Genomic DNA, 115,343 nt, shown 5'->3' with positions numbered 1-115,343 from the left:
ACATATGGGGTGAGGGGCACGGTTTCTCTTTCGAACGCTTCCTTTGATGCGCCATACAATATCCCAGGCGGCACAGCTTCGTCATCAAGTGGCGTGAGTGCAGGACTGCAGTTTTATACCGAGTATCGAATGAGTGACCATTGGAGCTTTGTTGGCTATGTATCGCAGCAATTTTCGAGTGATTACCAGCCGAGTGTATTCAATGTCTATCTCAAGTATCACTTCGATCCTAACTGGCGTAAGGCTCGACTACAGCCAGATCCACTAAGACTGTACGCGGACTATTTCTAGTCCGCGCATTTTGCTTTTTGTCGAGTTTACTGTGGGGGCTGTTTGAAGAATTTAGCGCGCTGTTTGACCCATTTGTTTGCCCAGTCAACAGGGGCATTTTGGTAGGCGCGTTCAACGGTTTGGTTTAGAACACGCACTGATGGTACATAGTTGAGTGTCTCTTTAGCACCACCCAGTTTAGCGATGTCGATGTCCGTCAATGAGCGGGCAGCAAACATCAATGAGTTGAGATAAACCGTTCCTGATTCGTATTTGTTGATGGCAGTATCAGTGAACAGCGCTAAGCCTTTTCTATTCATTGCCCATCGCTCACCAAGCCCAGGATAGCGCATAGTGTCAATGTGCTCGCCATCAATGTAGAGTTTGTAGGCGACATCTTCTGTCTCTGACGCAAAAAACACCATGGCAATACGATGCCAAGTATTGGCCTTAATAAGTCCTGCGTAATTCGGTGCGAGACCTATCTCGCCTTCCGGCGATAGGAAGATATCGGGTGCGCTGCTGCTGGTGTCAGCATCGATTATCGCTCGGTATTTACTGCTGTCATTTTCTAGCTCAGGCCATAGAGCATCAAAAACGATAGTGTAATAAGAGAGGCGGTCTTGATCGGCGAAGTCACCGTTAGTATCAAGTTCTGTAGCAAGCTGGAAGCGACCGTTATCTGATGCTCCTAAGGCGCCTAGTTCTATTACCGAAGCGTTGCTACCATCGGGAAGCAGTGGCAGAGAAAAAGATTCACTTGTGCCGCAGTTCAGCAGTTCGTCATTGCAAGATAAAGGTTCATCCGACGTATTCGTGAGCGTAAGGCTCGAAGCGATGTTTTGCTCTGGTGCAAAGATATCGTTCGCATCTTCAAAGTTCCAAACAGAGGTAATGTTCGGGGCGTTTTCATCACAGCTGAACAGCAGTTCGTCAGTGTCGATGTATTGGCAGTTTGCGGTACGCTCACGGGCGTAGGCATCAAAAATCTCCCAAGCTTCGCCAACAAATTCTGCATCTTCTTTGCGGTAATAACTGCCATTAAAGAACAGCTCAGGATTCCAAGCAGCCGATTTAAAGAGGCCTACTTGATAGGTTTTGGCTGAATCGATATCGTCTAGCGCTGGACCATGGTAATCAAGGCCACTTTCATAATTAAGCATAGCGCTAAGCGCTTCGCCTGATACGCTCACTTGATACAGTGATGAGAAACCTGGCGTATTGGCAGGCTGGCGCTCAATCGGGTAGGCGTGATGAAAGTCTTCTTGGGTCAACGAACCTGGAGCCCAGATTTCGCTATCTTCAATTTCTCCGCGATTGAGGAAGCTGGCATCTATCTGGTAATTGATCCCTGATTTGGGGGCAGTAAAGTCGGTCAAACTGTCATGCAGAATATCCAAGATGCCATCGCGGCTTGGCTGTTTGAGCGATACAGCAATTTCGGTGTTCGCATCGGGAGCGTAAGTTCCCATGATGCCATCAATACGACGTTTGGTTGCCTCGTTAACGGGTAACGATTCGGTAATATCAAGTTCGGCAATGGTTTCGGGCGTTATTGCGGTTTTGGAGGCTAGGTCAAACGTTACGGTGACGTCGGTGTAACCTTTGGCATTAAAATCAGGCAGCAGTACTGTTGTGCCATTTACTCTAGTGGTCTTTGGTGAGTCGTGAGTGTGTCCGCCGAGCACAAGATCGATGCCGTCAACAAAGGTCGCTAGAGCAACATCGGTGCCATGGCCAAGGTGGCTGAGCATCACCATATAGTCCACTTGATTGCCATAGGCGGCGATGATCTCGCGAGCGCGCTCGTTCCAGTCCCAACGCATTCTGAAATCGTCGATAAAGTCTACTTGAGGCTTAATCTCTTCATCGAGCTCATTCCATGGCCCCGACGTCATGCCAAAGACACCCACCTTAATGCAGCCCACTTCTGCAATAGCAAAGTCTACCCCTGCAAATCCCGCAGGGTCATTGCCATAGTATTCGGTGTTGGAGGCAAGGACTGTTGATACCTCATCTTTTGCGTACTCCAGTAATTGCTCAGGCCCCCAGGCAAAGTCGTGGTTACCAATCACGCGATAATCAAACTCCAACGCTTGCGTGGCCTCAAGCGTGGCATAGCCCCCTGATAATTGCTCGGCAACCGTCCCTTTTTCATAGTCATCACCACCGTTGGTAAACAGGGTATAGGGCTCTTCGGCAAGCGCATCGACATGAGCTTGTTTGATTTTGCTATAGAACTGCTCGCGATAACCGAAGTGGCCGTGTAGATCTGCGACGTGGATAAAGCGAATGGTCTGCGTGTCGGCACTGGCGTCACAAGCTGGCCCATGAGACTTAGTTGGTGCAACTGGAATAGGATCGCCAAGCGATACGCTGGTGTCATCGTTACAACCAGAGAGCAATAGTGTGGATAGGGCGCAGCCTAATGCGAGCAATGTGAAGCGGGTACGTGTCATCGAAAAACCATAGCTAATCAAAGTGGAGAGCAAAAGCATGCATAGGATACCAGATTCTGGTTGGTAAAATATCATTGGCAATGGAGTTATTGGTGGGTTTTATGTGGTGGTTCGCATTCAGCAGTATTTGGGGGAGAGGGTTAGAGGGGAATAAACGCATATCGAGATGTATTGGAGCCGCCGTAGGCACTATTGGTTGGGGCGGTATAATGGCTGACTGCCAATAAATCCTGTGAATTTTTTGCGTTAAGTAAGGAAACTGTAAGAAAATGGGGGTTTCCTCCAATGTTTCTGCTTCAATGCCTTGCTGTGATGGCGCGGCATTGGTACATTTAGTGCAATTTTTGTCTTCTAATTCTTGCAGGACGAGCGAAGAATATGTTTAAAAAACTGCGTGGCATGTTTTCTAACGACCTATCGATTGATTTAGGTACTGCCAACACACTGATTTATGTAAAAGGACAGGGTATCGTCCTAGACGAGCCTTCTGTTGTAGCTATCCGTCAAGATCGTGCGGGTTCAGCCAAAAGCGTTGCGGCCGTCGGTCATGCAGCGAAACAGATGCTAGGTCGTACACCTGGTAACATTTCTGCCATTCGTCCAATGAAAGACGGCGTAATTGCTGATTTCTACGTGACTGAGAAAATGCTCCAGCACTTCATTAAGCAAGTTCACGACAACAGCGTATTGAAGCCAAGCCCGCGCGTACTTGTGTGTGTGCCTTGTGGTTCTACGCAAGTTGAGCGTCGTGCCATTCGTGAATCTGCGCTTGGCGCAGGTGCTCGTGAAGTCTACCTCATTGATGAGCCGATGGCGGCAGCAATTGGTGCTGGTCTACGCGTTTCAGAACCAACGGGTTCTATGGTGGTCGATATCGGCGGCGGTACAACAGAAGTGGCGGTGATCTCGCTAAACGGCGTGGTTTACTCATCGTCAGTTCGTATCGGTGGTGACCGCTTTGATGAAGCGATCATCAACTATGTGCGTCGTAACTACGGCAGCTTGATCGGTGAAGCAACGGCTGAGAAGATCAAACACGAAATCGGTTCTGCGTACCCTGGTGACACGGTTGAAGAGATCGAAGTTCGCGGTCGTAACCTTGCTGAAGGTGTGCCACGTAGCTTTAGCCTAAACTCAAACGAGATCCTAGAAGCACTTCAAGAGCCGCTAACAGGTATCGTATCGGCTGTGATGGTTGCGCTAGAGCAGTGTCCGCCAGAGCTGGCATCTGACATCTCAGAAAACGGCATGGTACTAACGGGTGGTGGTGCACTACTTCGTGATCTAGACCGTCTATTGACTGAAGAAACGGGTATTCCAGTTGTTATCGCTGAAGATCCACTGACCTGTGTGGCTCGTGGTGGCGGTAAAGCGCTTGAGATGATCGACATGCACGGTGGCGATCTATTTACTGAAGAATAATGGTTTCTCTCTAGTTTTGGTGTGGTACTGAAACTAGAGTCCGCATCAAGGTTATGAGTACATGAAACCAATATTTGGTCGGGGTCCGTCCTTACAACTTCGGTTATTTCTTGCTGTAACTCTATCAGCCGGCTTAATGCTGGCTGATAGTCGTTTAGACACATTCTCCAATTTCCGCTATCTGCTGAACAGTGCTGTTGCGCCTATTCAATATGCCGCCAACTTACCGCGTAGTATGTTTGATGGGGTCTATGAGCGTCTTAATACGCGTCAAGGCTTAGCTGAGCAGAATATCAACCTTAAACGTGAAGTACTGCGTTTGAAAAGCGACCTTATCTTGCTCGATCAATATCGTGAAGAGAATCAGCGCTTTCGTGAACTGCTTGGCTCGTCTTTTGTGAGAGGTGAGAAGAAAGTGGTCACCGAGGTAATGGCAGTGGACACGTCGCCCTATCGTCACCAGGTGGTGATCGATAAAGGCCGTATTGATGGCGTTTACGAAGGCCAGCCGGTTATCAATGAAAACGGTATTGTTGGTCAGGTGACGTTCGTTGGGGCGCACAATAGCCGAATTATGCTATTGACGGATACCAACAGTGCGATCCCAGTACAGGTTATCCGCAATGACATCCGTGTCATCGGCTCTGGCAACGGTTCTATTGATGAGATCCAATTGGAGCACATTCCTACCAGTACCGATATTCAGCCTGACGATCTTCTTGTGACGTCGGGTCTTGGTGGCATTTACCCTGAAGGTTATCCGGTGGCGCACGTTAAATCGGTGCAACGTGATAACCGCCGTGAGTTTGCCAACATCATCGCTGAGCCCGTGGTTGATTTTGACCGTTTGCGCTACCTACTTTTGATCTGGCCGAACAATGATAGGCAGCAGCAGGAAGTGGAAGATATCCTCAATGCAGAATAAAGGATTAACACACAATTATGGCTAACAGCTCTTTTCGCAGTCATATGGTGATTGGCACGTCGTTGCTGGTGGCATTGGTGCTGCAGACCATCCCATGGCCGGGTGTTTTGGATTTTGTCCGCCCTTCATGGCTATTTTTGGTACTCGGTTACTGGGTGCTGGCACTGCCGCACCGCGTGAATGTCGGTACTGCCTTGTTTGTCGGTTTAGTGTGGGATTTGCTTGTCGGCTCGACGCTTGGCATACGTGGTATGATGATGTCGATTGTAGTGTACGTCATCGCACTTAACTTTTTGGTGCTAAGAAACATGGCATTATGGCAACAGGCAACCATTATGGCGCTGTTGTCTATGGTGCTCGAGGTTTGCATCTTTTTCGGTGAGTATTTGATCCAAGACGTGACTTTTAATCCAATGTCGCTGTGGAGCGGTTTGATTAACTGTATACTCTGGCCATGGATGTTTTTACTGCTACGTCGAGTAAGAAGGCATTGGCATGTCAGATAATCAGCCTGTATCACGCGTTGTATTGGCGTCCACATCACCACGCCGCAGAGAATTATTGACCCAACTAGGCTACGAATTTTCTATTGTTAGCCCAGATATTGAAGAGCAACAGGAAGATAGTGAAGCGCCAGAAGAATACGTGGCGCGTTTGTCGCTAGAAAAAGCCCAAGCAGGGTTTGCTTTGAGTCATCAAGATAGCGTGGTTGTGGGTTCTGATACTGTGGTTGTACTCGATGGTCATGTATTGGAAAAACCTAACGATTTTGACCATGCCAATCGAATGCTGGCTAGCATGTCAGGTCAAAAACACCAAGTGCTGACGGCGGTTAGCGTGGTAAGCAAATTAAAGCAAGCATCGGTGGTGGTGACCACGGATGTATGGTTCAAAACACTCAGCCAACAAGAAATAGAACGATATTGGCATAGTGGTGAACCGAAAGATAAAGCTGGCAGTTATGGTATCCAAGGATTAGGTGGGCGTTTTGTCACTCGTATCGAGGGCAGTTATTACGCCGTAGTGGGACTGCCGCTGTATGAAACTGACCAGCTCTTGCAAGAATTTATAAATAATTAAAAATAATTGAGGTGCGCTCATGAGTGCAGAGCTGTTGATAAACGTAACTCCCAGTGAAACAAGAGTTGCGATGATAGAGAGTGGAATTCTCCAAGAAGTCCACATTGAGCGCGAGGCCAAGCGTGGCATCGTGGGTAACATCTACAAAGGCAAAGTCAGTCGCGTGCTTCCGGGGATGCAAGCGGCGTTCGTCGACATCGGTCTAGAAAAGGCCGCGTTTCTTCATGCCTCCGATATTGTCCCTCACACCGAATGTGTTGCCGAGAACGAGAAAAAACAATTTCAAGTACGCGACATCTCTGAGCTAGTGCGCCAAGGGCAAGACATTGTGGTGCAAGTGGTCAAAGACCCACTGGGCACCAAAGGCGCTCGCCTAACCACAGATATCACCCTACCTTCACGATACTTGGTATTCATGCCTGGAGCGAGCCACGTGGGGGTTTCTCAGCGTATTGAAAGTGAAGATGAACGCCTACGCCTTAAGCGAGTTGTCGCTGATTACTGCGATGAGAATGGCGGGTTCATTATTCGTACCGCGGCTGAGGGGGCGAATGAGAAAGAGTTGGCGCAAGATGCCGCGTTTCTTAAGCGCCTGTGGACTAAAATCAACGAGCGCCGTACTAAATACAAGACACGTTCGACCTTGTATGGTGAGCTGGGTTTAGCACATCGTATCTTGCGTGATTTCGTTGGTACCGAAATTACCCGCATTCAGGTCGATTCTCGTTTGATATTTGAGAGTCTAAAAGAGTTTACCAGCGAATTTGTTCCAGAATTAGAGTCGCTGTTAGAACTCTATGAAGGCGATAAGCCGATCTTCGACATGTTCGATACGGAGAACGAAATTCAGCGTTCATTGGAGCGCAAGGTCGATCTTAAATCGGGCGGCTATCTGATCATTGATCAAACCGAAGCCATGACCACGGTAGACATCAACACGGGTGCATTCGTCGGTCGCCGTAACCTAGAAGAGACCATCTTTAATACCAATGTTGAAGCGACTCAGGCGATTGCTCGCCAACTGAGACTGCGTAACCTGGGTGGTATCATCATTATCGATTTCATTGACATGGGGCTGGATGAACACCGTCAGCGTGTTTTGGCTTCTCTTGAAGCAGCACTGTCAAAAGATCGCGTAAAAACCAATATCAATGGCTTTACTCAGCTTGGTTTGGTGGAAATGACCCGCAAGCGTACCCGTGAAAGTATTGAACACGTGCTGTGTAGCGGTTGTCCAACTTGTGAAGGTCGTGGTTCGGTGAAAACGGTGGAAACCGTCTGTTATGAGATCCTACGAGAGATCACCCGAGTCAACCGAGCTTACGATGCTGATAATTTTGTGGTTTATGCGGCACCTGCTGTTGCGGAAGCGCTAGAAGGTGAAGAATCACATGCACTTGCGGAACTTGAAGTCTTTATTGGCAAGCAAGTGCGTATTCAAGCAGAACCACTGTATATTCAAGAACAATTTGATGTTGTTATGATGTGATGAGAAGTTTGTGAGTCCTCGCGTTAATCAAATTATACGCCTATTTCTCTGGCTGTTACTGACCGTGCTGGTGCTACTTGCCTCCACGGTCACAGTGCTGCGTGTCGGCCTGCCTCAACTGAACAAAGTCCAACCTGAAATCGTTACTTGGATAAACCAAGGTACAGGACTGAATGTCTCGCTCAAAGACGTACGTGGTTTCTGGCGTAACACTCACCCGTCAATCTCACTGCAAGGGGTATCCGTCGGTCTTCCAGACAGTCCTGAAACCCAGTTTGAAGTGACCAACCTTGAGCTCGAATTCGACCTGGTACAAACCGTGTTGCAGCGTCAGCCTGTATTGGCGGATATGGTGATCAACGGTATGACACTGGACGTTCGTTCGGTGGATCTGCTCAAGGCGGCGGAGAGTAAACCGTCCGAGTCGGCAACCAACGCGCCTGCTAAAAGTGGTGAGCAGTTAATCCAACGTTTGGACAACTTACTGTTGAGACAGCTTGACCGATTCACGGTAGCGGACTCGACCATTCACTACACCGCTATCTCTGATGAAGCTCGTCAGTTAGATATTGAGAATTTGCAGTGGCGAAACGAAAAACGTCGCCACTTAGCGCAAGGCGTGGTGTCCATCGCCGATGCTAATCTCAATGCGCTTGAAGTGCGAGCGGACTTTGTTGATAACGGCTCTTTGACCAGTGTGACGGGAGATTTTTACGTCACAGTGGATGAAATGTCGTTGTCTCCGTGGCTATCGGATGAGCAGAAGCAGCAAACTGGCATTGAATCAGGGGCGGTCAGCCTAAGAGCTTGGCTTGAGTTAGATAATAGCAAAGCAAAAGAAGTCTATTTGGATGTGCTTCCTTCTGAACTCAGTTGGAAAAGTGGCAATCAGCAACATGACCTGATAGTTGAGTCTGCGGTATTGCATTTACTGCCATCCACATCGGGTTGGCAGTTGAATGTGCACCAAGTCCAGGCTCGTACTGATGAAGTGACTTGGCCTGAGTTGGATATTGCCGTTGATTGGAATCGTGATAATCAATGGCAAGTCAATGTCTCTGAGCTCGATGTTGATAGCTTAAAACCATTGGCGACACTGGCTAACAACGAGACTATTAACCAATGGCTGTCGAGACTTAACCCGGGCGGCCGCATCGAAGACATTCGTATTTCTCAACTTGCAGGTGCTGATTCGATTAAGTATTCGGCGTCATTGAAGCAAATGTCGTTATCGCAATGGGGACTGTTACCTGGATTTTCTCATGTCTCAGGCCATCTGCGCGGGAACACTGAGCGGGCTTATGCGCGAGTGTCGGTTATTGATGATAAGTTCCCGTACGGCGATGTATTCCAAGCGCCTTTAAATATCAAGCAAGGCTTGGTTGACATTCATTGGGAGAATCATGGTGAGCAAGGCTGGTCACTGTGGTCGGATAAAGTCACGGCTGCCACACCAGATTTGCAAGTGCTTGGTGCCTTCCGGCTCGATTTCCCTAAGAACGATAGTCCATTCTTGTCCTTCTATGCTGAGGCTGACCTATACAACGCAGGGGAGGTGTGGCGTTACCTGCCAACTCTAGCAATGGGGCAAAGCTTAACGGATTACCTATCTGCGGCGATTCAAGCGGGTCGCGTGAACACCTCTAAGCTTTTGTGGTACGGCAAGCTCTCTGATTTCCCGTATCGCGACAACAACGGTATGTTCCAGGCGTTTGTTGGCCTGCGTGATGCCAAATTCAGCTTTGACACCAATTGGCCGCCGCTTACGGATCTGCAGCTCGATTTGTTGTTCCAAAACGAGAGCATGTATCTCGATTCGCGCTCTGCGACTTTAATGGATGTGAAAGGGCAGCGTATTACCGGTCGAATTCCCGAGCTTCGTGGTGATGGTCATCTTGAAATTGAAGCGAAAGCGGCTGGCAAAGGCAGTGCAGTACGTGACTACATGACCGCTTCACCATTGGTTGACTCGGTTGGTGCTGCGCTAACAGCGGTTCAAGTCAGTGGCGACGTTACCGCTGATTTTCAGCTCTACATTCCATTTGGGGGGGATGACACGCCATCTAGAGCTTGGGGTCATGCTGACCTAAGTGACAATCATGTTGAGATTGATGCTCCACCGATGACGCTTGAGCAAGTCTCAGGTCGTATCGAGTTCGATAATGACGTGGTTAAAGCAACGGGATTGTCAGCGAACTTGCTTGATCAGCCAATCAATTTGGACTTCCAAGGACAAAATGCAAGCAAAGGCTATGCGGTGAAGATCAACTCCGTTGGCGATTGGAGTACAGCACCACTTGAACCTTACATTGGTGATAAGGTCGTAAGCCGCTTATCAGGGCATGCACCTTGGCACCTGGATGTCGACATCCAGCTCAATGATGTGGGTTTTACTTATCAGCTTGATTTGGATGCAAACCTAGTCACGATTGCCAGCGATTACCCTTATCCACTGAGCAAGTCGTTTGGTGATGCAGGGAAAGCAAGGCTTCAGGCTTCAGGTAATCAGGAAAATATTACCGCTCGCTTGCAATTGCCGTCGGTGAAATATCAAACTGAAATTGATATCACTCAGCCGGTCCCTGTGCTTAAAGCGACTAACTTAGTGCTTGGTGAGGGTGGATTTAAAATTAGCCCAATTGTCGGCCATCACTTCCAAGTGCGCTCAGACACTATCGATTTCGATAAGTGGAGTGAGGTATTTAAAGAGCCACCGAGTGACAAAAAAGCGGTGCTGGATGACTTGCCGAAGCCCGAACTACCACTGCCAAAGCGTGCCAGTGTAGAAGCTAAAGAACTGATATTAGGCGGAATTGAATGGCACGATGTTAATTTCGATGCTAGATATAAAAAGGGTGGTTGGCAGTTTGCACTGGATAGCCAAGAGGCGAAAGGTGAAGCCAGCTACAGTGATAACAATGAACTCCATGTCGCGTTGAACCGTCTTCATATTTATGTGCCGGAACTCGATGAGATTGCTGACCAAGATGAGTCAATTATCACCCAGGAAAACCCAGAAGCACCAATTGTGACGGATTTTGAGCGTTCGCTATTTAACGCATTGCCCGATACCTTGCTGACCATCGATAACTTTTGGTTCCAAGGTTACAAAGTGGGTAAGGTCGATATGGATGTCTCTAGGCAGGGCAATAAGCTGGTTTGGAACAAGCTGCAGCTTTCTAGTGGCGCCAACCAAGTGGATATCGATGGCAGTTGGATGGTGTCTGATGACCAGAATAAGACTCAAGTGAACTTCGCGGTAAAAGGTGAGAACAACAGCGATCTTATGGAACGTTTTGGTATCACAACGGGTATTCAACGCGCGCCGTTTGAAATGAAAGCCAAACTTGATTGGGATGGGGCGCCTTGGTCAATGCGCCTTGATACCGTCAATGGTGACATGAATACTAAGCTTGGCAAAGGGGTGATCTCCGACGTTAGCGGTGCGGCGCGACTACTTGGTCTGTTCAGTCTTGATTCTATTATTCGCAAGATGCAGCTCGATTTCTCGGATGTGTTTGATAAAGGCATGGCCTTTAACTCAATAACAGGCAGCGGCCGAGTGCGTGATGGCGTGTTTGTCACTAACGACATTAAGATGGACGCGGTAGCCGGTGATATGAGAATCAAAGGGTTAGCTGATCTTTCTAAACAAACTGTAGATGCAGAGGTGAGCTTTACCCCAGACATGACCTCTGGCATTCCTATCATCACCGCGTTTGCGGTAACGCCACAAACGGCGCTAGTCGTGTTGGCTGTGACGACAGTGATCTCACCTGTCGTTGAGGTAGTCACGCAAGTCAACTACTCGGTAAAAGGGCCGCTTGACTCACCGACCGTGAGTGAAATATCCCGCAGTAGCGGTGAATACACGCTGCCAGAGGATCTTAAAAAGGAGAAATAAGTCGTCTATGAGCATGGAACGCTTTGGAATCATACAAATGACCTCGGGGCCTGACCCGCAACGTAACTTTGAGCACATTGAGCAAAAAGTGGCGTTTTTGGCAGACAAAGGCATGCGCTGGATATTAACGCCTGAAAATGCGTTGGTATTCGGCCAGCGCCGAGACTACCATCAGCACGCAGAGTACTTGGGGCAGGGTGAGTTTCAAACCAAGCTTGCCAACCTTGCTAAACAATATAGCGTGAATCTGATCATTGGCAGCTTCCCTATTCGCATTTCCGAAAGCGAAGTGTCGACCACCACATTGGTCTTTGACATTAATGGTCAGCGTATGAATCATTACGACAAGCTGCACATGTTTGATGTCGATGTGAATGACGCCCACAAGACGTATCGAGAGTCCGAAACCTTTAAGGCCGGGGGCAACATTGCTATGGTGCCGACAGATTTTGGCGCGATTGGGCTATCTATCTGTTATGATTTGCGCTTTCCGCACTTGTACTGCGCACTTAGGTCGCAAGGCGCTAACGTGATTGTTGTGCCAGCTGCGTTTACCGCGGTGACTGGCAAGGCACATTGGGAAGTGCTGCTGCGAGCAAGAGCTATCGAAAACCAATGTTGGATCGTTGCCGCCAATCAATGTGGTACTCACCCATGCGGTCGAGAGACTTGGGGGCGCTCTATGGTGGTGTCTCCTTGGGGCGAGATCCAAGGTCAACTTGAGCAGCAAGCGGGCACCATTACTGCCGAATTGAATTTTGATGTGGTCGAAGAGGTAAGGCAGAGTATGCCTGTCGCTAAGCATATCCGCTTCGAGCAACATCTCCACTAATTATACTTACTAAGAGCAATCAAATATGGAACGCATAGAAGACGCGCTACTAGGCCCAACTGGTCTCTCTGAGCAAGATATTGAAGCTACGCTGGCGAGCATTGCGACTCGCCAAATTGACTATGCAGATATTTATTTTCAATCCAGCTGGCACGAATCTTTAGTCCTTGAAGACAGCATCATCAAAGATGGCTCTTTTAACATCGACCGCGGTGTTGGTGTGCGCGCTGTAACCGGTGAGAAAACCGGTTTTGCATACTCCGACCAAATCACTCTTGAAGGGCTGAAGCAGAGCGCAGTCGCAGCTCGCGGTATTGCCCAGCAAGGTCAAAGCGCTCAAGTTAAAGCGCTGACCCGCAGCGACAACCAAGCCTATTATGCGGCAGTAAACCCGCTGGAAAGCTGGGAAAAGCAGCAAAAGACCGAGCTTCTGAAGCAGCTCGATGCCTACATCCGCACCAAAGAGCCATTGGTCAAAGAAGTGTCAGTGAGCCTAAGCGGTGTGTATGAGCAGATGCTGGTCGCGGCAACCGATGGCACGTTGGCGGGTGATGTTCGTCCATTAGTTCGTTTGTCGATTAGCGTACTGGCGCAAAAAGGCGATCGTCGCGAACGTGGTAGTGCGGGTGGTGGTGGCCGATATGGTTATGATTTCTTCCTATCAACGGAAGAAGGTCAGCAGGTTGCTTACAACTACGCTGACGAAGCAATTCGCCAAGCGCTGGTCAACCTTGAGGCGATTGATGCCCCAGCTGGCATGATGCCTGTAGTACTCGGTGCCGGTTGGCCTGGCGTACTACTCCATGAGGCGGTAGGTCACGGTCTAGAAGGTGACTTCAACCGTAAAGAGTCCTCCGTCTTCTCTGGCAAGGTTGGCGAGCAAGTCACTTCAAACCTTTGTACCATTGTTGATGACGGCACGCTGCAAGATTTGCGCGGCTCACTTAACGTTGATGATGAAGGTGTACATGGTCAGTACAATACCCTGATCGAAAACGGTGTATTGAAAGGCTACCTACAAGACAAGCTCAATGCGCGTCTTATGGGTGTGAACCCAACGGGTAACGCGCGTCGTGAGTCTTATGCGCACTTACCAATGCCGCGTATGACCAACACCTACATGCTGCCGGGTGAGCACTCTCCTGAAGAGATCATCTCAACGGTGAAGAAAGGCCTATATGCGCCAAACTTTGGCGGCGGTCAGGTGGACATCACCTCGGGTAAGTTTGTGTTCTCAGCCTCAGAAGCGTACTTGATTGAAGACGGCAAGATTACCGCCCCTGTGAAAGGCGCAACACTAATTGGTTCCGGCATTGAAGCGATGCAGCAAGTGTCCATGGTCGGTAACGACTTAGCGATTGACCGCGGTGTGGGCGTGTGTGGTAAAGCGGGACAAAGCGTGCCAGTCGGCGTGGGTCAGCCTAGCTTGAAGCTGGATTCCCTAACTGTTGGTGGCACGGACTAACTTTACACGAACGACTATAATTACTGTCATTCGGTATCCCGTCATTTGATATAACGTCATCCCCTTTTTCAAGGGGATGACGCCTTCTCTTATGACGCACTAGTTTTATGACCCAGTATTGTCATTCCGTAGTATTGCTATCCCGCGAAAGACTCACAAATTCTCCTCAGCAAACTCCGCCAATCGGCTTCTCACCACACCATTGAGGTGAATATTGGCACTGCCACCAAAGTTCTTAAATCGCTCTACCATGTAAGTGAGCCCTGAGGTCACCGGCGTTAAGTAAGGCGAGTCAATCTGCGCTAAGTTGCCAGAGCAAACGATCTTGGTGCCTTCACCACAGCGTGTGATGATGGTTTTAATTTGCGATGCGGTTAGGTTTTGGCACTCATCAAGCAGCACAAACGCATTTTGAATCGAGCGACCGCGCATAAAGTTAATCGACTTAAATTGAATGTTAGCCTTATCGCAAATGTATTTGAGTGACCCTTCAGTACAGTGATCGTTCTTGTGCAGCGCTTCAAGGGTGTCGGTAATCGCTGCCAACCACGGCATCATCTTCTCTTCTTCAGTACCCGGTAGGAAACCAATCGACTCACCAATGTCCGGCGTGTTTCGGGTTACGATGATCTTATCGAACATGCCACGCTCTATGGTCATCTCCAGTGCTGCGGCCATGGCAAGTAAGGTTTTACCACTACCTGCCGCACCCGTGAGAATGACTAAGTCAATGTCCGGGTCGAGTAGGGCATCCATCGCCATGCCTTGGTAGATATTTTTCGGTCTGATATCCCACGCTTGACGGCACAGCATGCGCTCTTGGCTCAAGTCGCGAATCGTCACCTTATCATCGTCGATGTCGGCAACTCGCCCTGCAAAGTCGCTCGACTCGTCGATGAGGTATTGGTTGATGAAGGTTGGGTCAATCGCCTCTCGGTCGAAGGTGTGATAGGTCTTGCTGGCCAAGGTTTTGGTTTCAACCTCATCAATGTGCTCCCAAAACGCGCCTTGCGATTTTTGGAAGCCTTTTGTCAGATACTGCACATCATCAATCAGTTGGTCGGTTCGATAATCTTCAACAAAACGTACGCCAGCCCCTTTAGCGCGTAGTCGCATATTGATGTCTTTCGTCACCAGCACCACCTCGCGTGGTGAACGTTTGTTCTGCAGATAGAGCACTGCGTTCAGTATCCGGTTGTCTCCCTCTTTGTCGGCAAAGGCTTTGACGGTTTCTTGCAGTACGTAATCGGCGAGGATGGAAATGGTGCCCGTTGCCTCGATGTTGCTGGAAAACGGAATGCCTTCTGAAATCTCGTCTGGTGTGGCGTCTTTGAAAATATCTTCGAGGGCTCGAATGGCGACACGAGCATCACGCGCGACATCGCGTTTGCTGTCTTTAATTCGGTCGAGCTCTTCGAGAACCGTCATCGGAATGACGACATCGTGTTCCTTGAAGGAAAAAATGGCGTGAGGTTCGTGGAGAAGGATATTGGTGTCGAGAACAAAAATTTTACGGTCGGTATCGCCCATAGAGTCTCCTTGCCGCAACTGGCGCTTGTCCTTTGCGGTTAACTCAGATGGCAATCGAGTCAGACTGTCTGTCCACATTCGCTGGTTCTAGCCGTTTCACTAGTTCTAGCAATGCTGGGGATCTACGCTGGCTCTGATGTCCTATCTTAGTGAGTCAACCGTGTTACGTTCAATTGGAATGATATCGAATTGAACCTGATTCCCTGTAAGGCTAACGAGAGAGGTGACTATCAGGGCTTGGCGAGTAGTCACATGTCGTTAACGTTTACATTCTGAGTATAAGTGAAAAATGTCACTTTCGTTCTCAGAAATGACACTGTTTTTTTGCAGTTTGATGTCAACCACGACAATTCAAAAAAAACTCAGCTTTTCCTTGTAATTGGCGTGACCTGTATCACGCCTTCAAGTAAGATTAGCGACCTTTCATCTAGGGGATGGGGTGAGCAAAATTTGCTCTATCACCTACTATTATTTGGGCGGAGTATTGAGCTCAGTGCGCCACGATTTGGCAGGCTGTGTTACCGCTGAAATGACAAAAATCGACACGAATTGAGGTAGTCTCTCTATGACATTTGCTTTAGGGCAGCGCTGGATTAGCGATACGGAAAGTGATTTAGGTTTGGGTACGGTCGTCGCACTGGATGCGAGAACAGTATCACTTATGTTTGCAGCATCAGAAGAGAATCGCGTATACGCTCGTAGTGATGCGCCTGTCACCCGAGTTACGTTTAATGTCGGTGATGTCATTGAGTGCCAAGAAGGCTGGTCGCTAGAAGTTGAAGAAGTGATCGAAGACCAAGGTATCTTCACTTACGTGGGTACCCGTCAAGATACTGAAGAAGCGAATGTCGCTTTGCGCGAGATCTTTCTAAGCCACCAAATTCGCTTTAACAAGCCACAGGACAAATTGTTCGCGGGTCAAATCGATCGCATGGACAACTTTGTGCTGCGTTACCGCGCGCTCAGCAACCAGTATGAACAACACAAGAGTCCAATGCGTGGTCTGTGTGGTATGCGTGCAGGCCTAATTCCTCATCAGCTGTTTATTGCCCATGAAGTGGGTCGCCGCTACGCGCCTCGCGTACTGCTTGCCGATGAAGTAGGCTTAGGTAAGACCATTGAAGCGGGCATGATCATTCACCAGCAGGTACTATCTGGTCGAGCGCAGCGTGTGTTGATCGTGGTACCTGAAACCCTGCAGCACCAGTGGCTTGTCGAAATGATGCGCCGCTTTAACCTGCATTTCTCTATCTTTGATGAAGAACGTTGTATTGAAGCGTACGCGGAAGCTGAAAACCCGTTCGATACTCAGCAGTTTGTGTTGTGTTCACTGGATTTCCTTCGCAAGAGCCGCAAGCGTTTTGAACAAGCGCTGGAGGGCGAGTGGGACTTGTTGGTGGTCGATGAAGCACACCACCTAGAGTGGAGCCAAGAACAGCCAAGCCGTCAATACCAAGTGGTTGAAGCGCTAGCAGAAAAAACGCCGGGCGTGCTGCTACTGACTGCTACCCCTGAGCAGCTTGGCCGCGAAAGCCACTTTGCCCGTTTGCGTCTTCTCGATGCAGATCGTTTCTTTGACTACGACGCATTTGTTAAAGAAGAAGAGCAATATGCTCCGGTTGCCGATGCGGTAACGGCGCTGTTTTCAGGTCAAGCTCTGGCTAATGATGCTAAAAACCAAATTACCGAACTGCTGTCCGAGCAAGATGTAGAGCCACTGCTTAATGTGCTAGAAAGTAAGGCCAGTGATGAAGAGAAAGCGATAGCGCGCCAAGAGCTTATCGATAATCTGATGGATCGCCACGGCACAGGTCGCGTATTGTTTAGAAACACTCGCGCCGCCATCAAAGGTTTCCCTACACGTAATGTTAACTTGGTGCCGATGCCAATCCCGCAGCAGTACACCACTTCAATGCGTGTTTCTGGCATGATTGGCGGTAAGATGACGCCTGAAGCGCGCGCCATGAAGATGCTTTACCCAGAAGAGATCTTCCAAGAGTTTGAAGGTGAAGATTCAAGTTGGTGGCAGTTTGACTCGCGAGTTAACTGGCTGATTGAGAAGATCACCGCGAAACGCAGTGAGAAAATCTTGGTCATTGCGTCTCGTGCCAGTACTGCGCTGCAACTTGAGCAAGCATTGCGTGAGCGCGAAGGTATTCGCGCGACTGTCTTCCACGAAGGTATGTCGATTCTAGAGCGTGATAAAGCGGCGGCTTATTTTGCGCAGGAAGAGGGCGGTGCTCAGGTTTTGATCTGTAGTGAGATTGGCTCTGAAGGTCGTAACTTCCAGTTTGCTAACCAGCTTGTGATGTTCGACTTGCCATTCAACCCAGATCTTCTAGAGCAGCGTATTGGTCGCTTAGATCGTATTGGTCAAAAACGTGATATCGATGTACACGTCCCTTACCTAGAAGGCACGTCGCAAGGCATTCTAGCGCGTTGGTTTAACGAAGGTCTGAATGCGTTTGCTGAAACTTGTCCAACGGGCCGCATGGTATATGACCGCTACCAAGAAAGCATCATTAACATGCTAGCCAGCGGTGATATCAGTGAGCTTGATGATGTGATTGAAGGTTCTCGTCAATACAACCAAGAGCTGAAACACGAGCTGGAGCAAGGCCGTGATCGCCTGCTAGAAATGCACTCCAATGGCGGCGAAGCGGCGCAGCAGATTGTTGAGAAGATCTCAGCAACGGACGGTGACACTAACCTAGTGACGTTTGCGCTGAGCCTCTTTGACACCATAGGTCTAAACCAAGACGACAAAGGTGAGAATGCTCTTGTGGTGACGCCATCTGAGCACATGATGGTGCCAAGCTACCCAGGTCTTCCATACGACGGTGCGACCATTACGTTTGATCGTGATACCGCGCTGTCTCGTGAAGATATGAACTTTATCAGTTGGGAGCACCCAATGATCCAAGGCGGTATCGACTTGGTGATGAGTGAGGGTGTAGGCACGAGTGCAGTATCGCTACTGAAGAACAAAGCGCTGCCAGTGGGTACGATTTTGCTTGAGTTGGTTTACGTTGTGGATGCGCAAGCACCGAAGCAAAGTGGCATTAGCCGTTTCCTACCGCCAACACCAATTCGCATGATGATGGATGGCCGTGGCAACGATCTCTCTTCACAAGTTGAGTTTGAAGGCTTCAACCGCCAACTTAGCCCAGTAAACCGTCATCTAGCGAGCAAGCTAGTAGGCTCAGTTCAAGCGGACGTTCATCGTCTAATTGAAGCGGGTAACGGCGCGGTTGAAGAGAAGGTGACCGCGGTTCGTGAAGATGCGCATAAAGCGATGTACGCGAGCCTTAACGGCGAGCTTGAGCGTCTGCAAGCTTTGAAAGCGGTTAACCCAAATATCCGTGATGAAGAGATTGAAGCGATTGAGTCTCAAATTGCTGAGCTAGATGGCTACATCAATAAGGCACAAGGTCAGCTTGATTCGCTGCGCTTGATTGTCGTCAGCCACAACTAAGCTTATATATTCGGCTTTTCAAATAAGCATTTCGCCAACCCGAGATGCGATTGATACAATGGCGCAGCGTAAGTTGCGCCTTTTGTTTTTCCTGTCAGCTATTCTGATTTCCATTGCGAGACCTTGTTATGGCCATGCTAAGCTACACCCCACCCACTGATCCTTGGACTGATATTGTCTATGAGGATGAGCACATCCTTGCGGTCAACAAGCCCTCTGGGCTGTTGTCGGTTCCTGGAAAAGCGGCGGAGCATTACGATAGTATGTGGAGCCGTTTAGTCACCGACTACCCTGATATTCAGGTGGTGCACAGACTTGATATGTCGACATCAGGCCTTATGCTGCTGGCGAAAACCAAAGAGGCAGAGCGTTCGGTAAAGAAGCAGTTTCAATACCGTCTGACGCACAAAATTTACTATGCTCGCGTTTGGGGCACGCCGAAAGAGAGTGAAGGGCTGATTGATTTGCCTTTGATTTGTGATTGGCCAAACCGCCCGCGCCAAAAGGTGTGCTATGAGCATGGTAAGCCGTCACAAACCTACTACCAAGTGGTTGAGCGGGAGGAGAAAACCAGTATCGTTCGTCTGTTTCCGATCACTGGGCGTTCTCATCAATTGCGCGTTCATTTGCTGGCTCTCGGTCATCCTATTGTGGGTGATGAGTTCTATGCTCATGAAGAGGCCATGAACTATTCTGACCGTTTAGAGCTGCATGCCTCAGAGCTCTGTTTCTATCATCCACAAACCGAGCAGCTTCAGGCGATTTTTGTCCCGTGTGATTTTTACCCACAGACCGAGCAACTTGTGATTGAGCACTTTGACCCAGCGCCACAATTACCCGATTATAAGAGCCTACCTCGGCCATAAATAACTGTCGGCCGTGAATATCATAGGAGAGCTCATGGCCGTCAAAAAGATTGTGTTCCTAGACCGAGACACGATTCCAGCCCACATTCATATTCCTACGCCTGCTTTTGACCACCAATGGGTCAATTACTCCAAAACTGAGCCTCATGAGGTGATGCAGCGAATTGCTGACGCCGATATCGTGGTGAGCAATAAAGTGTATTTGGGGGCGGAAGTGTTGAGTCACGCAGACAAGCTTGAGCACATCGCCGTTGCAGCAACGGGCGTCAACAATGTGGATTTGGACTACTGCCAGCAGCGCGGTATTCGAGTCACCAATATTCAAGGGTATGCGACCCAATCTGTCCCAGAGCACATAATTGGCTTGCTGTTTGCCTTAAAGCGTAACCTTTTGGCTTATCATAGTGATATTGCGACAGGCGAGTGGCCGCGACAAAACAAGTTCTGTTTTTTTACTCATCCGATTCAAGATATGGCGGGCTCTACACTCGGTATCATTGGCAGTGGCGTGCTAGGGCAGGCTACGGCGGCATTGGCACGTGCCATCGGTATTAAGGTGCAGTTTGCTGAACGTAAAGGTGCTGCCCAGTGCCGCTCAGGGTATGTCGCGTTTGAGGAGTGCTTAGCCAGTAGTGATGCTATAGCATTGCTGTGTCCACTCACTGAAGAAACTCGAAACCAGATTGATGCTGCTGCGCTGAGTAAAATGAAGTCGACGGCCGTGCTTATTAATACCGGTCGCGGTGGCTTGGTTGATGAGGCGGCTCTTATTGCAGCACTAAAACAGGGAGATATTGCCGGTGCTGGCGTTGATGTCTTTACCGAAGAGCCTGCGCCTATGGATAACCCGTTAGTCGCCAATCAGCAACTGCCCAACTTAATACTGACGCCGCATGTCGCGTGGGGCAGCGATTCATCGATAACCAAGTTGTGCGAGATACTGGTCAGTAACCTTGAAGTCGCGATGGAAGGCGTTGATCAGAACCGAGTGGTATAGAGGATCGCCATTTAGTAACCGCACAAACAAAAAGTCCCACGCGAGGTGGGACTTTTTAGTACTCATTCGGTTAGCTTGTCTGTGGCTTAACTTGTCTGTGGTTTAACGACCAGCACGTTAATAGGCGAGTTTTGTACCACTTTGCTCGCCACAGAACCTAGGACAACCTTATCAATCTTTGAGCGTTTATGGCTTGGCATGACGATGAGATCGGCGCCAAGGCGCTCAGCATAATCAAGGATAGTCGCGTAAGGCTTGCCCTCTGCAACATGTACCTTGTACACCACATCTTCAGAGATATGCTGCTCGGCAAACGCTTTTAATTGTGCTTTCACATCATTTTTCATTTGTGCCGCCGCATCTTTAGGGAAGTAGCTTGCGACCATAGACATGTGAATGCCAGGCAGTACATTTAGCAGGTGCACTTCTGCATTGGAGTGTTTGGCGTGCCAAACGGCGATTTCGACGGCTTTGTCTGAAAAGCCTTTGTCATTCAGATCGACAGGAACAAGGATTTGCTTGTACATGTTATTTCTCTTTTTGGTTCCTACCCTACTAGCATAGGGTAAAGCATAAGCTTGGCTAGTATTATCCGTTCCGTTTAAAGGTAGAAGGCTCCAAGCATTAAACTTGGAGCCTAACTTACCTATGCGCTCAGGTTTTCACGACGAGCGCGACGCTTTTGATTCATCGCCATAGCAATAAGCAAAAGCAGGGCAGGTACAAATACCCACTCTTTCATTGGTCTATCCGCTTCCTGCACGATAGATTTAATTTCCCAGTCAAAGTCTAGACCAGATGCCTCCGCTGGGCTGCCAAATTCAACCATATCGATAATCATCTTACCGTCACTTTCATTAAGCATTAGACCCATAGATGAGATACGATTGTCTGCACCAACTGCGTCATCTTCAAATGGTAGACGAACGGTCTTCTCGACGTATTTACCTTCCAGTGTTTCACCGGCGACTCTTAACTCAAGTGATTGTCCAACATTTAGGTTTTCAGTAATTTGAGCTATCTCAACCCCAGGTGAAAGAACCTTAGCTGGATAGATCATATCCCACCAGAAACCCGGTCGGAAGAAGGTGAAAGTGAGCACTAGAAGCAGCACCGTTTCCCACCACTTGTTCTTAGTAAACCACCACCCTTGCGTCGCTGCAGAGAAGATAAGCATCGCAATGATCGCTGAAATCACCGTCAGTGCCAAATGCCACCAAGAATCAATGCCCATCATCAATAGCTGTGTATTGAAGATAAACATAAACGGCAGAATGGCAGTACGAATATCGTAGGTAAAACCTTGAATACCGGTACGGATAGGGTCTGACTTAGCAATGGCTGCAGCAGCAAAGGCGGCGAGGCCTACTGGTGGCGTATCATCAGCAAGAATACCGAAATAGAACACGAACAAGTGAACAGCAATCAGTGGGATGATAAGACCGTGTGCCGCGCCAAGCGTTACAATCACTGGCGCCATCAGTGTTGATACTACGATGTAGTTCGCCGTTGTCGGTAGACCCATACCTAAGATAAGTGAGATAACCGCGGTAAACAGCAGCATCAAGATGATGTTACCGCCGGAAATGAACTCAACGAAGTCGGTCATCACAAGGCCAATACCGGTTAGGGTAACAACACCCACTACGGTACCTGCAGCCGCTGTGGCCACGCCGATACCAATCATGTTTCGAGCACCAGAGACAAGACTTTCTGCTAGGTCAACGAAGCCCGCTTTAAGTTCTTCGGTAACATCATTGGTTTTCGCCATTAAAGCAATCAAAGGACGCTGAGTGATCAGGATAAAGATCATAAACACAGTTGCCCAGAATGCGGACAGACCTGGTGAGAAACGTTCAACCGTCAAACACCAAACCAGTACCACGATTGGTAGCAAGAAGTGTAAACCAGACTTAATGGTTGGACCCGGATCAGGAACCTCATTTAGTTCTGCATCAATCTCAAGACCGCCCTCTTTGGCGTACTTAGCCGAAATGCGTAACAAGCCAACATAAGCAAGCAGGAGAACTGCACCCACAATAGGTGTTGCTGCATCACCGAACACACCTTTAGTCCAGCCAATACCGTAGTAGACTACGGCGCTGATGACGCACAGACCCAAAATAGTACCGGTAAACGACAGCAGGCTTTGTACCAGTGTTGGGGTGTGGCGACGAGGAAGACCCGTCATACCAGCCTTACATGCTTCTAGGTGAACGATGTAGATAAGAGCAATATAAGAAATCAGTGCTGGCAGAAGTGCAGCTTTAATAACCTCAACGTAAGAGATACCGACATATTCCACCATCAAGAATGCCGCTGCACCCATAATTGGTGGTGTGAGCTGTCCATTGGTGGACGCGGCCACTTCTACTGCACCAGCTTTAGTGCCAGGAAAGCCAACACGCTTCATCAGTGGAATGGTAAAGGTACCTGTGGTTACTACGTTGGCAATCGATGAACCCGACACTAGGCCAGATAAACCAGACGCAACCACCGCGGCTTTTGCAGGGCCGCCGCGCATATGGCCAAGCAGTGAAAACGCAACTTTAATGAAGTATGCACCCGCACCAGCACGTTCAAGCATTGCGCCGAATAGTACGAATAGGAATACAAACGAGGTCGATACACCAAGTGCAACACCAAACACACCTTCAGTGGTGAGCCATAGGTGTGACATCGCTTTGTTAAGGCTTGCACCTTTATGCGCGATGACGTCCGGCATGTATGGGCCACCAAAGGTATACAGCAAGAACACCGCAGCGACCACCATCAGCGGTGGACCGAGTGCACGGCGTGTCGCCTCTAATAGCAACACCATGCCCGTGACTGCAGCGACGATATCCATTGTCGTCGGTGCTCCAGAGCGCCCAGCAAGCTGGGTATAGAATAAATAGATATAGGCGGCAGAAAAACTGCCTGCAAGCGCCAAAATCCAGTCGATGGCAGGAATTCTGTCTCGAGGCGAACTCTTCATCGCTGGATAGGCGGTAAACGCTAGGAAAATAGCGAAGGTTAGGTGAATAGAGCGCGCTTCAGTGTCGTTCAGTACGCCAAAGTTAAATATAAATGGCAGTGGTGAAGCGTACCAAAGTTGAAACAGTGACCAACATAGCGGCACGAACCAAAGAATTTTGGCAGGGATCCCCTTAGGGCTTCGTGCGCCAGTGTCAGCCTGTGCGACCATGTCTTGCACATCTTGCGACGGTTGTGTTGTCTGCGTCATGTACGTTGTCCTTTATTATTTTTGGATTCGTGACGTTTAAGCCAAAGGCTAATTAAAAAGGCACGAACCTATTTCGCATTTAACATTGTAGTCAATGGATGCAAACGTGTAGCAGTTGTTGTGTTTTTGGGCTCTTAATGACGGGCTTGGAAAGAGAGCCCAAATAGCCACACCAGTTGGATGCACTGGTGTTAATTGTTTTGAGTGTTACTCATAATAGAAAAGCTGTAGGGGAAGCGATGCCTCCCCTACGAAGTGGTCTTATTTTAGTAGACCGACTTCTTTGTAGTACTTCTCAGCACCTGGGTGAAGCGGGATAGATAGACCTGCTTTCACCATGTCTTCTTTCTTCAGGTTAGCGAACGCTGGGTGAAGACGTTTGAATGTATCGAAGTTTTCAAATACTGCTTTAGCCACATTGTATGCTGTTTCGTCAGAAACATCTGATGTGGTTACCATAGTAGCGGCAACACCGAAGCTGTTTACGTCACCCTCTGTGCCACGGTACATACCTGCCGGTACATTGCTGTAAGCGTAGTAAGGGTTTGCTGAAACGATTTCATCGATTTTTTCGCCAGTCGCAGAGATTAGCTTAGCTTCACAAGATGTTGTTGCTTCTTTGATAGATCCGTTTGGATGGCCAACAACATAAACGAACGCGTCGATTTTGTTGTCACAAAGAGCTTGTGAACGCTCTGAACCTTTTAGTTCAGAAGCGAGTTTGAAGTCATCGTTAGTCCAACCCATTGCATCCATGACAACGCCCATTGTTGCGCGGTCACCAGAGCCAGGGTTACCGATATTCACGCGCTTACCTTTTAGGTCAGTCACGTTGTTGATACCAGCATCAGAACGAGCGATGATGTTGAATGGTTCTGTGTGCAAAGAGAACATCGCACGAAGCTTTTTGTAAGGGCCTTGCTCTTCAAATTTGCTCGTGCCGTTGTAGCCGTGATATTGCCAGTCAGATTGAACGATACCGAAATCTAACTCACCAGCACGCATAGTGTTGACATTGTAGATAGAACCACCAGTGGACTCTACTGAACAACGGATGTTGTGTTCCTTACGGCCTTTATTCACAAGCTTACAGATTGCACCGCCAGTAGGGTAATAAACCCCCGTCACCGAACCTGTACCGATTGTGATGAACTCTTGAGCATTAACAGCGCCTGCGCCCATTACAGCAGCGGCAATAGCACCGATTTTAACAAGTTTCTTAAATGCCATGAATTTCCCTTCCTTATTCATTATTAGCCCTGAATAACTATAGTTGTCTTCAGAGGTTTCCTATGTGGAAACGGCATCTTTTTCAATCCATATGTTGAAAAAGTGGCGCAATCATACCAAATAAATTGGAAGAAAATTACTGGATTGTTAATAGATGTAGGGGATTTGTCTGTGCTAGAAATGGCAGGAAGCGATGTATTTTTGGAATATAAATCAAATAAAACAGATAATTAAGGCGAATTTAAGGGGTGGAGTTTGATTTTTTCAAGATGTGACGGGTGTCACGGAACGGATTGCTCCGTGACAGATTGTTCTGAATGTTAACGTTTAAAACTTAACCAGCGTATTCAAACAAATCACATACAGAATCAAATAGTTGTTTCGTAGAGACTGTAAGCGTTGGAGTAATAAAGATGGTGTCATCGCCAGCGACAACGCCCAAGATACCTTCAGCTTTACCCAGTGAGTCTAACAATCGAGCGATGAGCTGTGCGGCTCCGGGACCAGTATGAATGACGACTAACGCGTTGTTATGGTCGATATCGAGTACCAGTTCACGCAGTGAACTCGATACAGTCGGAACGCCAAGTTCAGCAGGTAAACAGTAAACCATTTCCATTTTGGCGTTGCGGGTTCTCACTGCGCCAAACTTAGTCAACATACGCGACACTTTTGATTGGTTAATATTTTCAAACCCTTCGTGTTTTAACGCGTCGACAATCTCACCTTGAGAGCCAAATCGCTCTTCTTTTAATAACGCTTTAAACGCGCGAACCAGATTATCTTGTTTGTCATTATTGCGCATATACGCCTCTTATTCTTCGTTCTACTCGCAGTGATCGCCGTATTGTGGCACAGAACCTCTATGTTAACCAACTTATCCATGGTTTCTGCCGACAATATCACTTAAACCTATGTCACGGAAAAATACCATAACCTCATAATTAACAAGGTAAAAGGTGGGTTTTAACGAGGGGGTTTACGTGCTAGTTTAGTGGCACGTTATTAGCGAGTTGCGTGACCTCGCAAAGCTGGGGTTAATTGATTGTAATCGATTAGTGAATGCTATAGCTTTTTACTAGCTGATGAAAAATTACCCTACAAAACTATGAATAAGAGATACCAATCTCAAGGAGAACTACCATGAAAGTAGCTGTTATTGGTGCCGCGGGTGGCATCGGTCAAGCCCTAGCTCTACTACTTAAGAACCGTCTTCCAGCAGGTTCTGATTTAGCCCTTTATGATATTGCCCCTGTAACTCCTGGTGTAGCGGCTGACCTTAGCCACATCCCGACGCCAGTTTCCATCAAAGGTTATGCCGGTGAAGACCCAACGCCAGCGCTTGAAGGTGCCGATGTGGTACTAATCTCAGCGGGTGTTGCACGTAAACCAGGTATGGATCGTTCTGATCTATTCAATGTTAACGCTGGTATCGTGAAATCTTTGGCGGAAAAAATCGCGGTAGTTTGCCCGACAGCGTGTATTGGTATCATTACAAACCCAGTGAACACGACTGTGCCAATCGCAGCAGAAGTGCTTAAGAAAGCCGGTGTTTATGACAAGCGTAAGCTGTTCGGTGTGACAACACTGGATGTGATTCGCTCAGAAACCTTCGTAGCTGACCTAAAAGCAAAAGATCCAGGCGATGTGCGTGTGCCGGTTATCGGTGGTCACTCTGGTGTCACGATTCTTCCTCTTCTTTCTCAAGTAGAAGGTGTTGAGTTTACGGCTGAAGAAGTAGAAGCGTTGACCAAGCGCATTCAAAACGCAGGTACTGAAGTTGTTGAAGCGAAAGCGGGTGGTGGCAGCGCAACGCTATCAATGGGTCAAGCGGCGTGTCGATTTGGTCTAGCGCTAGTGAAAGGCCTACAAGGTGAAGAAAACGTCATCGAATGCGCGTATGTTGAAGGCGATGGTGAACACGCTCCTTTCTTCGCACAGCCAGTTAAGCTAGGTAAAGATGGCGCAGAAGCTATCCTTAGCTACGGTGAGCTAAGTGATTACGAGAAAGCAGCTTTAGATGGCATGCTTGAAACGCTAAACAAAGACATCGAGATTGGTGTTGAGTTCGCGAAATAATCACCGAACCTTGCTAATTTAGCCGCTTAATATTCAAACCCAGTCTTTACTAGACTGGGTTTTTTGATCTATCCCTTAAGGAGCACGTAAAAACAGTGTTGCAAGATGGGGGATGGATGATGGAAATAGACAAAGTACGTAAGGGGATGTGGGTCGAGTCCCAGCATGGCGTGGGTCAGGTATTAGTAATCGACAAAACGTCTAATTCGGTATTGGTCGAGCCACTTGGCAGTGATGTTCAGTGGGCGTTAGACGCCGACGAGATCCAAGAAGACCAACAACTGCATAATGGCTGCGAACAATACTACTAGGATAGCGCTGAGCGAAGTCAAAGTAAAAAGGGGTAGCAACTCGAGCCGCTACCTCTTTTTTATGCGCTGCGTTTAACTGCCATATAGGCAAGTGCGACGAGTGCCTCTTTATATTCGCTATCAGGAACCACAGAAAGCGCATCAATCGCTTTATCTGCTTCTTTAAAGGCAATGTCTTCGGTGTATGTAAGCGAGCCGACACGTTCCATTGTCGCCATGATGGCGTCGATTTTGTCCAGGCCATTACCTTTCTCAATCGCTTCGCGAATCATCTCGCTCTCGTGTGCTTCACCGTGTTGCATTGCGTGGATAAGTGGTAGAGTCGGTTTGCCTTCTGCAAGGTCGTCACCAACATTCTTACCCATATCTTCACCGCTAGAGGTGTAGTCCATGACATCATCGATAAGCTGGAACGCGGTACCTAAGTATTTACCGTAGTTTTGTAGGGCAAGTTCTACTTCTGGCGTAGCGTCATTGAGTATCGCGCCAACTTGCGTAGCGGCTTCAAATAGACGCGCGGTTTTAGAATAGATAACCTGCATGTAGCTGTCTTCGCTTGTATCAGGGTCGTTACAGTTCATTAACTGTTGAACTTCGCCTTCTGCAATGACATTCACCGCATCACTCATTAGCTCCAAGATACGCAGTGAGCCGAGTGCCGTCATCATTTGGAACGAGCGTGTGTAGATGTAGTCACCCACCAATACACTCGCCGCATTTCCAAACGCCGCGTTTGCCGTTGCTTTCCCGCGTCGCATGTCGGACTCATCAACCACATCATCATGTAATAGAGTGGCAGTATGTATAAATTCTATAAAAGCAGCAGCTGTCGTGTGAGCATTGCCCTGATACCCCAGCGCTTTGGCTGACAGGATAGCAAGAAGTGGTCTTAATCGCTTACCACCGCTGCTCACGATGTAAAAACCAAGCTGATTGATAAGGCTAACTTCAGAGTTTAATTGTGCTTGTATTGTTTCATTCACTTTTGCCATATCATCGGCAGTCAGTGCTTGGATAGCTTTAAAATCCATTACGTACCCGGTTGAGCTTAGAGCCTGTAAGGCTTAATCGTTGGTTATAATCTGTGAATAATACACTAAAAAACGTTGATTAATACATGGTGAAAGGGCATTATTGCGGCACTTTCGATTGGCGATTAGTGTTTCGCCAATTTTTTCAAAATATGGCTTGTCATAGGGTAATCATTCGCGTAGAATCTGCGCCCTATTGATGATTAGTTTAGCGCACACCCTATTTGTTGAAATAACAATCAAAAGGCTGTGCGGAAAAAGCGGAGTAAAATATGTACGCTGTTTTCCAATCTGGTGGTAAACAACACCGTGTAAGCGAAGGTCAAACTCTTCGTTTAGAGAAATTAGACGTTGAAACTGGTGCAACTGTTGAATTTGATAAAGTTCTTCTTGTTGCTAACGGTGAAGATATTCAAGTTGGCGCTCCTCTAGTAGAGGGCGGCAAAGTGGTTGCTGAAGTAGTACAACACGGTCGTGGCGATAAAGTTAAAATCGTTAAGTTCCGTCGTCGTAAGCACTCTCGTAAGCAACAAGGTCACCGTCAGTGGTTCACGGAAGTGAAAATCACTGGCATCAACGCTTAATCGATTAGGAGAGTTTAACAATGGCACACAAAAAAGCTGGTGGTTCTACTCGTAACGGCCGCGATTCAGAAAGCAAACGTCTAGGTGTTAAGCGTTTCGGTGGTGAGTCTGTTCTTGCAGGTAACATCATCGTACGTCAACGTGGTACTAAGTTCCACGCTGGTACTAACGTTGGTATCGGTAAAGACCATACTCTTTTCGCTCTTACTGAAGGTAAAGTGAAATTCGAAGTTAAAGGTCCTAAGAACCGTAAATTCGTTAGCATCGAAGCTGAGTAATTAAGCGTCTCGCTAAATTACACAATGCTTTCAAGCTGAATTCAAAAGCCCTGCCGAGTCGGCGGGGTTTTTTATTTTTATTGAAAATGAAGGCAGTCGATAGAGACGAATCTCTAGGTTTAGTCTTTACAAAGTAAGGTCTAGCTTGGTGGGGAGTCGTCTCTGTCATCTGCTAAAATGTAGTGATAATCGAATGAAGCCATAAGGTGCGTCGTGATGACGTCTTATCCTTATGGTGGGTAAGCGAAGAAGTAGTCGGAGTAAGAGATGAAGTTCGTTGATGAAGCGGTAGTAAAAGTCCAAGCGGGCGACGGCGGTAACGGTGTTGTTAGCTTTTGGCGTGAGAAATTTGTAGCGAAAGGTGGCCCGGATGGTGGCGACGGCGGCGACGGCGGCGATATCTATATCGAGGCAGATGAAAACCTTAACACGTTGATCGACTACCGTTTCCAGCGTTTCTATGAAGCGGAACGCGGAGAAAATGGCCGTGGTGGTAACTGTACTGGTAAGCGTGGCAAAGATAAAGTCATGAAAGTGCCAGTGGGTACTCGTGCGGTTGATATTCACACCAACGAAATCGTGGCAGAAGTGGCTGAACATGGCAAAAAAGTCATGGTTGCTAAAGGTGGTTGGCACGGTCTTGGTAACACGCGTTTTAAATCGTCGGTTAACCGCGCACCTCGTCAAAAGACGCTAGGCACCAAAGGTGAAATGCGTGAGTTGCGTCTTGAGCTACTTCTGCTTGCAGACGTGGGTATGCTTGGTTTGCCAAACGCAGGTAAATCAACCTTCATTCGCGCGGTATCTGCTGCGAAACCTAAGGTAGCCGATTATCCATTTACGACCTTGATCCCAAGTCTTGGTGTTGTGAGTGTGGTCCCTGAGAAAAGCTTTGTAGTGGCTGACATTCCAGGTCTAATCGAAGGTGCTGCGGATGGTGCTGGCCTTGGTATTCGTTTCTTGAAGCACTTAGAGCGCTGTCGCGTACTGCTTCACATGATCGATATTATGCCTATCGACCAATCTAACCCAATCGAAAATGCATTGACCATCATCGATGAGCTTGAGCAGTACAGTGATAAACTGGCTGATAAGCCTCGTTGGTTGGTATTCAACAAAGTTGATCTGATGCCAGAAGAAGAAGCAAATGAAGTGATCCAAGAGATCCTTGATGCGCTTGGCTGGGAAGATGAATACTTTAAGATCTCTGCGGTTAACAAGAGCGGTACTAAAGAGCTTTGCTACAAGTTAGCTGACTTTATGGAAACCCTACCACGTGCGGAAGAAGAGGTCTCTGAAGAAGAGAAAGTCGACTTCATGTGGGATGACTACCACAAAGATGCCATGTCAGGTAAAGACGTGATTACCGAAGACGATGACTGGGATGATTGGGATGACGAAGAAGATGACGGCCACGTTGTCTACGTTCGTGACTAAATCCGCATCTAGAATGAAAAACCGCAATTGTTATTGCGGTTTTTTTGTACCTAAATCATTTCTCTGACTCAGAAACTGAGGCAAACTAACCGGCTCAAACGTTTGCACTTTGTTTGGCAGAAACCAATCGGCCAAATAAATTATGGATTGGCAAAACATTTGCCTGGAACAACATGCTTGGAAGGATACATGGCACCTAATCAAAGAGCAGTCTCTCGGCTGATTGCTCAAGCAGGCCAAATGCTGTTAGCTCATGGCGCTGAAAGCACCCTGGTTGGTCACATTACACATCGAATCGGCAAAGCAGCGGGCATGGATGAAGTGGAAGTATCGCTCTCTGCTAGCTCTCTAGTCGTCACTACTGTTTACAACGAACATTGCGTCACCACGGCACGTCGAAGCCCAGATCGCGGTTTGAATATGCGGGTCGTTACGCAGATTCAGCGCATCTGCATCATGATGGAGAAGGGCATTCTCGACTATCAACTAGCTCAAAAAAAGCTTAACCAAATCAGCCCAGAACGTTACAACCGCTGGTTAGTGGTGGTGATGATAGGTCTTTCTTGTGCTGCTTTTAGCCGCTTGGCCGGAGGAGATTGGGCGGTGTTTGGTATGACCTTTTTAGCGTCTGGCTTGGGCATGATTGTGCGTCAGGAGTTTGGTCATCGTCACTTCAATCCGCTACTCAATTTCGCGATCACTGCTTTTGTCACTACGCTCATCTCCGCACAAGCCGTGATTTATGGAATCGGAGACAAGCCACAGTTAGTGATGGCCTCTTCGGTACTGATGTTGGTGCCTGGTTTTCCGCTGATTAACTCGGTGGCCGATATGCTCAAAGGCTACATTAATATGGGGATTGCCCGCTTTGTGATGGCAAGCTTACTAACGCTCGCGACCTGTTTAGGTATCGTTGGTGCGATGAGCATTACCAACGTATTAGGGTGGGTACAGTAATGATGGAACTGCTACTCGCTCTACTTAATGATATGTTTTTTGCCGCCATACCAGCGGTGGGTTTTGCTCTGGTATTTAACGTGCCGCAAAATGCGTTGGCGTACTGCGCTATTGGTGGCGCGATCGGTCATGGCTCGCGTTTTTTAATGATGCATTACGGGGTGCCGATTGAGTGGGCGACCTTTTTTGCCGCAACTCTGGTTGGTATGATTGGTGTGCATTGGTCTCATAAGTTTTTGGCTCATCCAAAAGTGTTCACAGTCGCCGCTTTGATCCCTATGGTGCCAGGTGTATTTGCTTTCAAAGCCATGATTGCGATGGTGGAGATCAATCACTTAGGCTACACCCCAGAGCTGCTAGCAACGCTTCTTGAGAACTTTTTGAAGGCGATGTTCATTATCGCAGGACTCGCGGTTGGTCTTGCGATGCCAGGGCTGTTATTCTACCGCCGTCGCCCAATCGTCTAATTAGGAATAAACAATCATGATCATCAGTATGATAGCCGCTATGGCAGACAATCGTATCATTGGTAAGGACAACCAAATGCCGTGGCATTTACCGGCTGATTTTGCTTGGTTTAAGCGCTGCACGATGGGTAAGCCTGTGATTATGGGTCGTAAGACTTATGAGTCTATCGGACGCCCACTACCGGGGCGTCGCAATATTGTTGTGAGTCGTAACAGTGAGCTGTCTATCGAAGGTGTGGATACGGTGACCTCGCTTGAACAGGCATTGGAGCTGGTTAGCGATGTCGAAGAAGCGCTGATCATTGGTGGCGGTAGCTTCTATAGTCACTGTCTTCCGATGGCAAACAAACTGTATCTGACCCATATTGATGCCAAGCTTGATGGAGATACGCAATTTCCTGACTGGGGAGAAGGTTGGCAGCAGAGCCATAGTGAGCATTACAGTGCGGATGAAAAAAACGCCTACAACATGGAGTTCGTGGTGTTAGAGCGTTAAGTTTTTACAGCTCGCCAGTTCATTGACTGGCGAGTTTTATCGATTGTTACAGCGCAGGCTGACTAAATAGCGCTTTGTCTTCCCAGCGGATCATGGTCAGTTCCCCACCCCATACACAGCCGGTATCAAGCCCTATGACCTCTTCGCTGACATAACCACCCAGCGCTGCCCAATGACCAAAAATCACAGTTTTACTCAGTGGCTCACGTGATGGTAGGGCAAACCAGGGTACATATTCACTCGGATTGACTTCTGAAGGAGGGAGCTTGCAACCCATGTCTAAGCGACCATCAGGAAAACAAAATCGCATTCGGGTGTAAGCATTGATGGTATAGCGAAGTCGCTCAATCCCTTTGAGTTCAGAAGACCAGGCGTCCGGCTCGTTGCTATACATGTTTTTGATCAGTGACTGCCAATCGTCTCCGCGTAGCTTTTTTGCTACCTTTTTTGCGCATTTCTTCGCTTGTTTCAGTGTCCATTGTGGTGAGATCCCCGCATGACAAACGACAAACTCATCATGTTCAAGCAATAATGGTTGTTGTCTTAGCCAGTTGAGTAACTCGTCTCTGTCGCTCGCTTCGAGGATAGGTAACGTTTTGTCCTTTGGCTTTGCTTTGTGAACGCCTAAAGACACCGCAAGAAGATGTAGATCGTGGTTGCCTAAACAAACCTTAGCCGCATCTCCCAATGATTTAATATACCTAAGTGTTTCTAAAGACTTTGGTCCTCTTGCGACGAGATCGCCAGCGAACCAAATGGTATCTTGTTGCGGGTTAAAGCTAACGTTAGCTAATAAAAGCTGCAGTTCATCGAGACAGCCTTGAATGTCTCCGACAATGTAGTTGGCCACAGTGTTCCTTAATTCAGTATGTTGGGAATGGCTAAGCGGAATGGCTCAATTTCAGCGGTAAACTGTTTGCCGTTGGCATCTAGCATGATGTAGTGCCCTTGCATCACGCCGAGTGGCGTTTCGATCGCGGTACCGCTGGTGTAGGTATACTCATCATTTTTCTCGATCACTGGCTGCTGACCCACGACACCGTCGCCCTCTACGGTAAGCTGTTTGCCATTGGCATCGGTAATGAGCCAACGTCGGCTTATCAGTTGAACCGTTTCCTGACTTAGATTTTTGATAGTAATTATGTAGGCAAAAACATAGCGGTTGTTGTCTGGATCGGATTGTTCTTCAACGTACTTAGTGTGTACTTGGCATTTAATGCATGGCGTGGTCGACTCCATGTCAATCTCCTAACTGCTTGAAGTGCATATTCAGATATGACAAAAAAAACGCTCAATAGCAAGCTAGTGAGCGTTTTTTCTGTTATTGATTTGTATTATCCATGGTTGGCGTCGAGCCAGTTTGCCATGTCAACAAACTGTTGCAGCGTCAGGTTCTCTGGGCGCATTGATGGGTTCACACCAAGCTCTTCCAGGGTTTCTGCGGACATGAGTGCTTTATAGCAGTTACGCACGGTCTTACGACGCTGGTTGAAGCCTTCGCGACATACGCGATCGAGCCATTTAAGGCTGGTTGCTGGGTACGGTAGCTCCTCGTAAGGCACTAGGCGCACGACCGCTGAGTCAACTTTCGGCGGCGGCACGAATGCTGTTGGCGGAACTTCAAGTACAGGTACCACTTTACAGTAGTACTGCGCCATGACCGTTAGACGGCCATAAGCTTTACTGCCAGGCCCTGCTGCTAGACGGTTAACTACTTCTTTTTGAAGCATAAAGTGCATGTCTTGAATGTCTTTATGGAATTCAAATAGGTGGAACATCAAAGGCGTAGAGATGTTATATGGTAGGTTACCAAAGATACGAAGTTTGTTGTTTGGCTTCACCAGCTGAGTGAAGTCAAAACGCATTGCATCGCCTTCGTGAATCGTTAGCTTGTCAGCAAGATCTGGGTGAGTACGCAGACGCTGTGCCAAGTCACGGTCGAGTTCGATAACCGTAAACTTGTCGACTTCTTTACCCACTGGCTCAGTAATCGCGCCAAGACCCGGACCGATCTCAACCAGGTTTTGGCCCGGTCTTGGGTTAATTGAAGATACGATACCATCGATGATGTACGGATCGTTCAGGAAGTTCTGACCAAAGCGTTTTCTGGCCTTGTGCCCTAAGTGGACATCATTTCTCATTGTCTGCTCTCTACTAAGTCTATTGCGTACGCCAGCGCTGTCTCAAAGCTGCCAAAGTCTGCTTGGCCTGTGCCAGCAAGATCAATCGCAGTGCCATGATCAACCGATGTCCTTATAAAGGGTAGACCAAGAGTGATGTTTACTGAACGACCAAAGCCTTTGTATTTCAATACAGGAAGGACTTGATCGTGATACATGCCTAAGACAGCATCTGCTTCGCGTAAGTATTTGTCATTAAATATCGTGTCGGCGGGTAGTGGGCCAACAAGCTGATAATTTTTCTCTGTGCGAAGTTTCTCTAGGGTAGGAGTGATGGTTTCAATCTCTTCCATACCTAGGCAGCCATCTTCACCCGCGTGAGGGTTTAGGCCGCAGACATAGATGTTTGGCGTTTTGATGCCAAACTTGGTGACCAAATCGTGATGCAGTATGTCGACGATTCGCGTTACGCGATCCTCGGTGATGGCATTAGGCACCTCCGTTAAAGGAAGGTGTGTTGTAACCAGTGCCGTTCTTAACCCTTCCGTTGCTAGCATCATCACCACAAGTGGTGTATTGGATACCTCAGCAAAGAACTCAGTATGGCCACTGAAGCTAACGCCAGCGCGATTGATCACCCCTTTGTGCACAGGGCCGGTGACAATAGCATCAAATTGACCATTCATACAGCCTTTTGCGGCTTTTTCTAGGGTATTTAGTACGTACTGACCGTTTCTTTCATCCAGAACGCCAGCTTTTGCAGGAACGGATAACGGTTCATGGAGAATGACCAGGCGCCCTTGCTGTTGGGAATCAAAGTTCTGCTCGTCGAAGTCAACCAGTTCGACGTTGATACCAAGTTGCTTAGCTCGATTCGCTATCAGTGACTTATCTGCGCAAATGACCACTTGATGTGGCCATGATTTTTGCGACAAAGCTACCGCCAAATCGGGGCCGATGCCCGCCGGCTCACCGGCGGTAACGATAATGCGCTTAATTGGTTGCATTCTCTTCGTCCTCAACCATCTCTACAAAGGCACTCGCACGAAGTTCTTGGATCCATGCTGATGCTTCTTCATTAAACTTACGGTTAAATAGGATACGGTATGCACGGTTTTGCATCGCAGAACCTGTTTTGTCGACATCGCGGCGATCCAGAACTTCTACAATGTGCCAGCCGTGAACGGTTTTAAATGGTTCACTGATCTGTTTAACCGGTAGGGTTTCCACTTGGTGCTTAAATTCAGGCACATAAAGCTCTGGGGTTTGATAGCCGAGTTCACCACCTTGTACTGCTGAGCCTGGATCTTGGCTGAACTGTTCAGCCATTTCGGCAAAGCTCGCTTCACCAGATTGAACTTTTTGAATAATGGTGTTGAGCTGACGTTTCACGCCCTCATCACTAAGGATAACCGTTGGCTTGATCAGAATATGACGGGCATTTACTTCAGTCACAGAGACGGTTTCTAGACCTTTCACATCTTCGATTTTCAGGATGTGAAAACCAACGCCGCTACGAAATGGACCAATGATGGTTCCTTTGGTCTGCATGTTGATTTGGTCAGCAAAGATAGTTGGCATTTCCTCTTTACGCATCCAGCCCCAATCACCACCTTCTAGTGCTTTTGGACCTTTCGAGAAGGTATAGGCCATGGTTGCGAAGTCTTCACCGCCGTTTAGTCGTTCGATAATGGTTTCTGCTTGCTTCTCTTGAACGCTCTTATCTTCACCATCGTTAAAGCGAAGCTGAATGTGGCGGATCTTGTAAGTCACTGTCGCGTCACTTTCTTTCGCGAGCAGCTCAGAAAGGTTATCAACCTCTGCAGGAAGAATGTTGATGCGCTGTCTTACCATAGCATTACGTGCTTCACTGGCAGCAATTTCATCACGAATTTGCTCGCGAAATGCTTCCCATGATAGGCCTTCTTCGGCGACCGTTTGACGAAGCTGCTCTTGGGTTTGCTCGTTGTTTGCTGCGATATCGCCAAGGGCTTGTGACAAGCGGTTATCGTCGATACGAACACCGATACGCTCAGCTTCTTGAAGCTGCAGTTTTTCTAGGATCAGTTTATCTAAGATCTGTTCTAGCAAAATATCGTCTGAAGGCAGCTCTTGGTTGTTCTTACGCGCGTTAGCTGTGAGGGTTTTGGTAGCTGAGTCGATATCACTTTGCAAAATCACGCCATCGTTAACAATGACTCTAACACGGTCAAGCTCAACGGGCTCCGCTGCTGCTTGAAACGACATGGCCGCCAATAGGCAAGTTGAAAAGAGTGTACTAATAAATTTCATCGATATTCCCAGTGAAAACTTCACAGACTATGAGTCTGTGAAGTGAATTAAGTTCCTTGCATGATGTCATCGTGTGACGGCTTGGCGATTATTGGTTAAGTATAAACGGTCTGCCGTATTTCAGCGCGTTACCATTTGGTGGCTCAGGGGCACGTGAGCTGCCACCAAGACCTGTGATACCAAAGCTAAATCGAATATTGTCTTCGAAGTTAGCGCCGCCAATACCCACAATACCAGACTCCCAGCTACGAAGTTGGCGGCTGTAGTCGACACCAAAATACCAACAATCCGATTGATACTCTAATTTGGCCAGCCATTCAATGGATACGCGCTCGGTCATGTCATAGTAATACTGACCAGTTGCGATCCAGTTGCGGTTAATTTGATAACCACCTAAAAGGCCAACTTGGTTTATACCGTTACGTGTTAACTTTGACAGTTCATCGTTGCTATAGCTGTTAATACTTTCGATGTACTCTTTGGTCACGTAGCGATAGTTGGCTTGGATGAAGTCGTCTTCGACCCGATACTCGACTGCACTATTGGCGAGTGATACCGAAGATGAATCAATATCATATTGAATCCCGCCATGGTAGAACACGCGATCGTTGTAGTTAAAATCGGTCTCAATTGCCCATGATGAGTAGTTTGAAGACTCATTGTCGGTGGCGCTATTTGGGTTTTTACTTGCCGGATCAAGGTAGTAAATTTGACCAAATGAGACTGCTAGACGTTCTTTTTGTCCACCATCGTAAAAACGCGACGTCGCACCGTAGCTAATTTGGTTGGCTGCTGCGACTTTGTCCACGCCACTGAAACGACGGCTACGGAACAGGCCGTAGTAATCGGTTTGCAATAAAGTGGTGTCGTAATTAAAGATATTACTTTGATCAACTTCTGGCACGTACAAGTATTGAACCTGCGGCTCTAGGGTTTGTGTGTAACCATCAATAAAGGCGGTGTCGCGCTCAAACACCATGCCCGCATGAGTGCGAAACTCTGGCAATGCACGAGTGACTTTTTCTTCCAACGGACCGACATCAGCGATGTTTAGGTTGTCAATATCTTGATTATATTGCGTTAAGAGGTAGCGAGCTTCGGTTGTCCAAGTACCCCAAGTATTTGAAAGAGGCAGAGTGATGCCAGGCTCCACGTGAACACGAGTCGCCGAAGGCTTTTTCTCATCGTCGGTCTCAAAGCGAGAGATACTGCTGACCAAATCAAAGTTCAGGTTTTGATAAATTTCAGGGCGGTAGTAGTTAAATTCAAACTGCGGCATTAAGCGGTAAGGCTTAGTATCATCAACCAGAATTTGGAAGTCTTGAACCGTGATCGCCGCATCCCAGAACTGCTCTCGATAGGCAACAGTCCCTTTTTGCGACAGTTGACCTTCTGAGCGGCTACCGATGCTAGAGTCGAGATCTTGGAAGTAGTCGTTATCACTTACTTGAGAGTAATCGACATCCAATTTCCAGTGCTGACCAAAATTACTGTTATTTTTGTACTGGAATGCCCAGCGCTGATCTTTCTCGGGGTATTTTTGGTCGTCAGCAAGGTACTCGCCTTTCAATTCCCCACTACTGGTTGAGGTCAGATAGCGAAAATCCCCTTTTAGTTGCAAGCCACGCGTTTGCATGTAGTGGAAAGTGGTAAGCAAGTCGTAGTTAGGGGCTAGGTTCCAGTAAACTGGGATCTGTAGCTCCAGGCCGTTTTTTGAGCCTAGTGAAAGTGACGGGAATAGGACACCGGTTTTTCGCTTGTTACTGGTAGGCATCGTCATATAAGGCATGTAGAAGATCGGGACATCTTTTACTTCCACACGACTCCCGTAAAGGGTAGCTACTTCATTGTCTTGATCGACTCGAATGTCATCGGCTAGAAAGCGCCATGAATTGTCATCTTCTGGACAAGTGGTGATCGAGCCATCGTTGATTTGATAGAGCGACTTGCCCGTTTTTGAAATGTACACAGCATCGCCGCGTCCACCCCCACACAACATTTTATACTGCGTGTTTTCAGCAGTAATGACATCTTTATTTAAATCGTTAGTGATTTTGTCAGATACGGCATTAAACTGGCCATCGTCAATGGTGACATTGCCTTCAGCGACGACGACGTTGTCGTCTTGGTGGAGCGTCACGCTGTCAGCAGTAATGGTTTTATTACCTTGGACAACCACCACGTCGCCTTTGTATGTTGCACGCTCGCCATTGATGGCCTCCAGAGAGTCGGCCTCAATATTGATTGGCTCTTGATTGGAGTCTGAACTTTGTGCAGTATCAACAGAGCACTGCTCTGCTGGTGGCATGGATTGTCCACTGTTTTTCGATGTTTCTTCGGCATTTGCGTAAGACGCTAGCAGCGCAGCACCAATAGAGGCCGCTAGATAAGTGCGGGAAAAACGTGACATCGAGTTGTACTATCCTGTTTAACTTGATTCATTCAGTTGAATTCGATTGATATTGAATCGTTTATAAGACGGCCTCTATCATAAAGGAAATTGACCTCAACGACACTAGTAGACTGCGAATCAGCGCAAAAATTCATAAATAAAGAGCACATACATCACATGATAGGTAAAATTTTAGGCGTATTTTTCGGCATGTTGTTTGGCGGCCCGTTAGGGGCGCTGTTTGGCTTGTTTTTGGGGCACCAGTTTGACAAAGCGCGCCGACTCAACCAATCCGGCTTTGCTCGTGGTGGGTTTAATCGCGGCGGGTTTGGTGGTGCGGACCAAGCGCAGCGTCAAGAAGAGTTTCTCAATGCTGCTTATGCGGTGATGGGGCACGTTGCCAAAGCTAAAGGGCAGGTGACACCAGAAGAGATCCAGCTAGCGACTATCATGATGGATCGCATGAACCTCAACAATGAGCAAAAACGTGCGGCACAAGAAGCGTTTCGTGATGGTAAATCAGCTGAATTTCCGCTTGAACGTGTACTTGATAAAGTACGTATCTCCTCTGGTGGTCGCCATGACCTATTGCAGTTTTTCTTAGAGCTTCAAATCTCGGCTGCGTTCGCAGATGGTAGTGTTCACCCGACAGAGCGAGAGGTCTTGCATCGTATCGCACAAGGCTTAGGCTTCTCGGCTCAACAGCTTGAACAGCGCCTGCGTATGCAAGAAGCGGCATTCCGCTTCCAGCAAGGCGGTGGCAACTTTGGTGGTGGTCACTACCAAGGTGGTCAGCAGGGAAATTGGCAGCAAGCAAGCAGCGCCTCGCAGCTTTCTGATGCCTATGATGTGCTGGGTATTTCTGAGGATGCTGATTCAAAAGCCGTTAAACGTGCTTACAGAAAGCTAATGAATGAACACCACCCAGACAAGCTTATGGCGAAAGGTCTACCTCCAGAGATGATGAACGTAGCAAAAGAGAAATCGCAAGAGATCCAAAACGCTTATGATCTCATCAAAAAAGTGAAAGGGTTCAAATAATGCTAACCGACAAGGATGTACTCGATTTCTGGTTTCAAGAGTTATCACCAAAGGATTGGTTTTCTGGAGATACAGCGCTAGATGAGCTTATTACTCAAAGGTTTGCAGCGCTTCATGAACAAGCGCGCCAAGGGGAACTCTATCATTGGCGCTCAACGGCCGAAGGCAGACTTGCGGAAGTGATCGTTCTTGATCAGTTTTCTCGAAATCTGTTTAGAGGAACCCCCGAGTCTTTTTCCTCGGATCCTATGGCTTTGGCATTAGCTCAAGAGGCAGTCGCGAGCGGTGCTGATGAAAAGTTAACATCCGAACAGCGCACCTTTCTTTACATGCCCTATATGCACAGCGAATCGTTGAAAATACATGAAGAAGCGGTACGGTTATTTAAAAGCAATGGAATAGAAAATAACCTAGATTTTGAGTATCGCCACAAAGCGATTATCGAGCGCTTTGGACGATACCCTCACCGAAATGAGATTTTAGGTAGAGCCTCTACCTTGGACGAAATCGAGTTCTTGAAGCAGCCAGGCTCAAGTTTTTAACCCTTACTTACTGTTTAAGTTCCAATCGTAATCGTATTTGATCTTGCCATCGAAATTGGCAAGATCAGGGCGATACTTCGCCATATGCTTCAATGCACCGCCATCTTGCACAAAGTCTGCCTCAAACCACTCATAAATAGACGACAGAGTTATGGTGTCGCCAGAAATGCTAGCGCCTTTCGATGAGTTCACAAATGCATTGGCTGCACTTTCTAGCAGTGCTTCGGTGTTATCGGTAGTGAATGCCTGAGTCTGCAGATTTGGACAACCAAGGCTGGCACAGTTAACGGCATAGTGTGTTCTAGGATCGTTCCAAATTGGGCGAAGTATGCGGTGCTCAATATCGTTTAAGGTGAGCGCTTGCCCGGTAATAGTAATCACCTCATCACCCCACGGTCCAAAGCTAAATAGCCCTCCAAGCTTAGTGATGGATTTCACTGGGTACTCATCAAGGATCAAATCGACAGTGATGGCGTTATAGAGGTTGACCCAGTAGGCATACTGCTCAGCGCGGCTGAGCTGTCTAGGGTCTATTCGGGCTAGGTCGTTAATGTAAGTTTTGAGTGCTTGCTTATCGTTGGGAGAAACACGGACATAGCGCACTAGAGTATTCTCGCCTTCGGTGACCAAGTAGCGGTCTAGAAAGCTCTGCCAGTCTTGATGGGAGACACTTTGCGTGTTGCTGTCATTACTTTTATCCCAATACGACCAAAGCTCAGATTTTGGTGCTGCGAAAACACTGGTGGCAAACATGAGAAAAGCCAAAGAGAGAACACGTAGCATAGCGAATATCCATTCCGTTAAGTGATTAATCCAACAGACCCGACTCTGAGCCGAGTTCTTTCAGTGTAGTGACAATCTATATAAAAAAATCCCAGCCTTACTAAGAAAGTAGGGCTGGGATTGGCTAGTTCAACTAAATCGTTAACGGGCTATTTTAAGAAGTTCGGGATCTTCGCTTCGTAAGCCGCAATCTTCTCTTCGTGTTGAAGTGTTAGGCCGATGTTATCAAGACCGTTCAGTAGGCAATGACGGCGGAACTCATCGATTTCAAAGCTATAAGATTGTCCATTAGCCGTCACTTTCATTGCTTCTAGATCAACGGTGATCTCAGCACCCTCATTCGCCTGAACATAAGTGAACAGCTCATCAACTTCTTGCTCGGTAAGACGAACTGGTACCATCTGGTTATTGATGGAGTTACCGTAGAAGATGTCTGCGAAACTTGGGGCAATCATCACTTGGATGCCGTAATCGGCCAGTGCCCAAGGGGCGTGCTCACGGGATGAACCACAACCGAAGTTTTCGCGCGCAAGCAGAATGCTCGCTCCCTGGTAACGAGGGGCGTTCATGACAAACTCGGGGTTATCCTGTTTACCCGCATCGTCTAGGAAGCGCCAGTCGTGAAATAGGTGCTGACCAAAACCCGTACGAGTTACCTTTTGCAGGAACTGCTTAGGGATAATCGCATCGGTATCGACGTTGGCGGCATCAAGAGGTACGACTAAGCCGGTGTGTTGTTTAAATCCTGACATGGTATGTTCCTTCTTAGTCTAGCTCTCTGATATCAACGAAATGTCCAGCAATGGCGGCTGCCGCGGCCATCGCAGGGCTTACTAGGTGCGTACGACCATCACGACCTTGGCGACCTTCGAAGTTACGGTTACTGGTTGATGCACAGCGCTCTTGTGGGCCTAAACGGTCATTGTTCATGGCAAGACACATAGAGCAACCCGGTAGGCGCCATTCGAAGCCTGCGTCCTTGAAGATAGCGTCTAAACCTTCCGCTTCTGCCTGAGCTTTAACTTGCTCAGAGCCAGGTACGATAAGCGCTTGAACGTGTGAAGCAACCTGACGTCCTTTGGCAATTTCTGCCGCTGCACGCATATCTTCGATACGAGAGTTAGTACAAGAGCCAACAAATACCTTGTCTACTTTATAATCCTTTAGCGATTTACCCGCCTCTAGACCCATGTAAGCCAGCGCTTTTTCTGCTGATGCTTTCTCAACAGGATCGGCGAAGCTTTCTGGAGCTGGAATTGGCTGATCAACGGCGATAACTTGACCTGGGTTAGTACCCCAAGTGACTTGAGGTTTGATGTCCGCGCCGTTTAGCGTGACGATCGCATCAAAGGTCGCATCAGCATCAGTTTTGAATGTTTTCCAGTACTCAACAGCAGCATCCCATTCTGCGCCTTGAGGGGCGAATTTACGGCCTTTTAGGTATTCAAACGTTGTCTCATCTGGTGCGACAAGACCTGCTTTCGCGCCTAGCTCAATAGCCATGTTACATACCGTCATACGACCTTCCATAGAAAGGTCAGTGATGGCCTCACCACAGAACTCAACGACGTATCCAGTACCGCCCGCTGCCGTTGTTTCGCCGATGATGGCTAGAACGATATCTTTTGCTGTCACGCCAGGAGCCACTTTACCCTGCACTTCAATCTTCATGGTCTTAGCGCGCGATTGCTTGAGAGTTTGCGTCGCTAGAACGTGTTCAACTTCTGAGGTACCAATACCGAAGGCAAGAGAGCCAAATGCACCGTGCGTCGCGGTATGAGAGTCACCACATACGATAGTCATCGCTGGCAAGGTAATACCCAGCTCTGGACCCATAACGTGGACGATGCCTTGGTATTTGTGGTTGATGTCATAAAGAGTCACGCCAAACTCTTCACAGTTTTTCGATAGCGTCTCCATTTGGATCCGTGCCATCTCACCAGAAGCGTTGATGTCTTTAGTGGTGGTAGACACATTGTGATCCATAGTGGCAAATGTTTTGCCTACTTGGCGCACTTTACGACCTTTTTCACGTAGGCCATCGAAAGCCTGTGGTGAAGTTACTTCGTGAACCAAGTGACGGTCGATATAAAGGATTGGGTTTTCACCCTCTGCTTCGACGGCGATATGAGCGTCGTAGACTTTTTCGTATAGAGTTTTTGACATTGCTTAATTCCTTGCTTCCCCTAGCCGAATAGAACGGCCATCGGCTAGGGCAGTGTTTTTAATTATGAATTCAGTATGTATGCAGCGATCTTGTCACCCATCTCAGAGGTGCTTAGCGCTGGCTTGTCACCCGCTAGGTCAGCGGTAAGCTCACCCGCTGCTAGGGCTTTACTCACGGCCGCTTCAATATCTTGTGCCGCCGCTTCTTCACCTAGGCTGTAGCGTAGCATCAGCGCAGCAGAAAGGATCTGAGCAACAGGGTTTGCAATGTTCTTGCCGGCGATGTCTGGTGCACTACCGCCTGCTGGCTCATAAAGACCGAACTGACTTTCGTTAAGGCTTGCTGATGGCAGCATGCCCATAGAACCTGTAATCATCGCACACTCATCAGAGATGATATCGCCGAAGATATTTGAGCAAAGCATGATGTCGAACTGTGCAGGGTCTTTAATAAGCTGCATCGTCGCGTTATCGATGTACATGTGGTTAAGCGTCACATCTGGGTAATCCTTCGCAACTTCTTCCACTACTTCGCGCCATAGGATAGAGCTTTGTAGAACGTTGGCTTTATCGATTGAGTAAACGTTCTTGTTACGAAGGCGTGCTGATTCAAACGCGATCTTAGCGATGCGTTCGATCTCGTAGCGGTGGTAAACCTCAGTATCAAAGGCTTTCTCTGTTGGGCCTTCGCCCTCACGACCTTTTGGCTGACCGAAGTAGATACCGCCAGTAAGCTCACGAACTACCACGATATCGAAACCTTTTGCGGAGATATCTGCGCGCAGTGGAGAGAAATCCTCTAGGCCTGCGTGAATCTGTGCAGGACGTAGGTTACAGAACAGTTGGAAGTGTTTACGAAGTGGAAGTAGCGCACCACGTTCAGGTTGATCGTTTGGTGGCAGGTGTTCCCACTTAGGACCGCCAACTGAACCGAACAGAATCGCGTTTGACTCTTCACAGCCTTTTACCGTGCCCTCAGGAAGCGGGCAGCCGTGGTTATCAATAGCAATGCCACCTACATCAAACTCTTCACGCTCTAGGGTAATGTTGTGTTTCTCTGAAATTGCATCAAGCACTTTATGAGCCTGAGCCATTACTTCTGGACCAATACCGTCACCCGGTAGAACCGCAATCTTGTAAGTACCTGCCATGGGGCTAATTTCCTTAAATGTTGTATTTGCTTATATTTTTAGGTCTACTCGTTGTAGTACGAGCAAACAAATTTTTGGCTCGGCTCCGTCTAGTACAGAAGCCGAGTATTAACTTTTATACCGCTTCAACTTTGTTTTGCTTCATCACTTCGATTTGATCAGCACGATGGATACTATTGATAACATGAAGTAGTGCCTGACCTGAAGCCTCAACGATGTCGGTTGAGACCCCCGTACCGTGATATTTTCGGCCTTTGTAGTTAGCGATGATATCCGCTTGGCCTAAGCCATCTTCACCTTCGCCTTTTGCTGTCAAATCAAACTTGTCTAGCACAATGTCGTAACCCGTTACGCGATAGATACATTGGTAAAGTGCATCAACCGGACCGTTACCTACTGCCGCTTCGCATTTCTCTTCGTCACCGCATTGGATCTTAATGCTGGTGGTCGCCATGATGCTGCCTGATTGAACGCTCAAGTAGTTCAACTTAAAGAAGTCGTCTTCTTCGCGCAAGTTAGCAAAGTGCATTAATGCTTCTAGGTCGTAGTCGAATACCTGACCTTTGCGATCCGCAAGCTTCAAGAAATCTTGATACAAGGTATCTAGGTTGTACTCATGCTCGCTGTAACCCATTGAATCCATATGGCTCTTGACGGCTGCGCGACCAGAACGGCTAGTTAGGTTCAACGCTTTGTTTTTTAGACCAATAGACTCAGGCGTCATGATCTCGTAAGTATTCTTATTCTTTAGCATGCCATCTTGGTGGATGCCTGAAGAGTGACTGAACGCGTTCGCGCCAACAATCGCTTTGTTATCCTGAATCGGCATATTACATAGCTGAGACACTAGCTTGCTGGTGCGGTGGATTTCTTGGTGCTGAAGACCTGTGTGCACACCTAAGAACTCTTGACGAGTCTTGATGATCATCGCGATTTCTTCTAGTGAGCAGTTACCTGCACGCTCACCGATTCCATTGATAGTACCTTCGATCTGACGAGCACCGGCTTGTACTGCTGCGATAGAGTTTGCCACTGACATACCCAAGTCATCGTGACAGTGCACAGAGATGATGGCTTTGTCGATGTTTGGAACGCGATTGAAAAGGGTCTGGATGATGCCACCAAATTCATTTGGGACGGTGTAGCCTACGGTGTCTGGAATGTTGATGGTACGAGCGCCAGCATCGATAGCGGCTTCCACCATACGACACAAGTTATCGATAGGGGTACGACCTGCGTCTTCACACGAGAATTCAACGTCATCGGTGTAGTTGCGAGCATGCTTGACCGCTTTTACACCCATCTCAACCACATCGTCGTAGCTGCGGCGCAGTTTGTCTTGAACGTGGACGGTCGAGGTGGAAATGAAGGTATGGATACGGAACGCATCCGCTACCTTCAAGGCTTCGGCAGCGGCATCAATGTCTTTGGCTACGGCGCGAGACAAGGCACATACGCGGCTATCTTTAATGTGTTTCGCAATCGTCTGTACCGATTCAAAATCACCTGGAGAGGAGATAGGGAAACCAGCTTCGATAACATCAACACCTAGACGCTCGAGCGCATAAGCAATTTGCAGCTTCTCTTTCACTGTTAGACTTGCTGAAAGTGCTTGTTCGCCGTCACGCAATGTGGTGTCGAATATAATCACCTGATCGTTCATATTTGCTTCCTCTTTATCCAGGTTAATCGTTTACGTCCAGTTCAATCGATATAAAAAAACCCGCTTGTGTAAGCGGGTTTTTTGGAATTCTTTATGTGGTGTTTTTCGTCCACAACCTACCCGCGCGATTTTTTCACGATAAGGAGGAGGTTCAGGAGTAGAGAAAAACGTAATGACACTGTTATGCGTTCCACAAAAATAAGTTACAAGATTAGTACCGCACTCAGCTTCATGCGTCAAGGGTTAATCTGAATTTTTATGGATATCGGAGCAGTTCGCTCTCTATGCTAAGAGAGGGAGGTGGTCGCCAATTTATAATTAATCATCTGATTAATATTTGATGAATTTAACTGTTCGCGGATTGAACAAGCTTTACTCTACAATTAATCGATGATTAATAAAAGCAAGGATTGGTATGACGAACGCGATTGAGGCCACACGTAAAGTTGGTCGCCCCAAAGAACGCACGGATGCTAGGCACAAGCTGCTTACCCATGCTCGTGATCTGTTCGTAGTAATGCCATATGACAAAGTGTCGACACGCCTTATCGCGCAAAAGGCGGGCGTTAATATCGCTATGATTCGCTACTACTTTGGCAACAAAGAAGGTCTATTCGAGACCATGGTGCGCGAAACCTTGCAGCCAATGAAGAACAAAATGGAATCGCTGATGAAAAATGGCGATTACGGCAATCTCACTGACTTCATGCGTACTTATTATTTTGAAATGAATAAAGTACCGCAGTTTCCACGCTTGATCTCCCAAGTCATGCACATGCCTCCGTCAGCCACGCAGCGTCGCTTGTTTGAAAAGGTGTTTGCAGACATTGGTCGTCCAGACCAAGATTTCATGTTCAATAAAATGTCTGAGCTCGGGTTGTTACGTGAAGGGCTGAGCCCACGTATGTGCAAAATCTCACTCATTAGCCTAATGGTGTTTCCATTTGTCGCACCGCCTGCTCTTCTGAGTTTGCATGGCATTGAAGTCAATGAAGAATTTTTAAACGAACTCCTCGAACATAACATCGCCTTGCTTAAGCGTGGGTTGTTGCGTGACCCATCCTAATTAAAAGAATGTATCTCTATGAAGTCTATTAATAAAAAACTCCTTTTCTTTCCTGCGCTTGCAGTCGGTGTCGTGGCGTTAATCGCTGCCGTGAACCTGCGCCCTGATGTACCAACCAAACCAGCAGGCGATCGTTCACGTGTGGTGGATATCATGCCGCTACAACTTCAGATGTCATCACCAATGGCGATTGGTTTTGGTCGCGCTGAGCCGAAAGTGCAGTGGCAAGCCATTGCTGAAGTGACGGGCGCGGTTACTTATAAGCACCCTAACCTTGAGAAAGGCACAGTGATAGCCGCGGGCACAGAAATTCTCCGAATTGACCCTTTAGATTATGAGCTCAAGCTATCTCAAGCCATTGCTGATTTGAAATCCAGTCAGACTCAACTGGCGCGTCTTGATCAGGAAGAGACCAACCTAAAGCAGACTTTGTCGATTGAGATGAATCGTTTGAAGCTGGCAGAAAACGAGTATCAGCGCCGCGTGGATCTGAATAAGCGCGGGCTCACTTCACAGTCCGATGTTGATACTCAGCAGCTAAATATGCTTTCACAGGAGAAGCTAGTCCAAGAGATTGAAAATCAATTGGCGCTGATGCCAGATGAGCGTGGTGTATCTGAAGCATTGGTTAAGGTCAATCAAGCCAAAGCCGATGAAGCGCAGCGCTCGCTAGAGAAAACTCGCATTGCGCTGCCAATGACGATGCGTATCTCAGAGGTTGATGCTGAGATCAATCAGGTGGTGAACTTACAGCAAACCATGGTCACCGCGCACCTAAACGATGTCATGGAAGTGGAAGCGCAATTGTCTATCCATGACTTACAACTGCTTTCGGACACCCTCTCATGGGATGAAGACCAAACCGAGCGCGGCGAGCTAGGTAAGTTACAAGCGACAGTCGAACTCAGTAGCGGCAACCTTACTGCAACGTGGCCAGCGAAAGTCGCGCGCGTGAGTGAAACGGTTGATGCCAACCAAGCAACCGCAGGAGTGATCCTAGAGGTCTCGCAATTACCAAGCAGTAGTGGCTTGGCAGGGACACCTGTGCTGGTTAATGGCATGTTTGTGAAGGCGACAATTGAAGGTCAAAAACAGCAGTCTTGGTCTGTCCCTGAGCGGGCTTTGCATGGTGATAAGATCTATTTGATGAACGCGGAAAATCGTTTGGAAATGCGCGATGTGAATGTCGAATATCGTCGTGACAACCAGGTGATCATTTCTGGTAATCTTGAAGCGGGTGAAAAGGTGATCCTCAATGATATCTTGCCAGCCATTGAGGGGATGCTGTTGCGTGATAGTCAAAGTGATGATCACGGTGCTGGAGAGGTTACCCAATGATTCGATTTTTCTCCAAACACCCAACGGCGGCGAATCTACTGATGCTGGCGCTGCTGATACTCGGTATCAGCTCGCTGTCGACCATCAAGCGTGAGACCTTTCCTGAGTTCGATCCTCCCTACATTATGGCCGCGATCACTTACCCTGGTGCCTCGCCGCAAGAAGTGGAAGAGAGCTTGTGTGTGCGTATGGAAGATGCGGTTGACGGCCTTTCAAACATCGTAGAGACCAAGTGTGAAGCGATTGAAGGCTCAGCAAGATTGACCCTCAAGCTTGATGAAAAAGCCGACATTGGCCGAATGCTGGTGGATGTTCAAACTCAGATCAACGCGATCAATGACTTTCCTGATGAGATTGAATCACCAGTGGTACAAGAGCTGGATTGGAACGAACCCGTAGTGGATGTTGCGATTACTGCTGAGACCAGTTGGCCAGAGCTAAAAGCGTACGCTGAGCAGTTAAAGCGCACGCTAAAACTCGACTATGGTGTCTCGCTCGTCGATGTCAGTGGCTTTTCTGATCACCAATACCGTGTAGAGCTCAATACTCAAATCATGCGTCAGCTAGGGTTAAGTATCGGTGATATTGCTACCCAGATTGGTCATCAAAACATTAAGCTCCCAAGCGGCAATGTCGAAACGGAAGATAAGAACTTTTTGATTCGCTTTGATGAGAGGCGTATTACGCCTCAAGAGTTAGAGTCGATCGTTGTGGGCTCAAGCCCAAGTGGCGCGTTAATTCGTCTCAAAGATGTCGCCACTATTACCGACCGTTTCGAACTGGATGAACAAAAAGTTCTGTTTAATGGCAAGCCTTCGGCTTTGCTTAAAATCAGTAAGAACAAGGAAGATGACGCGCTACGTGTGAAAGAGAAGGTAACGGAGTTTGTAGAAGCGCAGCGTCTGATTGCCCCTGAGGGGGTTACGCTTGAATTGACCAATGATATGTCATCCATATTGTGGGATCGTCTGACCATGATGGTAAAAAACGGCTGGCAAGGTATTTTGCTGGTATTTGCGACCATGTGGCTGTTTTTCAGTTTCCGTTACTCATTCTGGGTGGCCGCGGGCTTGCCAGTGGCGTTCCTTGGCGGCCTGTTCTTGATGGCGAATCTTGGGCTATCCATTAACATCATGTCTCTGGTGGGGCTTCTAATGGCGATTGGTATCATGATGGATGATGCCATCGTGATCGCAGAGTCGATACAGGCGCACTTAGACCGTGGGCAGAAAATTGATGATGCGGTGATCAATGGCGTTAAGAAAGTGCTGCCGGGTGTTATTTCCTCTTTCTTAACCACGGTGTGTATTTTCGGTAGCTTGCTGTTCTTACAAGGGGAGATGGGCGCCGTACTAAGGGCAGTACCTCAGGTGCTAATACTTGTCTTGTCATTGAGTCTGGTTGAGGCCTTCTTAATTCTGCCAAATCATTTGTCTCATTCATTGCACAAGCATAACCGTGACAAACAGCCTTTGAAGTTTAAACGTGTGTTGTTGGAGCGCTTTGAACACTTTAGGAATACCACGCTTGTGAATGCGGTAGATAAAGTCGTTTCATATCGTTATGCCTTTATGGGTAGCGTGTTTGCGGCGCTGCTTATTTCTGTGAGTCTACTGGCTGGTGGTGTGGTGAAGTTCAACCCATTCCCAGCATTGGATGGGGACATTGCCGAAGCTCGTATTATTCTGCCGCCAGGAGCATCTTTGTCTCAGACAGAGCGAGTGGTCGATAAAATCGTTCTGTCCGCAGAAAAGCTCAATAAGCAGTGGAGTGAAGAGGTGGAAGGTGGTGAAACCTTGGTGAAGCAGATCACCAGTCAGTTCAACACTAACCAAGATGCCAATGAATCTGGCCCCCATATAGCGACGGTCAGGCTGGATCTGCTTAGTGCAGAGATTCGCAATACGCTCATCGATGAGTTTATCGATGCTTGGCGTGAGGATGTAGGGGAGCTTGCTGACCCAATCTCTATGGTATTCAAGCAACCAACGATGGGGCCGGGTGGTCGTGCGATTGAAGTGCGCATTGCACACGACGATCTGGACATGCTGAAAGCCGCGTCGGTTGAAATACAGCAATACCTGAATGAATTTGATGGTGTGAGTGGCGTGCTCGATGACATGCGCCTCGGCAAAGAAGAGATCTTAGTCAAACTGCGACCTGGTGCTGAGAGCTTTGGGGTTAACGGTCAGATGATCGCAAGTCAGTTGCGTGCGGCTTTCTTTGGCCAAACCGCCGATGAGATCCAAGTGGGTGTTGAGAACATTAAGATTGAAGTGAAGCTCGACAAGCAAGATATTGGTGACATTCAGCAGTTATCGAACTTCCCAATTTTCTTAGCGGATGGCTCGCAAGTACCGTTGGCATCCGTCGCGACGCTCGATTTTCAGCGTAACTACGTTCGTATCCAACGCGTCAACGGTTTGAGAACGGTCAGCGTGTTCGGTGATGTTGATACCACTAAAGCGAGCTCAACCGATATCATTAGACAGTTCCAAACCGAAGAAGTGGCGAAGCTGCAACAAGAGTATCCAGGGCTGCGTTTTGACTTTGAGGGTGAAACCAAAGATAGCGCAGAGACGGGCGCGTCGATGGCAAAAGGATTTCTGCTGGGTCTGTTTGGTGTATTCACCATCCTTAGCTATCAGTTCAGAAGTTACCTAGAGCCGTTTGTGGTAATGCTGGCGATACCGCTTGCCTTTATCGGCGTGGTCTGGGGACATTTGCTACTAGGGCACGCGATGAGTATGCCAAGTATCATGGGTTTTGTGTCATTGGCGGGGATTGTCGTTAACGACTCTATCTTATTGGTGCAGTACATACGTCACCACGTTGACGAGGGTGACTCCGTCCATGACTCTGTGGTGAAAGCGAGTCGTGAGCGTTTCAGAGCTGTGTTCTTAACGTCGATGACCACTGCAGCCGGTTTGTTGCCTTTGCTAACTGAAACCAGCTTGCAGGCTCAAGTCATTCAACCTCTGGTTATCTCTATTGTGTTCGGTATTTTTGCGTCCACAGCTTTGGTGCTGTTCATGATTCCTTCTGCATACGCCATCCTCGCGGATTGGGGACTGGTTCATAAACATGAAGAGCTGTAATACGCCATAAATTTCATCTTCTTAATCAAATGAAAGTTAGTGACTAGGGTTCCTCTAGCGCTAACTTTCATCATTTCTCCAATAAATCGTCACCGAATTGTCATTGTTGCTGACTACTTTTTGATCATGAACTGCGCGTCTAACAAGGAGTAGGTTGTGCGAACGATTGAACCCATAGCAAGAATGGATTTGGCTTTTTCATTGTTTTGTCTAAAGCATCGCTTTAACGCTCAAGTAGCATCGGTAAGTCGTTGGGTGTCTCGAACGGGCGACGGTCATTTGTACCTGTTACTTGGCATCGCTGTTTTTTGCTTAGATGAACCGGTTGGCAAGCTGTTTTTTACGGCGGCCTTGTTAGCGTTTGCTATCGAGTTACCGATTTACTGGTTAGCGAAAAACAGCTTCAAGCGTCGCAGGCCTGAAGAATTTTCTCATTTACTGCACGCTTTTATTACCCCCTCTGATCGCTACAGTTTACCGTCGGGACATACTGCGGCCGCTTTTTTGATGGCGACCATTATTGGTCAGTTTTATCCCGAGTGGCACGACGCCGCGCTGATGTGGGCAGTGTTAATTGGCGCTTCACGCATTCTGCTTGGTGTGCACTTTCTCACCGATGTGGTGATTGGTGCGGTACTGGGTATGTCATCGGCTTACGTTGCGCTTGAATATGTACAAGCTTGGCTAGGAGGCGTGTAAATGAAGATACTTTATGGTGTGCAGGGTACGGGTAATGGCCATATTGCCAGGGCAAGAGCGATGAGTCAGGCGCTAGCCAATCATGATGTGCAAGTCGATTTTTTATTTTCTGGTCGAGAGAAAAGTAAGTACTTCTCGATGCAGCAGTTTGGTGATTACCAAACGCGGCGCGGGTTTAGCTTCGTGACGGAAAATGGCCGTGTGAACTATATGAAAACGGCGTTTGAGAACAGTCTGCCCCACTTTATTCGTGAAGTCAGAGAGCTCGATGTTTCTGGTTATGATGTGGTGGTCAATGACTTTGAACCCGTTTCTGCTTGGGCCGCAAAGCAGCAGAACATTCCCACTGTAAGCATTAGCCATCAAAATGCATTTCTGTTTGATGTGCCTCAAAAAGGCGCAAACTGGCTGGATGATTCGGTGATTCAGCACTTCGCTCCGTCACAGTATCAGCTAGGCCTACACTGGTACCACTTTGGCCAGCCTATTCTGCCACCTATTGTGCATACCTCTGGAGAGGATGTGACCTCCGAAGACTTTATTCTTGTCTACCTTCCATTTGAAAATACTGAAGCTATTGTTGACCTGTTGCTTAGATTTAGCCAAAACAACTTTATCTGTTATCACCCAGAGAATATTGAGCACGTTCAGATAGAAAACATTTTGATGAAACCGCTTGGCCACGAGAGTTTTCAATGCGATCTCCATCGCTGTGCTGGTGTTATCGCTAACGGTGGCTTTGAGTTGCCGTCAGAGGCGCTCAGCTTAGGCAAAAAGTTACTCGTTAAGCCGTTGGACGGTCAATTTGAGCAGCAAAGCAATGCAGCAACGCTTGATAGTTTGGGGCTTGCTCAATCTATGGACTTTCTTGATGCCAGTGTGATTCGCGATTGGTTAGATGAGAAACAAGCTGAACGGGTTTTTTATCCAAATGTTGCCGAAGGCATTGCCGATTGGCTAGTAAGCGGGGATTGGTCATGCAGCGCCAATCTGCGTAAGCGTCTTTGGGACAAAGTTGACTTTCCTAGTTACGCCTCAGTTTAAGTTTACGTCACGATAACCCAACTAATCTTGAGGTTAGTTGGGCATAGCAATAACAAGACCCGAATCGCACTTTGATTCGGGTTTTGATGTTATTGTAATCGATTGTATGCAACCTTACGCACCTCTTTGGTTTTCAAAAATATTCTATACCGATAGATATTAACTATATGCTATGCGAATAGTTGTGGTTGCCTTTTGTGCATGTATTAAATAGGCTCTGTTCTCCCCTTTGGTTGAGTGACATAGTGTCTGGTTATGTATCTGGCCGCTCCGTCCAACAAAAGTTATTAAAAATATAATTTATCTTTTTTTATATATGGTGTAACTTATTGTTGTTTAAGGTTATTGCGTTTTTCTCGATAAAATTTGATGATTCTTTGTCAATCTTGTTGGTGTTGAGTTAATTATTGGTGGATAGTTGGTTTCGTCCTCGAAGTATGCAGAGGATTAATAGAATGACGTAAGGTACACCATAGGCGATGACGCTGTTCTCATTGTTCTGTTTTATTGGTTACCTACCCCCAATAGTCGAGATTGAAATTACACGAGGCTTACTAAATGTTAGACAAAAAAGATGCTATGAGCGCAATCGCTAGTTACCGCATGGAAAGCACATTACGCGGCGTAGATCTAAACCTATTGACTGTATTCGACGCAGTGATGCAAGAGCAGAATATCACTCGCGCGGCGCACAATTTAGGTATGTCGCAACCTGCAGTAAGTAACGCAGTAGCGCGCCTTAAGGTGATGTTCAACGATGAACTGTTCATGCGCCAGGGTCGTGGTATTCAGCCAACTCAGCGTGCACGCCAATTATTTGGCCCTGTGCGTCAAGCGCTTCAGTTGATCCGCAACGAGCTACCAAGTTCAATCTTTACTCCTGAGACTTCAACGCGTCTATTTAAGATGGCGATTTGCTCTCCTTGTGATATGCGTTTTGCGCCACGAATCATGCAAACCATCTCTGAGCAAGCACCACACGTTCAGCTTCACCTAGATGCAGAAGCAGACCGTCAGCTAGCTGACCGCATGCGCTTCCAAGAGATCGACTTCGTTATCGATTACGCTCGTTACGACGCTCAAGGCTTCTCAAGCACTGAGATCTTCCAAGATGAATTGGTTGTCGTAGCAGCGAAAAACCACCCACGCATTCACGGTGCAGTAAGCACAGCTCAGCTAGCGAACGAAAAGCACGCTAAGCTATCAAAAGTACACGGTGTTCGTAGCTTCTCAGAGCAAGCTTACCGTGACCTAGAGTGCCAAGCGTCTTACGAAGGTACTAGCCTAAGCAACGTACTTTACGTTGTTGGTCAATCTGAGCTAGTGACCATCGCTCCACGTTGGTTGGTTGAAAACGCAGTAAACAAAGATCAGCTTCAAGTACTGACGCTGCCAACTGAAAACAACAAGATCAGCGGCTTCCTGAGCTGGCACGAATCTAGTGAAAAAGATAAAGGTCACATCTGGCTACGTGATCAACTGATGGTTATCTGTGGCGAAGTGGTTGCTTTGTCATAATCCATTACAACTTAATTCTCAAAGCCCTGACTACTATGTATTCAGGGCTTTTTTCATATTGTTCAAAATCTTATTATCACTGGGCGGTAAAGCTACCAGGAATTATTGATAACTTTGATGTCGGTCTGTTGCCTTTTTCGGCGGCACAGGTACACTTGTGCGCTCAAAAAGGCTTACATGTGTAAGCTAAAAGGTAAGATAGAACATGGCTAATTTAGATTTCCATATCGTAACGAAGATTCGTGAGCGAATCGCACAAGGTGGCGACAAGATCGCCTTACGACATAAAATCAACAATGTATGGCAAGGGATTAGCTGGAAAGAGTTTGGCGTTAGCGTAGATGCGCTGTCACTCGCTCTACTCGGAAAAGGAATCCAACCTCAAGATAAAATTGGTATCATTTCCAATAACATGCCGAAATGGACCATTGCTGATCTGGCTGCGCTTCAAGTTCGCGCAGTGACTGTACCCATTTACCCTACTAATACGCCAGCCCAAACCAGCTACATCGTACAAAATGCCGACGTCCGTATTCTATTTGTTGGCGAGCAAGAGCAATATGAAGCGGCAGTCTCCATTTATGAAGAATGTGAGCAGCTAGAGCTGATCGTCGCGATGAGCGAAGAGATCGTTCTCGCGGACAATGATTTCTCTATGACTTGGCAGCAATTTACTGCCGACGTAAGCAGTGACGTCCAACCAGAATTAGACGCGCGAATTGAACAAGCTAACTATGACGATTTGCTAACACTTATCTATACGTCTGGTACTACAGGCCAGCCGAAAGGGGTAATGTTAGATTACGCTAATATTGCGGCTCAGCTACAAGGACACGATGAAAGGCTAAGCCTTAGCGAAAGTGATGTCTCACTATGTTTCTTGCCGCTTTCGCATGTTTTTGAGCGTGCATGGACTTTTTATGTATTGTACCGAGGCGGCACCAACTGCTACCTACAAGATACGATGCAAGTGCGAGATGCTCTTAGCGAGATCCGTCCAACGGTAATGAGTGCTGTGCCTCGTTTCTACGAGAAGATCTTCTCAGCAATTCACGAACGTGTATCTAAAGCACCGATTCACCGCAAGATCCTATTTACCTGGGCGGTGAACATGGGCGCGAAAATGGCGCAGTGCCGCCAAGACAATGTGGAGCCTTCGTTCTTACTTAAGAAGAGTTACGCGCTGGCGGACAAGATTGTGCTAGGTAAACTTCGTGAACTATTAGGCGGTCGCATTAACTTCATGCCATGTGGCGGCGCTAAATTGGATGAAACCATTGGCCGTTTCTTCCAAGCAATTGGCATTAACGTCAAGCTTGGTTACGGTATGACGGAAACCACGGCGACTGTTTCTTGCTGGGATGATACCTGCTACAACCCAGGCTCCATCGGTATGCCGATGCCCGGCGCGGAAGTGAAGATTGGTGACAATAACGAAATCTTAGTGCGCGGCCCTATGGTGATGCGTGGCTACTATAAGTTGCCAGAAGAAACCGCTAAGACCTTTGATGCAGATGGCTTCTTGAAAACTGGCGATGCAGGCGAGTTTGACGCTGCCGGTAATCTGTTTATTACCGACCGCATTAAAGAACTAATGAAAACTTCAAATGGTAAGTACATTGCTCCTCAAGCAATTGAAGGTGCGATCGGTAAAGACCATTATATCGAGCAAATTGCGGTCATTGCGGACACTCGTAAGTTTGTATCTGCTTTGATTGTGCCTTGCTTTGATACGCTAGAAGAGCATGCCAAAGAGCTAAACATTGCTTACCAAGATCGCTTAGAGCTCATCAAGCACCACCAAGTGGTGGAGATGTTTGAAAAGCGCATCACTGAACTGCAAAAAGAGTTGGCTAAGTTTGAACAAGTGAAGAAGTTTAAACTGCTCCCTAACGGTTTTTCTATGGATAAAGGGGAGTTAACACCGACGCAGAAGCTGCGCCGCAAGGTGATTAACGACCGTTATCAAGATGAGATCGAAGAGATGTACCGCGATACGCCTAACAAGCAATAGGTTTCTAATTACTGAAACCCTCGTAAACTAAAAAGCCCCAAGCAAATGCTTGGGGCTTTTTAGTTTCTGCTGCTAGTTGTTGGCGTAAAGCAGCTCACTGTATCTATCTAGAGTATTGAGGCGGTTTTGCGCATTGGCTAAGAAGGTTTGCTTCGCTTTACCCGTCAGAGACTTCGATTGCGGCAGTTTGACCGTTCTTGGGTTCTTATGCACGCCATTGACCAAGAATTCATAGTGTAGGTGAGGTCCTGTGACTCGCCCTGTTCCACCAAGTGTACCGACAGTTTGTCCCTGTTTCACTCGCTGACCGGTTTTTACCTTACGTTTTTGCAAGTGTAAGTACTTGGTAATAAAGGTGTTACTGTGCTTAATAAATACATAGTTCCCATTAAACTGGTTGTAGCTTGATTTAATAACGGTACCGTCACCAGCTGCCCAAATTGGCGTGCCAACAGGCGCGGCATAGTCAGTGCCCCGGTGGGCACGTACTTTACCGGTCACTGGATGGCGTCGGTTCGGGTTGAAGTTGGAGGTTACACGACGAAAATCCAAAGGCGCACGTAAAAAGGCCTTTTTCATTGCTCGGCCATTTTCATCGTAATAGTTACCCGTTTTATCATCAAAGATAGCGGTAAACGTATCATTCTGGTTTTTAAAGATAGCCGCGATGATCTTGCCGCGACCAATTACTTCACCTTCGACCACTTTCTCTTGGTATAGCAGCTTAAAGTAATCGCCAGAGCGGATATCTAACGCAAAGTCGATATCCCAACCAAAAATTCCCGCCAGCTCCATGATTTGGTTGGCAGTCAGTCCAGCGCCAATTCCCGCATTCCAGAAGTTTGAGCTGATTTCTGCTTGCGCATAGTTATATTGGTAGTCGACCTGCTTTTTGTCCCAGCTAGAGGCAAAGCCTTTATCGGATTTGGTGACCTTAAATGTTTCGTAGTCATTGATGCGGCGCTTTAACTGTACGAAGTCACTGTTCTCATCAAAACCAAAGGTCAATTTGTCGCCTGGACGTAAGCGTGAAAGCTGCTTCTTAATGTCATCGTTGGTATAGATAAGGTCATGAAGTAGGCGAGGGGAAAGTCCAAGACGTTGAAATAAAATTGCGGCACTCTCTCCAGCGCGAACCGTATGTTCTTCCCATTTTAGTACCACGGTTGGTGGAGCTGCATTGCCAGCAGGGAATGCATCGCTGTCAATGGAGAGCGTGTAGTGCTTGCCAATTTCGAGTCGGTCGTTGCTATCGTCGAGCTCTGAAATATCAGGCAGAAACAGTGCGACGACGATAATGGCACTAAAAAAGGCGATGAGCGCGCGGTGTAGCCAAGGCAAGCGCTTTAAAACAGAGACCATGAGCGTTTAATTCAACATTATTTTTGTAATTTCCTAAACCAAATAGTCTAACTCGTTTCAAAAAACATCGCTATTCAAGTAAGATGTCGAACTAAACTATTTTTGCCAAATCTGTGGGAGTGAACAAGAATGGCGAACCTTGAAGCAGCGTTGGCTGAAATCAAACGCGGTGTCGACGAGCTAATTCCAGAAGAAGAACTGATTGCGAAGCTAAAAGAGAACCGTCCTCTTCGCATTAAACTGGGTGCCGATCCAACTGCGCCAGATATTCACCTAGGCCATACCGTAATTCTCAACAAACTACGTGCATTCCAAGACCTAGGCCACGACGTGACGTTCCTGATCGGTGACTTCACCGGTATGGTTGGCGACCCGACGGGTAAGAACACCACTCGTCCACCGCTAACTCGTGAAGACGTACTGCGTAATGCAGAAACGTATAAAGAGCAGGTATTCAAAATCCTAGACCCTGCAAAGACTAAGATTGCATTCAACTCTGAATGGCTATCTGAGCTTGGTGCTGAGGGCATGATTCGCCTTGCTGCAAACCAAACTGTTGCTCGTATGCTTGAGCGTGACGACTTTAAAAAGCGCTACGGCAACAACCAGCCAATCGCAATCCACGAGTTTATGTATCCACTGCTTCAAGGTTACGATTCGGTAGCGATGGAAACGGATGTAGAGCTTGGTGGTACTGACCAGAAGTTCAATCTACTAATGGGTCGTGAACTGCAAAAATCACACGGTCAAAAACCACAAGTTGTGCTGACTATGCCACTACTTGTTGGTCTAGATGGTGTGAAGAAGATGTCTAAATCTGCTCACAACTATATTGGTGTGAGTGAAGCCCCTTCTGAAATGTTCGGTAAGATCATGTCTATCTCTGACGATTTGATGTGGAGCTACTACGAGCTGCTGTCATTCCGTCCACTGGGTGAGATTGCGCAGTTCAAGGCAGACGTTGAAGGTGGTGCAAACCCTCGTGACGTGAAGATCTTGCTGGCCAAAGAAATCATTGCTCGTTTCCACTCAGAAGCAGATGCTGATGCGGCGGAAAAAGAGTTCATTAACCGTTTCCAAAAAGGTGCGATGCCAGAAGAGATGCCGGAGTTCGATTTCGACGCGGGTCTTCCAATCGGTAACTTGCTAAAAGAAGCGGGTCTTGTGAGCTCAACATCTGATGCGATGCGTATGATCCGCCAAGGTGCAGTGAAGATTGACGGCGAGAAGGTTGAAGATACTAAGCTAGTACCAGCGGCAGGCCAGGCGGTTTACCAAGTGGGTAAGCGTAAGTTTGCTCGCGTGACGTTGAAGTAATACTTAGATGCTGTGAGCGCGCTTTGAGAAGATCCCTGCCTGCGCAGGGATGACACAGTTTAGGCTGCAGTGTTTATTAAGTGCGCATCAAAAACCTCCTACGGGAGGTTTTTTTGTATCGGTTGATTGCCGATTTACACGCATAAAAAAACAGACGCTTATGCGTCTGTTTTTTAGTATTCGTTTACTTAGAGTCTCGAATTATAGAGACTCAGTAAAGGTACGAGCGATAACGTCACGTTGCTGTTCTGGAGTTAGCGAGTTGAAACGCACTGCGTAACCAGAAACACGGATAGTTAGCTGTGGGTAGTTCTCTGGGTTAGCTACTGCGTCTTCTAGAGTTTCGCGTTTAAGAACGTTCACGTTTAGGTGCTGACCGCCTTCGACTTTTGGAGCAGCTTCGATGGCTACTTCACGGCTTTCGTACTCACCTAGGTCGCTAACAGCGATAACTTGGTCTGCTTCAAAACCAGCATTTGCTGCAACACAACGAGCTTCGTTTTTCTCACCGTCGATCAACCAGATTGAGTTTAGTAGGTCGTCGTTTGCTGCTTTAGTAATTTGGATACCTTGAATCATCACTATCTCCTAATCCACTTTTAGAGTGGTAAACTTATGGTGTTAATTTTCAAATTTTGTTGAGCTGGTCTATATATAACTCGTTGTGGTTATTTTAGTATTGATTTAGATCAAATTACAACAAAAAACATTAAAAACTTAAGGGTTAATTTTTTGACCAAGGTCAACTAAACCTTTAAAAATGGTGTGTTTAAATGTTATTTTAAGTATTCAAATTTATTTGAGCGCTCATTTTGTTGTAATAAAACAACAAAATGAGCCGATTTATTGCTCTGGAAACCAAAAATCAACGATTTCCATAGCTAAAACTGAAAGTATAAGATCGCTAAATAACAGTTCTAGAATTGTGATCTTGATCGGGTGAAAACAAAGATGAATAAATTTATTGGTGCGCATGTGTCTGCGGCTGGTGGTGTGGATAATGTGCCACAAAGAGCCCATGCGATTGGCGCAAACGCGTTTGCGTTATTTACTAAAAATCAGCGTCAATGGGTGGCAAAGCCGCTTGATGAAAAAGTCATTCAAAACTTTAAAGCGGAATGTCAAAAATACGGCTTCCGCACGGAACAAATTCTTCCTCATGACTCTTACTTAATCAACTTAGGCGCTCCTGAACAAGAGAAGTTAGAGAAGTCTCGAGCGGCGTTTATTGATGAAATGGAGCGCTGTCATCAGTTGGGACTGACGTTACTTAACTTCCATCCAGGCAGTCACCTAAAGAAGATTTCTGAACAGGAGTGTCTTGATCGAATCGCTGAATCTATCAATTTAGCGCACAAGACTGTCCCTGAAGTGATTGCGGTGATTGAGAATACGGCGGGACAAGGGACAAACCTAGGCTGGCGTTTTGAGCACCTAGCGCACATTATCGATAAGGTAGAAGACAAATCACGCGTCGGTGTCTGTCTTGATACGTGCCATACGTTTACCGCGGGCTATGATCTGCGAACAAAAGAGGCGTGTGATGCGACGTTTGCGGAGTTTGATCGTGTTGTAGGCATGCACTATTTAAGGGCTATGCACTTAAACGATTCAAAGATCCCGTTGGCAGGTAAGGTGGATCGCCATCATTCACTGGGTAAAGGTGAGATCGGTTGGGCTTGTTTTGAGTATATTGCTAAAGATAAACGATTTGATGCTATACCACTGATTTTAGAGACAATAGAGCCCGAAATATGGGCCGATGAAATCCAACAACTGAGACATTTTGCTATAAATAGTTAATTTATTACTATTGGATTATGCGTTTTTGGCATCTTTCTTTCATACTGAGTTACATGCATGTTGCATAAATCTGTGACTCTCAAAGGTAGGTGCCATTATGACTCGTCCAGCCGCTCCAAGACCAAACACAACACGCTCATCGCGTTTCCCAAGTCCAAATCGTCATATTCATTGTCACGGGCACTACCGAACACCACAGATGAAGAATCAGCATCATTAATATACTAACGAACTAAAAACAGCACTGACGTTCAAGTTGTGCGTCAAAGGTGCGTGGCGTAAAGCCAAATGACAGTAGTGGTGACCCTCCGTTGAGTGATAGACTACGCCCCAGATTTCACCATCTAGGGCACGACAATGACAACACTCACCTGGCAAGACGTCATCGGTAAAGAGAAACAGCAAGCATACCTTCAGCAAACTTTAGAGTTTGTCGAGGTGCAGCGCGAAGCGGGTAAAACCATCTACCCTCCAGCGAGCGATGTGTTCAATGCCTTTCAATATACCGAATTTGCCGATGTGAATGTGGTGATTCTTGGTCAAGATCCTTATCACGGTCCCAATCAGGCGCATGGTCTCTGTTTCTCGGTTCTGCCGGGTGTAAAGACGCCGCCGTCGCTCGTCAATATGTACAAGGAACTCGCTCAGGATATTCCCGGGTTCGAGATCCCAGAACATGGCTATCTCAAAAGCTGGGCTGAACAGGGTATATTGCTTCTAAACACCGTACTCACAGTCGAGCAGGGGCAGGCACACTCTCACGCTAAGCTAGGTTGGGAGACCTTCACCGATAAAGTGATTGAAGTGCTAAACCAAAATAGTGAGAACATCATATTCTTGCTTTGGGGTGCTCATGCTCAAAAGAAAGGGTCGATGATTGATCGTCAAAAACATCATGTGTTGACTGCGCCGCATCCATCGCCTTTGTCTGCACGTCGGGGTTTCTTTGGCTGTAGCCATTTCTCCAAGACGAACCAGTTACTAGAAGAACTCGGTAAGCCCACTATTAATTGGCAGCCACGACTCGACTAGCTTTATCCTCTGAGTTGGCGGTTTTTCGAGCATCATCAAAACACGCTTCCAGATTCTCTTATACACTTATAAGGAGTATGGATATGGGAGAAGGATTATGATGATCGAAAGGATTAGGCGTGAGCACGGCTATATGGTGCGATTGCTGGCGATATTGAATCGAAAAGTGCACTTGCTCGAGCAAGAGCAATCTATCAATTACGGGGTGATCAAAGAGATTGTTGATTACCTTGCCAATCACTCAGAGAAAATCCACCACCCCAAAGAAGACATTCTTTACCACTACTTTATTGAGAAATATGGCTCACAAGAGCATATCGATAATTTAGAATCGGATCACCAAGCGCTGTCAGAGAAAACACATTCTTTCTTAGACATTGTGGAAATGATTTTGCACGATGCGGTGGTACCGCAAGAGCTGTTCATCGGGCGATTATCTGAGTTTATCCAAGATCAGAAAAAGCACCTCGATTTGGAAGAGCATTCCGTGTTGCCATTGATTGAAAAGCGCTTTACGACTTCAGATTGGCAACAGGTTGAGAGTCTGTGGACGGTAGTAGAGGATGATCCGGTGTTTGGAGAGACGATTGCCGACCGCTATAAACAACTTGCCCAGCGGGTTAGACAAAACGAGTTGGAGAGTGTTTAGGGGTCTATAAATAATAATTCCCTCCGTAGAGGGAATTATGAGTTTCATTTCTGCGAGTAAAGCGCACTGGGAAGACTTAATGTGCTCGACTCATCTGTTGTAGATATTGCAGCCAATCAGCGCTTTGCGTGGTTGGCTTAATTCGGTGTGCTTGTTCGGCCACCTTCGTCGCTTTTGCGTAGTCTTTCATTCCAACATAAGCACGTACCTCCAGTAGCAATCGCTCTTGCTCTGGCATGCCTTTCACTTTGCGAAGTGAAGCCAATGCTTGTTTGAAATCCCCTCGTTGCAATTCAAGTCGCGAAACTTCTTCATAGTATTTCCCATTTAGCCTTGCTGCTGCGAGCCACGCCGTTTGTGCATTTGTCCACTCGCGAGCCATTTGCCAATGTCTAGCTTGCTTGATGATGGTGTCGATATCGGTCTCTTTCACTTGCAAGTCAGCGTACGACTCTGCCGCTTTTTCGGGAATACCTTGTTGAGAGTAGAGCTGCGCTTTACTCAACTTCAAATTGTCAGGGACTTGAATACCTGCTCGCTCGGCGGAGACTAATGTCGCGAGCGCCAACTTGTACTGTTTGGTTTGCATATACAGTGAACTAAGCTGCTGCCACCACATGACATTGTCTGGCTGCAGAGCGAGTAACTTTTGCGTGGTGAGAATCGCACTTTTCAGATGGTTTAGCTGCATCTCAGCACTTAGCTGTAAGCTCAATGGTTGCAGTTTTGGCGTGCTATCGAGCTGATGGTATTGTTTAATCGCTGCAAGTAACGACTTCCACTCTTGAAGTAGGTAGTGAGCGCGAGCCTTGTTTAACCAAACTCCGGTGATCTGCTGCTTCGACAGCTTTTCGTACGAGTTTGCTGTCTTGGTCAAGTTGTTAAAGTGAACCAGCGCTTTCTCTGGCATATCTTCGGAGAGCATAAGCTCGGCAAGCATACGCTCTGTTTGCCAACCCTGTTCATCTTTAAACGCTTTTGTATCGATGGCGATCTGCAATTGCGTGATGGCTTTCTTTGGTTGCTCGGCTTGCCAATAGTAGATACCGAGCATGCGAGCTACATACGCCTTGTCAAAGCTCGCGTTAGGCTTTAACCCTTCTAGTACCGTGATGGCTTCGTTAAGTTTCTCTTCCTGCTCTAGCTCGTAGGCTTTGGATACCTGAGCTGCGGTGCGCATTCCAAGCTCCTGGCTTGCGAATGCACTTCCGGTTAACACGCTAAGAGATAGGGCAAAGAGCGTTAATACACGTTTACTCATTGATTCAACTTAAACTCTAGTTTTACGGTCTGGCCAATACGAGGCGTTGCCTTACCATTGACGACCATAGGCTGATATTTCCACTGTTTTAACGCGACCATAGCTTCTCGCTCAAACATGCGCTTAGGGTTAGCTTCTACTACTTCGATATCGGTTGGACGACCACGCTCATCAATGGTGAAAGACATCACCACATAGCCCTGAATATTGCGCTGCAAAGCACGACGTGGATAACGTGGCTCTTTGCGATGCAATGGCATGACTTGTTGGTTTTGGCCAATGTCCGGCGCAGTCGGTGCGTTTAGCGACACGCCCGCAACCTGAGTCGATACCGAAATATTCGGCAGTTGTGGAGTGCTTGGCGTTTGAACGCTAGATACCTGAGAGCTTTGCTCAACCACTGCTGCAGACGGCGGGGTGGATGGCATTTTTGGTGGCTCTGGCAAAGTACGTTGTCGTCTTGCGGTCTCACTGTCGGGTTCAACCATAACGAGGTCATAGCTCAACCTTGGCTTCTCATCTGGCTTAGATTTTGGGCCAATATCGATCATCCAACTCATAAACGAGAATAGGGCAAACGCGAGGGCGGCGGCCAACGGTATGCTCGCAAGTACTCGAAGCATCTATGGACTCTCCGTAGCCAGTGCAATCTTGGTGACGCCAGCGCCTTTTGCACTGTCCATGACTTCGACAACGGTACCATTGAAGGCATGTTTATCGGCTTGAATAACCATAGAGGCATTAGGTTGTTCTAGAAGCAGCTTCTCAATGGTCGCCTGCACTCGCTCAACATCCACACGGCGTTTGTCGATATAAACGTCGTTGGACGATGTGATTGCGACAAAGATGCCAGCATCTTTTTGACTGACCGCATGGCTCGCTTGAGGGCGGTTAACATCAACACCGGACTCGCGCACGAAGGAGCTTGTAACGATGAAGAAGATAAGCATGATGAAGACAATGTCGAGCATCGATGTCATATCGATGTTGGCTTCATCATTTTGTTTTCTACGGTGACCTAATCTCATTGTGAGTCTCCATCAGCAAACTGACTGGTTTTAGCAATAGCGGTTTGACGCTCACTACGCAGTAGCTGCTCAAGTTGAAGCAGGCTCTTGCTGCTCCATTTTTGAATACGGGAAAAGGCTAGCATGCCGGAAAGTGCAGCAACCATGCCCGCCATTGTCGGGATAGTCGCCATAGAGATGCCTGCTGCCATCAATCTTGGTTGCGCACTGCCTTGCGCTGCAAGGGTATCAAACACGGTGATCATGCCGGTTACAGTACCGAGCAAACCAAGCATCGGACACAGGCTTAATAGGCACTTCAGCAAGTTAATGTTTTGCTTGAGCTTATTCTCTGCCTCGCTAAGCATGGCGTTGCGTTGTGACTGCGCATACCAAGAGTAGTGGTCTTGGCGCGTCGCCCATTTATCCACCCAGGTTTTTCTTTCAGAGGGAAAGATCTTAGCGAAATAGATGACACGCTCAACGGCCACAACCCAGAAGATGAACACCACGGCGGCCAGCCACCAAAGCACTGGCCCACCTTGTGTCATAAACTGATTTAAGTGCTCGCTTCCTGGCAACCAACTAAAGAGGTTATGCGGCATACGCTTGCTTAGTCTCCATGGTTTGCGCTTCAGCTTGCTCAGCCACTAGACCCACACTCTGTCTTTCTAAAACGTTGCGGATCGCTTCTGCTTTTGAGCTCAACAGGTTGTGAGCAAGAAGCAGCGGCATAGCAGTAATCAAACCAAGAACCGTAGTCACAAGCGCCATTGAGATGCCGCCAGCCATCACTCTTGGCTCAGCGTTGCCAAATTGTGTGATGACCTGGAAGGTTTCAATCATGCCCGTAACGGTGCCGAGTAGGCCAAGCATTGGAGCAAGTGCTGCCAGAAGTTTTAACATGCTCAAACCGCGTTCGAGATGCTGCTGTTCATCCATGATAGATTCAAGGAGTCGCAGCTCAAGCGCTTCAACGTGCAGTTTTTTCTCGCTGTTATAGACGCTGAGTACGCGACCTAACGGGTTGTCGGTTGGCGTTTCTGGAGTCTTAAGCTGCTTCTTAATCTTTTGTTCTGTCGTGGTAAGAACCACAGCACGGTACAGTGCAATGATCATACCAATGGCAAAGAGAGCGGCGATGATCTTACCGACAATGCCACCATGGGCAAAACGCTCGCCAAGGGTTGGGTTATCCGCAAGTTGCTTGTAGATGTCTCCGCGGCTTGGGTCGATAAGCGTTGCGGTTTGACCTGTCACGATGCCCGCTGTTTCTGCCGATGTCGGTACTTCTTTTGGTAGACGAGGGAAATCGCTCGCCAGTTTACCGTTCCAGTCAACTGGGCCGTGTTCAGCAAGTAGCGCAAAGTTACCTAGACGAGTCGCGTTAATCGTGGTGATTTCACCGGCGCCGTTAACAAACGGGACTTTAACGTCAGCATAGGTAGCACTTGAAGCGATTTGCGCTTGGTAGGCTTCCCATAGGCCAGTAAGTTCTTGAATCGATGGTAGCGTTTTGGCGGCAACAATGTTGTCAATTGCTTGAATTTGCGCAGACTGCTGCGTGTTTGCAACAGACTGCTCAAGTTCGACTTGCAGCTCTTTTGCTGATTGACGAACCACGCCAAACAGTTCACCTAAGCTGCCTGTTTCTAAATGCAGTTTCTTTTGTTGCTCTGCCAAAGTGCGCTCGTTTTCCGAAAATGCAGTGCTCAATGACTCGATGCTGGCTTCAAGCTCAGCTTTGCGAGTTTCAAGTTGTGCTTTACGCGCGGCAAGCGATTGTTCTTCTTTTTTGAACTTGGCTTCACGTTCACTGTTGTGAGCACGTTCTTGTTGCTGTGCTGTCTGTGCTTTTGATGTCAGAGAGTCCGCAGCGAAGCTTGGTTGTGACAAGCCGAATGCAAGCAGTGCGGCGAGGAATACGGAATTACGCATTAGCTTGGATCCTTTTGTAGAGACACTGGAAGCTCAATTAGAGCTGGAGAGGCTTGCTTGTTGGCAATGGCAAACGCTTTATCAATCTGTGGCGCCAGAGCTGCATCGACAGCAACCCAGTTATTTTGGAGGCTATCCCAAGTCCAGTATTGATTTCGGTCTAGGCTGCGAGCAACTAATGACAAACGACCTAGGTACAATTGTTCTGCTTCGATCTCGCTACCAACATCAATAAGAGAACGGTAGCTACCTAGCTTGATGCCGTAATCCATCTCAATCTGGTAAGCCTCAAGAATGCGGCGATACTTTTCTGCATCACTCACATCAGCCTGTGGCATCAACGCTTTTAGCTCATCGAGTCTTGCTAGGCGAGCTTGCTGGCGAATCGGCTTATCGCTAGCAATGTGCTGTTCCAGACCTTCGAGCATCTGGTACATCAAAGGCACAACACCTTGGCGAGTATCACTGATTTGTTCAAGTTGAACGTCGATACTGGCCATTTCTTGTTCTTGGTTATTCACTACATCTTTTAGGTGGCGCTCATAAACCTCAAGGTTGGCAACCTCCTGCTCAAGCATGGCAATGTCAGATTTAAGCTCAAAGGCTTTGTCGCTGCTTTTGTTGATGCGAGCTTGGCTTTGCGCGCTTTGCGTGATGGTCTTTGCTTCGACGTTGCGAGCAGTGTTGAGATCGTTTGCGTTCGCAAAGCTGCTCAAACTCAGCAGTGGCAGCGAACACAAAGTCAGGCGAAGAGCCGTTTTGTTCATTTTAGAAGCCTATTGTTGCTAAAGGGCGGCCATCACAAGATGGCGACACTGGTGAATACCAGCCTGAATAAAAATGACACTATTCTATTTTAATCAGCAGGGGATGTATAGATTTATTGATAATGAATGTCATTTGTATTTTGTATCTCATTTGTTAACAGAAATAACGTTTAGCAATCATTGCTTGTTGGTTCTTGATGCAAGTTTTAGTAGCAAAAGTAGCGCTCACGGATAACTGGTATTCTATTTAGATAGAGGAGCATTCGGGCACCCCTGGCAATAGCCACCGTCCGCACGTTTGTAGTGTATGCAGCAACTGCGTCGTTGAATATAGTGCTCTCCCTGATTGTCTACTTCAAGACGACCAAAGCGCGTGATGGGAAGGTTGAGTGCTTGCTGCCAGTGTTGCAGTTCATGCGCAAAGGTCGGGCGCATCTGTTCGGCTGGCAACAATTTGCTAGCGACCATATGCTTTAGGCCACGAAGCAGCATCTCCATCAAAGTGTCAGCGAGAAGCTTTTCGCGTGTTGCTGGGCTAAGGCGGAATATACTCTCTACTTGGTTCGCTAGTTGTTCTATAAGTCTTTTTAGTTCGTTAGCGGCAATGACTTGGCGTTGATGCTGATCGCCGGCTTGCCATTTAGAGTCAAGGAAGTCGAAGTTGGCAACCAGACCACTGGAAAGCTGCACGCCCTGACGTAATTGGCTCAAGGGAGGCACGCGCTTAGCGTAGTATGTCGCCACTAGAGCGAGAGTAATTGGTTGCCAGGTCAACATTGTCCAGGTGCGAGTTTGCCAATAGGCACGTCCTGCTTCCGGGTAGTGGGTTTGCCAGTATTGATGCAACTGCTCAATCGTATCGGATGGATCAGACGTCTCGGCCACTGTTTCTGGCAAAATGACGCTATTAGTCTCGTGTAGAACATCGAGCAGCGGTGAAATCTGACTCGATACGTGAGTGAGTGCGAGCAACTGAGCGTGGTGTTCTGTGTTGTTTAACCTTTCCATTTTGACCTTTTATAAACTAGAAAGCAGCGCTTATATAAAGCGCTGCTGCATGACTTGCGTGCGATTTACAAATCGAACTTGACGTTGACTTGTACAGTTTGCTGCTGGCCGTACCAACAGTAACTCTCATTCCAGCACGTGTAGTACTCTTGGTTGAACAAGTTGTTAGCAATTAAGTTAGCTGAAGCCCCTTTCAATGTTGAGCTGACTTCCCCTAAGTCGTAGCCAATAGACAGGTCAACGAGCGTGTACGATGGGAGCGTTCCTGCATTCACGTTAGCCGCATTATTCTTCACTGTTTCGCCTACGTAGCGAACGCCACCACCAATGCGCAGTCCGCGCATGGCACCTTCATGCATGGTGTAGTTTGCCCATAGATTAGCCGCATGGTCAGGTACGTAAATCGCTTTTTGACCTACATTATTTGGGTTCTCATCTTTGGTGATTTCCATATCGGTGTAAGTGTAGTTGGCGATAAGATCTAAGTTGTCGTTCACCAGTGTGCGACCTTCAAGCTCTAGACCTTGGGAACGTACTTCGCCGATGGCTTCGTAAGGAGAGGCGCCATCTTTACGCACACCTACGTTGCGTTTTTTAATGTGGAATAACGCTGCTGATGCGGTTGTTGTGCTGTCATACGAGGCGTATTTAACACCGGCTTCCACTTGTTCGCCTTTCTCTGGTTTTAGGTTGTTGCCATTGGCATCAAGCTTAGCGTTTGGTTCGAAACTGGTCGCAAAGTTTGCAAATGGAGAAATACCATTGTCGAACTGATACATACCACCAACACGATAGGAGAAGTTACTGTCGCGGGTCACCGTGTCTGTTGGAGCGGCGCCGTTAGCAGAGCCGATAGTTTTGGATTCAACCCAGTCGTAACGACCACCAGCAATGAATACCCAATTGTCGATCAACATTTGGTCTTGGAAGTAGGCACCTAACTGCTTCATAGAAACGTCCGTATTTGAATAGTAGTTTCTATTGAAATCGTTAGGGTTGAGCTGATTATTATCTGGGTTGTAGAGATTGATACTCTTCACACCATCGAAGGCGTTGTAGTCTACGTCGCCTTCAATAGAGCGGTAGTCAACACCAAATAGTAAGTAGTGATCTAGAGCGCCAGTGCTTGCGAAGCCAGAGAGTTGGTTATCGACACTGATGCCTTTTGAACTTTCGTCAGTGCTATAGGCTGTGCGCTGTAGTTCGCCTGTCTTCTCGTCGAAAGCACCGCTATTTGTGCTTTTTTGATTAAACTTCGTCGTCATATAGCGGAAGTTTTGGAAGAAAGACCAATCATTGTTGAAGTCGTGTTTGATCTTATATCCTGCCAGCATGAACTCGCGGCTGATGTCGTTGTAGTTCACATCACCTGCAAATGTTGAAGGTGAAATTTTACCAGACTCGATAGCTGCGAGAGGAACGGTAACGTTCTGTCCCAGTTGAGGATCGTTTTGATAGTAGAGGTTGAAATTCACAAACGTTTTGTCTGAAACATTCCAATCGATAGATGGTGCGATGACGTAACGCTCTTCTTGCACGTGATCGACTTGCGTGTCTTTTTTACGGCCAAGAGCGATAAAGCGGTAAGCCACGTTGTCGCTAAGTGCGCCCGTTTTATCAATAGAGGCTTCAAGTAGGTTGTTGAAACCAGTCGCGAGATTGACCTTAGTGCTTTCTTCAAACTTAGGTGTTTTAGCGATGATGTTGACCATGCCACCTGGAGGCATAGTGCCGTACAACACAGATGTTGGGCCTTTGAAAATTTCCAATCGCTCCATCGCGATTGGGTCAATTTGGGGCTTGGCATTCCAACCAGGTAGGCCGGGGAGCATCAATCCATCATAGTAGTTGTTTGATGAATCGAAACCGCGGATTTTTACCCAGTCGGTTAATACGACAGCGCCGCCCTTGTTCTCGGTTGAGACGCCTGGAGCGTAACGAAGAGCTTGCATGACGGATTGAACGCCGCGCTGCTCCATCTGCTCGCTTTCAATGACGTTCAGAGTTTGCGGTGTTTCTTCAGGGGATAACGAAGTCTTAGTCGCAGTGTTGCGGTAAGTTTTCCCCAAAACCGTCATTTGCTCGTCGGTTTGGGTACCTTTTGACTGTATAGTTTCTTCTGCAATAGCGACAGATGGTAATGTCACTAGCATGCTTATCGCCACTGCTATTGGCTTGAGTTTTGTTTTTAACATCATAGAAAAAGAATCGCAAAGAGTATGTAAATGTTATTGATAATTAATTTCATTTGCAATTCTATTCGGTTTGTTGAGTTAATACTTAACAATTTGGTGCAACTTTTATCGCGATACCTGCGCTAGCTAAGGGCAATTCTTTCTATAGGAAGCCAGAAATCCATATGAGCGTGTGGGCTGCTTACGTCATAGTCACGGGGGTAGCGCTCAACTTCAAACCCTTCTTTACCTATATAGCCTGACTGAGGAAGCCAAACATTAAGTACCCATTTTAACGTTTGTGGCAATGTAGAGGTTGGCCCAAGGTGAGTCACGACGGCGTAGCTTTGCTCTGGGACGACGATCGACTCGAGATCTGGATGCGTAGAGAATTGTTCATCATCGCTGGCCGCCCAATACAGCACTTGTGTGTTTGGCAATAAATGAAGGGTGTCGATGATCCCATAATAGTGAGCGCACGGTTTATCAGACTGTTTTAGAACCGTGCGAGTAAATGTTCCCCAAATATTAGCAACTTGGTCACTAAACTGTGGATTGGTGGCATAAAGTGTGTCGATCGGGCCATACACGCCATAGTATGTGCGTTGAGGCTGGTTCTCGATACGAACTACTTGAGTTGCAGCCTGATCAAGAGGGAGATCCGCGCTATTGGTCAACGGTAAGCGAATACCGGTTAGCTTACCGCTTGCTCGGTATTGACGTGGAGAGACTCCAAACTGCTGTTTGAAGGCGCGACTAAAGCTATTCTCTGAGTTAAAGCCAAATTCCAGCGCCAAGTCGGCGATCTTGGTCATGCTACTAAGTAACTGCTCGGCGGCGCGGCTGAGTTTCTGCTCTCGTACGTACTGAGCAAGATTGTGGTTGGTTTGCTCTTGGAATACGCGTTGGAGTTGCCAGCGCGACCAACAGCTTATGTCGGCCAGATCATTGACGGAAAGCGGTTTATCTAGGTTCTGGTGAATATAGTCCACCACTTTTTCAACCCGATTCAGATGTATAGGTTTCCGTTTTGAGACCATTATTGAATCCCCACCTCGTCCAAGAGCCTATTATATTGGCATTTTATTTCGTCAAGGTCGATGCTAAGAGAGGTTGATACTAGAAAGCTAGATAAAACAAAACCCTCAATCTGAGGGCTTTGTTAGTATCGGTAGGGGCGTTTCAGGCTCGCCTCCACCGAAAATTCGTTAATGTGTGTTTGAGTGATAAATTAAAGGTCGACGTCGTCAAGCGCAAAGTCCAGACCGATGTCCATGTCGTTAAGCTCTTTTTGTAGGCGCTGCCTGTCTTTAATAGCCTCAATTTCTCGCCATTTTCTTTTGACAGGTTTCGAGCGAGCGGCGCGCCCTCTAGGTGCGTCTACTTCCGTAATCTCATCCAGTTCAAAGCCATCCATAAGCTACCTCACTTGTTTTGTTCTCCCTACGGAGCCCTTTAAGTACCACATTCTTACGCAGACTAACTTTGATATGTTTCTCATTTGTTTCGAGACTATGAATGTTTTATGCCATTTTGAACTCAATCTCACATTTTTAGAGCTTAGATTCGAATAAAAAATGACCACTTAAATCACAAATTGCAAAAGAGTCCTTCAGTGAGTTTTGTTAACGCTCTGTGCGAATCAGGCTGAAGGGCAACGTTTGCGTGCTACGATAAGCATTCTCATTGCCTGATAACTGCTAAAAAGTACCTCGTTTGGTAAATGAGCGTAGACCCGTTGTGCTAACAAGGTTTGCACTAATTTTGCCTAACCCTAAGCGCTTTGAGGCTAACACCAATGGCTTGTTGTATATTTGATGCTAATTTGAGGCAAAAAAGTGAATCGTTTGCTTTGCTTAGTGTTAACTTTTCGTGATTTTAAGGTGAAAAATAACAATGATATACTACCGGTTGCGTATTGCTTTTTCGTGAGCATGACTGCAAAATCCGCTCCGTCAAAAAATACCCCGACTTGTATGCCGTTCTCAAGTGGTAAGAAATACAAGCTAAGTTGCCGTGAAAAAGAAAGAAATGAACAAAACTTCACGGATGGAGAAGACCATGGCGCTTAGGACGCACTAGGAAGTGCAGCTCGGACTCTAACTTTAAGTGAGGTTTAAAGTGACAGACGTTATTAATCTAATGAACGATCTACTTTGGGGATCGATTCTTGTTTACTTGCTCGTAGGTGTGGGGATTTACTTTACAGTACGCCTTGGGTTTATTCAGTTCCGCCATTTCGGTCACATGTTCAGTGTGCTGAAAAACAGCCGTAAAGCAGACACTGCTGGTATTTCATCTTTCCAAGCACTTTGTACCAGTCTTGCTGCTCGTGTAGGCACAGGTAACATGGCAGGTGTTGCTGTCGCGCTAACAGCAGGTGGCCCTGGTGCTATCTTCTGGATGTGGCTAATTGCAATGCTGGGTATGGCGACATCATTCGCAGAAAGTACTCTAGCACAGCTATACAAAACCAAAGATGACGACGGTAACTACCGTGGTGGTCCAGCTTACTATATGGAAAAAGGTCTAGGCATGCGCTGGATGGGCGTATTGTTCTCTATCTTCCTTATTATTGCTTTTGGTTTGGTGTTCAACGCGGTTCAAGCTAACGCGATTGCCAATGCGATGAATACCGCGTTTGGTTTTGATCCAATGATCGTGGGTGTGGTGATTGTACTTATCTCTGCATTCGTTATCTTTGGTGGCGTACGTAAGATTGCGCGCACAGCGGAGCTTATCGTTCCAGTCATGGCGCTGGCGTACCTTGTTCTGGCATTTGTCGTGATGTTCATGAACATTGAGAAAGTGCCAGATGTGATTGCTTACATCTTTAAGAGCGCATTCGGCTTTCAAGAAGCTGCTGCTGGTGGCCTAGGTTATGCTATCGCTCAAGCGATGATCCAAGGTATCAAGCGTGGTCTGTTCTCAAACGAAGCTGGTATGGGTTCTGCGCCAAACGCAGCGGCATCAGCAACGCCTTATCCGCCACACCCTGCGTCTCAAGGTTACGTGCAAATGCTAGGCGTATTTACCGATACTATCGTTATCTGTACGGCGACTGTGGCTATCATCTTAATGTCAGGTGAATATGTACCGCACGGTGAAATTACAGGTATCGAGCTGACTCAGCGTGCATTGAGTGCTCAAGTTGGTGACTGGGGCGGTATCTTTGTAGCGGTTGCGATCTTCTTCTTCGCGTTTACCTCTATTATTGCTAACTACTCGTACGCAGAGACAAACCTTATCTTCCTAGAGCATAACCATAAGGCGGGTCTTGGCCTGTTCCGCGTTATCGTACTAGGCATGGTGATGTTTGGTTCAGTGGCCACTCTGCCAATGGTTTGGGCGCTAGCGGATGTGTCCATGGGTCTGATGGCCATAGTTAACTTAATTGCGATCATCCTGCTATCGGGTATCGTTATTAAGCTTGCCAAAGACTACAATCAGCAGCTAAAAGCAGGCAAGGTTCCAACCTTTGATGCCAATGACTACCCAGAGCTGAAATCTCAGTTAGAAGAGGGTATTTGGTACGATGCTAAGGATGCAGCGAACAAGTAATCGCTTCTACCTATCTCAAAAATAGAAAAAGCCATGCACTATTTCATTGATGAAAGTGCGTGGCTTTTTTTATACTGAAGCAAACCAATACTAAAAGAGTAAAGTCATGCTTATCGTTGTTTCACCCGCAAAGACCCTAGATTATGAGTCACCGCTCGCCACCGAGCGATTCACTCAACCAGAGTTAATCGAGCATTCTGCAGAGCTTATTCAAGAGTGTCGTAAGCTTACCCCAGCCGATGTCTCTGCTTTGATGAAGGTGAGCGATAAGATCGCTGGCTTGAACGTGGCGCGTTTTGAAGAGTGGTCACAAACGTTTACAACAGACAATGCTCGCCAGGCAATCCTTGCTTTCAAAGGTGATGTTTACACTGGATTGGAAGCAGAAAGCTTGTCTGAAGATGACTTTGACTTTGCTCAGCAGCACTTACGAATGCTCTCTGGCCTTTATGGTCTGCTGAAGCCATTGGACTTGATGCAGCCTTATCGTTTAGAAATGGGTACTAAGCTTGCCAACGAGCGTGGCACTAACCTATACCAATTCTGGGGCGACATTATCACCAACAAACTCAATGATGCTCTTAATGCACAGGGTGACAATGTGCTGATCAACCTAGCATCCAACGAGTACTTCAAGGCAGTTAAGCCAAAGCAGCTCGATGGTAAAGTCATCACGCCGGTTTTCAAAGACTGTAAGAATGGCCAATACAAGGTCATCAGCTTTTATGCCAAGAAAGCGCGCGGCATGATGGCACGTTACATCATCGAGAACCGTGTTGATTCGATCGAAAAACTGACGGCATTTGATGTCGCTGGCTACTACTTTGTTGAAGAAGAATCGACGGCGACGGAACTGGTGTTTAAGCGCGAAGAGCAGTGATTAGATATCGAAGGTGAATAAAAAAGGGTGTCAGACTTGGTCTGACACCCTTTTCGTTTATCTAAGGTTCACGCTTATTTCTTCTTAGCGCTTTTCTTTTTCTTCACCGCTTTTTTCTTGTCGTCTTTCTTCGGTTTTTTCTTTTTAAAGACTGGCTTTTTGTGCGTTGGGCGCATGCCATCGATGAAACGCTCTTTGATGGTCTCTTTAGTGTAGCGAGCGACGCGATCCATCATTGGTTGATCGTGTGCTTCCACAATAGAGATAGCGATGCCTTTTTTACCTGCACGAGCGGTACGACCGATGCGGTGTAGATAGACATCGGCACTGCGTGGCATGTCGTAGTTGATAACGTGAGAGACATCCGGCAAATCGATACCACGTGCAGCGATGTCGGTTGCGAGAAGGACGTTCACTTGGCCATCACGAAAGCGGCTGATAGCGTTGTTACGACGATCTTGTAGCATTTCGCCTTGGATCCACGAACATGGGATCTGCGCGCTATCTAGTTGCTGACGAAGCTCGCCTAGACGCTCGCGCGTCTTTACAAATACGATAGTACGCTGAGCTTGCTCGGTCAGGATGCGTTTTAGCAAGTTCAGTTTGTGATTCGCATCATCGGCGCGGTGATACCACTGGGTGATCTTTTTGCGCTCGCGTGTTGATGGCTGCGCTTCGAGCTCTGCTGGATTTTTCAAAAGATCGGCAGTGAAACCTTCTACACCACGACCTTCAAGCGTTGCAGAGAACAGCAATGTTTGCTTACGCCAGCGACACTCTGCTGACAGGCGATCAACGGTTGGACCAAAGCCTAAGTCCAGCATGCGGTCTGCTTCATCAAGTACTAACCATTCGATAGCACGGCAGTCAAAGCGCTCTGCCTCGATGTACTCCATCAAACGACCTGGCGTTGCCACCACGATATCTTGAGTCTCTGCCAGCGTTGCGGCGTGAGAATCGTACGTCACACCACCGGTAATGGTCGCGACTTTAAGGCGAGTGTACTTCGCGAGTGCAGTCGCTTGTTCTGCTACTTGCATTGCCAGCTCACGAGTTGGCGTGAGGATCAAAATACGTGCTGGACCTGCCTTTTTACGAGGGAAGTCGAGTAAGTATTGGATTGCTGGAATAGCAAAGGAAGCGGTTTTACCTGTTCCTGTTGGTGCAGAGGCAAGAATATCCCTTGCATCCAATGCTTGTGGAATAGCCTGAGCCTGGATGTCAGTTGGGCGGCTAAAGCCCATTTCTTCAATCGCTTCTAAAAGGACCGGATCTAGATCGAGTTCGGCAAAGGTTCTGATCACTATAGTGTCTCCACAAGACGTAGGTTAACCCTGAACAAAAAAACATCAAACAGGGAAAAAGTAGGGCGGCTATTATACTCAAACGAACGCGCGGCGCACTTACATTTTAAGGTAAAAGTCTTTAGTTAGAGTAATAAAGTCCGCAGAATATCCACCGACGTCGCCATGGATAACTAAATGCTCCTCTTTACACTCTTCAAATACCTTACTCAAGGTAAACAGCAGACGGTGACAAGGCTTTTTAGGGGTGGTTTGTACTCGGCATAGGCGTGTTAAATACCAACCTTGCTGCTTAGCCATTGCGATGAACTGCTCACCTTCTGCTGTTGGCAGGACAAAGCTGGCTTGCCCCTCCTCAATAAGTAAACTGTGGCAGCGCTCTAGTAATTGCTCATGCGCTAGGGTGTGAGTATGTCTAGCAGTGGCTCTCTGGGCATTGTGCGAGACTTCACCGCTATTGAAATAGGGTGGGTTACAAATGATCCCCGTAAAACGCTCGCTAAAGCTCTGCTTTAGTACGTCTCCTTGAAGCAGTGTTAGACGCGCACTCCATTCGGTGTCCGCAAAGTTGCGTTTGGCGTCATTAATGGCCGTGCTGTCGATATCGATCGCTGTAATCGCTGCATCTTGATAACGCTGCGCACTCATCAAGGCTAGAAGGCCTGTACCGGTACCGATATCGAGCAGTCGCTCTGCGTTGGTATATTGTGTCCACGCACCAAGAAGTACCCCATCGGTGCTAACCGGCATCCCGGAATGACCATCTAGAATTGCGAACTGTTTGAATTGAAAGCCTTTCGTTTTTGATGTGCTACGAGTCATAAGTTATTTTGTTAATCGTTTGCTTTTAAGTGATAGGTACTGTTGTTAAATTGTTGAGTAGTGATATGTTCTGTATGTAAGTGATGTGTGTGGGAAAATGATCGAGATAAAATTCCAGGTTGGGCATTCACTCTAGTTAATCAAACTGCTTTTGAATCAATTAAACAAATTTATATAGTGTTTATATCTATATCTATTGCTTATTGACTAGTGATTCGTCATTATGCCCGCCTTATTTTACGAGGGAACCAAGATTCCTTCTACAGAAACACAACATAACAAGTAAGGGCATATCTGTGAAACAGACGTTAAAAACAACAGATATTATAGCAGTCGGCTTTATGCTGTTTGCGTTTTTCCTTGGTGCTGGCAACATCATCTTTCCACCACTAGCGGGTCAATTAGCGGGTGAGAATTTGCTCCCAGCAATGACCGGTTTTCTTCTCACTGCAGTAGGTCTTCCTCTTATTACCATTATTGCTGTTGCAGTGGCAGGAGGCTCTTGGGAGCACCTGACGAAAGATTTGCCAAAGAAGGCTGCGACGCTTATTGCGGTACTGATCTTTATTATTATCGGCCCTGCGTTCGCCGCGCCTCGTACTGGTCTAGTAGCCTATGAAATGGCGATTCGCCCATTCTTCGCTGACGCAGCCCAAATGCACCTAACAATTTTCTCAATCCTGTTTTTTGCTGTGGCCATGTCATTTGCTTGGTCGCAAGGCAAACTGATTGATGTTATCGGTAAGGTGCTTACGCCAGTTCTGTTTGTTGGTCTCATTGTTCTAGCCGGTGCGGTATTTATCGATCCGCAAGGCGAGATGATTGCACCTGTCGGTGAGTATCTAAGCCAGCCACTGACCAAAGGCTTTCTTGAAGGTTACAACACCATGGACACCTTCGGCTCTTTGATGTTTGGTATGTTGATTGTGGATGCATTGCGTAAGAAAGGCATTACTGAGCAAGCAGCAACGACTAAGTACCTAATTAGCGCGGCATTCATTGCAGCAGCGGGTCTTGCTTTCGTTTACATCTCTTTGTTCTACCTAGGTGCGACGAGCGCGACGGTTGCAGCAGGTGCAGACAACGGCGGTGCCATCTTGAGCCAATACGTACAAGCGTTGTTTGGTCCATACGGTCAAATCGTACTTTCTGTGATTGTATTGCTAGCGTGTTTGACAACAGCGATCGGTCTGATCTCAGCGTGTTCTGATTACTTCAGCTCACTCACGTCTATCAGCTACCAGAAATGGGTTGTGATCATTGGTGTTGCATGTGCTGTAGTAGCAAACGTTGGTTTGGCGCAGCTTATCTCGCTATCGGTTCCAGTCCTGTTTGCACTATACCCAGTTGCGATTGCACTAGTAGCTTTGACCTTTACTCGTAAGTACCTAGCGAACCCGAAACTTGCTTACCGCGTGGTTATCTTGGTATCACTAGCATTTGCCATGATCGATGCTGCGAAAGTAGCAGGTATTGATGTATCAGCTTTCAATGCATTGCCACTGTTTAGTGTGGGCATGGGTTGGGTAATGCCAACGTTTGTTGCGATTGTCTGCATGTGCTTTATTGGCCGTAGTGACCAAAGTCTTGAGCAAGAAGCTGCCTAGTTGAGCATGCTAATAGTAAAGTCTGCTTGTAAGACTTCATGAGAACTAAAAACGGCGCCTTGATAGGCGCCGTTTGTTTAGAAATTTTTTACTTTGTAAGCATTACAGCGTTTGCTGATACTCTACAAGGATCTGCTCAACCCAGCTTGCGATGCGCTCATCACTAAGCTCGTATTGAGAGTCTTCATCCAAAGCAAGACCGACAAACTGACTGCCATCTTCGGTGAGTGCTTTTGACGCTTCAAATTCGTAGCCTTGATTATTCCAATAACCAATAAATTGGGCGCCGGTTGGTTTAAGTTCATCGTGTAGCATGCCCATGGCATCGAGATACCATTCGCCATAGCCTTCCTGGTCACCTAACCCGAATAAAGCAACGACTTTACCACTGAGTGAGACACCGGAGACTTGATCCCAAATAGCGCCCCAGTCTTCTTGGAGTTCACCAAAATCCCAAGTGGAAATGCCTAAGATAAGCAGATCATACTCGCTCATCTTGGTAATAGGAGTCTCTTTTACGTTGAATATGTCGACGATATCAGGGCCGATGATGTCGCGGATTTTCTCTGCAGCCATCTCGGTGTAGCAGGTGGACGAGCCGTAAAATAAGCCTATTTTCATAACTTCACTGTATCTTGGTTGTGATGATTGGCCAAGATTCTACTCTGAATTCGACCATCTTTGCAGCGCTTATTCGCTAGGGTGTGGTTTTTTATGGCAATCTGGTTTTTTCTCGCTTACTCTGTTCAAAGTACTGTATAAACATCCAAGAGGTAGTCGTGAGCGACGTCAATATCCAAGATCAGGGCTTAGTGGAGCAATTTCTCGATTCTATGTGGATGGAGCGAGGATTGTCAGAAAACACCTTGGCGTCTTATCGAAATGATTTGGTGAAGTTGTTGAAATGGATGCATGAGCATAACTATAAACTGGATTTTATTAGCCTAGCGGGCTTGCAGGAGTATCAAAGCTGGTTGGCGGATCAAAACTACCAGCAAAGCTCAAGAGCGAGAATGCTGTCTGCGATCCGTCGGTTGTTCCAATATCTGCACCGAGAAAAACTGCGCTCGGACGATCCAACCGCTCTATTGGTGAGCCCAAAACTCCCTAAGCGACTACCGAAAGATTTAACCGAAGATCAAGTGATGGCACTCCTGGAAGCGCCCGATCCGAACGATCCTATAGAGTTGCGTGACAAAGCGATGCTAGAGCTGCTCTATGCAACAGGCCTTCGTGTCACTGAGCTTGTGAGCCTGACGATGGAAAATATCAGCCTAAGACAAGGCGTGGTACGTGTTGTGGGTAAAGGTAACAAAGAGCGTTTGGTGCCCATGGGCGAGAACGCCATTGATTGGATCTCTGAGTTTATCGATAAAGGTCGCCCTCAGTTGCTTGGTGAGAAAACCTCGGATGTGGTGTTTCCAAGTAAACGAGCCAAGCAGATGACCCGACAAACCTTTTGGCACCGTATTAAGTTTTATGCCGTGCTGGCTGATATTGATACCGAGTTATTGTCGCCACACGTACTAAGACACGCTTTTGCGACGCATCTATTGAACTATGGCGCAGATCTGCGTGTCGTACAGATGTTGCTAGGGCATAGTGACTTATCTACGACACAAATTTATACTCACGTAGCAACTGAACGATTGAAGAACATTCATAGCCAGCATCATCCAAGGGCTTAATTTAACGTTTTCTATACAAAGGTGATTTTAATGAGCGTATTACGCCGCTTAACTCTACTTTCTCTGCCATTTTTCGTGACGGCTTGCGGTGCAGAAGAGTCTCAACCAAGCCAAGCAACACCAGCAACTGTCGTTGAAGCGGCGGCGGCGAGTTCTGCAGCAGACGAAGCGGCCATTCGTGAACGATTTGCCAAAATCGGCATTGAGGTATCAGAAGTCGTGGCTTCAGATATCGCGGGTCTGATAGAAGTTCGCACACCTGGCGGTATCTTGTTCGCATCACCATCAGGTGATCATTTCATTGCCGGCACACTGTACTCTATCGATGCTGACGGCAATTACAAAGATGTGATTGCTGAGCGCCAAGCGCCAATCAATGCTGAAAAAATCGCATCATTTGCGGATACAGTCATTGAATACAAAGCAAAAGACGAAAAGTACGTGGTGACGGTATTCACTGATATTACTTGCGGCTACTGCGTGAGACTGCACAGTCAAATGGAACAATACAACGACCTTGGAATTACAGTGCGCTACCTTGCTTACCCACGACAAGGAGCGACGGGCTCGGTTGCTGACCAAATGGCGAAAATCTGGTGTTCAGAAAATCCCGCAGACGCGATGCACGATGCTAAAGTTAACCGCAAAGAAGCGGTGTTTGATGGTGACCTGAAGCAGTGTCAAGAGACCGTAGCTAAGCACTATGAGCTTGGACGCGAACTAGGTATCAGTGGTACGCCAGCTATTTTCCTACCAAACGGTGAAATGGTGGGTGGCTACCTTCCTCCTGCTGATCTTCTAAAGCGTCTACAACAAATTCAATAACGATTAGGATTGGGGCCTTTTAAGGCCCCATTGCATTTTATGATAGAAATCCAACGCCGCCCTGACGTCGATATTTCGATACTTCCTGACTCTATACCTGTTTTGCTGCGCCGTCTGTACATCAGCCGTGGTGTGAGTGATGTAGCTCAATTGGAAAAAGCGGCCAAAGGGCTGCATTCCTACCAACAACTAGCGGGAATTGACCCCGCTGTTGAGCTGCTGTTTGAAGCGATTGAGCAGCAAAAGCGCATCATCGTTGTCGGTGACTTTGATGCTGATGGTGCTACGAGCTCGGCGCTTTCTGTATTGGCGCTGCGTATGCTAGGCAGTCGAAATGTAGACTATCTGGTGCCGAACCGTTTTGAAGATGGCTATGGTCTAAGCCCTGAAGTGGTCGATCAAGCTATCGAGATTGGTGCAGAAGTCATCATGACTGTTGATAATGGTGTTTCTTCGATTTCCGGGGTGCAGTACGCCAAAGACAATAACATCAAGGTGCTGGTGACTGACCACCACTTACCGGGTTCAGAGCTGCCGAATGTAGATGCAATGGTCAACCCCAACCTCAATGAGTGTGGGTTTCCATCGAAAGCGCTAGCGGGTGTTGGCGTCGCGTTTTATCTGATGATGGCACTTTGCGTTTATATGAGAAAGCGCAATTGGTTCGCCGAGCAAGGTATGGCTGAGCCAAAATTGATGGAGCTGATTGATTTGGTGGCGCTCGGTACCGTTGCCGATGTGGTGCCTTTGGATGAGAACAACCGCATTTTGGTGCATCAAGGCCTGCAGCGAATTCGAGCGGGCAAAGCTAGACCCGGCATTCAAGCTTTGATTGAAATTGCTAAGCGCGATGCAAGAAAGCTGGTGGCATCCGATTTTGGTTTTGCGCTTGGTCCACGAATCAATGCCGCTGGTCGCTTGGATGACATGTCGTTTGGTGTTGAGCTTTTGATGTCGGATAACATCCACGCTGCTCGCCGGATGGCCAGTGAACTTGATGGTCTTAACCAGACGCGCAAAGACATCGAAGAAGGCATGAAGCAAGAGGCGTTGGCATTTTGTGAGCGCTTGCAAATTAGTGATAAGGCGGCGCTGCCGTATGGCCTAGCGCTGTTCCAGCGTGATTGGCACCAAGGTGTGATTGGCATTTTGGCTTCTCGTATCAAAGACAAATTCCATCGCCCGGTGATAGCGTTTGCCGATGGTGGCGAAGGAACAATTAAGGGTTCTTGTCGTTCTATCCAAGGTTTGCATATGCGTGATGCTCTTGACCGTATTGATACCCAGAACCCGGGATTGATTTTAAAGTTCGGTGGTCACGCGATGGCAGCCGGTCTTACCATCATGGAAAAAGACTTCGAGCGCTTTAGTAAGCTGTTTGATGAGGTGGTGCGTGAAGAGCTGGGTGATACCGCGTTAAAAGGTATTATCTTGTCGGATGGTGAGTTAACGCCGGAAGAGTTTTCCATGCATACCGCAGAGCAGATCCGTGCTGGAGGTCCTTGGGGACAAGCGTTCCCTGATCCTGTGTTTGATGGTGAGTTTAAAGTGCTGCATCAAAAGCTGGTGGGAGAAAAACACCTCAAGCTGATGGTTGAGCCGATGCATAAAGGGTTTGGCACCAATATTATGCTGGATGCGATCGCCTTTAATGTGGATTTACGCCGTTGGCCAGATGCTTCGGTGAAAACCGTCACTCTCGCTTACAAACTGGATATCAATGAGTTTCGTGGAAACCAGTCATTGCAACTGATGGTCGACCATATTGAGCCTCGATAGGGGCTTGATATTTCGGTCAAGGAAAATCGATATTTTCCTGTATCTTCGTCACATTTTTGAGTAGAATTCTGCGGTTAAATTCTACTCATAAATGCTGAGCAAATATGTTTGAAATCAATCCTATCAAAAACCGCCTACAGGATGTGTCTGAACGCACAAATATCCTGAGGGGGTATCTTTGACTATGACGCTAAGAAAGAGCGTCTAGAAGAAGTCAACGCAGAACTTGAACAACCGGATGTATGGAACGAGCCTGAGCGTGCGCAAGCACTAGGTAAAGAACGTGCCTCATTAGAAGCGGTTGTTGAAACCATCGACCTTCTTGACCAAGGTGTGGAAGACGTAGACGGTCTTCTTGAGCTTGCGGTTGAAGAAGAAGACCAAGAAACTTTCGATGAAATTGAACCAGAACTTGCTGAACTGGAAGCCAAGCTAGAAACGCTTGAGTTCCGTCGTATGTTCGCCGGTGACCACGATGCGTCAGATTGCTACATCGACTTGCAATCGGGCTCTGGTGGTACGGAAGCGCAAGACTGGACCAACATGATGCTACGTATGTATCTTCGTTGGGCAGAAGCGAAAGGCTTCAAGACAGAAATCATCGAAGTATCAGAAGGTGAAGTCGCTGGCCTTAAAGGCGCGACTGTGAAGGTCTCTGGCGAGTATGCTTATGGTTGGCTACGTACAGAGACAGGTGTTCACCGTCTAGTTCGTAAGTCACCATTTGACTCAAGCGGCCGTCGTCACACTTCATTTGCTTCTGCGTTTGTTTATCCAGAGATTGATGACAACATTGATATCGAGATCAACCCGTCTGATCTTCGTATCGACGTTTACCGCGCTTCTGGTGCGGGTGGTCAGCACGTTAACACCACGGAATCTGCGGTTCGTATTACTCACGTTCCAACTAACATCGTGGTTCAGTGTCAGAACGATCGTTCTCAGCATAAAAACAAAGATCAAGCGATGAAACAGCTACGTGCAAAACTGTTCGAGCATGAACTGCAAAAACAAAATGCAGAGAAGCAAGCGAACGAAGATGCTAAATCTGACATCGGTTGGGGCAGCCAAATTCGCTCTTACGTACTTGATGACTCACGCATTAAAGACTTGCGTACTGGCATTGAAAACCGTAACACTCAAGCGGTTCTTGATGGCGACTTGGACAAATTTATCGAAGCTAGCCTAAAATCAGGCCTGTAAGCTTTTCACCACTTTTAAAACAGGATACATCGAAAAATGACTGATGCTGTTCAAAACGAAAACGTACAAGAAGAAAACAAGCTGATCGCTGAGCGTCGCGCAAAACTGGATCATATCCGTAAAAGCTGCAAAGCCAACGGCCACCCAAATGATTTCCGTCGTGAACACCTAGCAGGCGACCTTCAAGCGGAATTTGGTGAGAAGACGAAAGAAGAACTAGAAGAGCTAAACCACGTAGTGGCAATCGCAGGCCGTGTTATGGCTAAGCGTGGTCCATTCCTAGCGATTCAAGAAACGTCTGGTCGTATCCAAGCATACGCAGCAAAAGATGTTCAAAAAGAGCTAAAAGAGAAATACCAAGGCCTTGATATCGGTGACATCATCGGTGTGAAAGGTGCACTTCACAAGTCTGGTAAAGGCGATCTTTACGTGAACATGGAAGAGTACGAGTTGCTAACGAAAGCACTTCGTCCACTACCAGAGAAGTTCCACGGTCTAACTGACCAAGAGATGCGTTACCGTCAGCGTTACGTTGACCTAATCGTTAACGAAGACTCTCGTCACGCATTCATCATTCGCTCTAAGCTTGTATCAGCAATTCGTAACTTCATGAGCTCAAAAGGCTACCTAGAAGTCGAAACGCCAATGATGCACGTGATCCCTGGCGGTGCGACTGCACGTCCATTTATCACGCACCATAACGCACTTGATATCGACATGTTCCTGCGTGTTGCCCCTGAGCTTTACCTAAAACGTCTAGTGGTTGGTGGCTTTGATCGCGTATTCGAGATCAACCGTAACTTCCGTAACGAAGGCCTATCGCCACGTCACAACCCAGAATTCACTATGATGGAATTCTACCAAGCATACGCTGACTACAAAGATCTGATGGATCTCACTGAAGAGATGCTAAGCACGGTAGCGATGGATGTTCTAGGTTCAACGTCTATGCCTTACGGTGACGAAACCGTTGAGTTTGGCGGCACTTACGCACGTATGAGTATGTTTGAAGCGATCAAACACTACAACCCAGATCACGCTGAAATCCAAGCATTGACAGAAGAAGACCTAACTAACCGAGACAAGATGGTAGCGATTGCTAAGTCTGTACACGTTGAAGTAGAGACGTTCTGGACATGTGGCCAGCTTCTTGAAGAGATCTTTGGTGAGACGGCTGAGCCTCAGCTAATCCAGCCAACGTTCATCACTGGCTACCCAGCAGATATCTCTCCACTGGCGCGTCGTAGCGATGACAACCCATTCTTCACTGACCGCTTTGAGTTCTTCATCGGTGGCCGTGAAGTCGCGAACGGCTTCTCTGAGCTTAACGATGCAGAAGATCAAGACGCGCGCTTCAAAGCACAGGTTGATGCGAAAGACGCAGGTGATGACGAAGCAATGTACTACGATGCAGACTACATCACTGCACTAGAGCACGGTCTACCACCAACAGCGGGTCAAGGTATTGGTATCGACCGCTTGGCGATGCTATTTACTAACACGCACACCATCCGTGACGTTATCCTATTCCCAGCGATGCGTCCTCAGCAGTAAGCTCTCTGCTAAGGTTATGACTTCCTACAAAGCCTCTCTGCGGAGAGGCTTTTTTTTATGCCAAAATCCTTTGAATGTTTATAGAAAAGTTACAAATCGTGCACTAGTCTTAAATGTGAGACACCTCTGTAGGTTTTAAACGCGATAGTCGTCTTTGATAGATAGCGCCACATGCATAGAATGGAGCTATTGAATCTAAAAACAATAATAGGAATGATGTAATGGGAACCGAATTTCGGATGGATTCAATCCCCGGCTCTTTGGTCGTGGTGGGTGGAGTTTATGAGCCTTGGCTATCTGTTTTAGAGCAAGCGGGTTGGCGCTGCACGCAATGCTCTGATCTTCGCAAAGCAGATGCACTGTTTTCTGAGATTGGACCATGTATTGGTATTGTCGATCTCACGCGGGATGATTTTAGCTTAAATGGTATCGCGAAACTCGTTAGTACGCATAAGCAGGTGCGTTGGATAGCGTTTATCCGTGAGTCGCAACTTAGCTCAGATACGATTTGCCAATTTATCGTCAATTTCTGTATCGATTTCTTCACCACGCCAATTCCAGACTCAAGACTCATGAGTACCATTGGTCACCAGCTTGGTATGCTCAAACTTGAGCAAAAAGTTTGGCCGCACAATGGCAACGATAACGACCTAGGTATAGTCGGGCAATCGCTGCCCATTAGACGACTACGTGACCAAATTCGTCGTATTGGTCCAACAGACGTGAGTATTATGATCCACGGTGAAGTTGGAGCAGGTAAGGAGTCGGTTGCCAAGGCGATTCATCGCTGTTCAGCTCGCTCGCAAAAACCGTTTATTGCTGTCAATTGTCGTGCGTTTTCGGATGCTCGTTTCGAAAATGAGTTTTTTGGTATGCATGACGCTTCTCAGAGTTCATTGCTTGATCAAGCATCTGGCGGCACCATTGTCCTCAACGACATATTTACTCTGCCACCTAAGCAGCAACTTAACTTGTTAAAGTTCTATCAAGATGGGCAAATTGAAACGGCTAAAGGCATCAAGGAATTTGATGTGCGTATTTTAGCGGCGGATTCCTCAGATATTGAGAAAGCCTTGGGTGACGGTACCTTTAACGAGGAGCTCTTCCATTGCATTAATGTGTTAAGAATTAATGTCCCTAGTCTTAAAGAGCGTGCGACAGATATTGCACTATTGGTGACACATTACATAAACCAATTTGCTAAAGAATTTAATTCTCCTGTGAAATCCATTGACGACGATGCAATTAAGTCACTGACTTATTATCATTGGCCTGGAAACGTGAAGGAGCTACTGAATCAGGTGAAGCGAGCGGTATTAATGACTGAAGAAGAGGTGTTATCGAAAAAACACTTTGAGCTACCGGGTACGTTTTCTGGTAAACGTAGTTTGAAAAGTATTCGTGAACGCTCAGAGCGTGATGCGCTTATTTTAGTCCTCGATAGTCACAACGGGCAGGTAACGCAAGCGGCGAAAGAGTTAGGTATTTCGCGGGCGACGATGTATCGCTTGTTGAACAAGCACAACTTGATCACAGAAGAGACTATCTAGCGTAACGGATAGGTTTTGAACAATGAAAGGTGCTTCGGCACCTTTTTTGGTTGAAATTGACGCCGTTTTAAGTGGTTTACATTGCAATTACACGGAAGGTTGATGTAGCTCGCACTAAGTGGGCTTGAAATAATATCAGGTTGTATTTTGCTTAAATAAAATTAATCACCGTATTTTTGTAGGTGATTGATTAAATACTCGGCATTAAAACACTCGTGATTGTCATCACTAGAGTATTCATTTGTTTTTCACTTTTTTGTATATGTTTTGTTGATTTAATAAACGAACTGCATAAGAATTAACCGTGAGCAAGACGCTCATTTACCCAAATTTCAGGATTAATAAAGCCAGTATGGAGGCACAGAAAATGATGAATCGTATTTCTTTTATCAACGCTTGTGCTGTTCGCCGTACTGATGCTGATCATATGTGTGGTCTAGTTTCGACCGCCACTGTTACCGACAAACCGGTAGCAAGTTCAGCACAAGCTTAATTAATCCGTAACCTTATGAGGCTGCGGAAATAGCAGTCACATAAGAGTCTTTATATCTTTCCTAGACTGCTATTTCTCTCCTCTTTATTTCATAATCTGGAGATTATTATGCGTACTTCTGTTTATCTAACTATCGCAACATGGCTAATTAAAGCTGACATTCAAAAAGAAGAGCGTGAGTGGAAAAGACGCTACCGTCGTAGCGCGTATCAATTGCCGCTTCACAACGAGCACCTACTAAGAGACATCGGCTTAGACAAAGAAGGTCGTCCACTTGGTCATGTCGCAGCTCCTCAAGTTGTCGCTAAACGCAAAGCTCGTCATCTACGTCGAGAGTTGCAGTCAAGATTAGCTACGTAACTCAAGGCGGGCAGTGTCACTGCCCGCCGAGTTCTTGATATAGCGAGATTGAGTCATTTTTCCATCCCTCAAAAACGCGCTAGAAAACACGATTAGGGGCAAGGGTTTGAATACCTTGCCCCTATTATTTGTAACTCTTCTAACAGTTCATCGGACAAGGTGACGTCAATACTATCGATATTGCTTTTTAGTTGGTCGAGATTGGTGGCACCAATAATATTGGAGGCCACAAAAGGACGTTGATTCACAAATGCCAGGGCCATTTGTGATGGGTCTAGGCCGTGTTTGTGGGCAAGATCGACATAAGCCTGAGTTGCTTCAATGCCTTGAGGCGTGAAGTAACGGACAAAGCGTTCAAATAGGCTGCAACGTGCGCCTTCCGGTTTTTGTCCATCAAGGTATTTACCGCTCAAGCAGCCGAAGGCTAATGGCGAGTAGGCGAGTAGCTCAACCCCTTCATGGTGACTGATTTCCGACAGTCCCACTTCAAAGCTTCGATTAAGTAAATTATAAGGGTTTTGAATGGAAACGATTCTTGGCAAGTCGTGCTTTTCCGCCAACTTGAGCAGTGTCATTACACCCCATGGCGTTTCGTTGGAGACGCCAATGTAGCGAATTTTCCCCACCTTAATCAGCTCGTTTAGTGCTTCGAGCGTTTCAATTAAGGTAACTTCTTCATTGTCGTCAGGATAAGGGTAATTAAGTTGTCCGAAACAGTTAGTTTTGCGCTGGGGCCAATGAAGCTGGTAAAGGTCGATATAGTCGGTTTTTAATCTAGCGAGACTGTCATCGAGAGCTTGATGTATATTGCGGCGATCTAGGCTCATATTTTCGCGAATGTAAGGGACGTTGCGCGGGCCTGCGACCTTGGTTGCTAAAACGACTTTTTGTCTTTTATCAGAATGCGATAGCCAGTCACCGATATAAGATTCAGTTAACCCTTGAGTGTTTTGTTTGGGTGGAACTGGATACATCTCTGCAGTATCGATGAAGTTTATTCCGCGCTCAACGGCATAATCGAGTTGTTCAAAGGCTTCTTGCTTGGTGTTTTGCTCACCGAATGTCATGGTTCCCAAACAGATTTTACTGACTTCGAGCGAAGAGTGTGGGAGCTTGTGGTATTTCATTGAGCCATCCTTGCTTGTTGTTATTTGATTCCACTATACCCCGTTTTTATAAAAGTTCTGCTCATTTTATGCGCAACTGGCTGTGCCTTGGCTAAACTGATAGTGATAAGTCACGCATTATCCACAAAAGCAGAGGAGGTGGACTATGCAAAAACATCAGCTCGATCGTTGGTTACACGGACATCATAAAGAGAGTTATAAGCCACCTAAGGTGTTTGTGATCGGTTGTGCTGATATTTCACACTATTTACTTGCAGTGGAATACAAGCACAAACTCGAACCCATTAAACAAGATGATGAGCCTATTCATTACGAATCTTTAGATTCTGTAAAAGAAGCACTGACACGTCTCGGTGTAGAAAAAGCCTATCTACGGCTTCATAACGCCTACGATGAGTGCGGCAGCGCAGAGATGAATCGCTACTGTGATATTGAACTCAACTTGCACTGAGCATGTCTCTGTAGCGGCAAACAGGTATTAAGCAAAGTAGGTTTCTAAGATATAGCTCGTAAAACTCGCTCTGAGGTAAAAGCCTCGGGGTAAGGTTTTTATTGGTTGACCATTTGTGCCATACGCTTCCGTCTTCGCTCGGCTGTTGGCGGCCTTTGGCCTTATTTGCAGTACTTCACCGCTTCTGGCGGTAATTTGATTAACATCACCGAGTGCAATCAAATCCATGAGCTCTTCCCAGTCGTTTTTAAGCAATACCTCTTCTTGCTTCGAAGGGCTCCAGATAAGCGGAGATCCCACACGCCTCTCTGCGACAGGAATCTCGCGCTCACCCTCAACAGGTAGCCAAAGGACTCGCGACAGTTTATTTCGAATATGGCTGGCTTCCCAAGTTAACCCGGTGATCCCTGTTAAAGGGGCGACGCAAACGAAGGTCGACTCCAGTGGTTTGCCATTGTAGCCAATTGGGATGCTCTTTAGCTCGACACCAATTTCAGGAAAATCTTGTACAGGTTTGCTGCCAGCCGTTGCACCAAGGTGCCACTCCAGTAATTGACCAACCCAACCCTTGTCTCGCTTGAGATTGTCAGGTACACGCATATTGGCTGGCTTGGCAAGATCGCCAAAGCTCATGCCAGCGATTTGGCGGGCGCGTTCTAACAGTTCGGCTTCGGATTTTGGGGCTGTGTTCATGGGTGTCATGTCGCTGTTTTTTCTAATCGCCGCTAGTTTACCATGAGAACGGATTCGTGCTCTGTACAAAAAAGGATCACTTCGCTGCAAACTTGATCTATTAAATAGTTATCCACAGAGGGAAAGACTAATTGCCATTAAAAATGGATGCATGGATAAATAATCAGTATATTTTAGTCGACAAACTGCTTGAAATATCGAGCTTTGTATGAAAACTGGCATTCCTAATGTGGATAAACCTATCGATGGTTGATCTTTGACCGATCTGAGTGATGGTAAATAAAATGAGTTACGACCACATAGAGTTAATGATTATTTTTTCTTTAAATTATTGATTTAAATTGGTTTGTTTATTTTATCTGTTTTTTGTTCAGTTTCTTTAACTGTGGTTTTTCTATGATTTCTCTGAGAGATCAACGATTCTTCACACAGTTATTCACAGAAAAGGTGAATAAATGTGGCCTATGTCTCATTGTAATGTTGATAACTAAGGTGTTGTTTGAATCTTATCCAGTGCGTGACAAAGAAGTGGTAATTGTTCAAATTTACACATCCATAAGTTTGCTCAAGTTGGGGATATGTGGAAAAATCAAGGTAATGAAAATTTAATTGAGGTTGGCCAGTGATAGATGGCGATGGTTACCGACTGAATGTTGGTATTGTAATCTGTAACAACCATGGTCAGGTCTTCTGGGCTAAACGATACGGACAACACTCATGGCAGTTCCCTCAGGGCGGTATTGACGAAGGTGAATCCCCTGAAGAGGCCATGTATCGAGAACTGTATGAAGAAGTGGGATTGACTAAGAACGACGTTAAAATCGTTGCGGTCAGTCGTCACTGGTTAAGATATAAGTTACCTAAGCGTTTGGTGCGCTGGGATTCGAAACCGGTCTGTATCGGGCAAAAACAGAAATGGTTTTTACTGCGCTTGGACTGTGATGAGTCCAAAATCAATATGCAGCGCGGTAATACCCCTGAGTTTGATGGTTGGCGTTGGGTAAGTTATTGGTACCCAGTTAGACAAGTGGTTTCGTTCAAGCGTGATGTCTACCGCCGTGCGATGAAAGAGTTTGCTTCGCTAGCGATGCCGTTTAAAGAACGAAAATTTAAAGGCAAAAGAAAGCATCGAAGAGGATAAGTATGCTATCGCAACTAAGGGATATAGTTGAACACGTCTCAAAAGTAGAAGACGTGCATGCAGCCCTCGAGATGTTAGTGCAGCAAACGTGTTCAGCTATGAACACCGAGTGCTGCACTATTTATCTTGCCAACGACGATAAGCAGCGCCTAGAGCTCATGGCGACCCAAGGTCTTACCTTCCAAGGTGATACGATTCATATTGGCTTCAATGAAGGTTTGGTCGGCTTAGTTAAGCGTACCGCCGAACCTATCAACCTGGCAGAGGCCGCCAAACACTCCGCATTTAAGTTCTTCCCTGAACTGGGGGAAGACCTCTATCATTCTTTTCTTGGCACGCCTATTATCCATCGCAAGCAAGTGCTCGGTGTGTTGGTCGTGCAGCAAAAAAGCTCCCGACAGTTTAGTGAAATGGAAGAGTCTTTTCTGGTCACACTGTCTGCGCAGATCGCGGTGTTGATTGCTCATGCGATCGCCCAGGGACATGGCTTTTTTGATGACAATGCCGCGCTTGTCATTAAGGGCATCGGGGCTTCTTCTGGTGTTGCGATTGGCCCTATTTGGTGGGACAACACTCAGCCAGACCTGAGTGACGTATTCCCTGCGTCCACGCTTGATGTGGCACGTGAGCAAGAGATGCTCTCGGTTGCGATAGAACATGCGCTGGCGGACTTTAAGCGCATGCGCAAAAAGCTCGATTTGGAGCTCAATAAAGATGCGCTGGCCATATTTGACTTGTTTACCCACTTACTCAACGATCCGATGTTGAGAAACGACCTTAAAGCTCAGATCCAAAAAGGGGATAAAGCCGATTGGGCACTGCGCCAAGTCGTCGAAAGCTACGCCAACCGCTTTGCAAAAATGTCCGACGTGTATTTACGCGAGCGGGCGCAAGACATTAAAGAGCTTGGTCAGCGATTGCTGTTCTTCCTCCATGATACAGAGTACCCCATTCACGAGTTTAACGAGCCCGTGATTTTAGTGGTTCGAGAGCTGACCGCTTCGATTTTAGCGTCTATTCCGAAACAGCAATTGCTTGCAGTTGTGTCGCTGGAAGGCGCGGCTAACTCGCACGCGGCAATTTTGTCTAGAGCCATGGGCATTCCAGCGGTCATGGGGGTGAATACTAACCCTGAGCTGCTTAGTGGCAAGCTCGGTATTGTTGATGGCTACAGCGGTGAAATATTCCCAGACCCTAGCCAAGAGCTGTTATTGGAATACCGAGAGCTGGTCAGTGAGGAGTCGGAACTGTCACAAATGGTGGAGTCGACGGCTGATCTTGAGGCCGCTACCAAAGATGGTCAGCGTATTCAAGTTATGCTCAATGCGGGTCTTAGTGCTGATACCAGTATTTCAATCAACAAAAACGTTGATGGCGTCGGCTTGTACCGCACCGAAATTTCGTTCTTATTGCAGCAGCAGTTTCCATCGGAAGAAGAGCAACTGCATCAATATCGTTCTGTGCTAAGTGCTTACTCGAATAAGCGAGTCGTCATGCGTACATTGGATATTGGTGGCGATAAAGCGTTGCCGTATTTGCCTATCGAGGAAGATAATCCATTTTTGGGTTGGCGTGGGATCCGTTTTACCCTAGATCATCCTGATATCTTTTTGATTCAGTTGCGTGCGATGCTTCGTGCTAGCATTGGCATTGATAATCTGAGCATTTTGCTGCCTATGGTCTCTTCGGTGCAGGAGTTTGATGATGCGGCAACCCTGATTGAACAAGCTTATCAGGAAGTGCATGATGCTCATCCAGAGGTGAAAAAACCACAAATCGGTGTGATGATTGAAGTCCCATCGATGCTGTATATTTTGCCGTTCATGGCACAGCGAGTCGATTTTGTTTCGGTGGGCACCAATGACTTAACCCAATATTTGTTGGCGGTTGATCGCAATAATGCGCAAGTAGCAGACATCTACGAAACGTTGCACCCCTCAGTGCTTGCGGCAATGAAACACATTTTTGCGACTTGCCAAGCCTATGACTTACCTGTGTGTATCTGTGGCGAGTTAGCCGGTGACCCTATTGGCGCGCTTCTACTCGTTGGCTTAGGTTACGATACCTTGAGTATGAACACCTCTAACGTGGCAAAAGTGAAATACTTGCTTGCGCAGAGCTCACTCGATGAGCTTAAACAACTTGCTGACAAAGCGCTGATGCAACCCTATGGAAAAACCATCTACAATCAAATGCGCGATTTCTTTGAGGTCAAAGGTCTTGCAGGCTTCATCCGTGCAGGTAAATTTTAACTCTTATATTTGGTCTTGTTGTGAATTACGAATTGATATTGCTGTTGCTACTGCTTGGTGCTGTAGTAGGAACTATGTCGGGTCTGCTGGGGATTGGCGGCGGCCTGATTGTTGTACCAGCCCTGGCGTTTTTGCTGCCTAAGTTTGGCATTGGTAGTGATTTAGTCATGCATATAGCACTCGCGACCTCTCTGGCTTCGATCATTATTACCTCTGGTTCATCGGCAATAAATCACCTTAAGTTAGGCAATGTTGATTTGTTTGTGATTAAGTGGCTCATACCCGGTGTGGTCATCGGTGGGTTTGCTGGCTCTTACATCGCAGAGTGGATCCCTTCGCATTACCTGCCAAAGGTGTTTGCTTTTATCGTGCTGATGTTAGCGATTCAAATGTTCCTATCAATTAAGTCTCAAACGGTACGAAATCTTCCATCTCCATTTATCACCACATGCTGTGGTGCGGGAATTGGCATGGTTTCGAGCCTAGCAGGCATCGGTGGCGGTTCGATGTCGGTGCCATTTTTGAGTAAACATGGCGTTGAAATGCGCCGTGCGGTGGGATCTTCTTCTGTTTGTGGTTGTGTGATTGCACTGGCAGGCATGTTAGGCTTCGTGTTTCATGGTGCGAAGGCCGAAGGGCTGCCGGAATTCAGTGTCGGCTATGTTTACCTACCAGCTTTGTTTGCGATTGCCGCTACCTCCATGGTGACGACGCGATTTGGTGCCAAGTTGGCGACGACAATGCCAACACCGAAACTTAAAAAGATTTTTGCAGTCTTTCTATTGTTCGTGGCATTTTCTATGATGTTTTAGCCCCATTATTTAATAACTTTAAGTGAGCGTTTTATGTCTCAGGGATATATCCAGTTTCCAAATATTGACCCTGTTCTGTTTGAGTTAGGTCCGCTGTCTGTCCGTTGGTACGGTTTGATGTACTTGATCGGTTTTGCTTTCGCTTTGTGGCTTGCAAATCGACGCGCAGATAAGGCAGGTTCAGGTTGGACTCGAGAGCAAGTGTCGGATCTTCTGTTTGCCGGCTTTCTTGGAGTAGTTATCGGTGGTCGCGTCGGCTACGTATTGTTTTACGGCTTTGAAGAGCTGCTACAAGACCCGCTTTATCTATTTAAAGTGTGGACTGGCGGTATGTCATTCCACGGCGGCTTGCTGGGTGTTATCACGGCGATGTTTTGGTACGCACGTAAAAACGGTCGCACTTTCTTTAATGTTGCGGACTTTATTGCGCCACTAGTGCCGTTTGGCTTAGGCATGGGGCGTCTTGGCAACTTCATGAATAGTGAGCTTTGGGGACGCGTGACAGATGTGCCATGGGCGATTATTTTCCCCAACGGCGGTCCGTTACCTCGCCACCCATCTCAATTATATGAGTTTGCGTTAGAAGGTGTGGTGTTATTCCTAATTCTGAACTGGTTCATTCGTAAACCTCGCCCAGAAGGCTCTGTCTCTGGCTTGTTCTTGCTTGGTTATGGAACCTTTAGATTTATGGTAGAGTACGTGCGCGAGCCGGATGCCCACCTAGGTTTGTTTGGTGGATTTATCTCAATGGGTCAAATCCTCTCATTGCCAATGATGATCATTGGCGGCTTGATGGTCGCGTGGGCTTATAAAGTCAACGGTGCAACCACTCCAAAAGTATCGAAGTAATAGGAATTGTCGTGAAGCAGTATTTAGACTTATGTCAGCGAATCGTTGACGAGGGTATTTGGGTTGAGAACGAGCGCACTGGTAAACGTTGTTTAACCGTGATTAATGCCGATCTTACTTACGATGTTGCTGGTAATGCCTTTCCATTGGTCACAACTCGCAAGAGCTTTTGGAAAGCAGCAGTCGCTGAGCTACTTGGCTACATCCGCGGCTATGACAATGCGGAAGATTTTCGCAAGTTGGGCACCAAAACGTGGGATGCTAACGCTAACCTCAATGAAGCGTGGTTAAACAATCCATATCGTAAAGGCGAAGACGATATGGGACGTGTCTATGGTGTTCAAGGCCGAGCATGGGCGAAGCCGGATGGAGGCCATATTGACCAGCTTCGCAAGATTGTTGATGACCTTTCAAAGGGCGTTGATGACCGTGGTGAAATTCTTAATTTCTACAACCCAGGTGAATTTCATATGGGGTGCCTACGTCCTTGTATGTACAGCCACCACTTTTCTCTATTGGGCGACACCTTATATCTAAACAGTACTCAGCGCTCTTGTGACGTGCCGCTTGGACTTAATTTCAATATGGTTCAGGTGTATGTGTTTTTGGCCATCATGGCGCAAATCACCGGCAAGAAGCCGGGTCTGGCTTACCACAAGATTGTGAATGCGCATATTTATGAAGATCAGCTTGAGCTGATGCGTGATGTGCAGCTTAAACGTGAGCCCTTGGCTGCGCCAGAGTTTCGCATTAACCCAAAAATCAAGTCACTAGAAGATCTAGAAACTTGGGTAACGCTGGATGACTTTGAAGTGATTGGTTACGAGAGTCACGAGCCGATTCGTTATCCGTTTTCAGTATAACGTTTCATGTAAAGAGTCGAATAAAAACGCCGAGCAGGTCAGCCTGCTCGGCGTTTTTTGTGATCAGCTAATATAGCTCTGTTGCTGACTAAAAGCTTTTTTACCAGCTAATGGCTTCACGTTCGGTAAAAAAGCCTGCGGTTGGACCATCTTCTTCTAGTGTCGCTAACCAGATCGCAGTGTCGGCGCCTTCTCGTGGTGTTTTCAGCTTCACCTTGTCTCCGTATTCAGGCAGTTCATCTAGATTCATGCCGGAATCGACCCAACCAGGGCAGTAGGAATTCACCTTAATACCAAATGGTTCAAGCTCTTTGGCAAACAGGACTGTGTTGGCGTTAACACCAACTTTTGAGGACTGATAGGCTGCACAGACATCATCTCTCCAAGGGGAGTTCATATTGGCGAGCTGAGAAAGCTGAGCCGCTTGGCTCGATACATTGACCACACGAGCCCCAGCGGATTTTTTCAGTAGCGGGGTTAAAGCTCGTGTAAGCAAGAATGGGCCAATCTGATTGATTTCAATCACTCGTCGATAAGTGTCCTCATCGATCCGTGATGGATGCTTGCCAAAATCCGCTAAGATTGAAGCGTTGTTGACCAACACATCTAAACGACCAAACTCTTCCTCTATCTTGTTGGCGATAGCCGGAAACATTGAAGACATCGCAAGATCAATTTTAACGTGCGATGCCAGGTAGCCTTTGTGACGGAGTTCATTGGCGAGGGCGCTGCAAGATTGGATGTCCGCCATGATCACGTGGAAACCTTGTTCCATGAGCATTTCAGATGTGGCGAGACCGATCCCTTGAAACGCACCGGTAACAAGTGCGATTTTGTGCATACTGGACCTTTTCGTCGAGTTTATTGATTGCAGTTTATCGCTGGAGGGAGAAGGTTGGCAGTAACATAGGGGGATGTTACCTCTAGGTAACTGCCAAAATGTGAAGGTAAAACGTTAGTCGTAGTAATACTCTTCAGCGATTTCCTCGTCGATGATCTCTTCTTCGATAATTTCTTCTTCAACGACTTCTTCAGCCACGATTTCGTCTTCTACAGCGACATCTGTAACGACTTCACACGCTTCTTCATCGTAAGCGCCATCAACAGTACCTACAACCGCACCCGTACCGCCACCAATTGCAGCACCGGCAGCTGCGCCGCGTCCGCCGTCAACAATACCACCGACAACAGCGCCGGTGATTGCACCATCTACTGCTCCATCGATAGCGCCTTCTGCGGTTTGGTCACAGTAGTATGCAAAGCTTGGTGAGGCGATAAGTGTGCTGAGAAGTAGAATTTTTGTTTTCATGACAGAGTCCTATACATAGTGATTGCGTAATAGAGTAAACAACGACTTAAACTTCGGTAAGTTGGTTAACGTCAATCTTGGGTTAGTTTCTAGTCTTGGTATTGTTGTGCTGTATTGGCGGTCTGCGTCGCTAAGTGATGTGTCAATAATAGGATGCAAAGACTCAACAATAGGTTGTAACTTGCGAAGCGTTAAGCGGTTGACTCATAATGAAATGAGCGAAAAATAGGAGAGCAGAAAATGCGAGCGTATGTATGGATATTGGCAGCCTTGCTGGTGGGCTGCAGTAGCGGCCCCGATGAGATCAAAGTTGCCGATGAAAAGCTGTTGGTCAGTTATCAAGATGCGAGCCCTGATGCGACACCTTATAAAGGTCAGCCAGCGCGCTGGGGTGGGGTGGTTGCAAAACTTACTAACCCGTCGGCAAGCAGTAGTGAGTTGCAAATCAGTTATTTTGAGCTTGATGCGAAAGGGCGACCAGATGAGACCCGGCAGGGAAGTAGCCGTTTTGTCGTTAAGGTAGAGCGATTTTTAGATCCGAAGATCTTTGTGCTAGGTAAACCGATGACTTTTGTCGGCAACATTGAGGGACAAACGGATATCAAAGTGGGGGAGCAAACGCTTTCTGTCCCAGTGTTAAAGGCGTCAAACTACTACCTTTGGACGGAAGATAAACGCATCAAAACCTATTATGTCGGCGACCCGTACTACAACTACTATTATGACCGCTATTACTATTGGGACTACGTCGATGAAGCCGATCTTATCGAGCATTACGACGCGTACGATGCTTATGACGCCTACGATTATGGTGACTTCTAAAAACGAAAACGCTCAGCATCTGCTGAGCGTTTTTTTATTTTTTACTATTGCCATTTAGCGGCGCCAGTGAATTCGTCGTTAAGCAGTCAGGGCTAGAATCGAACCTGGGATAATTACGAAGATAGACACTAGGTAACCCGCCACAACGGCTTTGTTCTTGATAGCCATATCAGAGATAAAGTCGGCGCCTTTCACTGGAAGCTCACGCAGGAACGGAATACCGAAGATAAATACCGTTGCCATGATATTGAACACCAAGTGCACTAGAGCAATCTGCAGAGCAAACACAGCGTACTCACCAGATACCGCAGTGGCAGCAAGCAGACCCGTGATACAAGTACCAATGTTCGCACCTAGCGTGAATGGGTACACGTCACGAACTTTCAGAGCACCCGTACCGACTAGCGGAACCATTAAGCTGGTGGTTGTTGATGAAGACTGAACCAGTACTGTCACGATAGAGCCAGACACGATACCGTGAATTGGGCCACGACCAATTGCGTTCTTTAGAATTTCGCGAGCACGACCAACCATTAGGCTCTTCATGAGTTTGCCCATCACAGTGATAGCAACGAAGATAGTTGCGATACCAAGAACAATAAGTAGTACACCACCGGTCACGTCACCAAATGCACTCAGCGGCTCTTGAATAGCGCTCACTATTGGCTTGGTGATTGGTTTGATGAAGTTAAGACCACCCATGCTCATATCGCCTGTCGCCATCATTGGCGATACAAGCCAGCTAGAGATCTTGTCTAGCACACCGAACATCATTTCTAGCGGCAGGAAGATAGCGACAGCAAGCAAGTTGAAGAAGTCGTGAATCGTAGCACTTGCAAAAGCACGCTTAAACTCGGTGTTGCAACGAACGTGACCAAGACTGACTAGGGTATTGGTGACGGTAGTACCAATGTTTGCACCCATGATCATTGGGATTGCAGTCGTCACAGGTAAGCCACCAGCTACCAGACCAACAATAATAGACGTAACAGTACTAGAAGACTGAATCAGTGCCGTAGCAACCAAACCAATCATCAAGCCTGCTACTGGGTGAGAAGCAAACTCGAATAGCACTTTTGCGTGCTCGCCTGTCGCCATTTTAAAGCCACTACCTACCATAGAAACAGCAAGTAGCAATAGGTAAAGCATGAATGCCAAGTTAGCCCAGCGCAGCCAACGCGTCGTAGTCGACATAGGAGTCGTCGCTGTAGTTGCTTGGTTCATCATAGTTTTCTCCGTTTGGCCTTGGTTAATCTATTTGCGGCCTGTTGTTGAATCTGACGCGATAGTAGAACTCGAATATTACAGAAATATGACGAAACTATTTCTATGTGATTTAAGTGCGATCATCGGTTGATTTTTGTTCTGTAAATTTGTATTTACGCATTTAAATGTTTGATATTTAAGGAGTTGTTTCTTTTTGAGAAAAAGAGATTAATCTGACATGATTGATGAATTAAATCGATTTATATTGACCACTTTGTCATTTATATGACAGTGGTGTGGCAAATGTGACAGTGCTTATTTCGTAAAAATGAAGGGTAAACTGTTTTTGTTGTCGGTTATATCGAACATTGTTGATGTGGCGAGATTTTGCTATAAAAGAGAGTCACTCAATTTAGGCGATTTAGAATGTCTCATCTCAACTATAACCATTTGTACTACTTCTGGATGGTGTGTAAACAAGGTTCAGTTACCAAAGCAGCCGATGCGCTGTTTTTGACTCCACAAACGGTTACCGGACAAATCAAAGCGCTAGAAGAGCGTATGGATGGCAAATTGACTAAGCGAAATGGTCGCAGTGTTGAGCCAACCGAGCTAGGACAACTGGTCTATAAATACGCAGATCGAATGTTTGGGCTGAGTTACGAGATGCTGGATATCGTTAATTACAGCCAGCGCTCCAACCTACTGTTTGATGTTGGTGTCGCGGATGCGCTGTCTAAACGTCTAGTCAGTAAGATCTTAATGACGACTATTCCTGAAGATAACAACATCCACCTTCGCTGCTTTGAATCAACGCACGAAATGCTGTTAGAGCAACTGGCTCAGCATAAGCTGGATATGATTCTGTCTGATTGTCCAGTGGACTCCAGCCAAAGTCCGGGGTTGTTCAGTAAAAAGCTGGGCGAAAGTCGCATGAGCTTCTTTACTTCTGGGCATTTGGAGAACGTACGTTTTCCTGAAGTACTTGAACAGACTCGGCTGCTTATTCCTGGTAGTCGTACATCCATGGGTCGTAAAGTTATCCAATGGTTTGACCAACAGGGGATTCAGCCGAATATTTTGGGTGAGTTTGACGATGTTGCGTTGATGAAAGCCTTCTCTATGTACAAAGACGATGTCATCTTCTTGGCGCCAAGTATCTATATGTCGGAAATAAAAGATAAGCGTAACTTGCAGTTGATTGGAGATATTGAAGACATTAAAGAAGAGTATTACGTAATTTTCGCAGAACGAATGATCCAACATCCAGCGGTAAAAAGTGTCTGTGAAGCGGATTTTACTGATCTACTTGCGTTTTAACTTTAGAGTTAGTTATCAATTTATTCATTTCAACAACAGTTAATTAAACAAAGCGTTAGCATGCGCGTGCTAACCATGTAAAATGTGTCGGAAATTGCCAGCGTTATGATTTTCTGTGGCAAAGACTGGCACATTGACAACGGTATCACCAAATAACTAGAGGTAGATTATGAACTTGCAGGATATGGAGAAAAACGCATCACAAGCGGTAGTACTCTTAAAAGCGATGGCTAATGAGAGACGCCTGCAAATTCTGTGTATGCTACACAATACAGAGTTGTCGGTCGGTGAGTTGTGTGCGCGTTTGGAATTGAGTCAATCAGCACTGTCTCAGCATTTAGCTTGGTTGCGCCGCGATGGATTGGTCTCCACGCGTAAAGAAGCACAAACGGTGTTTTATACCCTGAGCAGCAGCGAAGTTCGCCAGTTGATTGAAACGTTGCATGGTATGTACTGCAGCGATGAGTAAGCCATAACGTTCGCTACTTTGTCGTAGCGAGTGTTTTCTTGTTAACAAAGAAAACTGTCAATATAGAAAATGCAGATACAAAAAAACCGGCCTTAGCCGGTTTTTTTAACACAATACAAAGTCTAAATTATAGAGCTTTGATTGCAGCAGAGAAGCGAGCCTTGTGACGAGCAGCTTTATTCTTATGAATAAGGCCTTTAGTCGCCATGCGGTCAAGGATTGGAGTAACTTCTGCAAATGCTGAAGTTGCTGCTTCTTTGTCGCCAGCTTCGATAGCTGCGATTGTTTTCTTCATGTAAGTGCGCATCATAGAACGACGGCTAGCGTTGTGCTGGCGACGTTTCTCAGCTTGGATAGCGCGCTTCTTAGCAGATTTACTGTTTGCCAAGGGTCTAACTCCCAAAAACTTAGTTCGGTGACAATTTAAGGGCGAGGAATATCCCTCATTTGCGCTCAATTGTCAAATGATTTGTGCAAAAACCCGACGATACAAAACAATTTTTGATATCTGTGGGCTATCGCGGTTAAGATGGCGGGGATTCTAACAGTATTTTTCGACCAATGCTAATACTAATCCTCTCTTCAATAACAAAGGCTATTGAAACCGATAAATAGCAAAGCATTGGCTAGGTAATTCAGAGGTTATCGTGAGTAAACGCCTTCTTAAGTCCGGCATGATTGTCAGTGCCATGACGCTGGTGTCTCGAGTATTGGGACTGGTTCGTGATGTGGTGGTGGCGAATCTAATGGGGGCAGGGGCGAGCGCTGATGTCTTCTTCTTTGCCAATAAAATCCCCAACTTTCTTAGACGCCTTTTTGCAGAAGGTGCTTTCTCACAGGCATTTGTTCCTGTACTTACCGAATATCATGCCTCTGGTGATAAAGATAAAACTCGAGATTTAATCGCTAAAGCGTCCGGTACGTTGGGAGTGATTGTCACTATTGTGACGCTACTCGGTATTCTTGGCTCGAGCGTTGTTACCGCTTTATTTGGTTTTGGTTGGTTTCTTGATTGGCTCAATGATGGCCCTGCGGCTCCGAAGTTTGAACTCGCCAGCTTGATGCTTAAAATCACCTTCCCGTATCTCTGGTTTATTACGTTTGTTGCGCTATCAGGGGCGATTCTTAACACCTTAGGCAAGTTTGCGGTGTCTTCTTTTACGCCCGTCTTTCTCAATGTGATGATCATTGCCTGTGCGTGGTTCCTTTCACCAAACCTGGCACAGCCGGAAATTGGCTTGGCAATTGGGGTGTTTTTAGGTGGCTTTGTCCAGTTTGCGTTCCAAATTCCCTTCCTTATTAAAGAGGGGGTATTGGTTAGGCCTAAGTGGGGCTGGCGCGATCCTGGGGTGACTAAGATCCGTACCTTGATGATTCCTGCATTGTTCGGTGTATCGGTGAGCCAAATTAACCTGCTGTTCGATACCTTTATTGCCAGTTTCCTAGCCACAGGTTCAATCAGTTGGCTTTACTACTCTGACCGTCTTTTAGAGTTCCCGCTTGGTTTGTTTGGTATTGCCATTGCTACCGTGATTTTGCCGGCGCTATCACGTAAGCACGTTGACGCTCAAAGTGAAGGTTTTGCTCACACCATGGATTGGGGCGTACGCATGGTTATCCTACTCGGCTTACCTGCGATGTTGGGATTGATGGTGCTCGCAAAGCCGATGTTGATGGTGCTCTTCATGCGTGGTGAATTTACTCCTCATGATGTTGATCAGGCGTCTCTATCTTTATTAGCTTATGCATCCGGTCTACTTAACTTTATGTTGATTAAGGTACTCGCGCCAGGTTATTACTCGCGCCAAGATACGAAGACGCCAGTGAAATATGGCATTGTTGCTATGGCGACCAACATGGTCTTCAATGCGATCTTTGCTTATTTCTATGGGTATGTTGGTCTGGCAATGGCAACAGCGTTGTCTGCCTTTATTAATATGGTGCTGCTCTATCGTGGACTTCATCGTCAAAATGTCTATCGCATTACCAAGAAAACCGTTGGCTTTGTCGTTCGTCTAGTGATTGCTGTAGCCGCTATGGTGGCGGTATTGCTGTGGCAGCTACAAGACATGCAGCAGTGGCTTAGTTGGGGCTTATCTGAGCGTATTGTTAGCTTGACGGTACTGATTGGTCTTGGAGGGGTGACATACTTGGTGGCACTGCTTATTTTGGGAATTCGTCCGAAAGACGTAAAAGCAGCGACAGATTAACAATGATTGGTTATAATCCGTCGGTTTCACACTCGTAATATTTACTCAAGCAGGTGGTTTGGTCGTTTCATGGAACTCATTCGAGGCATACATAACCTTAAAAATCAGCACCATGGCTGCGTTTTAACCATCGGCAACTTTGACGGTGTCCACCTTGGGCATCAACGTGTACTGAGCCAGGTAAAACAGAGAGCATCTCTGCTTGGTTTGCCTGCGGTTGTGATGACTTTTGAACCACAACCGATGGAGCTGTTTGCGAAAGATAGAGCGCCAGCGCGTTTGACTCGATTACGTGATAAGTACGAACTGCTTGAGAAAATGGAACTGGATCGCCTGTTGTGCGTGAACTTTAATCAACGATTTGCCAGCTTAACTGCGGAGTCTTTTATTCGAGACTTGTTGGTGGACAAATTGGGTGTTAAGTTCCTTGTCATCGGCGATGACTTCCGCTTCGGTAAAGGGCGCGAAGGTAATTTCGAGATGCTTCAAAAAGCGGGCGATGAGTTCGGTTTTGAGGTCGTGAATACGGCAAGTTTTCTTGTTGAAGAGACTCGAGTCAGTTCAACGGCCATTCGTCAGGCTCTTGCCAATGACGAGCTCGATGCAAGCGCAGAAATGTTGGGGCGTCACTATACTTTGTCAGGGCGTGTTGCCCATGGTCAAAAGTTAGCGCGTGGTTTTGGGTTTCCGACCGCCAATATTTCACTTAAGCGCTATGTCGTGCCGGTGCGTGGCGTTTATGCGGTGCAGGTATTCGGTGTGGATGATAAGCCGCTACCAGGCATTGCCAATGTAGGTAAAAAGCCAACGGTCGCGGGGACAACGCCCGATCTTGAAGTGCATATTTTTGACTACGAGGGCAACCTTTATGGTCAACAAATTGAAGTGGCACTGCTTCACAAAATCCGTGATGAGAAAAAATTCGAGTCATTGGAGCTGCTTAAGCAGCAAATAGAATTGGATGCTGATGTAGCAAGGGTGTGGCTACGTCAGTTTAAGGGTTAGCGGAAGATTCCACCGTTAACATAATGTCTAACTTTCGCCCAATACAACGGAATTAAGAATCGATGAGTGAGTATAAAGATACCCTGAACCTACCTGAAACAGGGTTTCCAATGCGCGGCAACCTGGCCAATCGTGAGCCAGAAATGCTTAAGCGTTGGTATAAAGAAGATCTTTACGGTGAGATCCGTAAAGCTAAAAAAGGCAAAAAATCCTTCGTTCTACACGATGGTCCTCCATATGCGAATGGTGACATTCACATTGGTCACGCTCTAAACAAGATTCTTAAAGACATTATTATTAAATCCAAAACACTTTCAGGTTTTGATTCACCCTATATTCCAGGTTGGGATTGCCACGGTCTACCTATCGAACTGATGGTAGAGAAGAAAGTGGGTAAGCCAGGCCAAAAAGTGACCGCGGCTGAATTCCGTGAGAAGTGCCGCCAGTACGCGGCAGGCCAGGTTGAAGGTCAAAAAGAGAGCTTCAAGCGTCTAGGTATTCTTGGTGAGTGGGACAAGCCTTACCGCACGATGGACTTTGCAACTGAAGCAAACATCATTCGTGCACTAGGTAAGATCGCAGACAAAGGCCACCTACTAAAAGGCTTTAAACCAGTTCACTGGTGTACAGACTGTGGCTCGGCACTTGCTGAAGCAGAAGTTGAGTACAAAGATAAAGTTTCTCCTTCTATCGACGTACGCTTTAAAGCGGCCGACGAAGCTGCGCTTTTGTCTAAATTTGAGCTAAGCGAAGGTCATGAAGGCCAGGGCGATATCTCAATTGTTATCTGGACAACAACACCGTGGACACTACCTGCTAACCGTGCGGTATGTCTACGTGACGATCTTGAGTACGTACTTATCCAAACTGAAGGCGACAACCCAGAGCGTATTATCGTGGCTTCTGAGCTAGCGAAAGACGTGATGGATCGTGCTGGTATCGAGCACTTCCACAACCTTGGTTTTGCGAAAGGTGCCGATCTAGAGCTTTCTCAGTTCAACCACCCATTCTACGACTTCACCGTTCCGGCGATCCTAGGCGATCACGTAACGACTGAATCAGGTACTGGTGTGGTTCATACAGCACCTGGCCATGGTCAAGAAGACTTCGCGGTCGGTCAAAAATACGATCTAGAAGTCGCTAACCCAGTAGGTTCAAACGGCGTTTACTTGCCTGATACTGAGCTATTCGCGGGTCAGCACGTATTTAAAGCTAACGATGCCGTTGTAGAAGTACTGAAAGAAAAAGGTGCGCTACTTCATCATCACGCTTACGAGCACAGCTACCCACACTGCTGGCGCCATAAGACGCCAATCATCTTCCGTGCAACACCTCAGTGGTTCGTATCTATGGATCAAGCGGGACTACGTGCTAAAGCACTAGAGTCAATCAAGGGTGTTGAGTGGATGCCTGAGTGGGGTCAAAGCCGTATCGAAGGTATGATTGAAGGTCGCCCTGAGTGGTGTATCTCTCGTCAACGTACTTGGGGTGTGCCAATCGCTCTGTTTGTTCACAAAGAGACGGCAGAACTTCATCCAAACTCGCTAGAGCTGATTGAAAAAGTGGCTCAGCTAGTAGAAGAGAAAGGCATTCAAGCTTGGTGGGATGTAGAAACTGCAGACCTACTGGGCGACGAAGCTGGCCAGTACGAGAAAGTTCTGGATACACTAGATGTTTGGTTCGATTCTGGTGTGACCCACTACTCTGTTGTTGATTCTCGTGAAGAGTTCAATGGCAACAGTGCAGACCTTTATCTAGAAGGTTCTGACCAACACCGTGGTTGGTTCCAGTCTTCGCTAATTTCATCTATCGCGATGAAAGACGAAGCACCATACAAGCAAGTGCTAACGCACGGCTTCGTGGTTGATGGTCACGGCCGTAAGATGTCTAAGTCAATCGGTAACGTTGTTGCGCCAAAAGATGTGACTAACAAGCTAGGTGCAGACATTCTGCGTCTATGGGTAGCATCGACTGACTACACAGGTGAAGTCGCGGTTTCTGATGAAATCCTTAAGCGCTCTGCAGATGCTTACCGTCGTATCCGTAACACAGCTCGCTTCTTCCTGGCAAACCTAAACGGTTTCAACCCAGAAACTGACCTGGTACCAGCAGAAGAAATGGTGGCATTGGATCGTTGGGCGGTAGGTCGTGCACTAGCGGCTCAAGAAGAGATTGTAAAAGCGTACGAAGAGTACAACACGCACGGCGTGACTCAGCGTCTAATGCAGTTCTGTTCTATCGAAATGGGCTCATTCTATCTAGACGTTATCAAAGACCGTCAGTACACAGCGAAACTGGGCGGCCATGCACAGCGCAGCTGTCAGACAGCGCTTTACTACATCGTTGAAGCACTTGTTCGTTGGATGGCACCTATCATGTCGTTCACTGCTGACGAAATCTGGAACGAAATGCCAGCTTCTCTTCCAAATGGAGAAAGCCGTGACAAGTTTGTCTTCACGGGTGAATGGTTCGAAGGTCTATTCGGTCTTGCTGAAGGCGAAGAGCTAAACAACGAGTTCTGGGCTGAAATCCAAACGGTTCGTGATGCAGTGAACAAGCAGCTAGAAGCGGCGCGTAGTGAGAAAACCATTGGTGGTGCACTACAGGCTGAAATCACACTGTTTGCTGATGATGCGCTAATTGCGAAGCTTGGCAAGCTAGAAGATGAGCTACGTTTTGTTCTTATTACGTCTGCAGCAATGGTTAAGCCAATGTCTGAGAAGACAGATACAGCGAAAGCGACAGAGCTAGAAGGCCTATTCGTTGAAGTAGCCGCTACTGAAAACGAGAAGTGTGACCGTTGTTGGCACCACACTCCGGACGTTGGTACGATTGCTGGTCACGAAAAGATTTGTGGTCGCTGCGTATCGAACGTAGACGGTGAAGGCGAAGTTCGTAAGTTCGCTTAATGGTAAGCTAACCGGAACTTTTGAAAGATTTAACAGCCCCAGTTTTTACTGGGGTTGTTTTTATCAGCTAACTGATTGAACATATAATTCATTGAATGTTTGCTACCAAAGGTAGCGAGAAAGGAAACAGATGAGCGAAACGGCAATCACATTTCGACAATCAGGTGTGCGCTGGCTATGGCTAGCGGTAGTGATTTTTATTGCTGATATCAGCATCAAACTCGTGGTCATGGATAACATGGGCTACGGCTGGGCGAATCGAATTGAGATCTTGCCATTTTTCAATCTGCTTTATGTCCATAATTACGGTGCCGCATTCAGCTTTTTGAGTGACCAAGCAGGCTGGCAGCGCTGGCTGTTTACCGGTATCGCGTTTGTCGTCACTGGCATGCTAACGTATTGGATGAGCAAGCTTCCGGCAAAAGAGAAGTGGAACAACATTGCTTACGCGATGATCATTGGCGGCGCAGTGGGTAATGTCTTTGATCGCGTTGTTCATGGCTTTGTTGTCGACTACTTGGATTTCTACTGGGGTAACTATCATTGGCCCGCCTTCAACCTAGCAGACATGGCGATCTGTATTGGTGCGGCGATGATTATTATCGATAGCTTTCGCAATAAAGAGCAAAAGTAGCGCAGATAACGAATAACCTTAAGCGCTGTGCGTTGATATGCACGGCGCTTTTTTATATAACAAGCTAAATGATAAAGAGCTACTGTGCGTAATCAATCAACACAGACTCAATAACACAAGGAAGCCGCAACGTGAGCATCATTTCCAAAGATAGCGCTGTCACCCTACATTTCACCATCAAGCTGAGCGATGGCTCGGTCGCAGATAGCACCCACAATATGGGTAAGCCTGCGAAATTTATTATTGGTGACGGCAGTTTAAGTGAGAATTTCGAAAAGTGCTTGGTGGGTTTGTCATCCGGTGACAACAAAGCGATTGAGTTAAAGGCCGTGGATGCGTTCGGTATGCCAAACCCTGACAATGTTCACCATATGGATCGCGCAAAGTTTGTGGGTGACTCTGAAGTTGAAGTCGGTACAATAATGGCCTTCTCAGGTCCTGATGGCATGGAGATCCCGGGTATCATCACAGACATTGCGGGTGATTCGGTAACGGTAGACTTTAATCACCCGTTGGCAGGGCAAGATGTCACCTTTGAAGTTGAAATTCTCGAAGTAGAATAACGACAAGACAGACTTAGATTAATACGATAAGTAATAGCGGTTCCTCAATGAGTAATGAAATGAAAATTAAACTAGCTAACCCACGTGGCTTTTGTGCGGGTGTAGACCGAGCGATCAGTATTGTTGAGCGCGCGCTTGAGATGTATCAACCGCCAATCTATGTTCGTCATGAAGTGGTACACAACCGTTTTGTGGTTGAAGGTCTTAAGCAGCGTGGTGCGATCTTTGTTGAGGAACTGAGTGAAGTGCCTGATGACAACATTGTGATCTTTTCAGCTCACGGTGTGTCTCAAGCGGTTCGTAAAGAAGCGAAAGCGCGTGAACTGACGGTATTTGATGCCACTTGTCCGCTGGTAACCAAAGTACATATGGAAGTGGCTCGTGCGAGTCGCCGTAATATGGAAGTGGTACTTATCGGTCATGCGGGTCACCCAGAGGTGGAAGGGACAATGGGTCAGTACTCAAGTGAGACTGGTGGCATGTACCTTGTTGAGCGTCCAGAAGATGTTCTAACGCTTGAGGTCAAAGATCCAAGTAATCTTCATTACGTGAGTCAAACCACGCTATCTGTGGATGAAACCGCTGATGTGATTGATAAGCTTCGCGAAGTGTTCCCTGAGATCCAAGGTCCTCGTAAAGACGATATCTGCTATGCAACGCAAAACCGCCAAGATGCGGTTCGTGAACTGGCCGGTGCCGTGGATGTTATGGTTGTCGTCGGCTCAACCAACTCTTCGAATTCAACGCGCCTTAAAGAGCTTGCGGAAAAGCTGGGCACACCGGCATACCTGACAGACACGCCTGATTTGATTGAAGCCGAGTGGTTTGAAGGAAAAGGTTTGGTTGGCGTGACAGCCGGTGCATCCGCGCCAGAAGAGCTAGTCAATCAAATCATAGATAGAATCAAAGCGCTGGGCGCTGATGATGTTGAGGAAGTGTTAGGCCGCGAAGAAAACATGTTCTTTGAGGTACCAAGAGAGCTTCAAGTTAAAGTGGTGGATTAACCCTGACTCCAATCGATTGAATAAAAACGCCGCGTTTTAATCGCGGCGTTTTTGATCGATACTCATTATTGAGTTTCTAGCTATTTGGTTTTCTGGGACAGCAGTGCTTCTGTGGTAGCTAAGCGCCAGGTATTACCCTTATCGGAGCTGACCAGCAATACTGGGTGGTGCTGGAATTGTTGACTGTAACGATTTGGACTACCGGCCAGTATTTCGTTAGGCCAGCGGCGATAATGCTCGCTAACCACATGAATGCAATCCTTAGCATCAGACAGCAGCTCACACTCTTGTTGACTTGATTTTGAAACACGCAGCATCTGGTTAAACCAAGTATCATCGTTAAAGTTTTGGATCTCATAGGTATACAGCAGGTATAGATTCCCGCGTTTATCCTGATGCAGTTTTTGAGTGTAGTTTGAATACTGCTGCCAGTTTGGCATCACGATGACACCTTTGTCTTGCCACTGGTATTGACCATTTGTTTGTGGCGTACCGGCTATCCATTCAAGTCGATAGCCGCTTGGTGCACTTGTAGCGGGCGCTGTGTTGCGCATAGCGAGTAAAATGCTGTCATCGCTTTGGATAACTGCGTGCACATAGGTATAGCGCCCCATTGACTGACCGACGTAATTCACGTTGTTATCGCTGGATGTCTCTTCTGGATAGCGGCCAACGGGCGTTTCTCGTCCGTATGAAAATTTATCGTTTGCTGTTACGTTGCCCCATAAATTATCGCCATTGTTCCAATCGTTATTGGTTACTGGCTCTAACGAGTAGCGATGCCAGATCTGGTGGTTGTGAGCACCAGAAATAAAGTGCAATCGTTTTTGGCTGTCGAGCAAAAGGATAGGTTGGTTGTGACCGTCCGGTGCTGCCTCTGAGGTTGAGCCGCTCCAGCCCATAAACAGGACGTCTGCTTGCTCAGTGCCAAGTTGATAGCGAACGTAGTATTGCCCCGTGTTGTAATCAAGACGATTCAGTGCACTCTCATCGTAGCTAATGGCTGCGATATGTAGGGTATTGCCTTCCCAAATGACGGGCTTGCTACCTCGATACAAGCCTAAGTGAATTGGCAGTGATAGCGTCTCTTCTTGCCAATCGAGTTCATCATTACCAATGTCGATTAAGCGAGAGATGGCGTATTCGCTATTGTTGTTCGATGTGCGGATGAATAGCGGTGGCTGGCTACCATTCCCCACCATTTCAGTTTGTGCTAACCAGTTCTTTTTATAGCCCTGCCAAGTTTGGGTTTGTACCTGATAGCGGATAGCACCATGGTCGAGTTTGAAAAAGACATCACCATTGTCTTGAAAATACACCTGTTCAATATAACGGTAGCGATAGCCATCTAGCCCATCGGCGTTTTGCCTAAAGCCAAACTCTTGCTCCATAGCTCTTAGCGATGTGCTGATCCATTCACCGTTTGGTGTCAATCTCACTAAGTATGAGTCACAGTCGGTACATGGATTGGCGTCGCTATATAGAGATGAATAGACACGGTCATCGTAAGTCAGTGCGTGTAGCGGCTTATTGGTTTTCTCTAGAGTCACCGGATCTTGATGATAGCCAGGCTGACCGTCGCCGACGTTGAACTGATTCATGTTGTTGACGATCATCCATGGTAGGTTATTGGCATCAAAATAGGGACGACCGGGGATGAATCTTGGATTGTAACCATAGCGCTCACGCTCACCATCAAAAATATTCGCGTAGTGAACCGAGGATGAGGCGTCCGAACTTGTCGTGAACTGCGGCGCAGGTTGCGCTGTTTCATCACAATGGTGATCGTATTGGGAGCGAGTCCAGTCTCGGTTGAGATCGGTGAAGCTTTGTTGCCAATCGACATCACAACGATTGGTACTTGGTGGCTGCGAAGGCGCATTCCCTGCGCTATTTGAAGAATCACAGCCAGAGAGCAAAACACCGGCGCAAAGCATTAAAGAGGATGCTAGAAGAGTAGAACGAGACATGTGATATGACACTTATATGAACAAACGTAAAAAATGATTTCCATAGGGGAAAATGGGCTTTACTCATGGGCGTATTTTGGTATCCTACGCCGCACTACCAGTAGGGTAGTTTTTTCGGAGATAACTATGAACAATACCGACCATCCTCCTAGTATGAAAGGAGAAAAATAGCCTCGCGTCGGTAATTGCGATCTTCGTTCCTACCGTTGAGGTAGGTGTGTTTCCCTTCTATAACATCCTGATATTTTTCTCCTTTACTACTATTGAGTCACTCAATGAGTATGCCTTTTGATGCGTGTTTTGGCTGTGTACATGGCCTGACATTGGTGCGCCTAGACTATGTCTTCGTACTTAGCATCTGGTCATGCTTTTGGCATTATTTTGTCAATTAGTGAGCCGACTTTCTGATGGTCGTTACCAACGCTAATCGGGAGATTCGCCATGACGGTAATGAGCAATACATATATTGAAAATACAGCACCTCGCTTCTCTGAAGAGGAGATCAGTGCTGCAACGAAAGCATTTCTGCAATACGAAACAGATCAGCAGTTAAACCTGCTTACGGTAATGCCGATCGATGAAGCGGTAGGTGTGCTGCAACACTGTGCCTTAGGACAAGTTCAGTTCTTGATTGAAGAGCTTGATTTGCAAGGGCACGATAAACGCGCAAGACTGTACGCCCACCATTTGGGGTTGATCCACTCAGAAGCGGAGACCACAGGTGGTTACTTGACGACGGGTGTACTCGAACACGTCAAGCAGCGCATAGGATGGATTGTTACCCTAGCACTGCTAGGCATCGTTTCTGGGCTTATCATTGCACAGTACGAAGATACCTTGAGCCAATTAGTACTATTGGCCGTTTACATGCCAGTGATTGCCGCCGCTGGTGGTAATACCGGTACCCAGGCCGCAACTCTTGTGATTCGCGCACTGGCAACCGGTGAGCTTCGAAAGAGGCAGTGGTTAGAGGTGCTCTGGAAGGAGAGCCGTGTCGCGGTATGTCTGGCTGCCGCAGTAGCTCTGGTGATGGTTGGGCGTATTCTCGTCTTTGGTGATGTGAATTCTGCTGGCGGCTTTGATATCAACCTTATCGCGATGGCGATAGCGGTGGCGTTGTTTATTCAGGTCACGGTATCGACAACGTTAGGCGGCGTTCTGCCTATCATCGCTCGTGTGTTTAAACTCGATCCTGCAGTACTGGTGAGTCCAGTATTGGCATCGATTGTCGATATCTCAGGTATGTGGATTTACTTTACTGTGGTCAATCATTTCCTAGGTTTATCTTAATTGACCACAATCTACTAAGTCGATATTACGATGATAAAGCGCAGCTACGGCTGCGCTTTATTGTTTGAGCGTTCCAATGAATAACTGTAATCAACTACTTGGCGATAATAGGCTTTCTCAAACTGTGTTAACGGTGACTCCACTGGTTTGCTGTTGGTCGCTTTCTTTGGATGGTAGTCAGTGACAAATTGGACAAACAAGCTTTCACGCTCCCCTTTACTGCCAAGACCAAATCCCATCATGTTATAGGTGCCAAACAGAGAGCCACTTTTTGCTACTAATGCGCCTTTAACCGGTGCCTTTCGCATACTTGAACGATACTTTAGCGTGCCGTTGTTGCCAGAAACGGGCATGAGGCGAGCGAGCTTGAGTGTGCTGTCATTGTTGTGGATGTAGCTGAGTATCTCGCGCATTTGACTGGCGGTGACGCGGTTATTACGTGACAGTCCAGAGCCATCTTCCAGCACTGCCAGATCAAGGTTGATACCAGCCTTTTGCTTAATAATGGCTTTTATCGCTTCAGTGCCATTAATAAAGGAGCCTGGCTGGTTAAAATAGCTCATTCCAAGGGTTTTAGTGATGTTATCGGCATACAGGTTATTGGAGTCTTGTAACATCACTGCGAGCAAGTCATTGAGAGGCCGTGAGCGCTGAATAAACAGCGGCTTTTGTCCCTTGATGTTTGGCGTACCCACTTTGACTTCACCGGATAAACTCACGCCGATGCGCGAAAGCTCTGATTTGATGACATCGACGGTAAATT

General features: G+C 47.1%; 101 protein-coding genes (2 of these 101 cut by a window edge). 60 read left to right on the top strand and 41 right to left on the bottom strand.

The genetic code is table 11. From position 1 onward, the window contains the following. On the top strand, window positions 1-291 hold the final stretch of the coding sequence (locus tag ACVA6Q_RS10405) for a cellulose synthase subunit BcsC-related outer membrane protein (protein ID WP_446647432.1). It extends 3,294 nt beyond the left edge of the window; only the last 291 of its 3,585 coding nucleotides appear in the window; its start codon lies off the left edge, out of view; it ends in the stop codon at window positions 289-291. A 26-nt stretch (window positions 292-317) separates the two neighbouring features. Here ACVA6Q_RS10405 and ACVA6Q_RS10400 read toward each other — a convergent pair whose 3' ends face one another. Next, window positions 318-2,729: a metallophosphoesterase gene (locus ACVA6Q_RS10400; protein ID WP_446647431.1), complete on the bottom strand. Its 2,412-nt coding sequence runs from the start codon at window positions 2,727-2,729 to the stop codon at window positions 318-320. Between the two features lie 378 nt (window positions 2,730-3,107). Here ACVA6Q_RS10400 and ACVA6Q_RS10395 point away from each other — a divergent pair, with 378 nt between their 5' ends. The 8 genes from ACVA6Q_RS10395 (at window position 3,108) to tldD (ending at window position 13,846) form a co-directional block, all read left to right on the top strand. Next, complete coding sequence (locus ACVA6Q_RS10395) at window positions 3,108-4,151, top strand: rod shape-determining protein (protein WP_042473407.1); 1,044 nt, start codon at window positions 3,108-3,110, stop codon at window positions 4,149-4,151. A 61-nt stretch (window positions 4,152-4,212) separates the two neighbouring features. After that, entirely contained in the window at window positions 4,213-5,076 is an 864-nt protein-coding gene (mreC, locus tag ACVA6Q_RS10390; protein ID WP_353497085.1) for a rod shape-determining protein MreC, read from the top strand. Between the two features lie 17 nt (window positions 5,077-5,093). Then, on the top strand, window positions 5,094-5,582 hold the full coding sequence (gene mreD / locus ACVA6Q_RS10385) for a rod shape-determining protein MreD (RefSeq protein ID WP_353497084.1): 489 nt from the start codon (window positions 5,094-5,096) through the stop codon (window positions 5,580-5,582). Then, window positions 5,572-6,156, top strand: a complete 585-nt coding sequence (locus tag ACVA6Q_RS10380) for a Maf family protein (RefSeq protein ID WP_446647430.1) — start codon at window positions 5,572-5,574, stop codon at window positions 6,154-6,156. Before mreD ends, ACVA6Q_RS10380 begins: the two co-directional genes overlap by 11 nt. 19 nt (window positions 6,157-6,175) lie before the next feature. Beyond that, the gene (gene rng / locus ACVA6Q_RS10375; protein ID WP_353497082.1) at window positions 6,176-7,645 is read left to right on the top strand and encodes a ribonuclease G; all 1,470 of its coding nucleotides are present in this window, start codon (window positions 6,176-6,178) and stop codon (window positions 7,643-7,645) included. 10 nt (window positions 7,646-7,655) lie between these two features. Continuing rightward, entirely contained in the window at window positions 7,656-11,549 is a 3,894-nt protein-coding gene (locus ACVA6Q_RS10370; RefSeq protein WP_446647429.1) for a YhdP family protein, read from the top strand. Between the two features lie 13 nt (window positions 11,550-11,562). Further along, complete coding sequence (locus ACVA6Q_RS10365) at window positions 11,563-12,381, top strand: carbon-nitrogen hydrolase family protein (protein ID WP_353498731.1); 819 nt, start codon at window positions 11,563-11,565, stop codon at window positions 12,379-12,381. Between the two features lie 25 nt (window positions 12,382-12,406). Continuing rightward, complete coding sequence (gene tldD / locus ACVA6Q_RS10360; RefSeq protein WP_353497080.1) at window positions 12,407-13,846, top strand: metalloprotease TldD; 1,440 nt, start codon at window positions 12,407-12,409, stop codon at window positions 13,844-13,846. Window positions 13,847-13,999: 153 nt separating this feature from the next. On the opposite strand, the gene ACVA6Q_RS10355 is transcribed toward tldD, so the two are convergent. Next, window positions 14,000-15,376, bottom strand: coding sequence for a PhoH family protein (locus tag ACVA6Q_RS10355; protein ID WP_353497079.1), 1,377 nt, complete (start codon window positions 15,374-15,376; stop codon window positions 14,000-14,002). A gap of 565 nt (window positions 15,377-15,941) precedes the next feature. Here ACVA6Q_RS10355 and rapA point away from each other — a divergent pair. The 3 genes from rapA (at window position 15,942) to ACVA6Q_RS10340 (ending at window position 20,714) form a co-directional block, all read left to right on the top strand. After that, window positions 15,942-18,851, top strand: a complete 2,910-nt coding sequence (rapA, locus tag ACVA6Q_RS10350) for an RNA polymerase-associated protein RapA (protein ID WP_446647428.1) — start codon at window positions 15,942-15,944, stop codon at window positions 18,849-18,851. Between the two features lie 128 nt (window positions 18,852-18,979). Then, on the top strand, window positions 18,980-19,717 hold the full coding sequence (gene rluA, locus ACVA6Q_RS10345) for a bifunctional tRNA pseudouridine(32) synthase/23S rRNA pseudouridine(746) synthase RluA (protein WP_446647427.1): 738 nt from the start codon (window positions 18,980-18,982) through the stop codon (window positions 19,715-19,717). A 34-nt stretch (window positions 19,718-19,751) separates the two neighbouring features. Beyond that, a complete protein-coding gene (locus tag ACVA6Q_RS10340; RefSeq protein WP_446647426.1) occupies window positions 19,752-20,714 on the top strand; it encodes a D-2-hydroxyacid dehydrogenase in 963 nt (320 codons plus the stop codon). Window positions 20,715-20,800: 86 nt separating this feature from the next. On the opposite strand, the gene ACVA6Q_RS10335 is transcribed toward ACVA6Q_RS10340, so the two are convergent. The 4 genes from ACVA6Q_RS10335 to argR all read right to left on the bottom strand — a co-directional run bounded on the left by ACVA6Q_RS10335 (window position 20,801) and on the right by argR (window position 25,975). Continuing rightward, window positions 20,801-21,241, bottom strand: coding sequence for a universal stress protein (locus ACVA6Q_RS10335; protein ID WP_353497075.1), 441 nt, complete (start codon window positions 21,239-21,241; stop codon window positions 20,801-20,803). 119 nt (window positions 21,242-21,360) lie between these two features. Further along, entirely contained in the window at window positions 21,361-23,940 is a 2,580-nt protein-coding gene (locus ACVA6Q_RS10330; protein WP_446647425.1) for a TRAP transporter permease, read from the bottom strand. Between the two features lie 261 nt (window positions 23,941-24,201). Next, complete coding sequence (locus ACVA6Q_RS10325; RefSeq protein ID WP_446647424.1) at window positions 24,202-25,170, bottom strand: TAXI family TRAP transporter solute-binding subunit; 969 nt, start codon at window positions 25,168-25,170, stop codon at window positions 24,202-24,204. Between the two features lie 334 nt (window positions 25,171-25,504). Beyond that, window positions 25,505-25,975: a transcriptional regulator ArgR gene (argR, locus tag ACVA6Q_RS10320; protein WP_042473435.1), complete on the bottom strand. Its 471-nt coding sequence runs from the start codon at window positions 25,973-25,975 to the stop codon at window positions 25,505-25,507. 338 nt (window positions 25,976-26,313) lie between these two features. Between argR and mdh the strand changes: the two genes are divergently transcribed. Together mdh and ACVA6Q_RS10310 are read left to right on the top strand one after the other, a co-directional pair. After that, a complete protein-coding gene (gene mdh / locus ACVA6Q_RS10315) occupies window positions 26,314-27,249 on the top strand; it encodes a malate dehydrogenase (protein ID WP_353497072.1) in 936 nt (311 codons plus the stop codon). Window positions 27,250-27,365: 116 nt separating this feature from the next. After that, window positions 27,366-27,560 (top strand): hypothetical protein, encoded by a 195-nt coding sequence (locus tag ACVA6Q_RS10310; protein ID WP_353497071.1) that lies wholly within the window; start codon window positions 27,366-27,368, stop codon window positions 27,558-27,560. Window positions 27,561-27,619: 59 nt separating this feature from the next. Here ACVA6Q_RS10310 and ispB read toward each other — a convergent pair whose 3' ends face one another. Further along, window positions 27,620-28,591 (bottom strand): octaprenyl diphosphate synthase, encoded by a 972-nt coding sequence (ispB, locus tag ACVA6Q_RS10305; protein WP_418641965.1) that lies wholly within the window; start codon window positions 28,589-28,591, stop codon window positions 27,620-27,622. A gap of 272 nt (window positions 28,592-28,863) precedes the next feature. Between ispB and rplU the strand changes: the two genes are divergently transcribed. From rplU to folA, 6 genes are all read left to right on the top strand, one after another. After that, window positions 28,864-29,175, top strand: a complete 312-nt coding sequence (gene rplU / locus ACVA6Q_RS10300; protein ID WP_006074830.1) for a 50S ribosomal protein L21 — start codon at window positions 28,864-28,866, stop codon at window positions 29,173-29,175. 20 nt (window positions 29,176-29,195) lie between these two features. Continuing rightward, window positions 29,196-29,453: a 50S ribosomal protein L27 gene (gene rpmA, locus ACVA6Q_RS10295; RefSeq protein ID WP_004409945.1), complete on the top strand. Its 258-nt coding sequence runs from the start codon at window positions 29,196-29,198 to the stop codon at window positions 29,451-29,453. A 267-nt stretch (window positions 29,454-29,720) separates the two neighbouring features. Next, window positions 29,721-30,890, top strand: coding sequence for an Obg family GTPase CgtA (cgtA, locus tag ACVA6Q_RS10290; RefSeq protein WP_353497069.1), 1,170 nt, complete (start codon window positions 29,721-29,723; stop codon window positions 30,888-30,890). 189 nt (window positions 30,891-31,079) lie between these two features. Next, window positions 31,080-31,847: a threonine/serine exporter family protein gene (locus ACVA6Q_RS10285; protein ID WP_353497068.1), complete on the top strand. Its 768-nt coding sequence runs from the start codon at window positions 31,080-31,082 to the stop codon at window positions 31,845-31,847. After that, window positions 31,847-32,314, top strand: a complete 468-nt coding sequence (locus ACVA6Q_RS10280) for a threonine/serine exporter family protein (protein ID WP_162631228.1) — start codon at window positions 31,847-31,849, stop codon at window positions 32,312-32,314. Before ACVA6Q_RS10285 ends, ACVA6Q_RS10280 begins: the two co-directional genes overlap by 1 nt. 16 nt (window positions 32,315-32,330) lie before the next feature. Further along, window positions 32,331-32,810, top strand: a complete 480-nt coding sequence (gene folA / locus ACVA6Q_RS10275; protein ID WP_446647423.1) for a type 3 dihydrofolate reductase — start codon at window positions 32,331-32,333, stop codon at window positions 32,808-32,810. Window positions 32,811-32,856: 46 nt separating this feature from the next. On the opposite strand, the gene apaH is transcribed toward folA, so the two are convergent. The 6 genes from apaH to lptD all read right to left on the bottom strand — a co-directional run bounded on the left by apaH (window position 32,857) and on the right by lptD (window position 39,632). After that, a complete protein-coding gene (apaH, locus tag ACVA6Q_RS10270; RefSeq protein ID WP_446647422.1) occupies window positions 32,857-33,660 on the bottom strand; it encodes a bis(5'-nucleosyl)-tetraphosphatase (symmetrical) ApaH in 804 nt (267 codons plus the stop codon). An 8-nt stretch (window positions 33,661-33,668) separates the two neighbouring features. Then, on the bottom strand, window positions 33,669-34,049 hold the full coding sequence (gene apaG / locus ACVA6Q_RS10265) for a Co2+/Mg2+ efflux protein ApaG (protein WP_353497065.1): 381 nt from the start codon (window positions 34,047-34,049) through the stop codon (window positions 33,669-33,671). A 95-nt stretch (window positions 34,050-34,144) separates the two neighbouring features. Then, a complete protein-coding gene (gene rsmA, locus ACVA6Q_RS10260; protein ID WP_353497064.1) occupies window positions 34,145-34,951 on the bottom strand; it encodes a 16S rRNA (adenine(1518)-N(6)/adenine(1519)-N(6))-dimethyltransferase RsmA in 807 nt (268 codons plus the stop codon). Next, complete coding sequence (pdxA, locus tag ACVA6Q_RS10255; RefSeq protein ID WP_353497063.1) at window positions 34,948-35,937, bottom strand: 4-hydroxythreonine-4-phosphate dehydrogenase PdxA; 990 nt, start codon at window positions 35,935-35,937, stop codon at window positions 34,948-34,950. Before pdxA ends, rsmA begins: the two co-directional genes overlap by 4 nt. Further along, entirely contained in the window at window positions 35,924-37,177 is a 1,254-nt protein-coding gene (gene surA / locus ACVA6Q_RS10250; RefSeq protein WP_418642259.1) for a peptidylprolyl isomerase SurA, read from the bottom strand. The genes pdxA and surA overlap by 14 nt, the downstream gene beginning before the upstream one ends. 133 nt (window positions 37,178-37,310) lie before the next feature. Then, window positions 37,311-39,632 carry an LPS assembly protein LptD gene (gene lptD, locus ACVA6Q_RS10245; RefSeq protein ID WP_446647421.1) on the bottom strand — a complete coding sequence of 774 codons (2,322 nt, stop codon included), beginning with the start codon at window positions 39,630-39,632 and terminating at the stop codon, window positions 37,311-37,313. 159 nt (window positions 39,633-39,791) lie between these two features. Between lptD and djlA the strand changes: the two genes are divergently transcribed. After that, window positions 39,792-40,655: a co-chaperone DjlA gene (djlA, locus tag ACVA6Q_RS10240; protein WP_418641967.1), complete on the top strand. Its 864-nt coding sequence runs from the start codon at window positions 39,792-39,794 to the stop codon at window positions 40,653-40,655. Continuing rightward, window positions 40,655-41,197, top strand: a complete 543-nt coding sequence (locus ACVA6Q_RS10235) for a DUF924 family protein (RefSeq protein ID WP_418641968.1) — start codon at window positions 40,655-40,657, stop codon at window positions 41,195-41,197. Before djlA ends, ACVA6Q_RS10235 begins: the two co-directional genes overlap by 1 nt. Before the next feature lie 3 nt (window positions 41,198-41,200). Here the strand turns inward: ACVA6Q_RS10235 and ACVA6Q_RS10230 are convergent, their stop codons facing one another. The 5 genes from ACVA6Q_RS10230 to leuA all read right to left on the bottom strand — a co-directional run bounded on the left by ACVA6Q_RS10230 (window position 41,201) and on the right by leuA (window position 46,960). Then, window positions 41,201-41,980: a DUF547 domain-containing protein gene (locus ACVA6Q_RS10230; protein WP_446647420.1), complete on the bottom strand. Its 780-nt coding sequence runs from the start codon at window positions 41,978-41,980 to the stop codon at window positions 41,201-41,203. 149 nt (window positions 41,981-42,129) lie between these two features. Then, window positions 42,130-42,732: a 3-isopropylmalate dehydratase small subunit gene (leuD, locus tag ACVA6Q_RS10225; RefSeq protein WP_446647419.1), complete on the bottom strand. Its 603-nt coding sequence runs from the start codon at window positions 42,730-42,732 to the stop codon at window positions 42,130-42,132. 13 nt (window positions 42,733-42,745) lie between these two features. Beyond that, window positions 42,746-44,146: a 3-isopropylmalate dehydratase large subunit gene (gene leuC, locus ACVA6Q_RS10220; protein WP_353497057.1), complete on the bottom strand. Its 1,401-nt coding sequence runs from the start codon at window positions 44,144-44,146 to the stop codon at window positions 42,746-42,748. A gap of 62 nt (window positions 44,147-44,208) precedes the next feature. Continuing rightward, window positions 44,209-45,297, bottom strand: a complete 1,089-nt coding sequence (gene leuB, locus ACVA6Q_RS10215) for a 3-isopropylmalate dehydrogenase (protein WP_446647418.1) — start codon at window positions 45,295-45,297, stop codon at window positions 44,209-44,211. A gap of 115 nt (window positions 45,298-45,412) precedes the next feature. Further along, the gene (leuA, locus tag ACVA6Q_RS10210; protein ID WP_446647417.1) at window positions 45,413-46,960 is read right to left on the bottom strand and encodes a 2-isopropylmalate synthase; all 1,548 of its coding nucleotides are present in this window, start codon (window positions 46,958-46,960) and stop codon (window positions 45,413-45,415) included. A 415-nt stretch (window positions 46,961-47,375) separates the two neighbouring features. On the opposite strand from leuA, the gene ACVA6Q_RS10205 reads away from it, so the two are divergent. From ACVA6Q_RS10205 to ACVA6Q_RS10175, 7 genes are all read left to right on the top strand, one after another. Then, window positions 47,376-48,026: a TetR/AcrR family transcriptional regulator gene (locus tag ACVA6Q_RS10205; RefSeq protein ID WP_446647416.1), complete on the top strand. Its 651-nt coding sequence runs from the start codon at window positions 47,376-47,378 to the stop codon at window positions 48,024-48,026. Window positions 48,027-48,044: 18 nt separating this feature from the next. Then, complete coding sequence (locus tag ACVA6Q_RS10200) at window positions 48,045-49,364, top strand: efflux RND transporter periplasmic adaptor subunit (protein WP_446647415.1); 1,320 nt, start codon at window positions 48,045-48,047, stop codon at window positions 49,362-49,364. Next, on the top strand, window positions 49,361-52,462 hold the full coding sequence (locus ACVA6Q_RS10195; RefSeq protein ID WP_446647414.1) for an efflux RND transporter permease subunit: 3,102 nt from the start codon (window positions 49,361-49,363) through the stop codon (window positions 52,460-52,462). Before ACVA6Q_RS10200 ends, ACVA6Q_RS10195 begins: the two co-directional genes overlap by 4 nt. A 156-nt stretch (window positions 52,463-52,618) precedes the next feature. Further along, window positions 52,619-53,161, top strand: a complete 543-nt coding sequence (locus tag ACVA6Q_RS10190) for a phosphatase PAP2 family protein (protein ID WP_446647413.1) — start codon at window positions 52,619-52,621, stop codon at window positions 53,159-53,161. After that, window positions 53,162-54,205 carry an MJ1255/VC2487 family glycosyltransferase gene (locus ACVA6Q_RS10185; RefSeq protein WP_446647412.1) on the top strand — a complete coding sequence of 348 codons (1,044 nt, stop codon included), beginning with the start codon at window positions 53,162-53,164 and terminating at the stop codon, window positions 54,203-54,205. Between the two features lie 558 nt (window positions 54,206-54,763). Then, window positions 54,764-55,723: a transcriptional regulator LeuO gene (gene leuO / locus ACVA6Q_RS10180; protein WP_042496454.1), complete on the top strand. Its 960-nt coding sequence runs from the start codon at window positions 54,764-54,766 to the stop codon at window positions 55,721-55,723. A 205-nt stretch (window positions 55,724-55,928) separates the two neighbouring features. Beyond that, window positions 55,929-57,737 (top strand): AMP-dependent synthetase/ligase, encoded by a 1,809-nt coding sequence (locus ACVA6Q_RS10175; protein ID WP_446647411.1) that lies wholly within the window; start codon window positions 55,929-55,931, stop codon window positions 57,735-57,737. A 72-nt stretch (window positions 57,738-57,809) separates the two neighbouring features. On the opposite strand, the gene ACVA6Q_RS10170 is transcribed toward ACVA6Q_RS10175, so the two are convergent. Continuing rightward, the gene (locus ACVA6Q_RS10170; RefSeq protein ID WP_446647410.1) at window positions 57,810-59,099 is read right to left on the bottom strand and encodes a peptidoglycan DD-metalloendopeptidase family protein; all 1,290 of its coding nucleotides are present in this window, start codon (window positions 59,097-59,099) and stop codon (window positions 57,810-57,812) included. A gap of 129 nt (window positions 59,100-59,228) precedes the next feature. Here ACVA6Q_RS10170 and tyrS point away from each other — a divergent pair, with 129 nt between their 5' ends. Continuing rightward, a complete protein-coding gene (tyrS, locus tag ACVA6Q_RS10165; protein WP_042473489.1) occupies window positions 59,229-60,416 on the top strand; it encodes a tyrosine--tRNA ligase in 1,188 nt (395 codons plus the stop codon). A 201-nt stretch (window positions 60,417-60,617) separates the two neighbouring features. Here tyrS and grcA read toward each other — a convergent pair whose 3' ends face one another. Further along, window positions 60,618-60,995 carry an autonomous glycyl radical cofactor GrcA gene (grcA, locus tag ACVA6Q_RS10160; protein WP_353497042.1) on the bottom strand — a complete coding sequence of 126 codons (378 nt, stop codon included), beginning with the start codon at window positions 60,993-60,995 and terminating at the stop codon, window positions 60,618-60,620. Between the two features lie 372 nt (window positions 60,996-61,367). Here grcA and nfo point away from each other — a divergent pair, with 372 nt between their 5' ends. The 3 genes from nfo to ACVA6Q_RS10145 all read left to right on the top strand — a co-directional run bounded on the left by nfo (window position 61,368) and on the right by ACVA6Q_RS10145 (window position 63,900). Further along, window positions 61,368-62,219, top strand: coding sequence for a deoxyribonuclease IV (nfo, locus tag ACVA6Q_RS10155; RefSeq protein ID WP_446647409.1), 852 nt, complete (start codon window positions 61,368-61,370; stop codon window positions 62,217-62,219). A gap of 357 nt (window positions 62,220-62,576) precedes the next feature. Continuing rightward, entirely contained in the window at window positions 62,577-63,251 is a 675-nt protein-coding gene (gene ung, locus ACVA6Q_RS10150) for a uracil-DNA glycosylase (protein ID WP_446647408.1), read from the top strand. A 97-nt stretch (window positions 63,252-63,348) separates the two neighbouring features. After that, entirely contained in the window at window positions 63,349-63,900 is a 552-nt protein-coding gene (locus ACVA6Q_RS10145) for a hemerythrin domain-containing protein (protein ID WP_353497036.1), read from the top strand. A gap of 76 nt (window positions 63,901-63,976) precedes the next feature. On the opposite strand, the gene ACVA6Q_RS10140 is transcribed toward ACVA6Q_RS10145, so the two are convergent. From ACVA6Q_RS10140 to ACVA6Q_RS10095, 10 genes are all read right to left on the bottom strand, one after another. Then, window positions 63,977-65,161: a tetratricopeptide repeat protein gene (locus ACVA6Q_RS10140; RefSeq protein WP_446647407.1), complete on the bottom strand. Its 1,185-nt coding sequence runs from the start codon at window positions 65,159-65,161 to the stop codon at window positions 63,977-63,979. Beyond that, window positions 65,158-65,784 carry a TonB family protein gene (locus tag ACVA6Q_RS10135; protein WP_446647406.1) on the bottom strand — a complete coding sequence of 209 codons (627 nt, stop codon included), beginning with the start codon at window positions 65,782-65,784 and terminating at the stop codon, window positions 65,158-65,160. The genes ACVA6Q_RS10140 and ACVA6Q_RS10135 overlap by 4 nt, the downstream gene beginning before the upstream one ends. After that, complete coding sequence (locus tag ACVA6Q_RS10130; protein WP_353497031.1) at window positions 65,785-66,189, bottom strand: ExbD/TolR family protein; 405 nt, start codon at window positions 66,187-66,189, stop codon at window positions 65,785-65,787. Continuing rightward, a complete protein-coding gene (locus ACVA6Q_RS10125; RefSeq protein ID WP_429759841.1) occupies window positions 66,186-66,773 on the bottom strand; it encodes a MotA/TolQ/ExbB proton channel family protein in 588 nt (195 codons plus the stop codon). The genes ACVA6Q_RS10130 and ACVA6Q_RS10125 overlap by 4 nt, the downstream gene beginning before the upstream one ends. Further along, window positions 66,763-68,106 carry a MotA/TolQ/ExbB proton channel family protein gene (locus ACVA6Q_RS10120; protein WP_446647405.1) on the bottom strand — a complete coding sequence of 448 codons (1,344 nt, stop codon included), beginning with the start codon at window positions 68,104-68,106 and terminating at the stop codon, window positions 66,763-66,765. The genes ACVA6Q_RS10125 and ACVA6Q_RS10120 overlap by 11 nt, the downstream gene beginning before the upstream one ends. Further along, window positions 68,106-68,873 carry a DUF3450 domain-containing protein gene (locus ACVA6Q_RS10115; protein WP_446647404.1) on the bottom strand — a complete coding sequence of 256 codons (768 nt, stop codon included), beginning with the start codon at window positions 68,871-68,873 and terminating at the stop codon, window positions 68,106-68,108. The genes ACVA6Q_RS10120 and ACVA6Q_RS10115 overlap by 1 nt, the downstream gene beginning before the upstream one ends. A 243-nt stretch (window positions 68,874-69,116) precedes the next feature. Continuing rightward, window positions 69,117-69,881, bottom strand: a complete 765-nt coding sequence (locus ACVA6Q_RS10110) for a siderophore ferric iron reductase (RefSeq protein WP_446647403.1) — start codon at window positions 69,879-69,881, stop codon at window positions 69,117-69,119. Window positions 69,882-69,946: 65 nt separating this feature from the next. Continuing rightward, a complete protein-coding gene (locus tag ACVA6Q_RS10105; RefSeq protein ID WP_446647402.1) occupies window positions 69,947-72,034 on the bottom strand; it encodes a TonB-dependent siderophore receptor in 2,088 nt (695 codons plus the stop codon). Window positions 72,035-72,198: 164 nt separating this feature from the next. Beyond that, window positions 72,199-73,095: a helix-turn-helix domain-containing protein gene (locus tag ACVA6Q_RS10100; RefSeq protein ID WP_446647401.1), complete on the bottom strand. Its 897-nt coding sequence runs from the start codon at window positions 73,093-73,095 to the stop codon at window positions 72,199-72,201. A gap of 191 nt (window positions 73,096-73,286) precedes the next feature. Then, window positions 73,287-73,472, bottom strand: coding sequence for a DUF3545 family protein (locus ACVA6Q_RS10095; protein WP_042496493.1), 186 nt, complete (start codon window positions 73,470-73,472; stop codon window positions 73,287-73,289). 704 nt (window positions 73,473-74,176) lie between these two features. On the opposite strand from ACVA6Q_RS10095, the gene ACVA6Q_RS10090 reads away from it, so the two are divergent. Beyond that, a complete protein-coding gene (locus ACVA6Q_RS10090; RefSeq protein WP_353497023.1) occupies window positions 74,177-75,616 on the top strand; it encodes an alanine/glycine:cation symporter family protein in 1,440 nt (479 codons plus the stop codon). A 106-nt stretch (window positions 75,617-75,722) separates the two neighbouring features. Beyond that, window positions 75,723-76,496: a peroxide stress protein YaaA gene (gene yaaA, locus ACVA6Q_RS10085; RefSeq protein ID WP_446647400.1), complete on the top strand. Its 774-nt coding sequence runs from the start codon at window positions 75,723-75,725 to the stop codon at window positions 76,494-76,496. A gap of 74 nt (window positions 76,497-76,570) precedes the next feature. Here yaaA and srmB read toward each other — a convergent pair whose 3' ends face one another. Further along, window positions 76,571-77,800 (bottom strand): ATP-dependent RNA helicase SrmB, encoded by a 1,230-nt coding sequence (gene srmB, locus ACVA6Q_RS10080; protein ID WP_353497019.1) that lies wholly within the window; start codon window positions 77,798-77,800, stop codon window positions 76,571-76,573. A 99-nt stretch (window positions 77,801-77,899) separates the two neighbouring features. Then, the gene (locus ACVA6Q_RS10075) at window positions 77,900-78,622 is read right to left on the bottom strand and encodes a tRNA1(Val) (adenine(37)-N6)-methyltransferase (protein ID WP_446647399.1); all 723 of its coding nucleotides are present in this window, start codon (window positions 78,620-78,622) and stop codon (window positions 77,900-77,902) included. Between the two features lie 296 nt (window positions 78,623-78,918). Here ACVA6Q_RS10075 and brnQ point away from each other — a divergent pair, with 296 nt between their 5' ends. Continuing rightward, entirely contained in the window at window positions 78,919-80,229 is a 1,311-nt protein-coding gene (gene brnQ / locus ACVA6Q_RS10070; protein ID WP_446647398.1) for a branched-chain amino acid transport system II carrier protein, read from the top strand. Between the two features lie 102 nt (window positions 80,230-80,331). On the opposite strand, the gene fldB is transcribed toward brnQ, so the two are convergent. After that, on the bottom strand, window positions 80,332-80,850 hold the full coding sequence (fldB, locus tag ACVA6Q_RS10065; protein ID WP_446647397.1) for a flavodoxin FldB: 519 nt from the start codon (window positions 80,848-80,850) through the stop codon (window positions 80,332-80,334). A gap of 158 nt (window positions 80,851-81,008) precedes the next feature. Here fldB and xerD point away from each other — a divergent pair, with 158 nt between their 5' ends. From xerD to ACVA6Q_RS10025, 8 genes are all read left to right on the top strand, one after another. After that, entirely contained in the window at window positions 81,009-81,917 is a 909-nt protein-coding gene (xerD, locus tag ACVA6Q_RS10060; protein ID WP_418641975.1) for a site-specific tyrosine recombinase XerD, read from the top strand. Between the two features lie 30 nt (window positions 81,918-81,947). Then, the gene (gene dsbC / locus ACVA6Q_RS10055; protein ID WP_446647396.1) at window positions 81,948-82,742 is read left to right on the top strand and encodes a bifunctional protein-disulfide isomerase/oxidoreductase DsbC; all 795 of its coding nucleotides are present in this window, start codon (window positions 81,948-81,950) and stop codon (window positions 82,740-82,742) included. 39 nt (window positions 82,743-82,781) lie between these two features. Continuing rightward, window positions 82,782-84,521 carry a single-stranded-DNA-specific exonuclease RecJ gene (gene recJ / locus ACVA6Q_RS10050; protein WP_446647395.1) on the top strand — a complete coding sequence of 580 codons (1,740 nt, stop codon included), beginning with the start codon at window positions 82,782-82,784 and terminating at the stop codon, window positions 84,519-84,521. A gap of 104 nt (window positions 84,522-84,625) precedes the next feature. Next, window positions 84,626-85,724 (top strand): peptide chain release factor 2 gene (gene prfB, locus ACVA6Q_RS10045; protein ID WP_112459573.1). Its coding sequence is split into 2 segments (ribosomal slippage): window positions 84,626-84,700 and window positions 84,702-85,724, totalling 1,098 coding nucleotides; the frame shifts between segments, so codons are not numbered across the junction. A 36-nt stretch (window positions 85,725-85,760) separates the two neighbouring features. After that, a complete protein-coding gene (gene lysS, locus ACVA6Q_RS10040) occupies window positions 85,761-87,278 on the top strand; it encodes a lysine--tRNA ligase (protein WP_446647394.1) in 1,518 nt (505 codons plus the stop codon). Window positions 87,279-87,499: 221 nt separating this feature from the next. Then, complete coding sequence (locus ACVA6Q_RS10035) at window positions 87,500-88,828, top strand: sigma-54-dependent transcriptional regulator (protein ID WP_353497012.1); 1,329 nt, start codon at window positions 87,500-87,502, stop codon at window positions 88,826-88,828. A gap of 367 nt (window positions 88,829-89,195) precedes the next feature. After that, entirely contained in the window at window positions 89,196-89,321 is a 126-nt protein-coding gene (locus tag ACVA6Q_RS10030) for a hypothetical protein (protein ID WP_353497011.1), read from the top strand. Between the two features lie 108 nt (window positions 89,322-89,429). After that, window positions 89,430-89,681 (top strand): DUF1127 domain-containing protein, encoded by a 252-nt coding sequence (locus ACVA6Q_RS10025; RefSeq protein ID WP_418641976.1) that lies wholly within the window; start codon window positions 89,430-89,432, stop codon window positions 89,679-89,681. 92 nt (window positions 89,682-89,773) lie between these two features. Here the strand turns inward: ACVA6Q_RS10025 and ACVA6Q_RS10020 are convergent, their stop codons facing one another. Next, window positions 89,774-90,808: an NADP(H)-dependent aldo-keto reductase gene (locus ACVA6Q_RS10020; protein ID WP_446647393.1), complete on the bottom strand. Its 1,035-nt coding sequence runs from the start codon at window positions 90,806-90,808 to the stop codon at window positions 89,774-89,776. Between the two features lie 145 nt (window positions 90,809-90,953). Here ACVA6Q_RS10020 and ACVA6Q_RS10015 point away from each other — a divergent pair, with 145 nt between their 5' ends. Then, window positions 90,954-91,259, top strand: coding sequence for a DUF6482 family protein (locus ACVA6Q_RS10015; RefSeq protein ID WP_042496529.1), 306 nt, complete (start codon window positions 90,954-90,956; stop codon window positions 91,257-91,259). Between the two features lie 27 nt (window positions 91,260-91,286). On the opposite strand, the gene mutH is transcribed toward ACVA6Q_RS10015, so the two are convergent. Then, window positions 91,287-91,952: a DNA mismatch repair endonuclease MutH gene (gene mutH, locus ACVA6Q_RS10010; protein ID WP_446647392.1), complete on the bottom strand. Its 666-nt coding sequence runs from the start codon at window positions 91,950-91,952 to the stop codon at window positions 91,287-91,289. Window positions 91,953-92,574: 622 nt separating this feature from the next. On the opposite strand from mutH, the gene rppH reads away from it, so the two are divergent. From rppH to ACVA6Q_RS09985, 5 genes are read left to right on the top strand one after another with little or no spacing between them, the layout of a single operon-like run. Next, on the top strand, window positions 92,575-93,093 hold the full coding sequence (rppH, locus tag ACVA6Q_RS10005; protein ID WP_353497007.1) for an RNA pyrophosphohydrolase: 519 nt from the start codon (window positions 92,575-92,577) through the stop codon (window positions 93,091-93,093). 2 nt (window positions 93,094-93,095) lie between these two features. Further along, window positions 93,096-95,345: a phosphoenolpyruvate--protein phosphotransferase gene (gene ptsP, locus ACVA6Q_RS10000; protein WP_446647391.1), complete on the top strand. Its 2,250-nt coding sequence runs from the start codon at window positions 93,096-93,098 to the stop codon at window positions 95,343-95,345. A gap of 20 nt (window positions 95,346-95,365) precedes the next feature. Beyond that, window positions 95,366-96,157 (top strand): sulfite exporter TauE/SafE family protein, encoded by a 792-nt coding sequence (locus tag ACVA6Q_RS09995; RefSeq protein ID WP_353497004.1) that lies wholly within the window; start codon window positions 95,366-95,368, stop codon window positions 96,155-96,157. Window positions 96,158-96,190: 33 nt separating this feature from the next. Next, on the top strand, window positions 96,191-97,006 hold the full coding sequence (lgt, locus tag ACVA6Q_RS09990) for a prolipoprotein diacylglyceryl transferase (protein ID WP_353497003.1): 816 nt from the start codon (window positions 96,191-96,193) through the stop codon (window positions 97,004-97,006). Between the two features lie 11 nt (window positions 97,007-97,017). Next, a complete protein-coding gene (locus ACVA6Q_RS09985) occupies window positions 97,018-97,869 on the top strand; it encodes a thymidylate synthase (protein ID WP_353497002.1) in 852 nt (283 codons plus the stop codon). A 100-nt stretch (window positions 97,870-97,969) separates the two neighbouring features. On the opposite strand, the gene ACVA6Q_RS09980 is transcribed toward ACVA6Q_RS09985, so the two are convergent. Beyond that, window positions 97,970-98,710, bottom strand: a complete 741-nt coding sequence (locus ACVA6Q_RS09980) for an SDR family NAD(P)-dependent oxidoreductase (RefSeq protein WP_353497001.1) — start codon at window positions 98,708-98,710, stop codon at window positions 97,970-97,972. A gap of 114 nt (window positions 98,711-98,824) precedes the next feature. Continuing rightward, window positions 98,825-99,178 (bottom strand): hypothetical protein, encoded by a 354-nt coding sequence (locus tag ACVA6Q_RS09975; RefSeq protein ID WP_446647390.1) that lies wholly within the window; start codon window positions 99,176-99,178, stop codon window positions 98,825-98,827. A gap of 240 nt (window positions 99,179-99,418) precedes the next feature. Here ACVA6Q_RS09975 and ACVA6Q_RS09970 point away from each other — a divergent pair, with 240 nt between their 5' ends. Then, entirely contained in the window at window positions 99,419-100,000 is a 582-nt protein-coding gene (locus ACVA6Q_RS09970) for a Slp family lipoprotein (protein WP_446647389.1), read from the top strand. Between the two features lie 78 nt (window positions 100,001-100,078). On the opposite strand, the gene ACVA6Q_RS09965 is transcribed toward ACVA6Q_RS09970, so the two are convergent. After that, the gene (locus ACVA6Q_RS09965) at window positions 100,079-101,224 is read right to left on the bottom strand and encodes a Na/Pi symporter (protein WP_418642260.1); all 1,146 of its coding nucleotides are present in this window, start codon (window positions 101,222-101,224) and stop codon (window positions 100,079-100,081) included. A gap of 408 nt (window positions 101,225-101,632) precedes the next feature. Here ACVA6Q_RS09965 and nhaR point away from each other — a divergent pair, with 408 nt between their 5' ends. Next, on the top strand, window positions 101,633-102,526 hold the full coding sequence (nhaR, locus tag ACVA6Q_RS09960) for a transcriptional activator NhaR (protein ID WP_112459583.1): 894 nt from the start codon (window positions 101,633-101,635) through the stop codon (window positions 102,524-102,526). Window positions 102,527-102,695: 169 nt separating this feature from the next. Then, window positions 102,696-102,995, top strand: coding sequence for an ArsR/SmtB family transcription factor (locus ACVA6Q_RS09955; protein ID WP_042496542.1), 300 nt, complete (start codon window positions 102,696-102,698; stop codon window positions 102,993-102,995). A gap of 127 nt (window positions 102,996-103,122) precedes the next feature. On the opposite strand, the gene rpsT is transcribed toward ACVA6Q_RS09955, so the two are convergent. After that, window positions 103,123-103,383, bottom strand: coding sequence for a 30S ribosomal protein S20 (gene rpsT / locus ACVA6Q_RS09950; protein ID WP_042473565.1), 261 nt, complete (start codon window positions 103,381-103,383; stop codon window positions 103,123-103,125). Between the two features lie 259 nt (window positions 103,384-103,642). On the opposite strand from rpsT, the gene murJ reads away from it, so the two are divergent. From murJ to ispH, 6 genes are all read left to right on the top strand, one after another. Next, window positions 103,643-105,205, top strand: a complete 1,563-nt coding sequence (gene murJ / locus ACVA6Q_RS09945) for a murein biosynthesis integral membrane protein MurJ (RefSeq protein WP_446647388.1) — start codon at window positions 103,643-103,645, stop codon at window positions 105,203-105,205. A gap of 69 nt (window positions 105,206-105,274) precedes the next feature. After that, complete coding sequence (gene ribF / locus ACVA6Q_RS09940) at window positions 105,275-106,210, top strand: bifunctional riboflavin kinase/FAD synthetase (RefSeq protein WP_446647387.1); 936 nt, start codon at window positions 105,275-105,277, stop codon at window positions 106,208-106,210. Between the two features lie 62 nt (window positions 106,211-106,272). Continuing rightward, complete coding sequence (gene ileS, locus ACVA6Q_RS09935; RefSeq protein ID WP_353496995.1) at window positions 106,273-109,119, top strand: isoleucine--tRNA ligase; 2,847 nt, start codon at window positions 106,273-106,275, stop codon at window positions 109,117-109,119. A 130-nt stretch (window positions 109,120-109,249) separates the two neighbouring features. Beyond that, the gene (lspA, locus tag ACVA6Q_RS09930) at window positions 109,250-109,753 is read left to right on the top strand and encodes a signal peptidase II (RefSeq protein WP_042473570.1); all 504 of its coding nucleotides are present in this window, start codon (window positions 109,250-109,252) and stop codon (window positions 109,751-109,753) included. Window positions 109,754-109,884: 131 nt separating this feature from the next. Further along, window positions 109,885-110,316, top strand: coding sequence for an FKBP-type peptidyl-prolyl cis-trans isomerase (gene fkpB / locus ACVA6Q_RS09925; protein ID WP_446647386.1), 432 nt, complete (start codon window positions 109,885-109,887; stop codon window positions 110,314-110,316). 47 nt (window positions 110,317-110,363) lie between these two features. Next, window positions 110,364-111,320, top strand: coding sequence for a 4-hydroxy-3-methylbut-2-enyl diphosphate reductase (gene ispH, locus ACVA6Q_RS09920; RefSeq protein ID WP_081935933.1), 957 nt, complete (start codon window positions 110,364-110,366; stop codon window positions 111,318-111,320). A gap of 80 nt (window positions 111,321-111,400) precedes the next feature. Here the strand turns inward: ispH and ACVA6Q_RS09915 are convergent, their stop codons facing one another. Further along, window positions 111,401-113,290, bottom strand: a complete 1,890-nt coding sequence (locus tag ACVA6Q_RS09915) for a hypothetical protein (protein WP_446647385.1) — start codon at window positions 113,288-113,290, stop codon at window positions 111,401-111,403. 441 nt (window positions 113,291-113,731) lie between these two features. Between ACVA6Q_RS09915 and ACVA6Q_RS09910 the strand changes: the two genes are divergently transcribed. Beyond that, entirely contained in the window at window positions 113,732-114,580 is an 849-nt protein-coding gene (locus tag ACVA6Q_RS09910) for a magnesium transporter (RefSeq protein ID WP_353496992.1), read from the top strand. A 44-nt stretch (window positions 114,581-114,624) separates the two neighbouring features. Here the strand turns inward: ACVA6Q_RS09910 and dacB are convergent, their stop codons facing one another. Further along, window positions 114,625-115,343 carry the final stretch of a serine-type D-Ala-D-Ala carboxypeptidase gene (gene dacB / locus ACVA6Q_RS09905; protein WP_353496991.1) on the bottom strand. The gene runs 721 nt beyond the window's last position, so only the last 719 of its 1,440 coding nucleotides appear in the window; its start codon lies off the right edge, out of view — the gene reads right to left on this strand; the stop codon is at window positions 114,625-114,627.

Source organism: Vibrio sp. DNB22_10_4 (assembly GCF_052879755.1).
The sequence above is the reverse complement of the archived record's forward strand: the minus strand, read 5'-3'. Positions and strand labels throughout refer to the sequence as shown.

Bases quoted from the DNA above. Each gene is read 5' to 3' on its own strand.
- leuA (WP_446647417.1), bottom strand. From the start codon at position 46,960: ATGAACGATCAGGTGATTATATTCGACACCACATTGCGTGACGGCGAA.
- ACVA6Q_RS10130 (WP_353497031.1), bottom strand. From the start codon at position 66,189: ATGAGATTAGGTCACCGTAGAAAACAAAATGATGAAGCCAACATCGAT.
- ispH (WP_081935933.1), top strand. From the start codon at position 110,364: ATGAGTAATGAAATGAAAATTAAACTAGCTAACCCACGTGGCTTTTGT.
- ACVA6Q_RS10100 (WP_446647401.1), bottom strand. From the start codon at position 73,095: ATGGTCTCAAAACGGAAACCTATACATCTGAATCGGGTTGAAAAAGTG.
- yaaA (WP_446647400.1), top strand. From the start codon at position 75,723: ATGCTTATCGTTGTTTCACCCGCAAAGACCCTAGATTATGAGTCACCG.
- djlA (WP_418641967.1), top strand. From the start codon at position 39,792: ATGATAGGTAAAATTTTAGGCGTATTTTTCGGCATGTTGTTTGGCGGC.
- ACVA6Q_RS09915 (WP_446647385.1), bottom strand. From the start codon at position 113,290: ATGTCTCGTTCTACTCTTCTAGCATCCTCTTTAATGCTTTGCGCCGGT.
- ACVA6Q_RS10205 (WP_446647416.1), top strand. From the start codon at position 47,376: ATGACGAACGCGATTGAGGCCACACGTAAAGTTGGTCGCCCCAAAGAA.
- ACVA6Q_RS10075 (WP_446647399.1), bottom strand. From the start codon at position 78,622: ATGACTCGTAGCACATCAAAAACGAAAGGCTTTCAATTCAAACAGTTC.
- ACVA6Q_RS10310 (WP_353497071.1), top strand. From the start codon at position 27,366: ATGATGGAAATAGACAAAGTACGTAAGGGGATGTGGGTCGAGTCCCAG.
- ACVA6Q_RS09970 (WP_446647389.1), top strand. From the start codon at position 99,419: ATGCGAGCGTATGTATGGATATTGGCAGCCTTGCTGGTGGGCTGCAGT.
- rapA (WP_446647428.1), top strand. From the start codon at position 15,942: ATGACATTTGCTTTAGGGCAGCGCTGGATTAGCGATACGGAAAGTGAT.
- rluA (WP_446647427.1), top strand. From the start codon at position 18,980: ATGGCCATGCTAAGCTACACCCCACCCACTGATCCTTGGACTGATATT.
- ACVA6Q_RS10115 (WP_446647404.1), bottom strand. From the start codon at position 68,873: ATGAACAAAACGGCTCTTCGCCTGACTTTGTGTTCGCTGCCACTGCTG.
- argR (WP_042473435.1), bottom strand. From the start codon at position 25,975: ATGCGCAATAATGACAAACAAGATAATCTGGTTCGCGCGTTTAAAGCG.
- ACVA6Q_RS10185 (WP_446647412.1), top strand. From the start codon at position 53,162: ATGAAGATACTTTATGGTGTGCAGGGTACGGGTAATGGCCATATTGCC.
- lspA (WP_042473570.1), top strand. From the start codon at position 109,250: ATGAGCGAAACGGCAATCACATTTCGACAATCAGGTGTGCGCTGGCTA.
- cgtA (WP_353497069.1), top strand. From the start codon at position 29,721: ATGAAGTTCGTTGATGAAGCGGTAGTAAAAGTCCAAGCGGGCGACGGC.
- ACVA6Q_RS09980 (WP_353497001.1), bottom strand. From the start codon at position 98,710: ATGCACAAAATCGCACTTGTTACCGGTGCGTTTCAAGGGATCGGTCTC.
- ACVA6Q_RS10015 (WP_042496529.1), top strand. From the start codon at position 90,954: ATGCAAAAACATCAGCTCGATCGTTGGTTACACGGACATCATAAAGAG.
- ung (WP_446647408.1), top strand. From the start codon at position 62,577: ATGACAACACTCACCTGGCAAGACGTCATCGGTAAAGAGAAACAGCAA.
- mdh (WP_353497072.1), top strand. From the start codon at position 26,314: ATGAAAGTAGCTGTTATTGGTGCCGCGGGTGGCATCGGTCAAGCCCTA.
- ACVA6Q_RS10025 (WP_418641976.1), top strand. From the start codon at position 89,430: ATGCGTACTTCTGTTTATCTAACTATCGCAACATGGCTAATTAAAGCT.
- ACVA6Q_RS10355 (WP_353497079.1), bottom strand. From the start codon at position 15,376: ATGGGCGATACCGACCGTAAAATTTTTGTTCTCGACACCAATATCCTT.
- leuB (WP_446647418.1), bottom strand. From the start codon at position 45,297: ATGGCAGGTACTTACAAGATTGCGGTTCTACCGGGTGACGGTATTGGT.
- ACVA6Q_RS10335 (WP_353497075.1), bottom strand. From the start codon at position 21,241: ATGTACAAGCAAATCCTTGTTCCTGTCGATCTGAATGACAAAGGCTTT.
- ACVA6Q_RS10125 (WP_429759841.1), bottom strand. From the start codon at position 66,773: ATGCCGCATAACCTCTTTAGTTGGTTGCCAGGAAGCGAGCACTTAAAT.
- ACVA6Q_RS10145 (WP_353497036.1), top strand. From the start codon at position 63,349: ATGATGATCGAAAGGATTAGGCGTGAGCACGGCTATATGGTGCGATTG.
- ACVA6Q_RS09955 (WP_042496542.1), top strand. From the start codon at position 102,696: ATGAACTTGCAGGATATGGAGAAAAACGCATCACAAGCGGTAGTACTC.
- leuC (WP_353497057.1), bottom strand. From the start codon at position 44,146: ATGTCAAAAACTCTATACGAAAAAGTCTACGACGCTCATATCGCCGTC.
- apaG (WP_353497065.1), bottom strand. From the start codon at position 34,049: ATGGAGTCGACCACGCCATGCATTAAATGCCAAGTACACACTAAGTAC.
- ACVA6Q_RS10340 (WP_446647426.1), top strand. From the start codon at position 19,752: ATGGCCGTCAAAAAGATTGTGTTCCTAGACCGAGACACGATTCCAGCC.
- ACVA6Q_RS10200 (WP_446647415.1), top strand. From the start codon at position 48,045: ATGAAGTCTATTAATAAAAAACTCCTTTTCTTTCCTGCGCTTGCAGTC.
- recJ (WP_446647395.1), top strand. From the start codon at position 82,782: ATGATAGAAATCCAACGCCGCCCTGACGTCGATATTTCGATACTTCCT.
- grcA (WP_353497042.1), bottom strand. From the start codon at position 60,995: ATGATTCAAGGTATCCAAATTACTAAAGCAGCAAACGACGACCTACTA.
- ACVA6Q_RS10135 (WP_446647406.1), bottom strand. From the start codon at position 65,784: ATGCTTCGAGTACTTGCGAGCATACCGTTGGCCGCCGCCCTCGCGTTT.
- ACVA6Q_RS10235 (WP_418641968.1), top strand. From the start codon at position 40,655: ATGCTAACCGACAAGGATGTACTCGATTTCTGGTTTCAAGAGTTATCA.
- ACVA6Q_RS10175 (WP_446647411.1), top strand. From the start codon at position 55,929: ATGGCTAATTTAGATTTCCATATCGTAACGAAGATTCGTGAGCGAATC.
- ileS (WP_353496995.1), top strand. From the start codon at position 106,273: ATGAGTGAGTATAAAGATACCCTGAACCTACCTGAAACAGGGTTTCCA.
- ACVA6Q_RS10170 (WP_446647410.1), bottom strand. From the start codon at position 59,099: ATGGTCTCTGTTTTAAAGCGCTTGCCTTGGCTACACCGCGCGCTCATC.
- surA (WP_418642259.1), bottom strand. From the start codon at position 37,177: ATGTCGTTTCAAGCAGCAGCGGAGCCCGTTGAGCTTGACCGTGTTAGA.
- dsbC (WP_446647396.1), top strand. From the start codon at position 81,948: ATGAGCGTATTACGCCGCTTAACTCTACTTTCTCTGCCATTTTTCGTG.
- ACVA6Q_RS10325 (WP_446647424.1), bottom strand. From the start codon at position 25,170: ATGGCATTTAAGAAACTTGTTAAAATCGGTGCTATTGCCGCTGCTGTA.
- tyrS (WP_042473489.1), top strand. From the start codon at position 59,229: ATGGCGAACCTTGAAGCAGCGTTGGCTGAAATCAAACGCGGTGTCGAC.
- rsmA (WP_353497064.1), bottom strand. From the start codon at position 34,951: ATGAGAAATGATGTCCACTTAGGGCACAAGGCCAGAAAACGCTTTGGT.
- ptsP (WP_446647391.1), top strand. From the start codon at position 93,096: ATGCTATCGCAACTAAGGGATATAGTTGAACACGTCTCAAAAGTAGAA.
- ACVA6Q_RS10330 (WP_446647425.1), bottom strand. From the start codon at position 23,940: ATGACGCAGACAACACAACCGTCGCAAGATGTGCAAGACATGGTCGCA.
- rng (WP_353497082.1), top strand. From the start codon at position 6,176: ATGAGTGCAGAGCTGTTGATAAACGTAACTCCCAGTGAAACAAGAGTT.
- lgt (WP_353497003.1), top strand. From the start codon at position 96,191: ATGTCTCAGGGATATATCCAGTTTCCAAATATTGACCCTGTTCTGTTT.
- ACVA6Q_RS10095 (WP_042496493.1), bottom strand. From the start codon at position 73,472: ATGGATGGCTTTGAACTGGATGAGATTACGGAAGTAGACGCACCTAGA.
- ACVA6Q_RS10280 (WP_162631228.1), top strand. From the start codon at position 31,847: ATGATGGAACTGCTACTCGCTCTACTTAATGATATGTTTTTTGCCGCC.
- pdxA (WP_353497063.1), bottom strand. From the start codon at position 35,937: ATGCAACCAATTAAGCGCATTATCGTTACCGCCGGTGAGCCGGCGGGC.
- ACVA6Q_RS10230 (WP_446647420.1), bottom strand. From the start codon at position 41,980: ATGCTACGTGTTCTCTCTTTGGCTTTTCTCATGTTTGCCACCAGTGTT.
- leuD (WP_446647419.1), bottom strand. From the start codon at position 42,732: ATGTCAGGATTTAAACAACACACCGGCTTAGTCGTACCTCTTGATGCC.
- ACVA6Q_RS10020 (WP_446647393.1), bottom strand. From the start codon at position 90,808: ATGAAATACCACAAGCTCCCACACTCTTCGCTCGAAGTCAGTAAAATC.
- ACVA6Q_RS10110 (WP_446647403.1), bottom strand. From the start codon at position 69,881: ATGGAAAGGTTAAACAACACAGAACACCACGCTCAGTTGCTCGCACTC.
- ACVA6Q_RS09910 (WP_353496992.1), top strand. From the start codon at position 113,732: ATGACGGTAATGAGCAATACATATATTGAAAATACAGCACCTCGCTTC.
- ACVA6Q_RS10120 (WP_446647405.1), bottom strand. From the start codon at position 68,106: ATGCGTAATTCCGTATTCCTCGCCGCACTGCTTGCATTCGGCTTGTCA.
- ACVA6Q_RS10365 (WP_353498731.1), top strand. From the start codon at position 11,563: ATGGAACGCTTTGGAATCATACAAATGACCTCGGGGCCTGACCCGCAA.
- lptD (WP_446647421.1), bottom strand. From the start codon at position 39,632: ATGTCACGTTTTTCCCGCACTTATCTAGCGGCCTCTATTGGTGCTGCG.
- fldB (WP_446647397.1), bottom strand. From the start codon at position 80,850: ATGAAAATAGGCTTATTTTACGGCTCGTCCACCTGCTACACCGAGATG.
- ACVA6Q_RS10195 (WP_446647414.1), top strand. From the start codon at position 49,361: ATGATTCGATTTTTCTCCAAACACCCAACGGCGGCGAATCTACTGATG.
- ACVA6Q_RS10035 (WP_353497012.1), top strand. From the start codon at position 87,500: ATGGGAACCGAATTTCGGATGGATTCAATCCCCGGCTCTTTGGTCGTG.
- mutH (WP_446647392.1), bottom strand. From the start codon at position 91,952: ATGAACACAGCCCCAAAATCCGAAGCCGAACTGTTAGAACGCGCCCGC.
- nhaR (WP_112459583.1), top strand. From the start codon at position 101,633: ATGTCTCATCTCAACTATAACCATTTGTACTACTTCTGGATGGTGTGT.
- ACVA6Q_RS10400 (WP_446647431.1), bottom strand. From the start codon at position 2,729: ATGACACGTACCCGCTTCACATTGCTCGCATTAGGCTGCGCCCTATCC.
- ACVA6Q_RS10140 (WP_446647407.1), bottom strand. From the start codon at position 65,161: ATGAGTAAACGTGTATTAACGCTCTTTGCCCTATCTCTTAGCGTGTTA.
- folA (WP_446647423.1), top strand. From the start codon at position 32,331: ATGATCATCAGTATGATAGCCGCTATGGCAGACAATCGTATCATTGGT.
- leuO (WP_042496454.1), top strand. From the start codon at position 54,764: ATGTTAGACAAAAAAGATGCTATGAGCGCAATCGCTAGTTACCGCATG.
- mreC (WP_353497085.1), top strand. From the start codon at position 4,213: ATGAAACCAATATTTGGTCGGGGTCCGTCCTTACAACTTCGGTTATTT.
- ribF (WP_446647387.1), top strand. From the start codon at position 105,275: ATGGAACTCATTCGAGGCATACATAACCTTAAAAATCAGCACCATGGC.
- ACVA6Q_RS10030 (WP_353497011.1), top strand. From the start codon at position 89,196: ATGATGAATCGTATTTCTTTTATCAACGCTTGTGCTGTTCGCCGTACT.
- tldD (WP_353497080.1), top strand. From the start codon at position 12,407: ATGGAACGCATAGAAGACGCGCTACTAGGCCCAACTGGTCTCTCTGAG.
- ACVA6Q_RS09975 (WP_446647390.1), bottom strand. From the start codon at position 99,178: ATGAAAACAAAAATTCTACTTCTCAGCACACTTATCGCCTCACCAAGC.
- mreD (WP_353497084.1), top strand. From the start codon at position 5,094: ATGGCTAACAGCTCTTTTCGCAGTCATATGGTGATTGGCACGTCGTTG.
- ACVA6Q_RS10105 (WP_446647402.1), bottom strand. From the start codon at position 72,034: ATGCTAGTGACATTACCATCTGTCGCTATTGCAGAAGAAACTATACAG.
- rplU (WP_006074830.1), top strand. From the start codon at position 28,864: ATGTACGCTGTTTTCCAATCTGGTGGTAAACAACACCGTGTAAGCGAA.
- rpmA (WP_004409945.1), top strand. From the start codon at position 29,196: ATGGCACACAAAAAAGCTGGTGGTTCTACTCGTAACGGCCGCGATTCA.
- ACVA6Q_RS10395 (WP_042473407.1), top strand. From the start codon at position 3,108: ATGTTTAAAAAACTGCGTGGCATGTTTTCTAACGACCTATCGATTGAT.
- ACVA6Q_RS10380 (WP_446647430.1), top strand. From the start codon at position 5,572: ATGTCAGATAATCAGCCTGTATCACGCGTTGTATTGGCGTCCACATCA.
- ACVA6Q_RS10285 (WP_353497068.1), top strand. From the start codon at position 31,080: ATGGCACCTAATCAAAGAGCAGTCTCTCGGCTGATTGCTCAAGCAGGC.
- lysS (WP_446647394.1), top strand. From the start codon at position 85,761: ATGACTGATGCTGTTCAAAACGAAAACGTACAAGAAGAAAACAAGCTG.
- nfo (WP_446647409.1), top strand. From the start codon at position 61,368: ATGAATAAATTTATTGGTGCGCATGTGTCTGCGGCTGGTGGTGTGGAT.
- ACVA6Q_RS09965 (WP_418642260.1), bottom strand. From the start codon at position 101,224: ATGAACCAAGCAACTACAGCGACGACTCCTATGTCGACTACGACGCGT.
- ispB (WP_418641965.1), bottom strand. From the start codon at position 28,591: ATGGATTTTAAAGCTATCCAAGCACTGACTGCCGATGATATGGCAAAA.